Source organism: Caballeronia concitans (assembly GCF_001544615.1).
Taxonomy (GTDB): Bacteria; Pseudomonadota; Gammaproteobacteria; order Burkholderiales; family Burkholderiaceae; genus Caballeronia; species Caballeronia concitans.
Window position 1 is genome coordinate 1,081,146 of sequence record NZ_FCNV02000001.1, and the last position, 115,343, is coordinate 1,196,488.

The 115,343-nt window shown below is 64.4% G+C and carries 100 protein-coding genes and 1 pseudogene (2 of these 101 cut by a window edge); 51 read left to right on the top strand and 50 right to left on the bottom strand.

The genetic code is table 11. The annotated features are described in order from the left end of the window. The 5 genes from benD to catA all read right to left on the bottom strand — a co-directional run. Positions 1–189: the start of a benzoate diol dehydrogenase BenD gene (benD, locus tag AWB72_RS05065; protein WP_040051915.1), read on the bottom strand. It extends 588 nt beyond the left edge of the window; the window shows 189 of its 777 coding nt (coding positions 1–189); its start codon is at positions 187–189; the stop codon falls past the left edge of the window. Continuing rightward, positions 186–1,208 (bottom strand): benzoate 1,2-dioxygenase electron transfer component BenC, encoded by a 1,023-nt coding sequence (gene benC, locus AWB72_RS05070; protein ID WP_040051916.1) that lies wholly within the window; start codon positions 1,206–1,208, stop codon positions 186–188. The genes benD and benC overlap by 4 nt, the downstream gene beginning before the upstream one ends. Before the next feature lie 37 nt (positions 1,209–1,245). Beyond that, positions 1,246–1,734, bottom strand: coding sequence for a benzoate 1,2-dioxygenase small subunit (gene benB, locus AWB72_RS05075; protein WP_040051917.1), 489 nt, complete (start codon positions 1,732–1,734; stop codon positions 1,246–1,248). Beyond that, the gene (locus tag AWB72_RS05080) at positions 1,731–3,089 is read right to left on the bottom strand and encodes a Rieske 2Fe-2S domain-containing protein (protein WP_040051918.1); all 1,359 of its coding nucleotides are present in this window, start codon (positions 3,087–3,089) and stop codon (positions 1,731–1,733) included. Before AWB72_RS05080 ends, benB begins: the two co-directional genes overlap by 4 nt. Before the next feature lie 99 nt (positions 3,090–3,188). After that, positions 3,189–4,124 carry a catechol 1,2-dioxygenase gene (catA, locus tag AWB72_RS05085; protein ID WP_040051919.1) on the bottom strand — a complete coding sequence of 312 codons (936 nt, stop codon included), beginning with the start codon at positions 4,122–4,124 and terminating at the stop codon, positions 3,189–3,191. 175 nt (positions 4,125–4,299) lie between these two features. On the opposite strand from catA, the gene AWB72_RS05090 reads away from it, so the two are divergent. The 3 genes from AWB72_RS05090 (at position 4,300) to catC (ending at position 6,797) form a co-directional block, all read left to right on the top strand. Continuing rightward, positions 4,300–5,223, top strand: a complete 924-nt coding sequence (locus AWB72_RS05090) for a LysR family transcriptional regulator (protein ID WP_040051920.1) — start codon at positions 4,300–4,302, stop codon at positions 5,221–5,223. Between the two features lie 103 nt (positions 5,224–5,326). Then, positions 5,327–6,454, top strand: coding sequence for a muconate/chloromuconate family cycloisomerase (locus tag AWB72_RS05095; RefSeq protein WP_040051921.1), 1,128 nt, complete (start codon positions 5,327–5,329; stop codon positions 6,452–6,454). A gap of 64 nt (positions 6,455–6,518) precedes the next feature. Then, positions 6,519–6,797, top strand: a complete 279-nt coding sequence (gene catC, locus AWB72_RS05100; RefSeq protein ID WP_040051922.1) for a muconolactone Delta-isomerase — start codon at positions 6,519–6,521, stop codon at positions 6,795–6,797. A 21-nt stretch (positions 6,798–6,818) separates the two neighbouring features. Here catC and AWB72_RS05105 read toward each other — a convergent pair whose 3' ends face one another. Next, the gene (locus AWB72_RS05105; protein ID WP_280174553.1) at positions 6,819–7,727 is read right to left on the bottom strand and encodes a LysR family transcriptional regulator; all 909 of its coding nucleotides are present in this window, start codon (positions 7,725–7,727) and stop codon (positions 6,819–6,821) included. 193 nt (positions 7,728–7,920) lie between these two features. Between AWB72_RS05105 and AWB72_RS05110 the strand changes: the two genes are divergently transcribed. From AWB72_RS05110 to AWB72_RS05135, 6 genes are all read left to right on the top strand, one after another. Continuing rightward, positions 7,921–9,834, top strand: a complete 1,914-nt coding sequence (locus AWB72_RS05110; RefSeq protein ID WP_040051924.1) for an alkyl/aryl-sulfatase — start codon at positions 7,921–7,923, stop codon at positions 9,832–9,834. A 109-nt stretch (positions 9,835–9,943) separates the two neighbouring features. After that, positions 9,944–13,780 (top strand): LuxR C-terminal-related transcriptional regulator, encoded by a 3,837-nt coding sequence (locus tag AWB72_RS05115; RefSeq protein ID WP_040051925.1) that lies wholly within the window; start codon positions 9,944–9,946, stop codon positions 13,778–13,780. Between the two features lie 139 nt (positions 13,781–13,919). Next, a complete protein-coding gene (locus tag AWB72_RS05120) occupies positions 13,920–15,629 on the top strand; it encodes a long-chain-fatty-acid--CoA ligase (protein WP_040051926.1) in 1,710 nt (569 codons plus the stop codon). Between the two features lie 42 nt (positions 15,630–15,671). Continuing rightward, positions 15,672–17,102, top strand: coding sequence for an aldehyde dehydrogenase family protein (locus AWB72_RS05125; protein WP_040051927.1), 1,431 nt, complete (start codon positions 15,672–15,674; stop codon positions 17,100–17,102). Positions 17,103–17,151: 49 nt separating this feature from the next. After that, complete coding sequence (locus AWB72_RS05130) at positions 17,152–18,834, top strand: GMC family oxidoreductase (protein WP_040051928.1); 1,683 nt, start codon at positions 17,152–17,154, stop codon at positions 18,832–18,834. Positions 18,835–18,889: 55 nt separating this feature from the next. Beyond that, a complete protein-coding gene (locus tag AWB72_RS05135) occupies positions 18,890–20,203 on the top strand; it encodes an MFS transporter (RefSeq protein ID WP_084593010.1) in 1,314 nt (437 codons plus the stop codon). Between the two features lie 132 nt (positions 20,204–20,335). Here the strand turns inward: AWB72_RS05135 and AWB72_RS05140 are convergent, their stop codons facing one another. Further along, entirely contained in the window at positions 20,336–21,466 is a 1,131-nt protein-coding gene (locus AWB72_RS05140; protein WP_040048904.1) for a porin, read from the bottom strand. Positions 21,467–21,819: 353 nt separating this feature from the next. On the opposite strand from AWB72_RS05140, the gene AWB72_RS05145 reads away from it, so the two are divergent. Together AWB72_RS05145 and AWB72_RS05150 are read left to right on the top strand one after the other, a co-directional pair. After that, positions 21,820–23,022, top strand: coding sequence for an acyl-CoA dehydrogenase (locus tag AWB72_RS05145; protein ID WP_040048903.1), 1,203 nt, complete (start codon positions 21,820–21,822; stop codon positions 23,020–23,022). 14 nt (positions 23,023–23,036) lie between these two features. Beyond that, positions 23,037–24,203, top strand: coding sequence for an acyl-CoA dehydrogenase family protein (locus AWB72_RS05150; RefSeq protein ID WP_040048902.1), 1,167 nt, complete (start codon positions 23,037–23,039; stop codon positions 24,201–24,203). 264 nt (positions 24,204–24,467) lie between these two features. Here the strand turns inward: AWB72_RS05150 and AWB72_RS05155 are convergent, their stop codons facing one another. Together AWB72_RS05155 and AWB72_RS05160 are read right to left on the bottom strand one after the other, a co-directional pair. Continuing rightward, positions 24,468–25,709, bottom strand: coding sequence for a CaiB/BaiF CoA transferase family protein (locus AWB72_RS05155; protein WP_052449708.1), 1,242 nt, complete (start codon positions 25,707–25,709; stop codon positions 24,468–24,470). Positions 25,710–25,738: 29 nt separating this feature from the next. Then, complete coding sequence (locus tag AWB72_RS05160; RefSeq protein WP_040048901.1) at positions 25,739–26,905, bottom strand: acyl-CoA dehydrogenase family protein; 1,167 nt, start codon at positions 26,903–26,905, stop codon at positions 25,739–25,741. 299 nt (positions 26,906–27,204) lie between these two features. Between AWB72_RS05160 and AWB72_RS05165 the strand changes: the two genes are divergently transcribed. The 3 genes from AWB72_RS05165 to AWB72_RS05175 all read left to right on the top strand — a co-directional run bounded on the left by AWB72_RS05165 (position 27,205) and on the right by AWB72_RS05175 (position 30,168). Further along, the gene (locus AWB72_RS05165) at positions 27,205–28,233 is read left to right on the top strand and encodes a MaoC family dehydratase (RefSeq protein WP_244285518.1); all 1,029 of its coding nucleotides are present in this window, start codon (positions 27,205–27,207) and stop codon (positions 28,231–28,233) included. After that, entirely contained in the window at positions 28,230–29,225 is a 996-nt protein-coding gene (locus AWB72_RS05170; RefSeq protein WP_040048946.1) for an HpcH/HpaI aldolase/citrate lyase family protein, read from the top strand. Before AWB72_RS05165 ends, AWB72_RS05170 begins: the two co-directional genes overlap by 4 nt. Positions 29,226–29,373: 148 nt before the next feature. After that, entirely contained in the window at positions 29,374–30,168 is a 795-nt protein-coding gene (locus AWB72_RS05175; protein ID WP_084592728.1) for a GntR family transcriptional regulator, read from the top strand. Between the two features lie 15 nt (positions 30,169–30,183). Here AWB72_RS05175 and AWB72_RS05180 read toward each other — a convergent pair whose 3' ends face one another. The 10 genes from AWB72_RS05180 to AWB72_RS05225 all read right to left on the bottom strand — a co-directional run bounded on the left by AWB72_RS05180 (position 30,184) and on the right by AWB72_RS05225 (position 39,432). Further along, a complete protein-coding gene (locus tag AWB72_RS05180; protein WP_052449706.1) occupies positions 30,184–30,717 on the bottom strand; it encodes a DUF2889 domain-containing protein in 534 nt (177 codons plus the stop codon). A 98-nt stretch (positions 30,718–30,815) separates the two neighbouring features. Then, positions 30,816–31,586, bottom strand: a complete 771-nt coding sequence (locus AWB72_RS05185; protein ID WP_040048898.1) for a citryl-CoA lyase — start codon at positions 31,584–31,586, stop codon at positions 30,816–30,818. A gap of 16 nt (positions 31,587–31,602) precedes the next feature. Then, positions 31,603–32,103 (bottom strand): MaoC family dehydratase, encoded by a 501-nt coding sequence (locus tag AWB72_RS05190; RefSeq protein WP_040048897.1) that lies wholly within the window; start codon positions 32,101–32,103, stop codon positions 31,603–31,605. Positions 32,104–32,114: 11 nt separating this feature from the next. Next, positions 32,115–33,278, bottom strand: coding sequence for an acyl-CoA dehydrogenase family protein (locus tag AWB72_RS05195; RefSeq protein ID WP_052449705.1), 1,164 nt, complete (start codon positions 33,276–33,278; stop codon positions 32,115–32,117). Then, on the bottom strand, positions 33,271–34,020 hold the full coding sequence (locus AWB72_RS05200; RefSeq protein ID WP_040048896.1) for an SDR family NAD(P)-dependent oxidoreductase: 750 nt from the start codon (positions 34,018–34,020) through the stop codon (positions 33,271–33,273). The genes AWB72_RS05195 and AWB72_RS05200 overlap by 8 nt, the downstream gene beginning before the upstream one ends. Positions 34,021–34,066: 46 nt before the next feature. Next, positions 34,067–34,522: a MaoC family dehydratase gene (locus tag AWB72_RS05205; RefSeq protein ID WP_040048895.1), complete on the bottom strand. Its 456-nt coding sequence runs from the start codon at positions 34,520–34,522 to the stop codon at positions 34,067–34,069. A 35-nt stretch (positions 34,523–34,557) separates the two neighbouring features. After that, complete coding sequence (locus AWB72_RS05210; protein WP_040048894.1) at positions 34,558–35,766, bottom strand: acyl-CoA dehydrogenase family protein; 1,209 nt, start codon at positions 35,764–35,766, stop codon at positions 34,558–34,560. A gap of 39 nt (positions 35,767–35,805) precedes the next feature. Then, positions 35,806–36,717: an SDR family NAD(P)-dependent oxidoreductase gene (locus AWB72_RS05215; protein ID WP_208863104.1), complete on the bottom strand. Its 912-nt coding sequence runs from the start codon at positions 36,715–36,717 to the stop codon at positions 35,806–35,808. Positions 36,718–36,754: 37 nt separating this feature from the next. After that, positions 36,755–37,957: an acetyl-CoA acetyltransferase gene (locus AWB72_RS05220; protein WP_040048893.1), complete on the bottom strand. Its 1,203-nt coding sequence runs from the start codon at positions 37,955–37,957 to the stop codon at positions 36,755–36,757. Between the two features lie 14 nt (positions 37,958–37,971). Further along, the gene (locus AWB72_RS05225; RefSeq protein ID WP_040048892.1) at positions 37,972–39,432 is read right to left on the bottom strand and encodes a 3-oxoacyl-[acyl-carrier-protein] synthase III C-terminal domain-containing protein; all 1,461 of its coding nucleotides are present in this window, start codon (positions 39,430–39,432) and stop codon (positions 37,972–37,974) included. Between the two features lie 347 nt (positions 39,433–39,779). Between AWB72_RS05225 and AWB72_RS05230 the strand changes: the two genes are divergently transcribed. The 3 genes from AWB72_RS05230 (at position 39,780) to AWB72_RS05245 (ending at position 44,369) form a co-directional block, all read left to right on the top strand. Then, positions 39,780–41,336 carry an acyl-CoA synthetase gene (locus tag AWB72_RS05230; RefSeq protein ID WP_087127887.1) on the top strand — a complete coding sequence of 519 codons (1,557 nt, stop codon included), beginning with the start codon at positions 39,780–39,782 and terminating at the stop codon, positions 41,334–41,336. Positions 41,337–41,396: 60 nt separating this feature from the next. Continuing rightward, positions 41,397–42,233, top strand: a complete 837-nt coding sequence (locus AWB72_RS05235; protein WP_040048890.1) for an enoyl-CoA hydratase/isomerase family protein — start codon at positions 41,397–41,399, stop codon at positions 42,231–42,233. A 495-nt stretch (positions 42,234–42,728) separates the two neighbouring features. Then, positions 42,729–44,369 (top strand): electron transfer flavoprotein-ubiquinone oxidoreductase, encoded by a 1,641-nt coding sequence (locus tag AWB72_RS05245; protein ID WP_208863114.1) that lies wholly within the window; start codon positions 42,729–42,731, stop codon positions 44,367–44,369. A 259-nt stretch (positions 44,370–44,628) separates the two neighbouring features. Here the strand turns inward: AWB72_RS05245 and AWB72_RS29085 are convergent, their stop codons facing one another. Beyond that, complete coding sequence (locus AWB72_RS29085) at positions 44,629–44,883, bottom strand: hypothetical protein (protein WP_167550935.1); 255 nt, start codon at positions 44,881–44,883, stop codon at positions 44,629–44,631. Between the two features lie 10 nt (positions 44,884–44,893). Between AWB72_RS29085 and AWB72_RS29770 the strand changes: the two genes are divergently transcribed. Genes AWB72_RS29770 through AWB72_RS05260 form a run of 3 tightly spaced genes read left to right on the top strand, consistent with a single transcriptional unit; the run spans position 44,894 to position 46,934 of the window. Beyond that, on the top strand, positions 44,894–45,391 hold the full coding sequence (locus AWB72_RS29770; protein ID WP_374728861.1) for a Crp/Fnr family transcriptional regulator: 498 nt from the start codon (positions 44,894–44,896) through the stop codon (positions 45,389–45,391). After that, entirely contained in the window at positions 45,388–46,191 is an 804-nt protein-coding gene (locus AWB72_RS05255; RefSeq protein WP_040048885.1) for a bestrophin-like domain, read from the top strand. The genes AWB72_RS29770 and AWB72_RS05255 overlap by 4 nt, the downstream gene beginning before the upstream one ends. Beyond that, entirely contained in the window at positions 46,188–46,934 is a 747-nt protein-coding gene (locus AWB72_RS05260) for a class I SAM-dependent methyltransferase (protein WP_040048884.1), read from the top strand. Before AWB72_RS05255 ends, AWB72_RS05260 begins: the two co-directional genes overlap by 4 nt. A 49-nt stretch (positions 46,935–46,983) precedes the next feature. On the opposite strand, the gene AWB72_RS05265 is transcribed toward AWB72_RS05260, so the two are convergent. Further along, complete coding sequence (locus AWB72_RS05265) at positions 46,984–47,166, bottom strand: rubredoxin (RefSeq protein ID WP_035961154.1); 183 nt, start codon at positions 47,164–47,166, stop codon at positions 46,984–46,986. A gap of 189 nt (positions 47,167–47,355) precedes the next feature. Between AWB72_RS05265 and AWB72_RS05270 the strand changes: the two genes are divergently transcribed. The 4 genes from AWB72_RS05270 (at position 47,356) to parC (ending at position 54,475) form a co-directional block, all read left to right on the top strand. Further along, positions 47,356–47,766, top strand: coding sequence for a DUF4399 domain-containing protein (locus AWB72_RS05270; protein ID WP_040048942.1), 411 nt, complete (start codon positions 47,356–47,358; stop codon positions 47,764–47,766). 168 nt (positions 47,767–47,934) lie between these two features. Continuing rightward, complete coding sequence (locus AWB72_RS05275; protein WP_040048883.1) at positions 47,935–49,869, top strand: ATP-binding cassette domain-containing protein; 1,935 nt, start codon at positions 47,935–47,937, stop codon at positions 49,867–49,869. Positions 49,870–50,139: 270 nt separating this feature from the next. After that, positions 50,140–52,119, top strand: coding sequence for a DNA topoisomerase IV subunit B (locus tag AWB72_RS05280; RefSeq protein ID WP_040048882.1), 1,980 nt, complete (start codon positions 50,140–50,142; stop codon positions 52,117–52,119). Between the two features lie 37 nt (positions 52,120–52,156). Continuing rightward, positions 52,157–54,475, top strand: coding sequence for a DNA topoisomerase IV subunit A (gene parC / locus AWB72_RS05285; RefSeq protein WP_040048881.1), 2,319 nt, complete (start codon positions 52,157–52,159; stop codon positions 54,473–54,475). A gap of 81 nt (positions 54,476–54,556) precedes the next feature. Here the strand turns inward: parC and AWB72_RS05290 are convergent, their stop codons facing one another. Continuing rightward, the gene (locus AWB72_RS05290; RefSeq protein WP_040048880.1) at positions 54,557–55,132 is read right to left on the bottom strand and encodes a PIN domain-containing protein; all 576 of its coding nucleotides are present in this window, start codon (positions 55,130–55,132) and stop codon (positions 54,557–54,559) included. Further along, a complete protein-coding gene (locus tag AWB72_RS05295; RefSeq protein ID WP_040048879.1) occupies positions 55,129–55,596 on the bottom strand; it encodes a helix-turn-helix domain-containing protein in 468 nt (155 codons plus the stop codon). Before AWB72_RS05295 ends, AWB72_RS05290 begins: the two co-directional genes overlap by 4 nt. A gap of 117 nt (positions 55,597–55,713) precedes the next feature. Here AWB72_RS05295 and AWB72_RS05300 point away from each other — a divergent pair, with 117 nt between their 5' ends. After that, positions 55,714–56,172, top strand: coding sequence for a CopD family protein (locus AWB72_RS05300; protein WP_040048878.1), 459 nt, complete (start codon positions 55,714–55,716; stop codon positions 56,170–56,172). A 12-nt stretch (positions 56,173–56,184) separates the two neighbouring features. Here AWB72_RS05300 and AWB72_RS05305 read toward each other — a convergent pair whose 3' ends face one another. The 6 genes and pseudogenes from AWB72_RS05305 to AWB72_RS05330 form a co-directional block, all read right to left on the bottom strand. Next, entirely contained in the window at positions 56,185–58,593 is a 2,409-nt protein-coding gene (locus AWB72_RS05305) for a putative bifunctional diguanylate cyclase/phosphodiesterase (RefSeq protein ID WP_040048877.1), read from the bottom strand. 373 nt (positions 58,594–58,966) lie between these two features. Then, the gene (locus AWB72_RS05310; RefSeq protein WP_040048876.1) at positions 58,967–59,857 is read right to left on the bottom strand and encodes a PhzF family protein; all 891 of its coding nucleotides are present in this window, start codon (positions 59,855–59,857) and stop codon (positions 58,967–58,969) included. A gap of 83 nt (positions 59,858–59,940) precedes the next feature. After that, positions 59,941–60,402, bottom strand: a complete 462-nt coding sequence (locus AWB72_RS05315) for a RidA family protein (RefSeq protein ID WP_040048875.1) — start codon at positions 60,400–60,402, stop codon at positions 59,941–59,943. Positions 60,403–60,429: 27 nt separating this feature from the next. After that, positions 60,430–61,626, bottom strand: coding sequence for an aminotransferase-like domain-containing protein (locus AWB72_RS05320; protein WP_040048874.1), 1,197 nt, complete (start codon positions 61,624–61,626; stop codon positions 60,430–60,432). A 234-nt stretch (positions 61,627–61,860) separates the two neighbouring features. Beyond that, positions 61,861–62,748, bottom strand: a pseudogene (locus tag AWB72_RS05325) (DMT family transporter); the annotation flags it as partial. 33 nt (positions 62,749–62,781) lie between these two features. Continuing rightward, complete coding sequence (locus tag AWB72_RS05330) at positions 62,782–63,597, bottom strand: VOC family protein (RefSeq protein ID WP_052449703.1); 816 nt, start codon at positions 63,595–63,597, stop codon at positions 62,782–62,784. Between the two features lie 188 nt (positions 63,598–63,785). On the opposite strand from AWB72_RS05330, the gene AWB72_RS05335 reads away from it, so the two are divergent. After that, entirely contained in the window at positions 63,786–65,276 is a 1,491-nt protein-coding gene (locus tag AWB72_RS05335) for an aminotransferase-like domain-containing protein (RefSeq protein WP_040048873.1), read from the top strand. On the opposite strand, the gene AWB72_RS05340 is transcribed toward AWB72_RS05335, so the two are convergent. Further along, the gene (locus AWB72_RS05340) at positions 65,200–65,781 is read right to left on the bottom strand and encodes a Rhs element Vgr protein (protein WP_040048872.1); all 582 of its coding nucleotides are present in this window, start codon (positions 65,779–65,781) and stop codon (positions 65,200–65,202) included. The genes AWB72_RS05335 and AWB72_RS05340 overlap by 77 nt on opposite strands. Positions 65,782–65,962: 181 nt before the next feature. Between AWB72_RS05340 and htpG the strand changes: the two genes are divergently transcribed. The 7 genes from htpG (at position 65,963) to AWB72_RS05375 (ending at position 73,381) form a co-directional block, all read left to right on the top strand. Continuing rightward, positions 65,963–67,867 carry a molecular chaperone HtpG gene (gene htpG / locus AWB72_RS05345; RefSeq protein WP_040048939.1) on the top strand — a complete coding sequence of 635 codons (1,905 nt, stop codon included), beginning with the start codon at positions 65,963–65,965 and terminating at the stop codon, positions 67,865–67,867. Between the two features lie 129 nt (positions 67,868–67,996). After that, positions 67,997–68,701: a chorismate--pyruvate lyase family protein gene (locus AWB72_RS05350; protein WP_040048871.1), complete on the top strand. Its 705-nt coding sequence runs from the start codon at positions 67,997–67,999 to the stop codon at positions 68,699–68,701. Then, a complete protein-coding gene (locus AWB72_RS05355) occupies positions 68,698–69,204 on the top strand; it encodes a DNA-deoxyinosine glycosylase (protein ID WP_040048870.1) in 507 nt (168 codons plus the stop codon). The genes AWB72_RS05350 and AWB72_RS05355 overlap by 4 nt, the downstream gene beginning before the upstream one ends. Then, positions 69,173–70,072, top strand: coding sequence for a class I SAM-dependent methyltransferase (locus tag AWB72_RS05360; RefSeq protein ID WP_040048869.1), 900 nt, complete (start codon positions 69,173–69,175; stop codon positions 70,070–70,072). The genes AWB72_RS05355 and AWB72_RS05360 overlap by 32 nt, the downstream gene beginning before the upstream one ends. A 290-nt stretch (positions 70,073–70,362) precedes the next feature. Next, on the top strand, positions 70,363–70,611 hold the full coding sequence (locus AWB72_RS05365; RefSeq protein WP_040048868.1) for a DUF3311 domain-containing protein: 249 nt from the start codon (positions 70,363–70,365) through the stop codon (positions 70,609–70,611). Beyond that, positions 70,611–72,161, top strand: a complete 1,551-nt coding sequence (gene mctP, locus AWB72_RS05370) for a monocarboxylate uptake permease MctP (protein ID WP_040048938.1) — start codon at positions 70,611–70,613, stop codon at positions 72,159–72,161. The genes AWB72_RS05365 and mctP overlap by 1 nt, the downstream gene beginning before the upstream one ends. 128 nt (positions 72,162–72,289) lie before the next feature. Continuing rightward, positions 72,290–73,381, top strand: coding sequence for an FUSC family protein (locus AWB72_RS05375; RefSeq protein ID WP_052449702.1), 1,092 nt, complete (start codon positions 72,290–72,292; stop codon positions 73,379–73,381). A gap of 13 nt (positions 73,382–73,394) precedes the next feature. On the opposite strand, the gene AWB72_RS05380 is transcribed toward AWB72_RS05375, so the two are convergent. After that, entirely contained in the window at positions 73,395–73,841 is a 447-nt protein-coding gene (locus AWB72_RS05380; RefSeq protein WP_040048867.1) for a VOC family protein, read from the bottom strand. A gap of 177 nt (positions 73,842–74,018) precedes the next feature. Then, a complete protein-coding gene (gene tal, locus AWB72_RS05385; protein WP_040048866.1) occupies positions 74,019–74,972 on the bottom strand; it encodes a transaldolase in 954 nt (317 codons plus the stop codon). Between the two features lie 54 nt (positions 74,973–75,026). On the opposite strand from tal, the gene AWB72_RS28435 reads away from it, so the two are divergent. Next, positions 75,027–75,281 carry a hypothetical protein gene (locus tag AWB72_RS28435; protein ID WP_143754578.1) on the top strand — a complete coding sequence of 85 codons (255 nt, stop codon included), beginning with the start codon at positions 75,027–75,029 and terminating at the stop codon, positions 75,279–75,281. Here the strand turns inward: AWB72_RS28435 and AWB72_RS05390 are convergent. From AWB72_RS05390 to AWB72_RS05405, 4 genes are read right to left on the bottom strand one after another with little or no spacing between them, the layout of a single operon-like run. Further along, entirely contained in the window at positions 75,247–76,443 is a 1,197-nt protein-coding gene (locus AWB72_RS05390) for a benzoate/H(+) symporter BenE family transporter (RefSeq protein ID WP_040048865.1), read from the bottom strand. The genes AWB72_RS28435 and AWB72_RS05390 overlap by 35 nt on opposite strands. 17 nt (positions 76,444–76,460) lie before the next feature. Beyond that, on the bottom strand, positions 76,461–77,636 hold the full coding sequence (locus tag AWB72_RS05395) for a vWA domain-containing protein (RefSeq protein ID WP_040048864.1): 1,176 nt from the start codon (positions 77,634–77,636) through the stop codon (positions 76,461–76,463). A gap of 25 nt (positions 77,637–77,661) precedes the next feature. Further along, positions 77,662–78,252, bottom strand: coding sequence for a GNAT family N-acetyltransferase (locus tag AWB72_RS05400; RefSeq protein WP_040048863.1), 591 nt, complete (start codon positions 78,250–78,252; stop codon positions 77,662–77,664). Positions 78,253–78,289: 37 nt separating this feature from the next. After that, entirely contained in the window at positions 78,290–79,132 is an 843-nt protein-coding gene (locus tag AWB72_RS05405) for an AAA family ATPase (RefSeq protein WP_040048862.1), read from the bottom strand. A gap of 445 nt (positions 79,133–79,577) precedes the next feature. Here AWB72_RS05405 and AWB72_RS05410 point away from each other — a divergent pair, with 445 nt between their 5' ends. Both AWB72_RS05410 and AWB72_RS05415 read left to right on the top strand, forming a co-directional pair. Further along, the gene (locus tag AWB72_RS05410; protein WP_035960766.1) at positions 79,578–79,943 is read left to right on the top strand and encodes a c-type cytochrome; all 366 of its coding nucleotides are present in this window, start codon (positions 79,578–79,580) and stop codon (positions 79,941–79,943) included. A gap of 110 nt (positions 79,944–80,053) precedes the next feature. Then, positions 80,054–80,434, top strand: a complete 381-nt coding sequence (locus tag AWB72_RS05415; RefSeq protein ID WP_040048861.1) for a c-type cytochrome — start codon at positions 80,054–80,056, stop codon at positions 80,432–80,434. 69 nt (positions 80,435–80,503) lie between these two features. Here the strand turns inward: AWB72_RS05415 and AWB72_RS05420 are convergent, their stop codons facing one another. Genes AWB72_RS05420 through rsxB form a run of 3 tightly spaced genes read right to left on the bottom strand, consistent with a single transcriptional unit; the run spans position 80,504 to position 82,477 of the window. Further along, a complete protein-coding gene (locus AWB72_RS05420) occupies positions 80,504–80,935 on the bottom strand; it encodes a DUF1841 family protein (protein ID WP_040048860.1) in 432 nt (143 codons plus the stop codon). Between the two features lie 52 nt (positions 80,936–80,987). Beyond that, a complete protein-coding gene (nth, locus tag AWB72_RS05425; protein ID WP_040048859.1) occupies positions 80,988–81,632 on the bottom strand; it encodes an endonuclease III in 645 nt (214 codons plus the stop codon). After that, entirely contained in the window at positions 81,629–82,477 is an 849-nt protein-coding gene (gene rsxB, locus AWB72_RS05430; protein WP_040048858.1) for an electron transport complex subunit RsxB, read from the bottom strand. The genes nth and rsxB overlap by 4 nt, the downstream gene beginning before the upstream one ends. A gap of 313 nt (positions 82,478–82,790) precedes the next feature. On the opposite strand from rsxB, the gene AWB72_RS05435 reads away from it, so the two are divergent. Then, positions 82,791–83,423 carry a TetR/AcrR family transcriptional regulator gene (locus AWB72_RS05435; RefSeq protein ID WP_040048936.1) on the top strand — a complete coding sequence of 211 codons (633 nt, stop codon included), beginning with the start codon at positions 82,791–82,793 and terminating at the stop codon, positions 83,421–83,423. Positions 83,424–83,515: 92 nt separating this feature from the next. On the opposite strand, the gene AWB72_RS05440 is transcribed toward AWB72_RS05435, so the two are convergent. Together AWB72_RS05440 and AWB72_RS05445 are read right to left on the bottom strand one after the other, a co-directional pair. Continuing rightward, complete coding sequence (locus AWB72_RS05440) at positions 83,516–84,787, bottom strand: polyhydroxyalkanoate depolymerase (RefSeq protein WP_040048857.1); 1,272 nt, start codon at positions 84,785–84,787, stop codon at positions 83,516–83,518. Positions 84,788–85,126: 339 nt separating this feature from the next. Then, a complete protein-coding gene (locus tag AWB72_RS05445) occupies positions 85,127–86,992 on the bottom strand; it encodes a glycoside hydrolase family 15 protein (protein WP_040048856.1) in 1,866 nt (621 codons plus the stop codon). A 397-nt stretch (positions 86,993–87,389) separates the two neighbouring features. On the opposite strand from AWB72_RS05445, the gene AWB72_RS05450 reads away from it, so the two are divergent. Then, a complete protein-coding gene (locus AWB72_RS05450; RefSeq protein WP_040048855.1) occupies positions 87,390–87,638 on the top strand; it encodes a hypothetical protein in 249 nt (82 codons plus the stop codon). Between the two features lie 161 nt (positions 87,639–87,799). On the opposite strand, the gene AWB72_RS05455 is transcribed toward AWB72_RS05450, so the two are convergent. Beyond that, the gene (locus AWB72_RS05455) at positions 87,800–87,952 is read right to left on the bottom strand and encodes a DUF3096 domain-containing protein (RefSeq protein ID WP_084592725.1); all 153 of its coding nucleotides are present in this window, start codon (positions 87,950–87,952) and stop codon (positions 87,800–87,802) included. Positions 87,953–88,106: 154 nt separating this feature from the next. On the opposite strand from AWB72_RS05455, the gene AWB72_RS05460 reads away from it, so the two are divergent. The 3 genes from AWB72_RS05460 (at position 88,107) to AWB72_RS05470 (ending at position 91,138) form a co-directional block, all read left to right on the top strand. Next, complete coding sequence (locus AWB72_RS05460) at positions 88,107–89,405, top strand: lactonase family protein (protein WP_040048854.1); 1,299 nt, start codon at positions 88,107–88,109, stop codon at positions 89,403–89,405. A gap of 46 nt (positions 89,406–89,451) precedes the next feature. Beyond that, positions 89,452–90,015 (top strand): antimicrobial peptide resistance and lipid A acylation PagP, encoded by a 564-nt coding sequence (locus AWB72_RS05465; RefSeq protein WP_040048853.1) that lies wholly within the window; start codon positions 89,452–89,454, stop codon positions 90,013–90,015. A gap of 67 nt (positions 90,016–90,082) precedes the next feature. Continuing rightward, positions 90,083–91,138, top strand: a complete 1,056-nt coding sequence (locus AWB72_RS05470; RefSeq protein ID WP_040048852.1) for a transporter — start codon at positions 90,083–90,085, stop codon at positions 91,136–91,138. 11 nt (positions 91,139–91,149) lie between these two features. Here the strand turns inward: AWB72_RS05470 and AWB72_RS05475 are convergent, their stop codons facing one another. Continuing rightward, positions 91,150–95,373, bottom strand: a complete 4,224-nt coding sequence (locus AWB72_RS05475) for a DNA translocase FtsK (RefSeq protein WP_087127889.1) — start codon at positions 95,371–95,373, stop codon at positions 91,150–91,152. Positions 95,374–95,552: 179 nt separating this feature from the next. Continuing rightward, positions 95,553–96,107 (bottom strand): META domain-containing protein, encoded by a 555-nt coding sequence (locus tag AWB72_RS05480; protein ID WP_040048850.1) that lies wholly within the window; start codon positions 96,105–96,107, stop codon positions 95,553–95,555. 271 nt (positions 96,108–96,378) lie between these two features. On the opposite strand from AWB72_RS05480, the gene purT reads away from it, so the two are divergent. The 4 genes from purT (at position 96,379) to AWB72_RS05495 (ending at position 100,221) form a co-directional block, all read left to right on the top strand. Continuing rightward, on the top strand, positions 96,379–97,626 hold the full coding sequence (purT, locus tag AWB72_RS05485) for a formate-dependent phosphoribosylglycinamide formyltransferase (protein ID WP_052449701.1): 1,248 nt from the start codon (positions 96,379–96,381) through the stop codon (positions 97,624–97,626). A gap of 35 nt (positions 97,627–97,661) precedes the next feature. Beyond that, positions 97,662–97,832: a DUF6726 family protein gene (locus AWB72_RS29100; protein WP_167550940.1), complete on the top strand. Its 171-nt coding sequence runs from the start codon at positions 97,662–97,664 to the stop codon at positions 97,830–97,832. 39 nt (positions 97,833–97,871) lie between these two features. Next, positions 97,872–98,237 carry an MliC family protein gene (locus AWB72_RS05490; RefSeq protein WP_040048849.1) on the top strand — a complete coding sequence of 122 codons (366 nt, stop codon included), beginning with the start codon at positions 97,872–97,874 and terminating at the stop codon, positions 98,235–98,237. A 499-nt stretch (positions 98,238–98,736) separates the two neighbouring features. Beyond that, on the top strand, positions 98,737–100,221 hold the full coding sequence (locus AWB72_RS05495) for a DEAD/DEAH box helicase (protein WP_040048848.1): 1,485 nt from the start codon (positions 98,737–98,739) through the stop codon (positions 100,219–100,221). Positions 100,222–100,272: 51 nt separating this feature from the next. Here AWB72_RS05495 and gluQRS read toward each other — a convergent pair whose 3' ends face one another. Together gluQRS and AWB72_RS05505 are read right to left on the bottom strand one after the other, a co-directional pair. Further along, positions 100,273–101,145 (bottom strand): tRNA glutamyl-Q(34) synthetase GluQRS, encoded by an 873-nt coding sequence (gene gluQRS, locus AWB72_RS05500; RefSeq protein WP_040048847.1) that lies wholly within the window; start codon positions 101,143–101,145, stop codon positions 100,273–100,275. 10 nt (positions 101,146–101,155) lie between these two features. Next, positions 101,156–102,010, bottom strand: coding sequence for a sulfurtransferase (locus AWB72_RS05505; protein WP_040048933.1), 855 nt, complete (start codon positions 102,008–102,010; stop codon positions 101,156–101,158). 218 nt (positions 102,011–102,228) lie between these two features. On the opposite strand from AWB72_RS05505, the gene dnaE reads away from it, so the two are divergent. Then, complete coding sequence (dnaE, locus tag AWB72_RS05510; protein WP_040048846.1) at positions 102,229–105,756, top strand: DNA polymerase III subunit alpha; 3,528 nt, start codon at positions 102,229–102,231, stop codon at positions 105,754–105,756. Here dnaE and AWB72_RS05515 read toward each other — a convergent pair. Then, on the bottom strand, positions 105,750–106,517 hold the full coding sequence (locus AWB72_RS05515; RefSeq protein WP_040048845.1) for a glycosyltransferase family 2 protein: 768 nt from the start codon (positions 106,515–106,517) through the stop codon (positions 105,750–105,752). The genes dnaE and AWB72_RS05515 overlap by 7 nt on opposite strands. A gap of 239 nt (positions 106,518–106,756) precedes the next feature. Between AWB72_RS05515 and msbA the strand changes: the two genes are divergently transcribed. The 5 genes from msbA (at position 106,757) to AWB72_RS05540 (ending at position 113,062) form a co-directional block, all read left to right on the top strand. Beyond that, the gene (msbA, locus tag AWB72_RS05520; protein ID WP_374728862.1) at positions 106,757–108,511 is read left to right on the top strand and encodes a lipid A export permease/ATP-binding protein MsbA; all 1,755 of its coding nucleotides are present in this window, start codon (positions 106,757–106,759) and stop codon (positions 108,509–108,511) included. Positions 108,512–108,585: 74 nt separating this feature from the next. Beyond that, a complete protein-coding gene (gene waaC / locus AWB72_RS05525) occupies positions 108,586–109,554 on the top strand; it encodes a lipopolysaccharide heptosyltransferase I (protein WP_040048843.1) in 969 nt (322 codons plus the stop codon). Beyond that, positions 109,551–110,711, top strand: a complete 1,161-nt coding sequence (locus tag AWB72_RS05530; protein WP_052449700.1) for a glycosyltransferase family 4 protein — start codon at positions 109,551–109,553, stop codon at positions 110,709–110,711. Before waaC ends, AWB72_RS05530 begins: the two co-directional genes overlap by 4 nt. Positions 110,712–110,742: 31 nt before the next feature. Further along, positions 110,743–111,756, top strand: coding sequence for a glycosyltransferase family 4 protein (locus AWB72_RS05535; protein ID WP_040048842.1), 1,014 nt, complete (start codon positions 110,743–110,745; stop codon positions 111,754–111,756). Positions 111,757–111,781: 25 nt separating this feature from the next. Then, the gene (locus AWB72_RS05540) at positions 111,782–113,062 is read left to right on the top strand and encodes an O-antigen ligase family protein (protein ID WP_052449699.1); all 1,281 of its coding nucleotides are present in this window, start codon (positions 111,782–111,784) and stop codon (positions 113,060–113,062) included. A gap of 21 nt (positions 113,063–113,083) precedes the next feature. Here the strand turns inward: AWB72_RS05540 and rng are convergent, their stop codons facing one another. The 3 genes in view from rng to rlmH are tightly spaced (at most 53 nt apart) and all read right to left on the bottom strand, a layout consistent with a single transcriptional unit that may run on beyond the window. Continuing rightward, the gene (gene rng / locus AWB72_RS05545; protein WP_040048841.1) at positions 113,084–114,553 is read right to left on the bottom strand and encodes a ribonuclease G; all 1,470 of its coding nucleotides are present in this window, start codon (positions 114,551–114,553) and stop codon (positions 113,084–113,086) included. Positions 114,554–114,560: 7 nt separating this feature from the next. Continuing rightward, entirely contained in the window at positions 114,561–115,187 is a 627-nt protein-coding gene (locus AWB72_RS05550) for a Maf family protein (protein ID WP_040048840.1), read from the bottom strand. 53 nt (positions 115,188–115,240) lie between these two features. Next, positions 115,241–115,343, bottom strand: partial view of a 23S rRNA (pseudouridine(1915)-N(3))-methyltransferase RlmH gene (rlmH, locus tag AWB72_RS05555; RefSeq protein WP_040048839.1) — the end only. Its footprint extends 368 nt past the window's final position; 103 of the gene's 471 nt are visible here — the last part of the coding sequence; its start codon lies off the right edge, out of view; the stop codon is at positions 115,241–115,243.

Below are 115,343 nucleotides of genomic sequence, written 5' to 3' on the forward strand. Positions count from 1 at the left end.
GAGGTCCGCGACGAAGCCCGCTGTATCGGCGCCGGTTGCTTCGGCTGCGACTTCGGAAACGAAATCGGCGCGATCGACGAACAGCACCTTCGCACCTTCGGCGGCTGCACGCAGCGCGACACCACGACCGATACCCTGCGCCGCACCGGTGACGACCATCACCTTGCCTTCGAATCGCTGCGTATTCATGCGGTCACCGGCGCTGCGTTGGGCGTGAACTTCTCGTAGTGGAAGCTGTTGGGTTTGACGCCGTTGTCGTCGAAGTGCTTGCGCACTGCATCGACCATCGGAGGCGGGCCGCACAAGTACACGTCGACGTCGCCATCGTTCAGACATTCAGCCGGTATATGCTGCGTGACCCAGCCCTTGCGCGGATGACTGGACGCTGCTTCGGCGACCACGGTGCTGAACGTGAAGTTCGGCAGCTTCGATGCATACGCCTCGATGGCATCGACCTGTACGAGATCGAGGTCGCGCGTCACGCCGTAGATGAGATGCACCTTCTGCTGCGAGTTCGCGCGAACGAGGACTTCGAGCATCGAAAGAAACGGAGCGAGACCCGTGCCGCCTGCGAGGAACAGAAGCGGTCGCTCGACGGCACGCAGATAGAAGCTGCCGAGCGGCCCGGTCAGCGAGACCGCGCTGCCCGCCTGCGCGGATTCGAGCCACGTACTCATCACGCCGCCGGGGATCTTCTTGATCAGAAAGCTGATCTTCGATTCGCCGGGTGAGGATGAGAAGGAATACGAACGATGTTGGCCGCTGCCCGGAACATCGATGTTCACGTACTGCCCGGCGAGAAAGACAGGCGGAACGCCTTGCACGTCCAGTTCGAGGACCACGGCTGCATCGTTATGCTGCTCGACTTTCGTGACCGTCGCCGCGAACTTGATTTGCTCCGTCTTGCACGCCGTCGACGAAGCCGGCACGGCGATCACGCAATCGCTTTGCGGCACCATCTGGCAGGTGAGCACGATGCCGTTATCTTTCTCGTCTTCGCTGAGCGCGTCTTCGATGTAATCGTCGCCGAGGTCGTAACGGCCGCTTTCCGCGCGGCACTTGCAGGTGCCGCATACGCCGTCGGAGCAGTCCATCGGCAGATTGATCTTTGCGCGAAAAGCTGCATCGAGGACCTTTTCGCCGGCCTTGCATTCGACGAAGCGCGTCACGCCGTCTTCGAAGTTCAGTGCGATGTTGTAGCTGGACATGTTGCCTCCTACTTCCTGTTTCGTTCCGGGCCGTGCTTCAGACGTGATAGACGTCGAGCACCTGGCGGATGTAGTCGTTCTTCAACGCGATCTTCTTCTTCGCGATCAGCAGGCGACCATCGACCTTGCGGAACGTGACGTTGATGGTGCCGAAGAACTGGTCCGTGATCTTGTAGCGATGGCTCAGCGTGTTGAAGTTGTATCGAACATCCACTTCGTTATCACGCTCGGCCAGCACTTCCACATTGGTGACGTTGTGGCTCGTGCGCGGTTCCGGCATCGATGCGCCGCTGCGCTCGGTCTTGATGCGAAACACGCGGTCTTCGAGGCCGCCCCGGTCCGGGTAGTACATCAACGAGATCTGGCTTTGCGGGTCATCGGTGAGCTTGTCGTCGTCGTCCCACGCGGGCATCCAGTACGTGACGTCTTCCGTGTAGCAGGCAAGCCATTCGTCCCATTGACGGTCATCGAGGAAGCGCGCTTCCTGATACAGCGCATTGCAGACCTTTTGATAATCGAAGCTCATGATGTCGCCTCCGCTTGTTCCTTGCGCAGGGCGTCTCGCATCACCTGCACCCAGTATTCATGCTGAACCACGAAGAGACCTTCGTCCTCGCTGCGCTCGCCCGAGATCAGCGGATTCAAACCCATGCTCCGCGCGTTTTCATCCGGTCCGTGTATCCACAGCGGCGCGCCGCGCGAGAGGTCGTTCCACATGGTCGTCGATCCGGCGTAACCGGACTGGCACGCGCGGAATTCTTCGAGGTCGTCGCTCGTTCCCATGCCCGAGACGTTGAAGAAGTCTTCGTACTGGCGGATGCGAATGGCGCGGTCTTCGGCGCTCTCGCCTTTGGGCGCGAAGCAGAAGATGCTGACTTCGGTCTTGTCGACGCTGATCGGGCGAACCACGCGAATCTGCGTGCTGAACTGGTCCATGAGGAACACGTTCGGATACAGGCACAGATTGCGCGTCTGATTGACGACGAACTTCGCCTGATCTTCGCCCATGCGCGCAACGATTTCATCGCGATGCTGGTAGACCGGCCGCACTTCCGGATTCATCGTGTTGGTCCACAGCAGGATGTGGCCATGCTCGAACCCATATACGCCGGCCACGGACTTGCTCCAGCTATTCGCATCCACGGCCTTGGTGCCTTCGACCTTGCGGCGGCCCATCGTGGCGGCGTAGTTCCAGTGAACGGTGCTGACGTGATAGCCGTCGCAGCCGTTCTCCATCTGCATCTTCCAGTTGCCGTCGTAGATATAGGAGGAGTTGCCGCGCAACACTTCGATGCCATCCGGCGCCTGAGCCACGATCTGATCGATGATGACCTTCGTCTCACCGAGATAATCTTCGAGCGGCATGACATCCGCATTCAAGCTGCCGAAGAGAAAGCCGCGGTAGTTCTGAAAGCGCGCGACATTCTTCAGATCGTGCGACCCTTGTTTGTTGAATTGCACCGGATATTCGGTGGTTTTTTCGTCCTTCACCTTCAGGAGCTTTCCCGCGTTCGAGAAAGTCCAGCCGTGGAACGGACATGTGAAGCTGCCCTTGTTGCCGTGCTTGCGGCGGCAGAGCATCGCGCCTTTGTGCGCACACGCATTGATTACCGCATGCAAGTCACCGGTCTTGTCGCGCGTGATGACGATCGGTTGCCGGCCAATCCACGTCGTGTAGTAATCGTTGTTGTTCGGGATCTGGCTGTCGTGTGCGAGATAGACCCAGTTACTCTCGAAGATATGCTTCATCTCGAGTTCGTACAGATCGGCGTTCGTGAAGATGTCGCGGCGGCAGCGGAAGACACCGGCTTCCTTGTCATCCTGAACGGCCGAGCTCAGCAATTCTTCGAGTTGCCGGGCTTTGTCGATAGTTGCGGACATGAGTGCTCTCCCTATGCCGGCCTGCAGCGAGGCCGGGCATCGGTTCAAAATAAAGTCGAAGGAGTCGGTGGCGGGCGCGTCGGTTGCCGCCTCGGGCTATTACGCCGTGACAGATACGCGCGGGCGATTGACGAGCTGGTTGTCCTTGCCTTCGACGAGCGGCGTCAGCGCGATGTCGAATTGAATCTCTTTATACGCATCGTCCTTGAGACCCAGCGCCGTGCCGCCGGTCTTCTCGATCACATGAGGCACGAGTTCCTCGCGGGTCGCATAGGCGAAGTCGTCCCAGATGAGCGGGTCGCCTTCGATGTTGATCTGCGTGGTCAGCTTGCGCGTGTTGTCGCTCGTGACGAAGAAGTGCACGTGCGCCGGGCGGTTGCCATGACGCGCCATCGCGTCGAGCAGCTGCTGCGTCGCGCCTTGCGGCGGGCAGCCATAACCCACGGGCATGAGCGTGCGGAACTCATACTTGCCGTCCGCGTCCGTTTTCACTGCGCCGCGAAGATTGAACTCGCTTTGCGTGCCGGTCGGGTCGAAGTGCGAATAAAAGCCCTTCGAATTGGCATGCCAGCATTCGACGACCGCGCCCGCCACGGGCTTGCGGTCCGGCCCGGTCACCGTGCCGCGGATGACGAGCGGTCCCGCGTTTTCGTCAGCGTCGATATCGATCTTCGTTACACCGTCGCGCAACGGCGCGCCAGCGACATACAACGGCCCTTCGATGGTGCGCGGCGTGCCGCCATGAATATCGGCTTCGCGGTCTTCGGCGTCCATCCGGATGTCGAGATACTTCTCCAGACCGAGGCCCGCAGCGAGCAGGGCCGCTTCGCCATCGCGTCCGAGCTTGTTGAAGTAGTTCACACCGGTCCAGATTTCATCGGGCGTCATGTCCAGGTCATCGATGGCCTTGAACAGGTCGCTCAACAAACGATGCGTGATCTGCTTGGCGCGAGCGTTGCCGTCGTCGCTGCCAAGGTTCGCGGCTGCCTTAAGAAGGTCCTGCACTTCCTTCGTATCGAACACTTTGACGTTCATCGTCTGCTCCTGACTCTCTATTCTTTGGTGGGGGTTAACCCTCGTTTCGGCCCGGTTCGAGTATGCTCAGAAGGTATAATCGGGCAGTGAAACTCGGTGTGAATGCAGAATAATTGACGGCAAATACCCCAGTCCAACACTGATTTAGTATTGGGCTATATCCAGGAGGTATCGAATGGAACTGCGACACCTTCGCTACTTCGTGGCGGTGGCCGAAGAGCGCAATTTCACGCGGGCGGCGCAGCGGCTTCACATCGCACAGCCGCCACTCAGCCGGCAGATACAGCAGCTCGAAGAAATTCTCGGCGTGCAACTCTTCGAAAGAAACTCACGTCCGCTGAAACTCACTGAAACGGGTAAGTTCTTTTACGCTCACGCGGTGCAATTACTCGCGCAGACATCCGAACTCGAATCGATGACACGGCGAGTCGGCAATATCGAGCGCAGCATGTCGGTAGGTTTCGTCGCATCGACGCTTTATGGGCTATTGCCGAAGATCATCCGCCGCTTTCGCGACGAGAATCCGACTGTCGAACTGAGCCTTCACGAGATGTCGACGACAGACCAGATAAGGGCGCTCAAGGACGGACGGATCGACGTGGGTTTCGGCCGTATCCGGCTCGAGGATTCAAACATCCGGCGCGTGGTCCTGAGAGAAGAAAAGATGATCGTTGCATTTCCTGCCGGTCATCCGCTCTCGATTGCCAAGCCCGTTTCGGCCTTGCGCGATCTCGTCAACGAAACGCTCATCATCTATCCGAAGACGCCGCGTCCGAGTTATGCGGACCAAGTCCTCGCCGCCTTTCAGGACCGGGGCCTGAAGCCGCGCAAGATTTATGAAGTGCGCGAGATTCAGATTGCGCTCGGGCTCGTCGCGGCGGGCGAGGGCATCTCTATCGTTCCAAGCAGCGTCTATGGCCTGAAGCGCGACGACGTGAGCTACAAGGAACTGGACGACCCGACGCTCGTGTCGCCGATCATCATGAGCATGCGTGCGATGGACGAATCGCGCGATATCAACGAAATGCTCGACCTGATTTACCGGCTATACGAGGAAGCGCAGATTCCTTTCGTCGCCCGCACCGGCAAGGGGCAATGAGCGACGATACCCCGGGGGTATGGCACTAGACGTCGATGGTCTTGGACAGGCGAATATTGCGCACGCAATACTTCATCAACCCATCCACTTCGTCATTTCAGGTATGAACCCTCAAATCATCTCCGTCGAAGCGATTCTGGTCGATCTTCCGACCATTCGCGCGCATCAGCTATCCATGGCGACGATGCAGCAGCAAACCATGGTCATCATCCGCTTGCGTTCGAGCGATGGCATCGAGGGCATCGGCGAAGCCACGACCATCGGCGGTCTTTCATATGGCGAAGAGAGTCCTGAAGGCATCAAGCTGACGATCGATACTTATCTCGCGCCGGCGCTCGTCGGAGAGGATGCGACGAACATCAACGCCTCGATGCTCAGGCTGAACAAGGTGGCGCGCGGTAACCGCTTCGCCAAGTCGGGCATCGAAACGGCGCTGCTGGATGCGCAGGGCAAACGTCTCGGCGTGCCGGTATCGACGCTGCTCGGCGGCGCGGTTCGCAAGACGCTTCCGGTTCTGTGGACGCTCGCGAGCGGCGATACGAACCGGGATATTGAGGAAGCCGAAATGTTATTGGCGGAGCGTCGTCACAATACGTTCAAGCTGAAGATCGGGCGACGCAGCGTTCGCGATGACGTCGCGCATGTGTCGAAGATCAAGGCTGCGCTGGGCGATCGCGCCAAGGTGACGGTGGACGTGAATCAGGCGTGGAACGAAGTCGATGCCGCGCTGGGTATCGAAGCGCTGGAAGCGGCGGGCATCGACCTCGTCGAGCAGCCGACGCCGCGCGAGCATCGCGGGGCGCTGGCGCGGCTGGCGGCGCGTTTCATCGTGCCGATCATGGCCGATGAGGGCGTCACCGGTCCCGAAGACGCGCTCGAACTCGTGCGTGGCGCGTGCGCCGATGTGTTCGCGCTGAAGATCGCCAAGTCCGGCGGCATCTACGGAATGATGCGCACGGCCGCTGTCGCCGATGCCGCCGGCGTGCTGCTCTACGGCGGCACGATGCTCGAAGGCAGCATCGGTTCCATCGCTTCGGCACACGGCTTCTGTGCGCTTCCGCAATTGGCCTGGGGAACGGAGTTGTTCGGTCCGCTATTGCTCAAGGACGACATCGTGACCGCGCGTCCTCAATATCGCGACTTCGATCTCCATATTCCGGAAGGCCCGGGACTCGGGCTCGAAATCGACGAAGAAAAGCTCGCTCTCTATCGGCGCGACAAGCGCGCCTGAGCGCGGCACCGAAATCATCCAGCATCTACGTGGCGCTTATTCGAGCGCCCTTTGAGGAGACGTCATGCTTTATCTCGTACGAATGGACGTGCGTTTGCCGCACGATATGCCGCCCGCGCAGGCCGAAGACATTAAAGCGCGCGAGAAGGCTTACTCTCAGCAATTGCAGCGGGAAGGGAAGTGGCAGCAGTTGCATCGCGTGGTCGGTGAATACGCCAACTACAGCGTCTTCGATGTCGACTCGCACGACGAACTGCACGACATTCTCTCGCGCCTGCCGTTGTTTCCTTACATGACGATGCAGGTCACGGCGCTTGCGCGTCATCCTTCGTCTATTCGCTAGGAGAGGCGCGGTCGCGTGCGCCTAGCTGAGCGCTTCGATCGTCGCGATCGCTTTTTCCGCAGCGGGCGACAGCGTTCGTTGCGCGAGATAGGCGATGGAATATTGCACGTTGAGATCGCGCATATCTTCGATGTGCAAGCGGACCAGCGCGCCCGTTTCCAGTTCGTACTTCAGCGCGCGGTCTGGCGCGATGAGCACGACGTCCTCGTGGATGGCAAGCTGAGTCAGCGCGCGAAAGTCGTTGCTTTCGACGCGCGAGGTCACGTCTTCGCCGGGGCGGCATCGAAGAAGCGTGCGCCACTGTTCGTGTGCCGCGACCGGTAGCGGCACCGAAGCGAGTCTTGCTTCGCGAACCTGCGCGAGGTCCACCGTATTCCCGCACAGCGGATGAAGCGGCCGCACGAAGAAGCCGACCGGTTCAGGCTTCAGCGGGCGCAGTGCCAGTTCAACGGTCAACGGCATCAAACGATTAGCAGTCAGAACGAAATCCAGCTGCTCCGATTGCAATGCCGCAAACAGCACTTCGCTGCAATTCACATCGGCGGCGACGCGCAGGTTCGGCCAGTCGCGCTGCATGACGCGAAGCACGTCCGACAGCAGAATGGCCGCTGGAAACGGGCCCATTCCGAACCGCACGCTGCCCATTTCATGTTGACGAAGAAGCTGCAGGTCGCGCTCCAGACAACTTGCCTCGAACAGGATGCGTCTTGCCCGCTCCAGCACCATCTGGCCGGTCGATGTCAGCGTCACTCCGCGCGCGCCGCGATCGAAGAGCGCCATGCCCACTTCCTCTTCGAGCGCCTGAATACTGCGGGTTAATGCGGGTTGCGTGAGATTGACGTTTCGTGCGGCGGCGGCAAGCGTTCCTTGCTCAACGACCGCCACTAAATGTTCCAGCCGCTTAAGGTTCACGATTAACCTTTTCTGCATATTTCGGATGAAAAACCTGCAATTGCATTATATGAGCCTTGGTTGTGAAATGTGGGTGGCCCACCCGCTTGGGTCTCGCAACATGCTGGTCGTTTGCTGCCTTGTTTTGACGTAGCCATGCGATGTATCCGGCATGCAGTCGCGTCGTCATCGCTCGCAACGAGTCATTCAATCAAGAGCCGGAACCTCAACGATGTCGCATCCACAAGATCTGTCAGCCGAGAAAGCCACCCTTGCGACCGTGGCGGCGCACAAGCAGGCCCTTCAGGATTTACCCTTAGAAGATCATCTCGACGAGGAGGAGGCAAGGCGAGGGTTTATCGGCACCGTGCCCGATGCAGAAGTTCGCGATGCATACGGTGCGCTAGTCTGGAGCGTGGCTGACTATCAGTTCCTCAGCGATCCCGTCGCGCCCGCGACCGCGCATCCCGCGCTTTGGCGTCAGGCGCGGCTCAATCTCATTCACGGCTTGTTCAAGGTCACCGATCGCATCTATCAGGTTCGCGGCTTCGACTTGTCGAACATGACGATCATCGAAGGCGACTCGGGCCTCATCATCATCGATCCGCTGACGTGTCGCGAGACGGCGAAGGCGGCGCTCGATCTGTATCTGAGTCATCGTCCGGGAAAACCCGTGGTCGCCGTCATCTATAGCCACAGTCACGCCGATCACTTCGGCGGTGTGAAGGGCGTGACGGACGAAGCCAGCGTGCGCAGCGGCAAGGTCGCCGTGATCGCGCCCGAAGGGTTCATGGAAGCGGCCATCTCGGAGAACGTGATGGCCGGCACGGTCATGTGGCGGCGCGCGCAGTTTCAGGGCGGATCGACCTTGCCGCGCAACGCCTGCTGTCAGATCGATGCGGGCCTCGGCAAGACCGGTCCGAGAGGCACCGTGACGCTGATCGAGCCTACGTGGCTTATCCGCGAGGAGACCGAAACGCATGTGATCGACGGCATCGAGATCGTGTTTCAGTTGACGCCGGAAAGCGAAGCGCCCGCCGAGATGCACTTCTTTTTCCCGCAACTGCGCGCATTGAACCTGGCCGAAAACGGCACGCGCACGTTGCACAATCTCTGCCCGCTGCGCGGCGCGCAAGTGCGTGACGCTCGACTGTGGTCGCGCTATCTGAACGATTCGCTGGAACGTTACGCGCCGCATGCCGATGTCGTGTTTGCCCAGCATCATTGGCCTACCTGGGGCAGGGCGCGCATCACGGCTTTCATCGAGCAGCAACGCGATCTCTACAAGTTCCTGCACGACCAGACCGTGCGGATGATGAATCACGGCCTCACGGGCGTCGAGATTGCGGAGCGCATGCGGCTGCCCGATAGTCTCCACGCCCAATGGCACGCGAGGGGCTATTACGGCACGGTCTCGCACAATGTCAAGGCCATTTACCAGTATTACCTCAGCTGGTACGACGGCAATCCGAGCAACCTGCATGCGTTGCCGCCGGAGATGTCGGGGCCGCGTTATGTCGAATACATGGGTGGTGCGCAGGCGATGATCGAGCGGGCGCGCGAGGACTACGAGCGCGGTGAGTATCGCTGGGTCGCGCAGGTGATGAATCACCTGATCTTCGCCGAGCCGCAGAACAAGGATGCGCGCGAACTGGGCGCGGCGGCGCTCGAACAGATGGGTTTCCAGGCCGAGTCGGCCACGTGGCGTAATGCTTTTCTGCTCGGCGCCCGCGAACTGCGGGAAGGCCGCGGACGTGCCGCCACGGTCAATTCCCGCAGCGCCGACATGGTCCGCGCAATCAGCGATTCCCTTTTCTTCGACTATCTCGCGATCCGCATCGATGGTTTGAAGGCGCAGCACATGCATAGCCGCATCGCGTGGAATTTCACCGATACGGGCAAGCGTTACGCGCTGACGCTTCAGCACGGCGCGTTGACCTGCTCCGAAGCGCCGCATGTCACGCCCTCGCATGTCACGGTGTCGATGTCCCGCGAACATCTCAACGAGATTCTGCTGGCGAAGACCACGTTTGCAGATGCCATCGCTCAAGGGCAAATCATGCTCGAAGGCGACAGCGAGCGCTTCACCTCTTTGCTGGGCATGCTCGACCGCTTCAACGGAGATTTCAACGTCGTCGAGCCGTGATCGTTGAGTGCGCCGGCACGCCGCGTGAAGTGGCGTGTCTTCGGCCGCAGCGGTATATCGATCCGGTCGGTTGGCATGATGCTTCGTAGTCCGTATATATGGAATGGTTATGCGCGTTGCTCCTCCCGTCGTTCTTACGTCCGTCGAGCGCGACGAACTCGTTGCGTTGATTGCTCCAGTCGACGGCAATTCCAAACTGGCCCAGCGTGCGCGCATCGTGCTGATGGCGGCGGACGGCGTGCAAAACAAGCGGATCGCGAGCGAACTGGGGATCGGTCGCGTGCAGGTGGCGCGATGGCGCGAGCGGTATGTGCGTTCGCGGCTCTCGGGCATCAAGGAAGAATTGCCGCGCGGTGCGCCGCCCGTCAGAGTGGACGTCGCGCGGCTCGTCGCACTGACCACCGACGCGCCCGGCACGGGCGGCAAGACATGGAGCACGCGTAAGCTCGCGGCGGAACTCGGCGTCAGTGCCGCGAGCGTGTCGCGGCACTGGCGCGCGACGGGCATTGCATCGCATGGGGGAAGCGCGCAGCGCAGCGATGGATTGCTCGACTTGTACGGGCAACGCGCGGCAATCGTCGGGCTCTATGTCGCGCCGCCCGAGCACGCACTCGTATTCGCGCTGGAATCCGTGGACGAATCGCCCATGCGAGCGCGCGAGGCAGTGCGACCCATCCACGCGTGGCAGCGCCATCTGGCGACATCGCTCATCACGTCGCTCAAAGGATTGATGAGCAACGCTTCCGGCATCAACATCGAAGTGCAGCGGCACGTGTCGTGGCTCGGCTTCTTAGGCGAACTCGAACGGAGCGTGCCGCCGGGAAAGGTCCTGCTCGTCGTCGCGGACAACCATCTTTCCCATCATCATCCGGCGGTTCAGCAGTGGCTTCGCGGCCACGAGCGCATCCAGGTCCGGCTCGCGCCCAACGCGGGCGCGTGGCTGCGCCTGCTGCAAGGCTATTTGCGCGATGCGCAGTCCGGGCTATGCGCAGGCGGCTTGCCCGAGCACGTTGCCGATGTGCTGTCGTTCATCGAGCGGCAACGCGGGTCGCAGGGTCATCACGTGTTTCATTGGTGCATGGGCGCGGATGCAGCGGGGGAGTCGCGCGCGATCGAGTGTGAAGATGACGCCCCGGCCGACGCCGAAGCGCCGCCGCTCGACACGGCGCACGAAGCCGCGCCCGCCGCCGATGGGCCATCCAGTGACGACATGCCGCTCGATCGCACCGTCCGCCCCGTTGCCAGCACCAAGCTGCTGCCGCCGCGCAGCACGCGTCGCCTGATGTCGCGGGACAGCTTCATGACGCGCCTGCTCGACGCGCGACGTCATCGTTGCATCGTCATTCAGGGGCAGGCAGGCAGCGGCAAGACCAGCACGATGATCGTATGGCGCAAGGCGCTGATCTCGCTGGGCTTCGACGTGAGCTGGCTGTCGCTTTCCAGCGAGGACAACGAGCCGGCCAGATTCTTCGACTGCCTGCTCGCGAGCATCGCCGAAGTCGATCCCGTCGTCGTGCGCGATGCGGCGCTTCTCGTGGCGCAAGCGGGCGGCGATACGGCGATCGAGCATTGGGTCATCACGCTCGTGCAGGCGCTCGCCAAGCGCCAGCGTCACATCATGCTGATGATCGACGATCTGCATCACGTCTCCGATCCGCGCATCTTCGAAGCCCTGCAATGGCTGCTCGACTATGCGCCGGCACAGTTGCATCTCGCGCTGTGTTCGCGCAGCGCGCTGCCGCTTTCCATGGAGCGGCTGCGTTCGCAACACGTGCTGAGCGAGTTCGACATGCGGGACCTGCGCTTCACCGAAGCGGAATCCGAACGCTATCTGCGCGAGCAACTCGGCAGCATCGACTCGCGCGACGCGGCGGCGCTCCATGCACTCACGGAAGGCTGGGTGGCCGGCCTGCAGCTCTTCGCGGTCGATCTGCGCACGCGCCAGGGAAGCGACTATCCGGTGGTGAAGGTGCACGATCCGCGCACGTTCGCGAGCTATTTCGAATGCGAAGTGCTCACGCGGCTCGCAACGGACGATCTCGACATGCTGACGCGCGTGGCCGTGTGTCATCGCTTCAATGCGCCGCTTTGCGCGAGCGTGATCGGGCAGGGCGCGGATATGTCGCGCATCAGGGCGCGGCTCGTGCAGCTCGAAGCCGACAATCTTTTCATTACCGAAGTGGGCAGTCACGATCGCGAGACGTGGTATCGCATTCATCCGTTGCTGCGCGAAACGCTTCTCACGCGGCTGGCGGAACACGATGCCGAAGCGTTGCGCGACTCGCACGCGGTGGCGTGGCGCTGGTTCGAATCGCATGGTCAGATCGACAGTGCGGTGTTCCATGCCGTGAAGGCCGGCGATCCCGCTGCCGCCGCCGCCATGGTCGAGCGATGCGCGCAGGCGCTCTTGGCGCAGGGCGAACTGAACCAGTTGTCCGGCCTGCTGCGGATGCTGCCGCTCGAGTTCGTGCAGAAAGGCTTCGCGCTGCATATCGCGATGGCTTACCTCCATCTCTACTCGCGCAACTTCAAGGCGCTTGGGCGAAGCCTCGAACAGCTGGAAGCATCCGCCGATGCGCTCGACCAGCGGCAGCGCTACACGCTGTGCCTGCTGCGAGCCGGTCTCGCGCTCCAGCAGGACGACACCGATGCCCTCGTCGCCATGCTGCCGGAACTGCGCGCCATCCCCGAAGACGCTGACGATTTCGCCTGGAACGGCCGCAGCAACGTGCTTTCATGGCTGCACATGTCGCGCGGCGAATACGACGAAGCGCGCGCCGTGCTCGACGACATGGGCCGGCACGCGGGCGCGCCGCGCAGCAGTCTGCTCGGGCGTTGCATGGGCGCACTCAGTTTGTCGATGGAAGGGCGCATCAAGGAGGCGGAAAAGATCATTCGCGGCGTGCTGCACGAGTCGGAGCGGCAGGGGCCGCCGTATGTGGGCGTGTCGTGCATGGCGGCAAGCCTTCTCGCCGATACGCTCTACGAGCTCAACGACTTCGAGGCGGCGTGCCAGCTGCTGGAATCGCGCATCGGCATGCTCGAACGGGTGTCGTTGCCGGAGATCGTATTGCGTGCGTTCACGGTGCTGTCGAACGCGCACTGGGCGGCGGGGCGGCGCGCGCAAGCCTGTTCGTGGCTGGATCGGCTCGAAGCCTATGCCGGCCGCTACGGACTCGATCGCGTGCTCGCGGAAACCCTCGTTCTGCGCTTGCGCCGGCATCTGGAACAAGTGGAAACCGAACGGGCCAATACCGTGCTCGAACGCCTCGCCGTGCTCGAAATGCGTTACGCCGACTCGGGACCGGACATGGCGGCGCGCATCCGCTTCGCCGCTGCTCGCGCGTGCGTCGAAATGTGCCTGCACACCGGCGACTATGCGGGTCTCGCGAGCCGTCTCGAAGCGCTGATCGCGACGGCGGAGGCGAGCGGGCGACGGCTTCTTTCCACGACGCTGAGACTGCAGCTTGCCGTCGCGCAACACGGAACCGGCAACGAACAGGCTGCGGCCAAGGCGTTCGGCCAGGCCATCCGGCAGGGGCATGCGCTCGGCCTCATGCGCACGCTGCTCGACGCGGCGGCGGGCGCACCGGGCAGCTTTGCCGCGCTGGCCAGCCAGTCCATCGCCGATCCCGTCCTCGCGTTCTACGCGGAACGCCTGCTGTCGGCGGCGGAAGCGCGCGCGGCGATCGCGTCGGTTGCCCGCCCGTCCACAGCCGCGTTGCCCGTCGATGCCCTGAGCGAACGCGAACGCGAAATTCTCGCGTTGCTCGCGCAGGCCATGTCGAACAAGAAGATCGCGACGGTGCTCAACGTGTCGGCGGAAACGGTGAAATGGCATCTGAAGAACATTTATCTGAAGCTCGGCGTGGGCGGACGAGGCGGCGCGGCCGCGCGCTTCCGCGATCTCAGCGCGCGCGACGCCGGTACGCACGAGTCCGCGTGAGACACGCCGCATGACGGGGCGAAACATATGGATAAGTCCCGTCGCTGCGCCCCCCGCGCCGGGGAGTGGAGTGTCAAAGGCGCGCAGTGATGATTCGATGAACGGGACGCCGTCCCGCCCAACCTTGCGACCCACCTCCATGGCGCGACTGACCCGACACTATGCTCATTGGCCTCCGGGGGTGCCTCACACCCTGGAAGCGCCCGAATGCAATCTCTTCGACTTTCTGGCAGCCAGCGCCGCGCGGTGCCCAGAGAAGACCGCCATCGACTATTACGGCGCGCAGATGAGCTACCGCACGCTACTCGACGCCGTGCTCAAACTCGCGGGCTACATGCAGCAGCGCCTGTCCGTGCGTCGCGGCGAGCGTGTGGTGCTGCTCATGCAGAACTGTCCGCAATTCGCCATCGCGTACTACGCGGTGTTGCGTTGCGGCGCGGTCGTGGTTCCCGCGAATCCCATGTGCACGCCCGCCGAGGTCGCCTATTACGTGGCGGACTCCGGCGCTCGCGTGGCGGTCACCACGCAGGACATGCTGCCGCGTCTCACGCCGCTGCTCGATAACGGCGCGCTCGCCGGATGTCTCGTCGGCGCGTGCTCGGAGTTCGCCGGCCAACCGCGCGACGTGCCGTTCATGGAGATTCCCGCGTTCGTGCGCGAGCCGCGTCAACGCTTCACGCATCCGGGCGTGCACGAATTCGCCGGCGCGCTGGCCGCGGGCATCGCGCCGACGCCGCTCGTCGATACGGCGGGGCTGGCGGTCATCGGCTATACGTCCGGCACGACCGGCGAACCGAAGGGCGCGATGCTCAGCCATCGCGCGTTCTCGTATGTGGTCAGCCAGCGCGTGCTGTGGTTCTCCGACAATCCCGATAGCAGCGACCTGATCACCCTGCCCGTGAATCACGTGGCGGGCATGTGCGCGCTCAATCAGGCGCTGGTTCAGGCGCGGACCATGGTGATGCTCGCGCGCTGGGACGCGGCGGCCGTGCCGCGTTTGATCGAGCACCATCGCATCGGTTGCTGGGCGGCGGTCACGCCGATGCTCGTCGAACTGCTCGGACGCCCGGAACTGGCCCAGCACGACGTGTCGTCGCTCAGGCGGCTCTACGGCGGCGCCACCGCGATGCCCGAAGCCGTGGCGCGTCAGGTCGAGCAACGCCTGGGCGTGCCGTACATCGAGTGCTACGGCATGACCGAAACCTGCGGCAGCACGCACATGAATCCGCCGCAAGCGCCGCGTCTGCAGTGCGCGGGCATCCCGCAAGTCAACGTCGATGCCCGTGTGATCGATCCCGACAGCGGCGTCGAGCTCGGCGTCGATCAACCCGGCGAACTGGTAATGCACTGTCCCACGCAATTCGACGGCTACTGGGGACGGCCCGAGGCGAGCGCGGGCGCGTTCATCGAGATCGAGGGAAAGCGCTTCGTGCGCAGCGGCGACATCGGTCATTACGACGAAGACGGCTACTTCTACATCACCGACCGGCTCAAGCGGATGATCAACGCGTCCGGGCTGAAGGTATGGCCGGCGGAAATCGAATCGCGGTTGCACGGGCATCCGGCAGTACAGGAGGCGTGCGTGATCGCGGCCCACGACGCGCGCCGGGGCGAGACGGTCAAGGCGCTCGTGGTGCTGCGCGAGGATGCGCGCGGCACGCTCACGCCCGACGCGCTGATCGAATGGGCGCGCGGCTGCATGGCTGCGTACAAGGTGCCGCGCGAGATCGAGTTCGTGCAGAGCCTGCCGCGCTCGGCCGCCGGCAAGCTGCTGTGGCGCATGGTGCAGGACCAGCAGAATCAGATCGATAGCAAAACGAATCAGGTAGCACAGACAGAGGACCGGTGAAACGCCGATCGGCGCGCCAGGTTCCATCGACAGGAGACGGAAGTGAAGCAATTGAACACGTTCTACATCGACGGCTCGTGGGTCGAGCCCTCGGTGCCCGCGACATTCGTCGATATCGTCGATCCCTCCACGGAGACCGTCATCGGCAAGCTCGCGATGGGCGGTCCGCACGACGTCGATCGTGCGGTGGCCGCCGCGCGCAAGGCGTTTCCCGAATGGTCGCGCACGAGCCGGCAGACGCGGCTCGCATTGCTCGAGCGCGTCGTGCAATGCTACAAGGCGCGCATGGCGGACCTTGCCGCCGCCGTGACCGACGAAATGGGCGCGCCGTCGTGGCTGAGCCGCGACCTGCATGTGCCGGCCGGACTCGGACAGATCGCGACGACCATCGACGCGTTGAGGGACTTTCCCTTCGAGACGCAACGGGGCGCGACGCGTATCGTGCGCGAGCCTGTCGGCGTTGCCGCGCTGATCACGCCGTGGAACTGGCCGCTCAATCAGATCGCGGCGAAAGTAGCGCCCGCGCTGGCGGCGGGTTGCACGGTGGTGTTGAAGCCATCCGAAGCCGCGCCGCTCGACGCGCATCTGTTCGCCGAGATTCTTCACGAGGCGGGCGTGCCGCGCGGCGTCTTCAACATGATTTATGGCGATGGCGAACGCGTCGGCGCAGCACTGTCCGCACATCCAGGCGTCGATATGGTGTCGATCACCGGCTCCACGCGCGCGGGCGTCGCGGTCGCGATGAGCGCGGCGCCGACCGTCAAGCGCGTCGCGCAGGAGCTGGGCGGCAAGTCTCCGTATCTCATCCTCGACGACGCGGACCTCGCGTCGGCCGTCGCGACCGGCGTGACCAGCTGCATGATGAACTCGGGGCAAACCTGCATCGCGCCGACGCGCATGCTCGTGCCGCGGCAACACTATGCGGCGGCGGTGGAGATCGCGGCTGCCACGGCGTCCGCGCTGACCGTCGGCCATCCGCGCGATGCCGCGAGCAAGCTCGGGCCGCTCGCCAATCGCGCGCAGTTCGACCGCGTGCAGCAGATGATCGCGACGGGCGTACGCGAAGGGGCGCGGATCGTCGCGGGCGGTCCGGGCCGTCCCGATGGCCTCACGCATGGCTACTACGCCCGGCCGACCGTCTTCGCGGACGTCGGCTACGACATGACCATCGCGCGCGAAGAAATCTTCGGTCCGGTTCTCGTGATGCTTCCCTACGACGACGAATTGCACGGTATCTCCGTTGCCAACGATACCGACTACGGCCTCGCAGCCTACGTCTGGTCCGCCGACGCCGCGCGCGCGCAACGCGTGGCGGGCGAACTGCGGGCCGGCGCGGTGATGATCAACGGCGCGCGCATGGACCTGAGTGCGCCGTTCGGCGGGTACAAGCGCTCGGGCAACGGGCGCGAGTTCGGCGAATACGGCATCGCGGAATTTCTCGAGTTCAAGTCGGTGGTCGCTGGCGCGCGCTGAAAGGCGCCGCGAATGAATACAGTTCGCGCTACAGAATAAGGATTGCGAAATGAGTCATGACGGGAAGAACAATCACAACGCGTCGAACGTGACGGAGTTCGACTATATCGTCGTCGGAGCGGGGTCGGCGGGGTGCGCCGTGGCAAGCCGGCTCGCCGAAGATGACGGCGTGACGGTGGCATTGCTCGAGGCGGGACCGAACGATCACCATTACACGGTATGGACGCCCATCGGCATCGCGAAGACGGCGGGGCGCCAGGGGCTGCGCAACTACGGCTACTACTCGGAGCCGCAGAGCGGCATGGACGGCCGATGCTCGTGGCAGCCGCGCGGACGGGGCCTCGGCGGGTCGTCGTCGATCAACGCGATGGTGTATATCCGCGGTCATCGTCACGATTACGACCACTGGGCCAAGCTCGGCTGCGACGGCTGGAGTTACGCGGATGTGTTGCCGTACTTCCGGCGCAGCGAGTGCAACGAGCGTTATGAAGGCCGCGACGACAATCCGTGGCACGGCGGTTCCGGGCCGCTCTACGTGAGCGATCTGCGCAGCCCGAATCCCTATTCGCGACGTTTCCTGCAAGCCGCGCAGCAGGCGGGCGTCCGGCCGAACAACGACTTCAACGGCGAGCGGCAGGAAGGCGTCGGGCTCTTTCAGGTCACGCAGCACAACGGCGAACGCTGGAATGCCGCGCGCGCCTATCTGCATCGGGGCAACGCGCACGACTTGAACCTGAACGGAGGCCGCAAGGGATTGTCGGTGCTGACCGATACGCAAGTGCTGCGCATCGACTTCGAAGGTCGTCGCGCGGTCGGCGTGACCGTCGTGCGCGCGGGCGTGGAGCATACGCTGCGCGCCCGGCGCGAAGTGATCGTCAGCGGCGGAACCTACAATTCTCCGCAATTGCTCATGGCCTCGGGCGTCGGACCGGCCGAGCACTTGCGCAGCCTCGGCATCGACATCGTGCACGATCTGCCGGGCGTGGGCGAGAACCTGCACGATCATCCGGACATCGTCATCAATAAACAGGTCGATTCGATCGACCTGTTCGGCTATTCGGCGCGCGGTTTCGTGCGCATGTTCAGCGAGGTGATGCGTTACCGGCGTCATCGGACGGGCATGGTGGCGTCGAACATCGCGGAGGCGGGCGCGTTCGTGCGCAGCCGCCCCGAGCTTGCCGCGCCGGATCTGCAACTGCACTTCGCGGCGGCGATGGTCGGCGACCGCGGCAAGGGCAGCAAGCCGAAGCACGGTTATTCGTGTCACGCGTGCGTCTTGCGGCCGCATAGCCGGGGCCATGTCAGACTGAAGTCGGCCGACATGCGCGAAGCGCCGCTGATCGACCCGCGTCTGCTCTCCGACGAGCGCGATCTCGAAGGTCTCGTCACCGGCGTCAAGCTGATTCGCCGCATCTTCGCGCAACCCGCGCTCGCGAGCGAAGGCGGGCGCGAGCTTGCGACGGAAGCCTTCGGCGACGACAACGCCAACGACGAGGCCATTCGCGAGTTCGTCCGGGCGAAGGCGGACACGGTGTTTCACCCGGTCGGCACCTGCCGCATGGGCACCGACGACATGGCGGTGGTCGATCCGCAACTTCGCGTGCGCGGCGTCGAGGGGCTGCGTGTCGTGGATGCGTCGATCATGCCCACGGTGCCGGCCGGCAACACGAACGCTCCAGCCATCATGGTGGGCGAAAAAGCTGCTTCCATGATCCGAAGCGCCAACAGATGAAAGCTCGCCCGCACGCGCGCCGCGCGCGTGCGCAACGCGACTCAACGGAGACAATATGAGCACCACATACGAGCCCTTCAAAGCATGGCGCGTCGCATTGCTGATGCTGGCGTTTCTGATGGTCAACTTCTTCGACAAGGTGGTCATCGGCTTATTGGCCGTGCCCATCATGGACGAACTCCACATGACGCCGATGCAGTTCGGCATCGTCAGCAGCAGCTTCTTCTGGCTGTTCGCGGCGGGCGGCATCGGCGGCGGCTTTCTTGCGAACCGCTTCTCCGCGCGCACGCTCGCCTTGCTGATGGCGCTTGCCTGGTCGCTGTGCCAGTTGCCGCTGGTCGTTTCGACGTCGATGGCGGTGTTCATCGTGGCGCGCGTCGCGCTCGGATTGACGGAGGGGCCCGCTTATCCCGTCGCCGTGCATGCCGTCTACAAATGGTTTCCGCCCAGCAAGCGGATTCTGCCCGTGTCGCTCTTCGTGGCGGGCGGCAGCCTCGGCCTGCTGGGCGCAGGCGTGCTGGTGCCGCTCGTGACCCGGCATTGGGGCTGGCGGACGAACTTCATCATGATGTGCATCATCGGCGTGATCTGGTCGATTATCTGGATGGCGTTCGGCAAGGAAGGCCGCCTCGATGAAGCCGCCACTTCGACCGGCTCGCAGGCGACCGTGCCGTATCGCCGCCTGCTTTCGGATCGAACCGTGCTCGGCAGCATGCTGCTGCAGTTCGCGTCGTACTGGGGCGTCGCGCTCGGCTTCACGTGGTTGCCCGTGTACTTCCAAAAGGGCTTGTCTTACGACGCCGTCGCCTCGGGACGCTACTACGCTCTCGTGATGGCGGCGGCCGTGCCGGTATCGCTCGGCCTGTCATTCTTCGCGCAGCGCATGATCGCGCGCGGCGTGCGGTCGCGCATCTCGCGTGGCTGGTTCACCGCCGCGTGTCTCTTCACGTCGGGTGTCGGTTTCATGAGCGTGCTCGACGGTCACATGCCGCTGGGCCTGCGTCTCGGCATTCTGATCGTGACCTTCGGCTGCACGCCGATTGCCTATGGACTGTGCCCGGCGATGCTCGCCGAAGTAACGCCCGCGCCGCAACGAGCCGCGATTCTGGCGATCGGCAATTCGGTGGCGTCGCTGGCCGGCGTCATCGCGCCCGTGGTGATGGGCCGGCTCGTGCAGAACATAGCCGGCGCGTCCGGCTATGAAGCGGGATTCGCGGTATGCGGCGCGCTGGGCGTGGCGGGGAGCGTCATCGGCGCCATGCTCATTCATCCGGAGCGCACCATGAAGCGTCTGCGGGTGGGGCCGTTCCACGCCGAGCTTTCGACGGGCGAGTCTCCCGCGACTGCGACGGCTGCAAGGGCAAGCTGAGTCTCTGCGCAGTTCATCGGCGCGGCAAAGGTGCAATCTCAAGCGCCTTTGCCGCGCATCTCTTTGGCCGGTAAAAGAAACGGGCGTCGCCTCTTGTGAAGGCGACGCCCGTTGTGTCTTGTGGCTCGACGGTTAGAACGAATGCCGGACGCCCAGCAGCACCGCGATGGTCGCCTTGTCCGGCGCGACGAGCTGACCGTACGTCACCGGCACGCGCATCGTGCCCATGTTGTTCACGCCGCCCAAATCCGCATAGAAGACGGTCCGCTTCGACACGCTATAGTCGGCGGCCACCACCCACGTGATCGACTTGTTCGACGAGTTGTTCTTGTCCCTCAGGTAATAGACGCCGCTCGTCACGTCGAAGGCCGGCGTGAAGCGATATCCCGCACCGAGCGACCAGAGGTCGTAGTTCACGAGATTCGAACGCGCGGGGCTTCGGCCATTGCTGTACGAGCCCGATACCGAGAAGCCGCTGAACGTGTATTTCGCACCGAAGTACAGTTGCCGGTTGTTGTCGACACCGGTGGGCGCGGCAGGCGCAACGGGCGACGGGTTCGTGTCATGCGCGTCGTAGAAGGCTGCTGCGAGATCGAGGCCGTAGTTCTGATACGTGAGCACGGCCGATTCGCGCTGATTGGCCGGGAAGCTGCCCGCGACACCGCCGGGCGCATATTCGAGCGCGAGCTGCGCGCCCGCGATGCGGGGCGTCCGGTAGATGAGCGCGTTGCTGTCGAAGAGCGCGCCGATCGGCACATTCGTGCTGGCGCCCGACCATCCCGCCTGGAAGTTCATGCCCGCCCACGCAGTCAGCACGCTGCCAAAGTATTGCGCGTGACGAACGTCGGTATCGACCATCGCGATGGCAATGGGTGCGATCTGACGGCCGACGTCGAACGAACCGAACGGCCCCGACACGCCGACGCGCGCGATCTGGTTGAAGAGCGCGACGGTGCCCGCCGTATCGGGCAGGCCCATCGCGCCGGTGCCGGTATTGAACGCGCTTTGCAGCTTGAAGTTGAGGCGATAGCCGCCGCCCAGGTCTTCGGTTCCCAGCAAACCCCAGAAGCTGGAATAGATGCCTCCGTCCTTGTAGCGGAACACGGACCCCGTATTGGCCGCCCTCGGCGCAAGCGTCGCGGCAGAGGTGTTTTGATAAAGCAAGCCCGCATCGAGTGCGCCGAACAGCGTGACCGAGCTTTGCGCGTGTGCTCCTGTTGCCATGACTGCGAGTGCAGCGGCAGCGACCAACCTCAACTTCATAGCGTCTCCTGTCTGTGTATCCGGTCGCCTGCGAGGCGGCCGTTTATGTAGCGTCCGCCGAACGGGCAACGCTCCGCTTGGTCCGGACATAGATAAGGTGCAGCGCAAAGCGCAATTTGATGCCCCCCAACGTTGGGGGGCGCGCACGCATCGGCCATAAGCACTGTTGTGCATGCACGGACACCTTTGACCGGCACCATCGCGGGTCGGTACGCCACGGCGATGTTCACTACCTGGCGACGCTTATGAACCCCCAGCGGTGGGGGGCTTTTCGATCGAAGCGCTCCCGTACGATCCATCAAACTGGACAGGCGCTTATGCATCGCGTTTGCCGTTATTCTGGAGAGCTACGCATGGATTTTCGATCGGATCCGGGCCTCAGTGCATTCCGCGAAGAGGTACGCGATTTTCTGCACAAGCATTTGCCGTCCGACTTGCCGCGCCGGCGGGACGGCGTGCGTTCGCCGCGCGAAGAGCTGAGACAGTGGCAACGCATTCTGCACGAATACGGATGGGGCGCGCCGTATTGGGCGAAAGAACATGGCGGCACGGGCTGGAGCGTGCCTCAGTGTCTCGTGTTCGATGAAGAGTGCTCCGCAGCGGGTACGCCTTCGCAGGACACGTTCGCGCAAAGGCTGGTCGGTCCGGTGCTCAATCATTTCGCGACGCCCGAGCAGAAGGCCGAACATGTGACGCCCATTCTTCGTGGCGAGCGCATCTGGTGCCAGGGCTTTTCCGAACCCGGCTCCGGGTCCGATCTCGCGTCGCTGCGGACGCAGGCCGTGCGTGACGGCGACCACTACGTGGTGAACGGACAGAAGATCTGGACGAGCTACGGTCACGAAGCGGACTGGATCTTCCTGCTCGTGCGCACGGATACGTCCGTCAAGAAGCAGGCCGGCATCAGCTTCCTGCTCGTCGATATGAAATCGCCGGGCATCACGGTGCGGCCGATCATCAGCATCGACGGTCGTCATCATCTAAACGAAACGTTCTTCGACAACGTCCGTGTGCCGGTGGGCAACCGCATCGGCGCGGAGGGCGACGGCTGGAGGCTCACGAAGTTCCTGCTCAACAACGAACATGCATCGACGGCCGATCTGCCGTCGCTGAAGCGCTTCCAGCGCAAGCTGCGCACGCTCGCGCGCGAAACCCGTTTCGGCGATGCGCCGCTCATCGAACGCAGCGATGTAGCGTTGCGGCTCGCCGGCCTCGACGCCGAGTTGCAGGCCATCACCGTGCTCGTGCAGCGCGTCGCCGCGCTGGAAAAAGACCATAGCCCCGCCACGCATGCGCTCGGCTCCATCCTCAAGGTTCGCGGCACGGAATTGCAGCAGAAGATGAGCGCGTTCCTCGTCGAGTGTCTGGGCGATCACGGCGCGGTCGCATGGACCGGTGCGCGGGGCGAGGGCGTCGGCGCGCTGCCGGCGGGATTGCTGCAGGAAGAAGCGCAGGGCATCGCCGCCGAAATGTTCTTCCGTCGCGCGACCACCATCTACGGCGGAACGAGCGAAGTACAGCGCGGCATTGTCGCGAAGATGATGTTTCAGTTCTGAGGATATTGGCCGACATGAATTTCAATCTGAATGACGAGCAGCAGTTGCTCCAGGACAGCGTGCGCCGTTTCATCGACAAGGCCTACGCATTCGAAACGCGCAACGCGATTGTGAAGACGGCGCGGGGCGGCAACGCCGAAAACTGGCGCACGTTCGCGGACAACGGCTGGCTTGCCGCCGCGCTGCCGGAAGCATACGGCGGACTGGGCGGCACGCTGCTCGATACGGCGCTGATCACGCAGCAGTTCGGGCGCGCGCTCGTCGTCGAGCCGTATCTGGGCTGCGCGGTGCTCGCCGCTCAGACGCTCGTGGCCGCGGCAGGACCGGCGGTGATGGACACGTTGCTGCCCGCGCTTGCCGACGGTTCGCAACGCGTGGCGCTCGCGTACAGCGAAGCGTCGTCGCGTGGCGATCCCGCGATCGTGCAGACGACGGCGACACGCGGCAAGGACGGCTATCGCATCGAAGGCACGAAGACGCTCGTGCTCGGCGCGGCCGATGCCGACTGGTTCATCGTGTCGGCGCGCGTGGCGGATAGCGCTGACGTCGACGACGGCATTTCGCTCTTTCTGCTGCGCGCCGGATCGCCGGGGCTGACGCAACAGCCGCTTCCATTGCACGACGGCACGCATGCGGCCGAACTGACGTTCGCGCAAGTGGCCGTGCCTGCGAGCGCGCTGTTGGGCGAGCGCGGCGCGGGTCTTCGGGCGTTGCGGCATGGCTTGTCGCACGGCATCACCGCACTGTGCGCCGAACTGGTCGGCGCGATGGAGCGGGCTATCGAAATCACGGCGGAATATCTGAAGGTGCGCAAGCAGTTCGGCGTGGCGATCGGCAGCTTTCAGTCGCTGCAACATCGCATGGCGGATATGGCGGCGGAACTCGAACTATCGCGTTCGATGCTGTACGCGATGCTCGCTGCGTTCGAGGGCGAATGCGAAAAGACGCAGCGGCTCACGGTATCGCAAGGCAAGGCGTTCATCGGACGCGCGGCGAAGTGGGTCTGCGGGCAGGCCATTCAGTTGCACGGCGGCATCGGCATGACCGAGGAATACGCTGTCGGCCATTATTTCAAGCGGGCGATCGTCGCCGATATTCTGTTCGGCACCAGCGATCAGCACGAAGCAGCGAACGCGGCCGCGCTTCAGGAAGCGTTGCGCGCGGAAAGTGAAGCGGTTTGATGCGGTATGTCCGTGCTCGTGGCGCTGCCGTCGGGCACGGAAATGAAGCGAGCGGTGCGGAGCTTCTACTAAAGCCTTTCGGCGCGATGGAGACCAACATGATCGTGGCGGCTTCTGCCTTCGGATTGCCGACCACGACCAATTGCCGATTCAGCCTCAATGACCCGCAGAAGCAACAACGCGCATGGAACCAGTCAGTCCATGCGCGTTTTTCTTTTTATGGAGTCAAGGCGTGGCTCATTGCCGGAAGCAATGAGCTGCATGTCACCGAACCGCGCCCGTTTCCCGAAGATGCCCGATCGAAGATACATCGTAGCCGGCTGCGAGAAGAACCTCGTCGGTATGCTCGCCGAGCATCGGCGCGCGACGATAAACGCCGCCCGGCGTGCTGCCCATCTTGATCGGTACGCCGGCGATCTTGACGCGCTTCGCCGATCCAGGCTGCTCCACATCCACGAGCATGTCGCGCACGCGATAGTGCGAGTCGTCGAAAATCTCCGCCGACGTGTAGACGGGACCGAACGGCACGCGTCCGCCGAAGCATTCGGCAAGCTCGGCCTTCGTCCGCACCGATGTGAACGCTTCGACGATCTCCACCACGAGCGGCGTGTGCTTCACGCGCGCGGCGTTCGTGGCGAAGCGGGGATCGTCGATCAGTTCGGGCCGGCCGATCGCATTCGCGAACTTCTCCCAGAAGCCGTCGTGCGCGACGGCAATCGACGCCCAGCCATCGCGCGCCCGAAAGAGCCCGAACGGGCAGAGCAGCGGATGGCGATTCCCTTCCGGCGCCGGCACGACACCCGTGTACGACGTCTGATAGACGATGCGCTCGCACATGGCCAGCACGCAATCCGTCATGGCGACATCGACGAACTGACCTTCACCGGTCTCGCGCGCCCGCAGCACGGCGGCCAGCAAGCCGATGCAGAGCATCAGCGCGGGCACGGTATCACCCACGCCGGGGCCGATCTTCATCGGCGTTTCGCTGTCCGGGCCGGTGATGCCCATCATGCCGCCCATCGCCTGCGAGACGACATCGTAGGCGGGCCAGTCCGCGTAGGGGCTTTCGCCGCTGCGTGGATCGCCGAATCCGCGAACCGCGCCGTAGACGAGCCGGGGATTGACTTCGCGCAGCGCTTCCCACGCGAGGCCGAGCCGTTCCATGACGCCCGAGCGAAAGTTCTCGACGACGATGTCCGCGCCTTCGATCAGCTTGCGCACAACAGCAAGCCCTTGCGGCGTCTTCAGGTCCACGGCGACCGATCGCTTGTTGCGATTCACGCTCTGAAAATAGCCGCCATATTGACGCAGCGTGTCGTCGTCGCAATAAGGGCCGTTGGCGCGCGTGCCGTCGCCGCTCAGTCCTTCTATCTTGATGACGTCGGCGCCGTGATCGGCAAGAATCTGCGTGCAGAAAGGACCGGCCAGCATTTGCGTGAGATCGATCACGCGTATGCCCTTGAGGGCGCCGCCGCAACGCGCCGCGTCGGTCGAAATGCGCTCCATGTGCTTCTCCAATGGCTTGCGAAGGATGATTACGCGGCGAGCTTGCCGAGCAGGGCGTCGGAGATGATGCGCATCTGGATCTCGGATGTGCCTTCGAAGATCTTCGTGAGCCGCGCGTCGCGCCAGTAGCGTTCGGCGGCGAAGTGCGTCGTGTAGCCGGCGCCGCCGTGAATCTGCAAGCCTTCGCTCGTCACGCGCTCGGACATTTCGCTCGCGAAGAGCTTCACCATGGCGGCTTCGGTGTCGCAGCGCCTGCCGTCATCGATCTGTTCGCACACGGAATACAACAGCGCGCGCGATGCCTCGATCTGCGTCGCCATGTCCGCGAGCTTGAAGCGGATGGCCTGGAAATGGCCGATGGGCGAGCCGAACTGCGCACGATCGCGTGCGTAGGCGAGCGAGTCTTCGAGACTGCCCTGCGCGAGGCCGATCGAACGTGCAGCGGTGTGGGCGCGCGCGGTTTCGAGGCCCGCCGTCGCGATATAGAACGCCTTGCCTTCTTCGCCGACCATGCTGGACGCGGGCACGCGGCAGCCGTCGAACGCGAGTTCCCACGTCGTCCAGCCGTGATAGCCGATCTTCGGAATCGGGCTGCCCTTGACGTTCGCGGGCAATTCGCCGCGCGGCTTTTCGACCATGAACGCGGAAAGCCCGCGATGACGCGCTTTCGGATCGACCTCGGGATTGGTGCGCGCGATCACGAGGATGAAATCGGCTTCGTCGGCGAACGTGCACCAGTACTTGTTGCCCGTGATGACCCATTCGTCGCCATCGCGCACGGCGCGACAGGAAATGTTGGCGACGTCCGAGCCGGCGTTCGGCTCCGAAAGCGAGAACGCGCCGAGATATTCGCCGCGCGCCATGCGGGGCAGATATTCCGCTTTCTTTTCCGGCGAAAGGCTTTTGAGCGCGCCGATCAAACCGTTGCCCCGCGCGATCAGGCTCGCCACGCTCATCCAGCCGCGCGCAAGCTGTTCGGCGACGAGGCAGTATTCGTAAGCGCCGAGACCCAGCCCGCCGTATTCCTCCGGAATGAGGATGCCGAAGTAACCCAGCTCGGCCATTTCATCGATCAGTTCACGAGGAATCGTGCCTTTCTCGGGATCGAGCTTGTTGGCGAGCGGCAGCACGCGTTCCATCGTGAACTGGCGCGCGGCTTCCTGAATCATGCGTCGTTCATCGGTGAGTCTTTGCATCGGGGTCTCCTTGAAGATCGGGTCGTGTGGCAGAGCGCATGTGCGCACGCATATGTGCGGACATAGTAGCAGCGTGAATCGCGGGCGTTTCAACAAATTCGGGGGGGTGTTAAGTGCATAAAAGTGCTTAAAAATAGCCACCTTTCTGGAAATGACGCAAGCCCCTAAAACGATTGACGAAGCAAATCGTTTTGGACACTATGTACGGACATATGGCCGATCAACGGAAGGCTGTTCGAACAGGAGGACGAGTGACGAAAGACAGGAATGGCAACTTTTTCGAGGACTTCCGCGTCGGCATGAAGCTACGCCATGCCACGCCGCGCACGCTCACTGAAGGCGACCGAAGTCTCTACATCGGCCTGACGGGAAGCCGGGCGGTGCTCGCCACGGCCGAGACCAACGCGCGTCGGCTCGGTCTGCATGCCCGTCCGCTGGAAGATCTGCTGGTGTTCAACACGGCGTTTGGCAAGACCGTGCCGGATGTATCGCTCAATGCGGTAGCGAACCTGGGCTATGCCGACGTGCGTTTTCTCGCGCCGGTCTTTCCGGGCGACACGCTCGCCGTCGAAAGCGATGTGATCGGTCTGAAGGAGAACACGAGCCGCAAGAGCGGGATCGTCTATGTGCGATCCACGGCCAGGAATCAGCACGGCGCGGACGTGCTGACGTGGATACGCTGGGTCATGGTCCACAAGCGCGATGCGCAAGCGCCTTGCGCCGAAGCCGTCGTGCCGCCACTGGAGGCGGTGGTTTCGCCCGACCGGCTGCCGCGTCACGACTTCGGCGCGGCGGTGAGCAACGTCACCGCGCTGACCGGCGTCATGGATCTTTGGGACGACTACGAAGTGGGCGAGCGCATCGACCATCCCGGCGCGATGGCCGTGAACGACAGCGATCACAGCATCGCGACGCGGCTCTATCAAAACACCGCGAAGGCGCACTTCGACGCGCGCGCGGCATCGGCGGGCGGCGGTCGGCGTCTCGTCTACGGCGGCCACGTGATGTCGCTCTGCAAGGCGCTCGCTTACGACGGCCTCGAAAACGCGCTGACGATGCTCGCGATCAACGCGGGCAGCCACGTCAATCCCACGTTCGCGGGCGACACGCTCGTCTGCGCGACGACGGTCATCGACAAGTTCGATCTCGGCGACAACGCGGTCGGCGGCCTGCGCCTGCGCATGATCGGCGCGAAGAACGTAGATGCCGCATCGATCGTCTTTCCCGATGCACGAGCCGGCCGTCCGGTTCACGCCCCCGACGTGGTGCTGGACCTCGATTACACGATCGCTATACCGAAGAAATCCGCCACATGGAGCAACCGATGAGCCTCAACACGCATCCCGAAAGCGCGCTGTTTTCCGGCGAAAAGCCGTTTCCCGTCCTGCCCGCGTGCGAGCACTTCGCCGGCAGCGAGAAACTGATTGGCAAGGCGCTCGATCTTCAGCGCGAATACGGCCCGGTCTTCGACATCACCTGTGACTGCGAGGATGGCGCGGCGGCAGGGCAAGAACGCGAGCATGCGCAGATGGTCGCGCGCATGCTTCGCTCGGAGCGCAACCGGTTCGGCCGCGCGGGCGCGCGCATCCACGATCCGTCGCACCCTGCGTGGCGGCAGGACGTGGACATCATCGTGGGCGAGGCAGGGGATCGTGTCGCCTACATCACGATTCCGAAAGCGACGCAGGCTTCGCAGGTCGCCGACGTCATCGATCATGTTCAGCAGGTCGCGCGGCGAAGCGGCGTCGATCGCGCGGTGCCGGTTCACGTGTTGATCGAAACGCACGGCGCGCTGCGCGATGTCTTCGAGATCGCCGCGTTGCCGCATATCGAAGTACTGGACTTCGGCCTGATGGATTTCGTGAGCGGGCACCACGGCGCGATTCCCGCCTCCGCGATGCGCAGCCCCGGCCAGTTCGAGCATGCGCTTCTGGCGCGCGCGAAAGCGGACGTGGTGGCTGCGGCGCTCGCGAACGGCATCGTGCCGGCGCATAACGTCTGTCTGAATCTGAAGGATGCGGACGTGATCGCCGCCGACGCGAGCCGCGCCCGCAACCAGTTCGGCTTCTTGCGCATGTGGAGCATTTATCCGGCGCAGATTCAGCCGATCGTCAATGCGATGCGGCCGGACTTCGAGGAAGTGGAAGACGCGGCGGCGATTCTCGTCGCGGCGCAGGATGCCGCGTGGGGGCCGATCCAGTACAAGGGCGAGCTGCACGATCGCGCGACGTATCGCTATTTCTGGAGCGTGCTGGAGAAGGCGAAGGTGACCGGCATGCCGCTTCCGTCGGAAGCCGAGCGGCGATTCTTCGCGGGCTAGCGTCGGCGATCAAAGGGACGCGATGCCGTTCTGATCGAATGAACGTGACGGCATCGCGTCCGTGAGTCTTGCGACGACAACTTGTCGTCTGCTGCGAGACGCCGCATACAATCGATGCTTCTGCGAACCCGCGCCCCGCGCCTACGCAATGACGATTCAGCCAACGATGCGCGCGAAGCCCACCCACCATCCCGTCAGTCCCTCCATGCCGACCACCCGCTACGCCGAACTCGCGCAATCGCTCGTGAAGGCCATTTCCGGCGGGCAGTATGCGGTGGGAAGCCTCTTGCCCACGGAGCCGGAACTGGCCGAACTGCACGGCGTGAGCCGCCACACCGTGCGGGCATCGCTCAAGATGCTTCAGGACTTGGGCTACATCTCGCGCAGGAAATCGGTCGGCACGATTATCGAAAGCGCGAATCCGAGAACGGTGTTCACGCAATCCTTCGAGACGCTGGAAGACCTTACGCGCGTCGCGGCGACCGAAGTGCGCGCCATCGAGTCGGTGTCATCGGTCAAGCTGGATCGCGCGCTGGCCCGCAGTCTCGGAGCGCCTCCCGGCAGTCAGTGGATACGCCTTTCAGGTTTGCGCGTGGAAGGCGGGAAGCGGGCGGCGCCCATCGCGTGGGCGGACATTTATATCGATGCCGCGTTCGAGCATCTCGTCGACGAGATTCGCCGCCGTCCCGAGGAACTGGTCAGCGCGATCATCGAGCGTGACAGCGGGCAGCCGTTCGAGCAGATCACGCAGATCGTCAAGGGCGAATTGATCGACGCGCCGCTGGCAAAGCGTCTGCGCGTCGAAGCCGACACAGCCGGGCTGCGCATCATTCGCCACTATCGACGCCATGACGGCCGCATTCTCGAAATCACCGATACGCGTTATCCCGCCGACCGCGTCGCCGTTTCCTTTCAGTTGAAGCGAAACCGCGCGCCCGGCTGATTTCGCTTGCCGCTTTCAGTTCGCCGGCCGCCTGTGCATCGGCCAGAGGACCTTCATGGCTTCACCGTCCGCGCGATTCGTGTAGCAGCTATTGATGATCGCGGGCGGATTCATGGTTCCGGATTCATCGGCGGGACGGCGTCCGTTGCGCTCCACGCGGCCCACGGCGAAGCGTGTCTGCATCGCCGTATTGGCGATCAATCCCAGCAGTTCGGTCAGATGCGTGCAGCCGTTCACGCCGCCGACGACCGCCTTGATCTGCTTGCGAAATCCCGCGCCGATCTGCATGCCCTTGAGACCCGCATAAGCCGATTCGATGTCCACGCAATAAACGGTCGGCCCTGCCTCGATATGCGCCGACACGTCCTGAATCACCATCGCGGTATCGAGCGTCATGACGATGCGCATGTGATGGATCGGCTCGCCCGCCGGCACGAGTTTGAAGAGCAGGTCGGTCTCGATCGGCGTGATGTCGCGCAGTTCGCCCTCGACGTCGAAGAGGCCGTCGCTGCGAAGATAGCCGTTGCAGCTCATCGTGCGTGTGTGCATGAGCCGTCGTGTGACGGAGGATGTAGTCACGTAAGCGCTTCCTTTTCCACGAGTGAGAATGCGCTGCCCCGCGCGTTGGCGCGGGGCAGAAGGCGATGTCACGGCAGGACGTTGCGCGGATCGTCTCGCAACACGAGCTGCCAGGCTTCGCGGGCCATCGGCGCGCTCTTCTCTTCCATGATGTGGGCGAGAAGACCCGCCGAGCGGCCGACGAGCGACAGACCGCGCGCGATCAGCGGATCGAGACCCATCGCGGCGACGATGGCCGCGATCGCGCCGACCGCGTTCAGCGGAAGCGGCTTCTTCTGCTCTTGCGTGAGCACGTATGCAATCGCATCCATCAGCCGCCAGTGCACGTCGTAATAGCCGTTCTCGCGCGCGAGTTCGCGCAGCGTGGGCACGCGCGGGTCGCCGTCGATGTGAATCGGATGCCCCACGCCGTAAATCGCGCGACGCTGCTCCTTGTGCTGGCGGATCACATTGCGCGCGGCTTCGCGGATCTGCTCGTCGCCGGCATCGCCCGGCAGGCCTTTCGCGCCTTCGATCAGCATTTCGGCGGCGTTCTGCATTGTGCCGAGAAACACGCTGCCCGCGCCGAGCAGGCCCGCCGCGACCGCGCCCTGCAGCGCTTCCGGCGCGCCGATATAAGTCAGCCGGCCCGCGAGGGAACTCGGCGTGATGCCGTGATCCGCCGTGGTGACGAGCAGCGCATTGACCATGGTCTTCTCGCGCGGCTCGGGCTTGCGGCCGAGCGTCGTGAAAAAGATCATGTCGATGAAATCGAACTTGCCGATGATTTCCGTCGACAGATTGAGGCCGCGCACCATGATGGTATCGGTGGTCGTGTAGCCGATTTCGGTCTTTACCATGAGCTTGTCTCCCGCTTCACTGTGTGTTCGCCGGCGTGCGTCGCTTGAAGAGGCACGTGGCGGCCATCTCGGCGACGACTTCGTTGCGCTGATTGATCCCGCGACGCATGAACGCGATGATGCCGCGGTCCGGCCGGCTCGTTTCGCGCTGCTCGACCACTTCGATTTCCACGCGCAGCGTATCGCCGATGAACGACGGCTTCGGAAACTTCAGCCGGTTTTCGAGCACGCTAAAGAGCGCGCCTTCCATCAACTGATTCGGAATCGAGCGCGAAGTCAGCCCGGCCATGAACGATGCCACGAGCATGCCGTGCGCGATGCGCTGACCGAAAATGGTGCCTTTCGCGTACTCGGCATCGACGTGCACCTTGTTGAAGTCGCCCGTGAGCGCGGCGAACGCGGCCACGTCGCCTTCCGTGATCGTGCGCGAAGACGTGGTGTAGGTGGTGCCCGGCGTGAGATCTTCCCAGTAGATCGACGCTTTCGCGATCTCGTCGAGGACGTTGGTTTCGGTCATGCTGTGTCTCCTTAGGTCAGCGCCGAGATGCCGAGAATCTCGCGCCCGATGATGAGTGTCTGGATTTCCGTCGTCCCTTCCGGGATCATGCCGCCGCGCGTATCGCGGAAGATGCGTTCGATCGGAAGCTCGGTCGCGTAGCCCATGCCGCCGTGCACCTGAAGCGCGTGGTTCGCCACTTCGAAGGCGGCTTCGGTCGCGTAGAGCTTGGCAATCGAGCATTCCGTGCGCGCCGTGCCGTTCTGCATGGCGCGTGCAGCGCGATACCCCAGCGCGCGCGCGGCCAGCGTTTTCGCGGTCATATCGACGATATGCTTCTGCACCAATTGGAACGAACCGATTGCGCGCCCGAACTGCTTGCGCTGCTTCGCATACTCGATGGAAAGGTCCAGCGCGCTCTGCGCCGCGCCGACCGCGCCCATCGCCACGTTGAGGCGTCCGAAGTTCAGTCCGATCAGAATCTGCCGCAAGCCCGCGCCTTCCTCGCCGATCAGATTCGCGGCGGGAATCTCCGCGTTCTCGAACGTGAACGCGGCGGTGCCGGTGCTGCGCGCGAACATCGTTTCGACCGGGCTCACGTCGAACGTCGTCTCGCTGCGGTCGACGAGAAAGAGCGAAAGCGCGCCGTCGCAAGTCTCGCTAAACGTGCGCGCCACGACAATGCCGAAGTCCGCGAAGAGACCGTTCGTGATCCACAGCTTGCTGCCGTTCAACACGTAACGATCGCCGCGCTTGTCGGCGCGCGTCTTGATTTCGGCGACGTTCGATCCGACATCCGGCTCCGAGATCGACACGAACGTCTTGCGCTCGTTGCGCAGCAGCGGCCGCATGAAACGCTCTTTCTGATCTTCGGTGCCGTAGGCGTTGATGATGCCCGAGACGATGTTCAAGCCATTGAGCAGGATGCGCAGCGAGAGCCAGCAATAGCCGGCTTCTTCCATCATCACGGCCCACGTCAAATAGTCGATGCCGAGGCCGCCGTCCGCTTCGCTCAGGTGGCCGCCGAGATAGCCGAAATCGCCGAGACCGGTCAGCACTTCATGCGGGAAACGCTTGTCGCGCTCCGCCTGCTGAATGCGCGGCGTCACGTGTTGCTTCAGATAGCGGCGGATGTTGTCGCGCAGCAGTTGCTGGTCGCTGTCGAGGCCGTCGACGTCGCAGGCGAGATCAGCCATAGCGGCCTCCCGTCACGAAGAGCGTCGTGCCGGTGATATAGCGCGCGTGCTCGGAGGCCATGAAGGCGACCGCGCCCGCGATGTCGCTGGTTTGTCCGGCGAACGTCACCGCGTTCTTCGCGAGCGCGTTCTCACGGATGGTGTCGTAGTTCGGCAGGCTTTGAATGTATTCCGTTTCGATGAAGCCCGGCGCGATGGCGTTCACCGTCACGCCCTTGCGCGCCTGTTCGAGCGACAGCGCGCGCGTGAACCCGACGAGGCCCGCTTTCGCGCTCGAGTAGTTCGCCTGGCCCGGATTGCCGAAGAGCGCACGCGACGTGATATTGACGATGCGGCCCCAGCCCCGTTCATGCATGTGCGGCAGCACGGCGCGGCAGCAATGGAACGCGCCTTTGAGCGTGACGTTGAGCACGAGATCGAAGTCGGCTTCTTCCATCTTCAACAGCGTGCGATCCTTCACGAGGCCCGCGTTGTTGACCAGCACGTCCATGCGCCCGAACGCCTCGACGCCCGCGCCGACCATCTTGCGCACTTGCTCTTCGCTGCGCACGTCGCATTGCACGGCAATCGCCTTGCCGCCGTTCGATTCGATATGACGCGCAGTTTCCGTCGCGGCATCGAGGTCGAGATCGGTGATCACCACGGCCATGCCTTCACTCGCCAGCATGCGCGCCGTTTCCGCGCCGATGCCGCGTGCGGAGCCCGTCACGATCGCCACGCGATCTTTCAGTCCCAGATCCATTGTTGTTCCTCCATGACTCGTTGATTGGTTTGCGGCTGCCCGGATCTCAGGGATAGCGCCGCATGATCGATTCGGCGACGCAGACCGGCTTGGTCGCGCCTTCGCGCTCGACCGTCATTTCGATCTTGATCTGCGCGCCGTCGTTATCGAGCGGCTCCCACGAGAGCAGCCTGAAATGCGCGCGCACCAGGCTGCCCACCGGCACCGGAGCGGGGAAGCGCACTTTGTCGAGGCCGTAGTTCACGCCCATGCTGCTTTCGACGATATGAAACGCCGTCGACGAGAACACGGGCAGCAGGCTCAGCGTGAGAAAGCCGTGCGCGATCGGACCGCCGAACGGGCCGTTTTTCGCGCGCTCGGGTTCGACGTGAATCCACTGATAGTCGCCCGTTGCGTCGGCGAACAGGTTGACGCGGGACTGCTCGATTGCGATCCAGTTGCTCGTGCCGATCACTTCGCCGACGAGCGGCCGCAAATCGGCAATCTTTTGATAACTCTTCATGCGGATTCCTCGAGTTCGATGTCGTGTGCTGGTTGTCAGAACTGGAACAGTGCGCGTGCGACGATGCCGCGCTGGACTTCGCTCGTGCCGCCGTAGATCGTGGAGGCGCGGCGGAAGAACATTTCGTTCGCGAGACCGCGGCCGTGCTCCTGCATCGGCAGCGCTGCGGCGCTTTTCTCCTGGGGTCCCGGATACGCGATCGCCCCGTGATCGCCGAGCGATTCCACCAGGAACGCGCTCAACTGCTGTTGCAGCTCGGTGGCGCGTATCTTGAGAATCGAGCCCATCGCGTGCGCGGCGGAACTGTGGTCCTGTTCGAGCGCGGCCACGCGCTGCACCATCATCACGATGGCGTTCGTCTCGGCTTCGAGGCGCGCGAGCCGCAAGGCGAAGCTCGTGCGCTCGAAGAGCGGCCGCTCGCCGTCGCGCGCGCGCACGGCCAATGACCGCAGCTGCTTCAGATAGCGCCTGAGCACCGGCAGGTCGGCGGTCGATGCGTGCTCGTTGTTGAGCAGGAACTTGGTGATCGCCCAGCCTTCGCCCTCGGCGCCCACGCGGTTCGATACCGGCACGCGCACGTTGTCGAAGAACGTCTCGTTCAGGTGATGACAGTCGTCGATGCTGCGAATCGGGCGCACGGTGATGCCGGGCGTCTTCATGTCGACGAGAAGGAAGCTGATGCCGGCCTGCTTCTTCGCGTCCTGATCGGTGCGCACGAGCATGAAGATCCAGTCGGCCCGATGCGCGTAGCTCGTCCAGATCTTCTGGCCGTTGACGACATAGTGGTCGCCTTCGTCGTCCGTGACCCGATCCGCGCGCGTGCGCAGCGATGCGAGGTCGGAGCCCGAGCCCGGCTCGGAGAAGCCCTGGCACCATTGACGCTCGCCGCTCAGGAGCAACGGAAGATGCGCGGCTTTCTGCGCCGGCGTGCCGAACGCGTTGAGCACGGGACCGAGGAGCTTTTGTGCACCGCCGTCCTGAGTCGGCGCGCCGGCCGCGATGCACTCTTCGTCGAAAACGAGACGCTCCTGAACGCTCCAGCCGGGACCGCCATGCTCGGCGGGCCACGAAGGCGTGCCCCAACCCTGTTCGTTGAGGATGCGCTGCCAGCGCGTCACGTCCTCGCGCGCCGAACGCGTGCCGGTGCGCAGCGGGCGAACGAGGTCCGCGGGCAGGCGTTCGCGCAAGAAGGCGCGCACGGTCTGCCGGAAGGCCTCGAGGTTTCGATCAGGCTGGAAATCCATGTCTGCTGTTCCTTTGCTTGGGGCTTCGCGCGGCCTTGGTCAGACCGGGTCCCAGGCGAAGACGTCGCGCGAGAGTTCGAGCGGGAAGAACGATTTCTCGAACATCGGAATGGCGCGCTCCACGCACGATTGCACCGTCCAGCCTTCCGCCGTGTGCGCGGTGCGGATGGGGCGGGGCTGCGAGAACAGATAGATTTCGTTGTTGCGCACGCCGAAGATTTGACCGTTGACGTGCTTCGCCTGGTCGGTGAGCAGGGCGAGCGTGAACGGCGCGATCTTGCCCGACTCCATCGTCATGTAGACCTTCATGCGCTCTTTCGCTTCGTCCGATTCGGTCGGCACGCTGCCGACCATGCGCGTGAACGCGAACGGGGCGATGCAGTTCGAGCGCACGTTGAAGCGCTGCATGTCGATGGCGATGGACTTCGACAGCCCCACGATGCCCATCTTCGCGGCGGCGTAGTTGGCCTGGCCGAAGTTGCCGATCAATCCCGAGGTCGATGTCATGTGCACGAAGGCGCCGCTTTCCTGCGACTTGAAATGCGGCGCGGCCGAGCGCGACACGTTCCACGTGCCTTTCAGATGCACGCGCACGACGGCGTCGAATTCGTCTTCGGTCATGCGGTGAAACACCGTGTCGCGCAGATTGCCCGCGTTGTTGACCACGGCGTCGATGCGGCCGAAGGTATCGAGCGCTTGCTGGACGATCTTCTGCGCCGACGGCCATTCGGCCACGCTGTCGGTATTGGCGACGGCTTCGCCGCCCGCCGCGCGGATTTCGTCGACGGTCTGCTGCGCGGGGCCGGCGCTGCCGCCCGAGCCGTCGATGTTCACGCCGATGTCGTTCACGACGACGCGCGCGCCCTGACGCGCGGCCTCGCACGCGATGCCCTTGCCGACACCGGCGCCCGCGCCGGTCACGATGACAACCTTTCCTTCGAGCAAGCCCATTGTGTACTCCTCCTTGAGTCGGAATCCTGACGATCCGTTATGAGTGGTGCAGCCCCAGCACGCCGATGGCCGCGATGCCCTGATACGGGACGCCGCCCAGGTTGTGCGTGAGTCCGATGGCGGGCGACTTCAACTGGCGTTCGCCCGCGCGGTCCTGCAACTGGTTGTAGATTTCGTAGGCCATGCGCAGGCCCGACGCCGCGATGGGATGGCCGAAGCATTTCAGGCCGCCGTCGATCTGGCAGGGCACGCCGCCGTCGCGGTCGTAGAAGCCGTCGAGCACGTCGTGCACGGCGCGTCCGGCTTCGGAGATGAAGAGGTCTTCCATCGTCACCAGTTCGGTGATGGAGAAGCAGTCGTGCACTTCGATCAGGTCGAGCTGTTCGCGCGGATTCGTGATGCCGGCCTCGGCATACGCGCGTTGCGCCGCGTTGCGCGTGTTGCGCACGTGGCTGCCGTCCCACACGTTCGTCGTCGATTCGATGCCCGAACTCACGCTCAACTGAATGGCCTTGATCGTCACCATGTCGCGGCGGCCGAGCGCGCGGGCGATTTCCGGCGTCGTGACGATAGCCGCCGCCGCGCCGTCGCTGACGCCGCAGCAATCGAAGAGGCCGAGCGGTTCAGCGATGATCGGCGCGCCGAGAATCTGCTCCATCGTCACGGCTTTGCGCAGATGCGCCTTCGGACTCAGCACGCCGTTCTGATGGCTCTTCCACGACACGCGGGCCAGCGCGCGCTTGAGTTCGTCCTTCGCGATGCCGTGCCGCGTGCGATAGCCGTCCGCCAGTTGCGCGAAGCCCGCCGGCGCGGAGCCGAGCGGCAGCCACAGGTCGTTCATGGTGCCCTTGTACGTGGGCGGCAGCCCGCCGTAGCCGGTGTCCTTGAGCTTCTCCGCGCCGATGGCGAGCGCGATGTCCACCGCGCCCGAAGCGACCGCGTACGCCGCGCCGCGCAGCGCCTCGGTGCCCGTCGCGCACATGTTCTCCATGCGGCTGAACGGAATGCCGTCCAGCCGCAGCGCGAGCGAAGCCGGAATGGCCGAGTTGCCGACGTTCACCGCGTCGAGACACGAGCCGTACCACGCCGCGCCGATCTCGTTGCGGCCGATGCCCGCGTCCGCGAGCGCTTCGTCGAATGCTTCCGCCAGCAGGTCGTGCGTCCCCGCGTCCCAGCGCTCGCCGAACCGCGTGCAGCCCATGCCGATGATGGCGACCTTGTCCTTGATACCGTTTGCCATGATTGTCGGCTCCGTTATGCCGCGAGCGGCGTGGCTTTCCAGAAATAGCGCGGATAGTTGCGCGCCCGGTCGATGTCCTTGATGCGGAACACCATGCGCAGCGGCGTGCCGACATCGAGACCGGCGGCGCCGACATCGGTGACTTCCATGAGCACGCGCGCGCCGTTGTCGAATTGCACGAAGCCCACGTAAAGCGGCGGGGCGGGGTGGTAGGAGAGCCAGTCGGCCGTCATGGTCAGGACTTGCGCGCTGACGTCGTAGAGGGATGTCGGCTCGAACTGCGCGGCGGGCGCGTTGCAACTGGCGTTCACGCAATACGCGAGCTGCGGGAATTGCACCGTGCCGCAGCAGCCGCACTTGCCCGCGACGAAGCCGCCGAGCTGATGCGCGCTGCGGTATTGCTCGGTGAACGCGGTCTTGACCTGCTTCTCGGCGCGCATGCCCCATTCGAGGTCGATGGCGTTGTCGTACGAGAGCATGCGCAGATAGTCGCCGTGCACCTGCGCGTCCGCGATGGCTTGCCTCACGCCCCGGCGCGGTTTGAACGACGCGATGTTGTCCGTCGCCTTCAGCACGAGCACGTCGCAGCCCTGGCCGAAGCCCGCGACGACGATGAGATCGCCGGGTTTCGCGCGTTCGAGCGTGGCGGCGAGCATGAGACACGGATGCGCGGCGCCCGCGTGGCCGCATCGTTCGTCGAGATGGTCGGCGACGGCATCGGCTGCAATGCCGATGCGCTTCGCCACGGTCGCGCCCACGCCCTTGAGCGGCGCGGCGAAAACGAAATGGGCGATGGCGTCGGCCGGCACGCCCGCGTTGTCGAGCGCGGCCTTGACCGCGGCGGGGACGATCTTCGCGTAGCCTTCGTCGCGAATCCAGCGCTCTTCCCAGTAGTAGTCGTACTTGCCGTCGGCGGCGCGGAAATGATCGACGAAGAGCGCCGTTTCGCTCGCACTGCCGACGAGTTCCGCGATCACGCCTTCGCTGCCGAGCGTGAACGCAGCGGCGCCCGCGCCGTAGGTGAGTTCCTGCGCGCTGGCGGGCTTCGCCGACGGATGATCGCTCGCGACGAACAGCACGTTCTCGCGCGCCGCGAGCAGGTGGTTCAGCAGGCCGCTGACGCCCGCGCGCTGCGATTGCCCGATTTCGAGCGTGCGCACGCTGGCCGGAAGCTCAAGCGCGCCGGCGACGATGCTCGCGCTTTGCAGATCGGCGAAGGCGGGGCGCGTGGTGGCGAGCGTCAGCGCGTCGATGCCGATGCGCTGACGCTGATCGAGCGCGTCGCGGGCCGCTTCGACGGCCATCGTGACGCTGTCCTCGTCCCAGCTGCAGAAAGCGCGTTCGCCTTTGGGCGATGCGCCGGCCGCGCCGCTAATCCAGCGATGCGCGTCGGCGATCGCCGCGCGTTGCATGCGCAGGCGCGGCACATAGCCGCCGTAGCCGGTGATGCCATAGGGGATTGGCGTTCGGGTCATGCTTACCTCGCGGTCTCGTATGCGTGATGGGTCATGCTGCCGGGCGGATCAGGGCGGTCCGGGACGACACCCGTGTGATCGAATCATCGCTAGCGGCCCGCGCGCGGCCACTCCCCGACGCGGGGGGCGATGACGACGGGACTTAAATCACGGGCGGAAAAGGCGCATGACGTGCATGAGGCGCACGCGAAAAATCGAAGCGGAACTTAAGCGCGTGCTTCGTTTCGATGCCCCCTGAGTCGAGGGGGCGGCGCTTTCGAATCGCGGGCGCAATATGGGCGCAGACGATACTTTCCATTTCAGGGCGGCGCGTCCCGACGTGGAAAACACCAACGGAGACGATTCAGATGTACCTGACCCAATGCCTTCATCGCGCGCTTCAGCAATATCCGCAACGCACGGCGACCATCTTTCGCGGCCGCCGGCGCAGCTACGGCGAGTTGAGCGATCGCGTCGCGCGCCTCGCGGGTGCGCTGGTGGGCCTTGGCATGGCGCCGGGCGACCGGGTCGCCATGCTCGCGCCGAATTCGGACCGGTATGTCGAGTACATGATGGGCGTGTGGTGGGCGGGCGGCGTGCTCAATCCCATCAACGTGCGCTGGAGCGTGCCGGAAATCGTCTATTCGCTCGATGACTGCGACACGCGCATCCTTTTCGTCGATGAAGCGTTCCAGCATCACGTCGATGCCATCCGCCGGCGCGCGAAGCATCCGCCCACGCTGATCTACGTCGGCGACGGCGCGGCCCCGGACGGCATGCTGTCGTTCGAGACGCTGATCGGCACGACATCGCCCATCGACGATGCCTGGCGCGGCGGCGGCGATCTCGCCTGCATCATGTACACCGGCGGCACCACGGGCTTTCCGAAAGGTGTGATGCAGACGCATCTGAACCTGTGGTCCGGTTGCGTGCCGCGTCTCGCCGAGATGCCGCAGCCGCCCAACAGCGTGGTAATGCACGTCGCGCCGCTGTTTCACATTGCCGGGCTGGGGCGGGTCGTCACGCAGTTCCTCGCGGGCGGCACGCACGTGCTGGTGCCATCGTTCGACGCAACCGAATTGCTCGCGACCATCGAACGCGAAGGCGTGACCGAATCCGTGCTCGTGCCGACGATGATTCACGCGCTGCTCACGCATCCCGACATCTCCCGCTATAACCTGAAGAGCTTGCACAGGCTCTACTACGGCGCGTCGCCGAGCGCGGGGCAGATGGTCGAGCAGTTGCTCGCGCAGCTTCCGGGCATCGAGCTTTCGCACAGCTACGGGCTGACCGAGACGTGTCCTGTCGTGTGCAGCAATCCACCCGAGAATCACAGCGAGGCGGCCCGCCGCAGCGGATTGTCGCGGTCGGTGGGGCGCGGCGGGATCGGCGTGACCATTCGCATCATGGACGGCGAGGGACGCGAAGTGCCGCGCGGCACGGTCGGCGAGATCGTCGTGCGCGGACCCAATATCACGCCGGGCTACTGGAACAAGCCGGAGGAAACGGCGCGCGCCATGCGCAACGGCTGGTCCCGCACCGGCGACGGCGGCTACATGGACGAGCAGGGCTACGTGTTCATCGTCGATCGGATCAAGGACATGATCGTGAGCGGCGGCGAGAACGTCTACTCCGCGGAAATCGAGAACGTGATCGCGCGCCATCCGGCCGTGGCGATGTGCGCGGTGATCGGCGTGCCGCACGAGCATTGGGGCGAGGCGGTGCATGCCGTGGTCGTGCTCAAGCCCGGCGCGCAGTTGGACGAAGACGCGTTGCGCGAGCATTGCCGCGAGTTCGTCGCGGGCTACAAGTGTCCGAAGTCGGTGGAGTTTCGCACCGCGCTGCCGCTCTCGGGCGCCGGCAAGATTCTCAAGAAGGATCTGCGCGAACCGTATTGGAACGACACGCCGCGCGACGCGAAATAGCAAGCCTCTTCGTTCTATGCCGCTCGCGATAGCCGCCGATCAACGCATGGCGATTTGCTCATGGACACCTCGCTGATACCGTTGCGCGATTCGCAACTCGTCATCACGCGAGGCATCGCGGAATTCACGCATCAGCGCCCGGATATCCGGAACGCATTTTCCGAAGCGTTGCGGCTCGACTATGCCGACATGCTGGATATCGTGGAGAAGGATCGGGCAATCCGCGTGTTGATCGTCACCGGATCGGGAGGCAGTTTTTGCGCGGGCGGCGACCTGAAGGCGCTCAAGGCGCTTCATGAACACGCTGATCCTTCCACCCGAAGCGCCGATGCAATGAGCCGCCGCGTACAGGACATGCACACATGGCTGCGAAGGCTGCGCCATCTCGACATTCCCGTGATCGCAGCGGTCGATGGTCCTGCCGCCGGAGCCGGCTTCTCGCTCGCTTTGGCGGCGGATTTCGTGCTGGCTTCGACGCGCGCGTTCTTCTGCATGTCGTTTGCGCGCATCGGCTTGATTCCCGACCTCGGCGCGTTATACGAATTGCCGCGCATGGTCGGCATGGCGCTGGCGAAAGAGCTGACGTTCACGGCACGCAGGCTGACGGTCGAAGAGGCATTGCGACATCGCATCGTGCATTCGGTGCATGCGCCCGAATCGCTGCTCGACGAGACGCGGCGATTCGCCCGACGCCTGAGCGCCGGTCCGCGCGAAGCGACCGCGCTCGCCAAACGCATGCTCAACACGTCCTTCGACGTGTCGTACGAAGCCGCGCTCGAAATGGAATGCCGCGCGCAAGGCCTCGCCGCCACGACGCCGTGGCACGCCGAGGCGGTGGCCGCGTTCCTTGCGGGCGAGCCCGCGCGCTTCGATTGGGAGCGCAGCGGCGGGGCGTGATTCTTTCGAGCGCCTGGATCGGCGGCGAAAGGTGCATTCCACCCACGTCGGGGGGTGAGGCGGGCCGCGCAAGGCGATACGTTAGCTACACGAATCAGCCATGCCGGGTGTTCCGCTGAAGGCATCGCGCTGAATGCAGACGTTATCGGAGTGAACGATGCAAACCACCGGTAGATCGTTGCGTTTCCTTGTCGAAAAGTGGCTCGGCACGGGCCCGGAGCGGCACGCGCGGGTGACTGCGTTCGGTCATTGCCGTCGACGCGCGTGGCGTTACGTTCGCGTGGAGACGACGCATCCATCGGGCGTCCGCGAGATGTTGTTCTTCCGGCATGAAGACGGTTCATGGTGCGTCTTTCCCCCGGATATCAGACGGCCGGCGATGCGCGTCGCGTGAGTGCGGCGGCTTCCGACGCGGCTGTGTAAATCAAATATTGGCAGGCATGGAGGCTTGGCTTCGTGAGTACCTCGACTGTTGAACAAGACGGCTTTGCGCTCATGCGCGATTCGATGGAATACGACGTAGTGATCGTCGGCGGCGGTCCGGCCGGCCTCTCGGCGGCGATTCGCCTCAAGCAGCTCGCCGAGGAGAAAGGCACCGACATCAGCGTGTGCCTGCTGGAAAAGGGCTCGGAAATCGGCGCGCATATTCTCTCCGGCGCAGTCATGGACCCGCGCGCGCTCTCCGAGCTGATCCCGGACTGGAAGGAGCAGGGCGCGCCGCTGAACGTGCCGGTGACCGAAGACCGCTTCTTGTTTCTTTCGGCGACCGGCGCGAAGGCGGTGCCGAACTGGATGTTGCCTCACAACTTCAAGAACCACGGCAACTACGTGATCAGCCTCGCGAACGTCACGCGCTGGCTCGGAACCGTGGCCGAAGCGATGGGCGTCGAAATCTTCCCGGGCTTTCCGGCAGCGGAGATTCTCTTCAACGACGACGGTTCGGTGAAGGGCGTGGCCACCGGCAACATGGGCATCGGCAAGGACGGCCGGCCGACCGAGAACTTCCAGCTCGGCATGGAATTGCACGCGAAGTACACGCTCTTCTGCGAAGGCTGCCGCGGGCATCTCGGGCGGCAGCTCAACGAGCGGCTTCATTTGAGCAAGGATTCGGATCCGCAGGTTTATGGCATCGGCATGAAGGAGTTGTGGGAGATCGATCCGGCGAAGCATCAGCCGGGCCTCGTGATCCACACGGCGGGCTGGCCGCTCGAATCGGATACGTATGGCGGCTCGTATCTGTATCACACCGACAATAGCCAGGTGATGGTCGGCTTCGTGGTGGGCCTCGCTTATACGAACCCGTATCTGTCGCCGTTCGAAGAGTTTCAGCGCTACAAGACGCATCCGGAAATCCGCAAGTTCCTCGAGGGCGGCAAGCGTGTGTCGTATGGTGCGCGCGCCATCACGGCGGGCGGATTGATGTCGTTGCCGAAGCTGGTTTTTCCGGGCGGCGCGCTCGTGGGCGACAACGCGGGCTTTCTGAACGCATCGCGCATCAAGGGCAGCCACGCGGCGATCAAGACCGGCATGCAGGCAGCGGAAGCGGCCTTCGATGCCGTTCAGGACGATCGTCAACACGACGAGCTATCGGCGTATCCCGAAGCGTTCCGCAAATCGTGGCTGCACGACGAACTGCATCGCGCGCGCAATTTCAAGCAGTGGATGAGCAAGGGCCTGTACCTCGGCACGCTGATGGTGGGCATCGAGCAGAAGCTCTTCGGCGGGAAGGTGCCGTGGACGCTGCATCATCGGCATCGCGATCATGAGATGCTCAAGCCCGCGTCGCAGTGCAAGCCGATCGACTATCCGAAGCCCGACGGCAAGCTCACGTTCGACCGTCTCTCTTCGGTGTTCATCTCGAACACGAATCACGAGGAAAATCAGCCGGCGCATTTGACGCTGAAGGACGCGACCGTGCCCGTGAACGTGAATCTGCGCGCGTATGCGGGTCCGGAAAGCCGTTTCTGTCCTGCGGGCGTGTACGAGTTCGTGAAGGACGATAGCGACGAGGATCGTCTGCAGATCAACGCGCAGAATTGCGTGCACTGCAAGACATGCGACATCAAGGACCCGACGCAGAACATCGTCTGGGTGACGCCGGAAGGTGGCGGCGGGCCGAACTATCCGAACATGTGAAGAGTGTTCGAGCGGCGTCGCGCGGTATTTCCGGCGACGCCGCTTTTCCGTTCAACGCCTCACTGCATTCCCTAGAGCAGGCTTTCGCCGGGACGCAAGGAGCGCGTCGCTTCGGCGTCGTGTACTTCGAGGCGAAATGATCCTGGCGGAACGCGATCGCGCTTCGTCGTCTTGTCTCTTTTCGGTGTCGCAGACCGCGATGCCACGAGTCTCGCGCGAAATTTGTATCAGCCAGGCGCCGTATAGGATATGAAGCCGTTCACGATTCGGGGTTGACGTTGATCGCACTGGACAACGTCGCGCCCCGGCTGCTTTTCACGGTGCTCGATGACGCGACGCGAGCCGAGCTGTTCGCGCCGGAAAGGATATGCGCTATCGGCAGGGCGACCGGAATCGCAAGTTTCAGTTCATCATCGACGGCAACGTGAGCTTCAGCCGTCTCGATAGCGCGGGCCAGAGAGTGAGCGGGCGAATCGTTCGGCGAGCTTCCGTTGCTCACCGGGCGGCCGCGCACGCATGACGCCGTGGCCGTGGGCGCGGTGCGTCTGCTGAGCATCTCAGACCGTGAGTTTCGCGATCTGTTGAACCGGCGGCCGAATCTGCGCGATCGCCTGCTCGCCGAGACCGCCGAAAGGCTGATCCACGCGGCTGACCGGCTCGACAGCGCGCTTTGCCTGTCGGTGCCGCAACGCGTCGCTCGGTTTCTCGTCGCGGGCATAGAGCGGGGCGGCGGCGGGCCGTCGCTTGCCGTGCGGCAGACGGACATTGCAGAGACGCTTGGCGTGACGCGCGAGGCGGTTTCGGCTGCATTGAGGCGATTCCGCGAAGCGCGCCTGATCGACACGCGTTACCGCGTCATCGATGTTCTCGATCCCGATGGCCTGCGTCGCGCGATGGAAGGCGGCGCGGCGGTCCGAATCGACATCGCGGCCACTCGACATCACTCGACATTGAACGCCCGCCCGCTTTCCCGCGATAATGCGACGACTCCACCTCGCGCCTCACGGCTCATGCCTCCATGACCGAAATCCAGTCCGCGGTGCTCGTTTTCGTGCTGCTGCTCGCGAGCACCGGCATCGGCGCGATCGTGCGGCCGCTGCTGCCCGAAGAGCACAAGGCGCAGGAGACGGTGCAACTCGTGCAGTTGCTCGTCGGCATGCTGGTGACGTTCGCGGCGCTGGTGCTCGGACTTTTGACGGCATCGGCGAAAACGGTTTTCGATACCACCGACAACGACGTGCGCAGCTACGCCGCCGCCATCATCGAGCTGGATCACACGATGCGCGACTACGGCCCGGAACTCGACCGCACCCGCGCGATGCTGCGCGCCTACACCGCCGCCGCGATCGCGAGCACGTGGCCCGCCGAGCCGCCGCCGCCGGGCGATTACTACCCGAAAATCCCGCCGATGCCGCATGCGAACGGCAAGCTCGCGGACCGCGGACTCGGCGAGATGCTCGATCGCGGCCAGCGCCAGGTGCGGCTGCTCGAACCCGCGGACGCCTATCATCGCAAGCTCGCCGACGACAGCGCCACGCGCTTCGAGCAGTTGATCGCGCTGCGCTGGAAGCTGATCGAGGAAGCGCACGGAACGATTTCGTATCCGTTCGACCGCATTCTCGTCGGCTGGCTGCTGATCATTTTTCTTTGCTTCGGGCTGATCGCGCCGCGCAACGCGCTCTCGCTCGTGACGATCATGCTGGGCGCGCTGTCGATTGCGTCCGCCGTGCTCGTCATCCTCGATCTCGACACGCCGTTCACCGGCCCCATCATGATTCATAGCGAGCCTATGCGCGAAGCGCTCGTCTACCAAAGCCGATGACCTCCCCGAATCTCTATTCCGATCCGCGCCTCGTCGCGCTCTACGACGCCCTCAATCCCGCCGGTCCCGATACCGCGTTCTACGTGGCGCTGGCCGAATCGGCGGGGCATGTCGTCGATCTCGGCTGCGGCACGGGTCTGCTCGCGTGCGAACTGGCGGAGCGGGGCTATCGCGTGACGGGCATCGATCCGTCGCGGGAAATGCTGCGGGTGGCGCGCGGGCGGCCCGGCGGCGATCGCGTGACGTGGATCGAAGGCGATGCGACCGCGCTGCCGTTCGTCGGCGCAGCGGATCTGCTCGTGATGACGGGCCACGTCGTGCAGATTTTCCTCGACGACGCCTCGCTGCTCGCGACGCTCGTCGCCGCGCGGCGGGCGTTGCGGCCGGGCGGGCGTATCGCGTTCGAGAGCCGGAATCCGGCGGCGCGGGCGTGGGAGGGCTGGACGGCGGATCGCTCGTTACGACGCATCCGCGCAGCCGAAGGACGCATCGTCGAAACGTGGCAGCAGCGGCACGAAGCGCCGGATCCGCTCGCGACGGGCCGCGTCGCGTTCACGACGCATTTTCGCTTCGCCGAAAGCGATGAAACCTTGCGTGCGCCAAGCGAACTGCGCTTTCGCACGCAGGACGAACTCGCGCGTTTGCTGACGCGGACGGGATTCGCGCGCATCGACTGGTATGGGGACTGGAACCGCGCGCCGGTGGATGAAACGAGCCGCGAGCTGATCGCGGTGGCGCGCTAGGAAATGCGAAAACGCCGCGAAGAACGCAGCGCTTTGGCTCAATACGGCATCAGAACTCGACGACGACGAAATCTTCCTTGCCGACGTCGCATTCGGGGCAACGCCAGTCGGCGGGGATATCGGCGAAACGCGTGCCCGGCGCGATGCCTTCGTTCGGCAGGCCGTCTTGTTCGTTATAAACCCAGCCGCAAATCAGGCACACCCAGCTTTTGTATTCGATGACTTCGCTCACGACAAACTCTTGATCTGAAATGGAAACATGCCGTCCGCGAGGCGCTCCGACGCGGCATCCGGCGACCCGGCATCTTACCCGAATCGGCGCAAGCGTTCGTTCTAACGGCGGCTGACCCCGATGCGCGCGGCGGAAAGCCGGGTGTATGCTGGGTCGCGGTTTGTGGCTGCCCTCGACCAGGAGAACACGATGTTCAAAAACACGCTTTTTGCCGCCGCGCTCTCGGGCGCCCTCGCGCTCGCCGCATTTTCGGGCGCGGCCCACGCGCAATCGCGCGTCTATTTCGTCGAGCCGAAGGACGGCGCGACCGTCACGAGCCCGGTCCACGTCAAATTCGGCGTCGACGGCATGAAGATCGAGCCCGCCGGCACGATGACCGAAGGCACGGGGCATCATCATCTGCTGATCGACAGCGGCCCGCTGCCCAAGGGCACGGTGATTCCCGCGAACGATACATCGCTGCACTACGGCAAGGGCCAGACCGAAGCCGACGTCAAATTGCCCCCCGGCGACCACACGCTGACGATGCAGTTCGGCGACGGCGCGCATCGCTCGTACGGGCCTGAGATGTCGCAGACGATCAAGGTTCACGTCAAGTAGACGCGTGACAGCGTGCCGCCGCGCCTGGGTTCGCGGCGGCCGCCCCTCGTCCGTTCGGCCAACGCAACGCGGGTGCGCCCGGGCGCGGCGGATACATCGGTACAATGACCGCTTCCACGGTATCGCCATTGCTGGCGAATCGTTCACCGTTCGTTCGCAATCATCCCCATGTCGCTTTATTCCATCTCGGACGCACAGCTCGCGTTCGGCCACGTCGCATTGCTGGATCACGCGGATTTCTCGCTCGAAGCAGGCGAGCGCGTCGGGCTGATCGGCCGCAACGGCGCGGGCAAGTCGTCGCTCCTGAAGATCGTCGCGGGGCTCGCCGCGCCCGACGACGGCCTCGTCACGCGCCAGAACGAGCTGACCACCGTCTACGTGCCGCAGGAACCCGAGTTCGATCTCGACGCATCCGTGTTCGATGTCGTCGCTTCCGGCCTGACCGAGGCGCGCGCGCTGCTGGACGAATACGACCAAGTCGCGCATCGGCTCGCGGACACGCCCGAGGGCGCCGAGCACGACGCATTGCTCGCGCGCATGAACACGCTTCAGTCCGCGCTCGATACCCGCGACGCGTGGAACTGGCGCACGCGCGTTGCGACGACGCTCGCGCAGATCGGCCTCGACGGCGACGCCCGCGCGGGCGCGCTTTCCGGCGGCATGAGAAAGCGCGTCGCGCTGGCGCGGGCGCTCGTCGTGCAGCCGGACGTGCTGCTGCTCGACGAGCCGACCAACCATCTCGACTTCGAAGGCATCCGCTGGCTGGAGGATTTGCTCGTCACCTTGCGATCCGGCTTGCTGTTCATCACGCACGATCGCGCGTTCCTGGATCGCGTGGCGACGCGCATCGTCGAACTGGATCGCGGGCGGCTTTTGTCGTATCCCGGCAATTTCAGCGCCTATCAGGTTCGCAAGGCGCAGCAGCTCGAAGTGGAGCAAGTGGAGCAGGCCAAGTTCGACAAGCTGCTCGCGCAGGAAGAAGTGTGGATTCGCAAGGGCGTGGAGGCGCGGCGCACGCGCAGCGTCGGACGCATTGCGCGGCTCGTGGAAATGCGCAAGGAACGCCAGGAACGCCGCAACGTGCAGGGCAACGTCAAGCTCGACGTGGGCCAGGGCGAAAAGTCCGGCAAGATCGTCGCGGAACTGACGGACGTGACGAAGCGTTACGGCGAGCGGACCATCGTGGATCGCTTCACGGCCACCGTCATGCGCGGCGACAAGATCGGCTTCGTCGGGCCGAACGGCGCGGGCAAGACCACGCTGCTCAAGCTGATCCTCGGCGAACTGCAGCCCGACGAAGGGCGCGTTCGCACCGGCACGAATATCCAGACCGCGTATTTCGACCAGATGCGCGCGCAGCTCGATCTGGACAAATCGCTCGCGGACACCATCAGTCCGGGCAGCGAATGGGTCGAAGTGAACGGCGTCAAGAAACACGTGATGAGCTATCTCGGCGACTTCCTGTTCGCGCCTGAACGCGCGCGCTCGCCGGTCAGGTCGCTCTCGGGCGGGGAGCGCAATCGCCTGTTGCTCGCGCGGCTCTTCGCGCGTCCGGCGAACGTGCTCGTGCTCGACGAACCGACCAACGACCTCGACATTCCCACGCTCGAACTGCTCGAAGAACTGCTCGCGGACTACGACGGCACTGTGCTGCTCGTGAGCCATGACCGCGCGTTCCTCGACAACGTCGTGACCTCCGTGTTCGCGGCCGAAGGCGGCGGCAAGTGGCGCGAGTATGTCGGCGGCTTCTCCGACTGGCAGATTCAGCGCGAACGTTCGGACCGCATCGCCGAGGAAGCGGCGAAGCAAAGCGCGAAGGAAGCGCCGAAGGAAGACGCGCCGAAGGAAAGCGCGGCGGGCCGCAACGCGCAGCGCACCGTCAAGCTGTCGTTCAAGGAGCAACGCGAACTGGAGGCGCTGCCGGGGCGCATCGCGGAGCTGGAAGAGGAGCAGAAGCGCATCGGCGCGCAGCTCGAAGACGGGTCGATCTTCGCGAAGGACGCGAAGGAAGGGGCGCGGCTTTCCGAGCGGCACGCGGCGATCGAAGAGGAATTGCTGGTCGCGTTGGAGCGCTGGGAAGAGCTTGAAGCGAAGCGCAGTTGAGCGCGCTTGCATGGCTTTCGCGCTGCCGTCAAGATGGGCGCGGCCCGCGAAAACCGCTATTCTCCTAGCGCGGCGAGGCGGGCGGACGCGGCAAGGTCCGCTCGACGCCAGCCTCGCCAGGCAATTCTCGAGCATTCGACCAAGCATTTTCCGGCGTCACGGACGCACGCGCGATGGCCATTCTTGCGCGTTCGTCCGCTGCCGGATCAACGTTCAGCTATGTCCACGAAAAAATCCAGTGCGGCCGAAGCAGTCCCCACGAAGCGCGCCATGAGCGCGAAGGCGGCCGGTTACAGCGAAGCATCGATCAAGGTGCTCAAAGGGCTCGAGCCGGTCAAGCAGCGGCCCGGCATGTACACGCGCACCGAGAATCCGCTGCATATCGTTCAGGAAGTGATCGACAACGCCTCCGACGAAGCGCTCGGCGGTTACGGCAAGCAGATCACCGTCACGCTGCACGCGGACAACTCGGTGTCGGTCGAAGACGACGGCCGCGGCATTCCGTTCGGCCTGCATCCCGAGGAAGGCGTGCCGGTCGTCGAGATCGTGTTCACGCGCCTGCACGCGGGCGGCAAGTTCGACAAGGCCGCCGGCGGCGCGTACACGTTCTCGGGCGGCTTGCACGGCGTCGGCGTCTCGGTGACGAACGCGCTCGCGACGCGCCTCGAAGTCACGGTCTGGCGCGACAACAAGGTCGCGCAACTCGCGTTCGCCAACGGCGACGTCATCGAAGAACTCACGACGCGCGGCGCCGAGCGCGGCGCGAAGAAAAGCGGCACGCGCGTGCGCGCCTGGCCGAATCCCAAATATTTCGATTCCCCCAACCTGCCGCTCGGCGAACTCCAGCGTCTCTTGCGCTCGAAGGCCGTGCTGCTGCCGGGCGTCGAAGTGGTGCTCGTCATCGAAAAGACCGGCGAGCGTCAGACGTGGAAGTACGAAGACGGCCTGCGCGGCTATCTGCTCGAAGGCATGGGCGGCAGCGATTTGCTGATTCCGCTCTTCGAAGGCGAGCGCTACGCCGAAAGCTCGAAGAATACCGAGGAAACCTTCGCGGAAGGCGAAGGCGCGTCGTGGGTCGTCGCGTGGAGCGAGGAAGGGCCGCTCTTGCGCGAATCGTATGTCAACCTCATTCCGACGCCCGCGGGCGGCACGCACGAATCCGGCCTGCGCGACGGTCTCTTTCAGGCGGTGAAGAACTTCGTCGAGATTCACAATCTGCAGCCGAAGGGCGTCAAGCTGCTCGCGGAAGACGTGTTCGCGCGCGTATCGTTCGTGCTGTCGGCGAAGGTGCTCGATCCGCAGTTCCAAGGGCAGATCAAGGAACGCCTCAATAGCCGCGATGCCGTGAAGCTCGTGTCGTCGTTCTCGCGGCCGGCGCTGGAGTTGTGGCTGAATCAGCATGTCGAGTACGGCAAGAAGCTCGCGGAACTCGTGATCCGTCAGGCGCAGGCGCGCACGCGTGCCGGCCAGAAGGTCGAGAAGCGCAAGAGCTCGGGCGTGGCGGTGCTGCCGGGCAAGCTGACGGACTGCGAATCGACGGACATTTCGCGCAACGAACTCTTCCTCGTCGAGGGCGATTCGGCGGGCGGCTCCGCGAAAATGGGCCGCGACAAGGAGTTTCAGGCCATCCTGCCGTTGCGCGGCAAGGTGCTGAACACGTGGGAAACGGAGCGCGACCGGCTCTTCGCGAACAACGAAGTGCATGACATCGCGGTGGCGATCGGCGTCGATCCGCACGGCCCCGACGATCAGATCGACCTCTCGAATCTCCGTTACGGGAAGATCTGCATCTTGTCGGACGCGGATGTCGACGGCGCGCACATCCAGGTGCTCCTGCTCACGCTTTTCTTCAAGCATTTCCCGCAGCTGATCGAACGCGGTCATGTGTGCGTCGCGCGTCCGCCGCTCTTTCGCGTCGATGCCCCCGCGCGCGGCAAGAAGCCCGCGCAGAAGCTCTATGCGCTCGACGAAGGCGAACTCGAAGCGATCCTCGACAAGCTGCGCAAGGACGGCGTGCGCGACACGCAATGGAGCATCAGCCGCTTCAAGGGCCTCGGTGAAATGAGCGCGGAACAGCTCTGGGACACGACGATGAACCCCGACACGCGCCGTCTCATGCCGGTGGGCTTGGGGGATCTCGGCTTCGATCTCACCGTCTCGCGCATGACGATGCTGATGGGCAAGGGCGAAGCGGCATCGCGCCGAAGCTGGCTCGAAGAGAAGGGCAACGAAGTCGAAGCGGACATCTGACGCTTAATCGACGCAACGCTTCAAGAACGGATATTCGATGGGAATCACAGACGATCTCTTCGCCGAGCAGACCGCACCGGACGGCGAAAAACTGACGCTCGGCGACTACGCCGAACGCGCGTATCTCGACTACGCGGTGAGCGTGGTCAAGGGCCGCGCGCTGCCCGACGTATCGGACGGGCAGAAGCCCGTGCAGCGCCGCATTCTCTACGCGATGAGCGAGATGGGTCTCGCGAGCACGGCCAAGCCGGTGAAGTCGGCGCGCGTGGTCGGCGACGTGCTCGGCAAGTATCACCCGCACGGCGACCAGTCCGCGTACGACGCGCTCGTGCGTCTCGCGCAGGACTTTTCGATGCGCTATCCGCTCATCGACGGTCAGGGCAACTTCGGCTCGCGCGACGGCGACGGCGCCGCGGCCATGCGATACACCGAAGCGCGCCTGACGCCGATCGCGCGTCTCTTGCTCGATGAAATCGATCAGGGCACCGTCGATTTCATGCCGAACTACGACGGCTCGTTCGAAGAACCGAAGCTCTTGCCCGCGCGCTTGCCGTTCCTGCTGCTGAACGGCGCGTCGGGGATCGCGGTGGGTCTCGCGACGGAGATTCCGTCGCACAACCTGCGCGAAGTGGCGCAGGCCGCTGTCGCGATGATCCGCGATCCGAAGCTCGGCCACGCGGGCGTGATGGAAAAGCTCACCGGCCCGGACTTCCCGGGCGGCGGGCAGATCATTTCGTCGCAGGCGGAAATCTCGGCGGCGTACGAAAGCGGGCGCGGCAGCCTCAAGGTGCGCGCGCGCTGGAAGATCGAAGACATGGCGCGCGGCCAGTGGCAGCTCGTCATCACCGAATTGCCGCCGAACACGTCGGGCCAGAAGGTGCTCGAAGAGATCGAGGAACTGACGAACCCGAAGATCAAGCTCGGCAAGAAGACGCTCACGCCGGACCAGTTGCAGACCAAGCAGACGCTGCTCGGCCTGCTCGACACCGTGCGCGACGAGTCCGGCAAGGACGCGCCCGTGCGGCTCGTGTTCGAGCCGAAGTCGAGCCGTATCGATCAGACGGAGTTCGTGAATTCGCTGCTCGCGCACACGAGCCTCGAATCGAATGCGGCGATCAACCTCGTGATGATCGGCGCGGATGGCCGGCCGCGTCAGAAGGGCATCGTCGAAATCCTGCACGAGTGGGTCGGCTTCCGCTTCGTCACGGTGACGCGCCGGACGCAGCATCGGCTGAACAAGGTCAACGACCGCATCCATATTCTCGAAGGGCGCATGATCGTCTTCCTGAATATCGATGAAGTCATTCGCATCATTCGCGAGGCCGAGGAGCCGAAGCAGGCGCTGATCGCGCGCTTCAGGCTGTCGGACCGGCAGGCCGAGGACATCCTCGAAATCCGGCTGCGGCAACTCGCGCGCCTCGAAGCGATCAAGATCGAGCAAGAATTGTCCGAGTTGCGCGACGAAAAGACGAAGCTCGAAGAACTGCTCAACAGCGACGCGGCGATGAAGCGTCTGCTCATCAAGGAAATCGAGGCCGATGCGAAGCAGTTCGGCGACGATCGCCGCACGCTGATTCAGCAGGCCACGCGCGCGACGTTCGAAGCGCGCGTCGTCGATGAGCCGGTGACGGTCGTCGTTTCGCAAAAGGGCTGGGTGCGCGCGCTGAAGGGCCACGGGCTGGATCCGGCGGGCTTCACGTTCAAGGCCGGCGACAGCCTTTACGCGGTGTTCCAGGCGCGCACGCCGGATACGCTCATCGCGTGGGGCAGCAACGGGCGCGTGTATTCGGTGCCGGTCGCGACGCTGCCGGGCGGACGAGGCGACGGCGTGCCGGTGACGTCGCTGATCGAACTCGGATCGGGCACGCACTTGCTGCATTACTTCGCGGCATCGGCGGATCAGCCGTTGCTGCTGGCGTCGAGCAATGGCTTCGGCTTTATCGCGAAGATCGGCGACATGGTGAGCCGCGTGAAGGCGGGCAAGGCGTTCATGACCATCGACGAAGGCGCGGTTCCGCTTGCGCCGATGCCGGTCGTGCCGGGCGCGACTTACGTCGCGTGTCTGTCGAGCATGGGCCGCCTGCTCGTGTTCGGCATGGACGAGATGAAGACGCTGTCGGGCGGCGGACGCGGCGTCACGCTGATGGCGCTCGATCCGAAGGAAACGCTGGTTCAGGCGCTGGCTATCGATGCGCGTGGGGTCGTGCTGACCGGAACGGGGCGCGGCGGCAAGGTGAGGGACGAGAAGCTCAGCGGGTCGCAGCTGCAACTGCATCTCGGCAAGCGGGCACGGAAGGGGCGTGTGCCGGATACGTCGCTGAAGGTGAGCGAGATGCGGCCGGTGTTCGAGGGGTGATGGCGGCGGTTGTTGCTTGATGAGCGCCTCGCAGCGATGTGCTGCGAGGCGTTTTGTTTTGTGGCCTTTTGCGTTACGGATTCAAAGGACGGCGCGATACGTCGCCAGCGCCCTGCAAGTCTGCACCATGCCTTGCTTGAGCATGATGTCGAGGTATCGATCGATATCGAGTGGGGGATGCCGAAGCTGTTTGCGCTGCCGCTGTGCGGCCTGGATGACGGCGGCCGGGTCCAGGTCGAACAGGTCGTCGACGAAGGTATCGGGATGTTGTGCTTCGATGCCGAACTCGTCGAGCACTGCGGCCGGAAAGTCCCTTTCGTTGAACGTGACGATGACGTTCGCACTGCAACGGATGGCCGCGGCAAGAACATGGCGATCATTCGGGTCTGGCAGCGTCAAACCGGCGATGAGCGCTTCGTGTCCGCTTACAATCGCATCGGGAATCGCGTCGTTCATCAACGCTGCTGTGCGATCGAGCTGTTCAGTGCTCAAGTCCGGGCGGTTCTTCAGCAGGTTTCGCTTCCACTCGTCGTGAATCTGCTCGCTCCATCGCGCGCGAAACCGTCCGGACAGGCCCAGCCACATCAGAAAGTCGCGCAGAGGTGCGGGGTACAGCACGCACGCGTCATAAATAACGGTGAAGCGGGAACTCCTCATTCGTAGCCCATTCCTAGTTCTTGTGCTTGTCGGGCTAGTGCGGCCATTGCTTCTTCGCTTGCCTGCTCACGTTCCGCTTTGTAGCGCATCAGATCGGCAAAGCGAATCCGCCGATGCTTGCCGGTCTTGTGAAAGGGCAACGCCTGCGCTTCGAGCAGCTTGACGAGATGCGGCCGCGAAACCTGCAGCAGATCGGCGGCTTCCTGCGTGGTGAGTTCCGCATGGACCGGGACGATTCGTACCGCGTTGCCATCGGCCAGTTCAGCGAGGATGTCGATCAGGAGCCGCAGTGCGGATGTAGGAAGTTCGACCTGGTGGGCCTCGTTATTGTCGTCGTAGATCTGGATACGCTGGGTATCGAAGCCGGTCGAGAGATAAGCGGCCAGCGCGCGCTGACCTTCGACGGCAAGCTGAACCTCGCGTTCGACGGGCAGGCTGGTCCCGGAAGGGGCGATATGCGTCATGGCTTTCTCCGCGTCTGGTTCGACAAAGCGCTATTTTATTCGAAATAAACGAAACGCACGTCGTGCGATGTGACGCCGGTCGCACGAGCGTACTGCTACTTTTAACTTGGACCCCCCATGACCAAAGCCATCGAAGCCGCGCTCTTTCTCCATCTGATCGGCGTGGCCGTGTGGATAGGCGGCATGGTCTTCGCGCATTTCTGCCTGCGCCCGGCGCTCGGCGATCTCGCGCCGCAACTGCGCCTGCCGCTGTGGGAAGCGGTGTTCGCGCGGTTCTTCAACTGGGTCGCGGGCGCGGTGATCGTGATTCTGCTTTCCGGCGGCTTCCTGCTCATGCAATTCGGCGGCGGCCATGCCGCATGGCCGCTTCACGCGATGGCCGGCCTCGGCATCGTCATGATGCTGATCTTCGGGCATATCCGCTTCGCGGTGTTCCCGCGCATCCGGCGCGCGGTGCAGGCGCAGAACTGGCCGGACGGCGCGCGGGCCGTCGCCACGGTCCGGCGGCTTGTGGTCGTGAATCTCGTGCTGGGCATCGTGACGATCGGAACGGCGGTGTTGTCGCGCGGGTTCTGATCAAGAAGAAAATCACCCGCCGCGCTCACCACTCAGCGCCGCGTCCTTCCGCCCACGCGGCGCGCGCCCGACCGGCCAGCCGCACACGCCGAAGCGGTCGAGCAGCGCCTGCACGCCATCGGCGGGAACGGGTCGTGAAAACAGGAAGCCTTGCGCTTCCACCGGCCCGAGCGCCGCGAGCCACGCAATCTGTTCCTCGCGCTCCGTGCCTTCCACAACGACCGTCAGCCCCAACGAGCGCGCGAGATTCACGATCGCCGACACCATCACGCACACGCTGCGGTCTTCGGGAATCGCCTGGATGAACGAGCGATCCACCTTGAGCGTATCGACGGAAAAGCGGTTCAGATACGACAGCGACGAATACCCCGTGCCGAAGTCGTCGAGCGCGATGCGCACGCCCAGTCCCTTCAGCGCGACGATCTTCTCTTCCACCAGCTCGGGATATTCGACCATTACGGTCTCGGTGATTTCGAGTTCGAGCTTCTCCGGCGGAATGCCGGTCGTCTCGATCGCGCGCGCAACCGTCTCCAGCAGATCGCCGCGCCAGAACTGCACCGCCGAGATGTTCACCGCGAGCGACAGCGCCGTATAGCCCGCGCGCTGCCACTGCGCGAGCTGCGCGCAGGCGGTATGAATCACGAAATCGCCGACCGCCACGATCAGCCCCGTCGATTCCGCGACCGGAATGAACTCGTTGGCCGGAATCAGCCCGTGTTGCGGATGATTCCAGCGCACGAGCGCCTCGAAGCCCGTGATGCAGCGGCGCGCGAGATCGATCTTCGGCTGATACACGAGGAACAGTTGCTCCTCCGTCAGCGCGACGCGCAGTTGCTGCTCCCACTTCATCAGATGATCCGCGCGATGCGACAACTGCGGCGAATAGAACTGATAGCAGTTGCGGCCCGCGTCCTTCGCGCTGTACATGGCAAGATCGGCCTTCTTGAGCAGGTCGATCTCGCTTTCGTTCGATACCGAAAACAGCGCAATGCCGATGCTCGCATGCAGCACGAACGCGCTGCCGCGCACGTCGAAGGGCGTGGCGAACATCGTCGCGATATCGTTGGCGAGCGTGACGGCGCGCTGCTCGACATCGTCGCCCTTGACGACGACCACGAACTCGTCGCCGCCGATGCGCGACAGCGTCCCGCTATGACCCACGGTTTCCGCGAGCCGCGAGGCGGTCATCTGCAGCACGATGTCGCCCGCGTTGTGGCCGAGCGTGTCGTTGACGGTCTTGAAATTGTCGAGGTCGATGAACAACAGCGCGAGCCGCCCGATGTTCTCCGTCTGCGCAACGTCCTGACGCAACGCACGCAGCGTCGAATAGCGGTTGCGCAGGCCGGTGAGCAGATCGTATTCGACGAGATGCGTCATTTCGCGTTCGCGGCCGAGCAGCTTGCCGATCAGCCCCGTCGCGACCGCGAAGAAACCGAGCATCGCGAACGAAATGAAGCTCGCCATCAACAGATAGACGTTGCGCGTGTGATGGTAGTCCGCGAACTCCTCGCGCACCGACAATCCGACGAGCACGCCGAGCGGATAACCGTCGATATGCCGATACGACACGATACGCTTCACGCGGTCGATCGGATCGACATACATGCCCGACGCGTGATCCGATGTCGGATAGACGCCGCTCGCGCTGAATTCGGCCTGGGGCGCCGCACTCGGATTGCGCGCGCTGCCTTTCATCACGTCCGCGTGCGACGACGGGTCGGTCAGCGTGCCGCCCGTGCTGCGTGCAAGCACCGCGCCGTTGTCCGACACGACCGCGATCACGCCTTCGCGCCCGATCGACGCGACGTTGTAAAAGTCATTGGTGAAGTAAGTCGGATCTTCCGACACGACCACCACGCCCGCGAACGACCCGTCCGGATGATTCAGCCGCCGCGTGATCTGCAACGTCCACTTGCCGGAAACGCGCCCGCGCACCGGGCGGCTGATGTAGAGCAGATCGTCGTTGGAACTCACATGGACCTTGAAGTGCTCGCGGTCCGAGAGATCGATCGGCCTCGGACGCGGGTCCGACGTGTTCGCGACGAGCCTGCCGTCTTCGTCGATCAGCGAAACCTGCACGAGCGTGTCGCTTTGCACGACGCCCTTGTCGACGGTCGCGATCAGATCGAAGTTGGCCGGCGACTTCTCGTACTCGTACTTGACGAAGCGCGTGATCTGGTCGACCTGATGGATCGCCTTGATCGTGTGCTGTTCGAGCGCGGACGAAAGAATCGCGGCGGAGGCCATCGATTCGTGCGTCGTCGCGTCGCGTTCCACCGAAAGCCGCGCGAAGATCACGGCCCACAGCAGCATGAGCACGAGCGTGCCGAGCACGGGAATCGCCAGCAACGCACGGCGCCGCCGCGTCGCGGAAGCGCTCGGGCGGGGATCGGTTGCTGTCTGAAAGCGCGCGCGCTTCATAGGGCGCCCGCAGCGAGAGGATCGCTCAGCGTATGCCGTGCCGCAAACCGCGCGGGATGAAAAGGGCGATGCATGTCCTGAGGCGTTCCCCGAAACGAATCATTGAAGCGTAGCGCGCGCAGTGCGCGGCCGGAGGTCCGGAAGCGACGCCTTCCGGACCGGCGCGCAGATTGTCGACGATTTTTACGACGCGACTGGCGAGCATACGTTTGCGTGTCGGCGGTTGGCTTCTTTCGCTCGCGACCGGCCGTACCGTCGCGCGCCGAGCCTGTTGTCCGACCCCGAATGTTCGGATAGTACTGAAGGCGCCGGAATTAAGGAAGCACGATCACGCCGGCTCGGGGTTTACGCGTTGCGCGTGCAGGTCATTGTTTCAGAAGCGGAAAGTGCCGTCGATGACAGTCACCGAATCGCCGCCGATCCATACCGGCGAACCGTCCGAGCGGTCGTCGTAGGCGATGCTGACGCGCCCATCGCGATCGAGCGCGGTGCCCTGGCGCACGGTATAGGCATCGCCGGGGCGCTTGTTCTGCGCCGTCAGCAGCATGGCCAGCGCCGCGTTCGCGCTGCCGGTCACCGGATCTTCGATGTTCTCCGCGCCGAACAGCAGCGCGCGCAATTCGAACGTCGCGAGCACGCCGTTCTCGTGCGGGCCGTACACGACGATGCCGTGCGTGCCGGTTTCCGCCACGAGCGCGGTGAGCGCCTCTTTCGCGGCGGGCGCAAGCGTGAGCGAAAGACATTGCGCCGCGTCGCGCAGACGGACGATCAGCCACGGCGCGCCGTTATCGACCGCGCACGGCGGCGCGCTGAAGTCGATGGAAGCGGGCGCGAGCGCATCGGTGAGACGCTGGCGCTCTGCGTCGTCGAGCGGCGTGATGCGCGCGGGCGGCGCGGCGAACGCCCATCGTCCGCGATCGTCCTGCGCGAGCGTCACGAGCCCGACGCCGCATTCCTGCACGAGCTTGCCCGGCGTCTTCGTCGCGTAGCCGCTTTCGAGCAGCGCGTGCGCGGTCCCGAGCGTCGGATGGCCGGCGAAGGGCAGTTCGGTCGCCGTCGTGAAAATGCGCACGCGATAGTCGGCGCGCGGATCGGTCGGGCGCAGCAGGAAGGCCGTCTCGGAGAGATTCGTCCATCGCGCGATCGACTGCATGCGCTCGGTCGAGAGATCGTCGGCATCGAAGATCACGGCGAGCGGGTTGCCCTTGAAGGCGACGGACGTGAAGACATCGACCTGCTTGAAGCGGACGGCGCGAGTGGACATGGTTTTCGGCAATGGAAATTAAAAAACCCGGCGCGCGGACACGTCGGGTTTTCGTTGGAACGATGAAAGCGGTGAACGCGTGCTCAGCCTACTTCCGCGATCATCTCGATCTCGACGCACGCGCCGAGCGGAATCTGCGCGACGCCGAATGCGGAGCGCGCGTGCTTGCCGGCATCGCCGAAGACTTCCGCGATCAGTTCGGACGCGCCGTTCGTCACGATGTGCTGCTCGGTGAATTCGAACGTGGAGTTCACGAGGCTCATCACCTTGACGATGCGTTTCACGCGGTTCAGATCGCCCGTGTGCGCGTGCAGCGTCGCGATCAGGTCGATGGCCACGTTGCGCGCCGCGGCCTTGCCTTCCGCGGTGGCGATGTCCGCGCCGAGCTTGCCCGCGTGGACCTTGCCGTCCTTCTTCGCGATATGCCCCGACAGATAGACCGTGTTGCCGCTTTGCGCGCTCATCACGTAAGCGGCGGCCGGCGCGCCCGCCACGGGCAGTTCGATACCGAGTTCCTTCAGCTTGTCATAAACATTCGATGCCATCGTTGCTCCTTGATTGCGATGAAAGATTCAGACGCTCGCGCGAATCAGCGCGCCCAGCTTCGCGACCCCTTCGTCGATGGTCGCGGGCGGCACGGTGACGAACGAAAGGCGCATTGTATTGTGCTCGGCCTGGTTCGCGAAGAAGGGACCGCCCGGCACGAACGCCACGTTTTGCGCGATGGATTGCTCGAGCAGTTTCATCGAATCGATGTGCTTCGGCAGTTTTACCCACACGAACATGCCGCCTTCTGGCCGGTTCCATTCGACGCCCGCCGGCATGTGACGTTCCAGCGCCGCGAGCATGGCTTCGCACTGGTTGCGATACAGCGCGCGGATGGTCGGCACGTGTTGATCGAGGAAACCGTCCTTCACCACTTCATGCACGATGCGCTGCGTGATGCTCGGCGTGTGGAGATCCGTAGCCTGCTTCGCCTGCACGAGTTTGAAGTGCAATTCCTCGGGCGCGATGATGTAACCCACGCGCAGTCCCGGCGCGAGCACCTTCGAGAACGAGCCGAGATGAACGATGTGATCGGGCGCCATCGAGAGCATCGTCGGGAGCGGGGCGCCGGCGTAATCGAGCGCGCCGTAGGGATCGTCCTCGATGATGGGGAACGCGGCCTTTTGCGCGAACGCGGCGAGCGCGCGGCGGCGTTCGAGCGGCAGGCGGCGGCCCGTCGGATTCTGGAAGTTCGGCTGCGCGTACAGAAGGCGCGCGTTCGCGACGAGCGCGGCGTCGAGTCCTTCGGGAATCAGGCCGGATTCGTCCGTCGGCACCTGCACGTAGGACGGCTCGAACATCGAGAACGATTGCAGCGCGCCGAGGTACGTCGGCGTTTCGACGAGCACGCGGCTGCCCGGATCGACGAGCACCTTGCCGAGCAGGTCGAGCGCCTGCTGCGAGCCGGTCGTGATGAGCACCTGCGTCGGGCGGATGGCCGCGCCGTTCACCGAATAGCGCGCGGCCACCCATTCGCGCAGCGGCATGAAGCCTTCGGTCGCGCTGTACTGGAGCGCGGCGGCGGGCTGATCGCGAAGAATGCGCTCGGACGCGTGGCGCATCTGCTCGACGGGAAACGTCGCCGGCGAGGGCAGGCCGCCCGCGAACGAAATGACTTCGGGCCGTTCCGTGACCTTGAGAATCTCGCGAATCGCCGAACTGGTGAGCTTGCGGGCGCGTTCTGAAAGTTGCCACGGCGTGGCGCGAAGATCGGCTTGATTCATGAAAGGTCTCGTTTGTCTCGGGTTTTAGTCGGAAATCGCGTGCAAAAGGAGGACGCGCAAACTGCGATTATCGCGCGGGCGCGTCGCTGCGTCACTTCGTCACTTCGGCCGGCCCGTGCGCAGGGCGATGGGCGCATTATCGACCGCGCCGGCCGCGACGCGCGCCGCATCGCTGCTGCCGCCAGCGGAAGTGCGCCGCGCTTGCGGAGCCGGAGCCGGCGTCGAGACGACAGCGGGCGCCGCCCGCACCGCGGCCTTGCGGCCCAGCACGACGGTCACGATGACCGCCGCCGCGTACAGCCACGTCGACGTGCTCACGTGTTCGCCGAAGAAGAGCGCGGAAAGCGCCATCGTGAAGAAGATTTGCAGCAGTTGCACTTGCCCGACGCGCGCGATGCCGCCCATCGCCAGGCCCGCGTACCACGCGAAGAAGCCGATGAACTGCGAGAAGAGCGTCACGTAGCCGAACGCGAGCCAGGTGCGCAGCGCGAGCGGCTCCGGATGCGCCGCGTGATGCGCCCACGCGAGCCAGCCGACCGGCAGCAGCAGGAACGGCGCGGACAGCACGAGCGCCCAGCAGATGACCTGCCAGCCGCCCATCTGACGCGCGAGCCGCGCGCCTTCCGCGTAGCCGAGCGCGCCGATGCCGACCGCGACGAGCATCAGCAGGTCGCCCGCCTGGAGCCCGCCGCCGCCCGACTGCAGCGCGAACGCGACGACGATCGCGCTGCCCGCCACCGCGCTCGCCCAGAACGCCTTCGACGGCCGTTCGTGCGAGAGCCACGCCGCGTAGATCGCGACGCACAGCGGCTGCAGGCCGTTCACGACCGCGCCGTGCGAGGCGGGCACGGTTTTCATGGCCCAGGCGGAAAACACCGGAAACGCGATGATCACGCCCAGCGCGACGACGGCGAGGCTCTTGACCTGCGGCCACGTCGGCAGCTTTTCGCGCCGCCACGCGAGCAGGAGCGCGGCGGGAATCGCCGCGACGAGCGCGCGCCCGAGGCCGTTCAGGAGCGGATGCACTTCCTGCACGACGATGCGCGTCATCGGCAGCGTCAGGCTGAAAATGACGACGCCGATCAGGCCCAGCAGCATGCCTTCGGTTTCGCGGGTCTTCATGATGCGGCGTCTCCTCGTATCGATTACGGTGCGTTAATCAGTTGTATCGGTGGAAAAGGGCAATTCGGGTTCGGCTGGCGCGTCGGCGGTCTTACTGCCCTTTGCGCGACGGCGCTTGCCCGCGTCCTGCTGCGCAACTCGCGCGGCTTCGGCCGTTTCCGCAGCTTCGCCGAGCGTGAGCGTGGAGCCGTCCGGCAGCTCGAATTCCGCGACGATCACGGGCGCGCCCGCCGTCGGCTCGACGCGCATCAAATGCGACGCACCGAGCCACGCCAGCTGTTCCGCGACGGCATCCGCGTTCGGATGAAAGCCCGTGAGCGAGCGCAGCAGGATGCCGCTCTCGGGCAACGCGTCGCCCGGATGGCGCGGCGTGTCCCACGGGATCAGCGAGGGCAGCACGCCGTGGCCGGCGTCGCCGCACGCGGGGAACGCGCCGTCGTCGGGAACGGTGAGGCTCCAGGTATTGCCGCCGCGCGACATCGCCACGACAGGTGCGATGCGTTCCGGATACTGCTCGCGCCAGCGCGAGAGCGACTTCGGCCGATCCACGCGCGCTACCCAGTGCACGAGTTGCGGACCATTCGCGAGGCGTTCGTGCATCGCGGGATCGTCGAGCGCGAAGAGGCGGGCGCGCGGCGCTTCACGCGGCGCGGCGGCCGGATCGACGGCGATCACTTCCAGATACGCGCCACCCCACAGGTTCAGCAGGCGATTGTGCGTGCCCATCAGCGGATGCGCGCCGCCCGGCGCGGTCTCAATGCCGAACTTCGCGGCGACGAACTGCGCGCCTTCCTCGAGCGTGCGGGCGGCGATCACGAGATGGTCCAGTTTCAGCGGATGAGCGGTCATGGTCAGCGGTGAGCGAAATCGGGCCGTTAGCATAACCGTTCGCCCGGCGGGGCGAAAAGCGCGCTGATTCGATTGCCGGAACGCAAAATGTAGCCGTAACCACCAGAACAGTAACGGTACAATCGGCCAGATTGGATTCGGTACAGTTTTCAGCCGATGGCGTTAGCGCCGCTGACGAGGAACCCGCAATGTCCGTCCCGCTCGATCAAATTCCCGCCCCGCACGACGCCAGCCCGCTCACGCTCGTCGAACAGCTGGTTCAATGGGGCCGTCGACGCATCGACGAGCGCGTGTTTCGCCCCGGCATGCGCATGCCGTCGATCCGCAAGCTCGCCATCGATAAAGGCGTGTCGCGCTTCACCGTCGTCGAGGCTTACGAGCGGCTCGTCGCGCACGGCTATCTCGATTCGCGGCGCGGCTCCGGTTTCTACGTGCGCGATCGTGTCGTGTCGGCGGCGAACGCGGTAGGCGCGTCGGGCGCGGCGGCGCAGAGCGAGCCGGTTCAGAGCGCCATCGACGTCGTCTGGCTCTTGCGCAACATGCTGCATACCGCGAGCCCGGAAAAAGGCCCGGGCCTCGGTTATTTGCCGGGGCGCTGGCTGGACGGCGAACTCATCACCAACGCGCTGCGCTCGATGAGCCGCCTCTCCGGCGCGCAAATGCTCGGCTTCGGCACGCCGCAGGGCTTCCTGCCGCTGCGCCAGCAATTGCAGACGCGGCTCGCGGAACTGGAGATCGGCGCGTCGGAGCAGCAGCTCGTGCTCGTGTCGGGCATCACGCAGGCAATCGACCTGATCGCGCGGCTCTACGTCAAACCGGGCGATGCCGTGATCGTCGGCGATCCGGCGTGGTTCCAGATGTTCGGCCGATTCGCGTCGCAGGGCGCGCGGCTCGTCGGCATGCCGTATACGCCCGACGGCCCCGATCTCGACGCGCTCGAAACGCTCGTCGCCACGTGGCGGCCGAAAATGCTCATCATCAATTCGGTGCTGCACAACCCGACCGGCACGTCGCTGACGGCCGCGCAGGCGTTTCGCATCCTGCAACTCGCGCAGCAATACGACTTCATCGTCGTCGAGGACGATGTCTACGGCGATCTCTGCCCGACCGGTTATCCCGCGACGCGCCTCGCATCGCTCGATCAGCTCAAACGCGTGATCTTTCTCGGCAGCTTTTCGAAGACGCTCGCGGCGAATCTGCGCGTGGGCTATGTCGCGGCGTCGGCGGACGTGGCGAAGGCGCTCGCCGACCAGAAGATGCTCGTCGGCATGACGAGTCCGGAACTGAACGAGCGCGTCGTCTACAAGGTGCTGACCGAGGGACATTACCGGCGACACGTCGAGCGGCTGCGCACGCGGCTCGACGGCGTGCGCGACAAGACCGCGCGCATGCTCGAACGGACCGGCCTGCGGCTATTCACGACGCCCGAGGCGGGCATGTTCCTCTGGGCCGATGCGGGCGTGGATTCGGATGGTCTCGCGGCGGCGGGTCACGAAGCGGGCTTCCTGCTGACGCCCGGCAGCCTGTTTTCGCCGCAGCAGTCGCCGACGACGTGGATGCGCTTCAACATCGCCAATTGCGGCGATCCGGCGTTGCCCGCGCTCATCGAGGGCCATCTGGAGAAAGTCGCGCGGCGCGGCGTTTCGGCAGATGACGGCGATCGGACGGCGCGTCGATGAAATCCGCGAGCACGGCTTCGAAGAGCGCGAGCGCATCGGGCGCGTGGCGGTAGCGCGGTTCGTAGAGGCGGCTCGGGGCGTCGCGAAAGCGCAGCGCGAAATAATCGGCAAGCAGGTTGCCTTGCGCTTCCATGTTGTAGTCGGACAGACGCCTGCCAACGCCGAGCCTGTAGCCGTAATCCAGGCCGATGCGGATCGCGCCGCGCGTGCGCACCCAGTAGCCGAGCTGGAACTGCCAGACGTGCGTCATCTCGTGGATGAACCACATCTGGTCCGAGATGCCGCACGCGGCGAAATCGTCCTGATGACAGGCCGGCGGAAAATAGAGGTTGCCGTTGGGCGCCATCGCGGTGTGCGGCGGCTGCAGTCCGAACGGCAGATACGGCCGCGCGTGGACGCGGACCGTCGAGTAATCGATCGCATCGCGAAAAACAAGACGCGCGAGCGCGATTTCGTCCGGCGTGAGCGGACGGACACGGCGATCGGGCGTGCGTGGCAAAAGCATGGCGGTTCGTTTCGATGAATCGGGATGCGGATGCTGGCGAAACGCGCGGGCATCGGCTCTTGAAAAGGAACGGATCGGCCTCATATCGGACGAATTCGCCGGGGCGCGCAATTTTACGCTGCACGAAAGCGCGCCCGGCGGCCTGACAGCTATTGACGAACCCAACTCAGAGGACCCGACCATGGCGCAAGAAACCATGAGCTTTCAGGCGGAAGTGAAGCAGCTTCTGCACCTGATGATCCATTCGCTCTACAGCAACAAGGAAATTTTCCTGCGCGAGCTGATTTCCAACGCGTCCGACGCCGCGGACAAGCTGCGCTTCGAAGCCATCGAAAACAGCGCGCTGTACGAGAACGATCCCGACCTGCGCATCCGCGTGTCGTTCGACAAGGCCGCGCGCACCGTCATCATCGACGATAACGGCATCGGCATGAGCCGCGACGAAGCCATCTCGCACCTCGGCACCATCGCGCGTTCGGGCACCAAGGAATTCTTCTCGAAGCTCTCCGGCGACCAGCAGAAGGACGCCGCGCTGATCGGCCAGTTCGGCGTGGGCTTCTACTCGGGCTTCATCGTCGCGGACAAGATCACGGTCGAGACGCGCCGTGCCGGTCTGCCGGCGAGCCAGGGCGTGCGCTGGACGAGCGCGGGCGAGGGCGACTTCGAGATCGAGGACATCGAGCGCGCGCAACGCGGCACGACCATCACGCTGCATCTGCGCGCGGACGAGGACGAACTGCTGTCGGCGCATCGGCTGAAGTCGATTATCCAGAAGTATTCGGATCACGTCGCGCTGCCCATCCTCATGAAGAAAGAAGAATGGGACGCCGAGAAGGGCGAGATGGTCGAGAAGGACGAGGACGAGACCGTCAACCAGGCGAGCGCGCTGTGGACGCGTTCGAAGAACGACATCACGGACGAGCAGTACAAGCAGTTCTATCAGCACATTTCGCACGATCACGACGATCCGCTCGCGTGGACGCACAACCGTGTCGAAGGCCGCAGCGAGTACACGCAACTGCTGTACGTGCCGAAGCACGCGCCGTTCGATCTGTGGAACCGAGAGCATCGCGGCGGGCTGAAGCTGTACGTGAAGCGCGTCTTCATCATGGACGATGCCGAGCAACTGCTGCCCGCGTATCTGCGTTTCGTGAAGGGCGTGGTCGATTCCGCCGATCTGCCGCTCAACGTCTCGCGCGAAATCCTGCAGGAAAGCCGCGACGTGAAGGCCATTCGCGAAGGCGTGACCAAGCGCGTGCTGTCGATGCTGGAAGAGATCGCGACGTCGTCGGCGGAAGCCACGGAAGACGCCGACAAGCAAAAGTATCAGACGTTCTGGAACGAGTTCGGTCAGGTGCTGAAGGAAGGCATCGGCGAGGACTTCGGCAACCGCGAACGCATCGCGAAGCTGGTGCGCTTCGCATCGACGCATAACGACAGCGACGCGCAGAACGTGTCGCTCGCGGATTACGTCGCGCGCATGAAGCCCGAGCAGACGAAGATCTACTACGTCACCGCCGACAACTGGCAGGCCGCGAAGAACAGCCCGCATCTCGAAGTGTTCCGCAAGAAGGGCGTCGAAGTGCTGCTGATGACGGATCGCGTCGACGAGTGGATGCTGTCGTTCCTGAACGAGTTCGATGGCAAGCCGTTGCAGAGCGTCGCGCGCGGCGATCTGGATCTCGGCGCGCTGAACGACGAGGAAAAGCAGCAGCAGGAGAAGGTCGGCGAGGAGATGAAGCCGCTCGTCGAGAAGATGAAGGAAGCGCTCGAAGGCAAGGCGAAGGACGTGCGCCTCACGTTCCGCCTGACCGATTCGCCGAGCTGCCTCGTCGCGGATGAAGGCGACATGAGCGGCTATCTGCAGCGCATGCTGAAGGCGGCGGGGCAGAAGGCGCCGCAAGCGGAGCCGATTCTGGAAGTGAATCCGGATCATCCGCTCGTGAAGGCGCTGAATGCCGACGACGCGAACTTCGGCGACTGGTGCCATCTGCTTTTCGATCAGGCGATGCTGGCCGAAGGCGGCGTGCTGGAAGATCCGGCGAGCTTCGTCAAGCGGACGAATGCGTTGTTGCTGGCGCGTTGATGGTTTGATGCGGTGAAGAAGAGCGCGCCGCCGGGGAACCGGCGGCGCGTTTTTGTTTGGCCCTGCAATACTTGTTGAATGGCGGCAAGGTCGAATCTCGAACTCCGGCGCGGTTCTATAATCTCCGCCATGTCGATTCCCAACGATCCCGCCGATGCTCACTGGCGCATCACGCCGCATCCCGCCTGCACCGACGATCAAAAAGACTGGCTCACCCGCGGCGGTTCTCTCACCGCTCACTTGCGCGTGCTCGGTGCGGTAACGGTCGATGTGACGCGCGAAGCCGTCGATATTCCGTGGCGAGACGAATGGCGCGCGATCGGCGTCACGCCGCGCACACCCGTCTGGACACGCGAAGTCACGCTGAAAGTCGACGGCGTGCCGTTCGTCGCCGCGCACAGCATCGTCGCGCTTTCGCACAGCACGGGCGTATGGCAATCGATGCGCCGTTTGCGCACGCGCCCGCTCGCGGAACTGCTTTATAGCGACAGCAGCGTGTCCCGTTCGATGCTCGCGAGCCGCGTGCTGACCGCGCGTCATCCGCTCTATCGGCTGGCGGCGCAAAGCGCGAAGCGAGCCGGCGCGCCGCACGCACCGCACGCACCGCACGCACCGCACGCACCGCACGCACCGCACGCACCGCACGCACTTGTGGCGCGCCGATCCGTCTTCGTGCGCCACGGCGCGCCGCTGATGGTCACCGAATGCATGCTCGATGCGCTCTGGCGCAAGCTCGCCGCGTCGCACGGCGAGCGGCATCATCGCGAACATGCGCGTGCTTACGGGCATCTCGCGTCGCATGCGAAGCGCGTCGTGCGCGGCGAGGCCAAATGAAACTCGCAGGCTTTCCGCCGATCGGCGATCACGCGACGCACACGCTCATTCTCGGCAGCTTTCCGGGCGTCGCATCGCTGGCCGCGACGCAGTATTACGCGCATCCGCGCAACCAGTTCTGGCGGCTCGTCGGCGCGGCCATCGACGAACCGCTGCACGAACTCCCGTACGACGCGCGCATCGGCAAGCTGCTGCAAAACGGCATCGGCTTATGGGACGTGCTCGCCGCATGCGAACGCGAAGGCAGTCTCGACAGCGCGATCCGCAACGCATCGCCGAACGACTTCGCCGCCTTTCACGTGCGCTTTCCGAAGCTGCGCAAGGTGTGCTTCAACGGCAAGACATCGGGCAAATTCGCGCCCCTGATCGGCGCGGCGGGGTACGCCACGCTCGTGCTGCCGTCGTCGAGTCCGGCCAATGCTATCCTCTCGTTCGACCAAAAATTGCGCATCTGGCGCGACATCCTCACTCATGACGAATCTGATCAAGCGCGCGTCGGCTGAAGCCCGCGCGTTCGGCCGCAAGAAAGACAGCGGCAAGCAAGCACGCCGTAACAAGTCCGATGCCGACGACCTCGCCAACGCACCGCGCATCGACGCGCCGCGCAAGCCGCGCTTCGCGCCCGTGACGTTCTCCGAAGAAGGCGGCGTGCGCTTCCTGCATTTCGGCACCGAATGGGTCCAGGGCGCGATGCGCCTCAAAAAGCCCGATCACATCGAACTCGAATACGCGCAGCAGATGATGGCGTGGCTGCTCTTCATCGAAACGCCCGAGCGCATCGTGCAACTGGGCCTGGGCGCGGCGGCGCTCACGAAGTTCTGCTACCGGTTTTTGAAGCGCGCGAAAGTGGAGGCGGTGGAGCTGAATCCGGCTGTCGTCATCGCGGCGCGCGCGATGTTCGAGTTGCCCTACGACGACGCCCGCCTCACCGTCACCGAACGCGATGCGTGGGAGTTCGTCAACGACCGCGCGAATCACGGAACCATCGGCGCGTTGCAGATCGATATCTACGACGCCACCGCGCGCGGCCCCGTGCTCGACAGCGTGTCGTTCTATCGCGCATGCCGCGCGTGTCTCACGCCGGAAGCGGGCGTCGTCACCATCAACCTGTTCGGCGATCATCCGAGCTTCGTGCGCAACATGCGTCACTTGAACGAAGCATTCGATCGCCGCGTGATCGCGCTGCCCGAAGTGCACGACGGCAATCGCGTCGCCATCGCGTTCGCCGGACCCGCGCTCGACGTGCCGTTCGCCGCGCTCAACGAACGCGCGAAACTGCTCGAAGCGCAACTCGGCCTGCCCGCGCGCAAGTGGGTGCAGGGCCTCGTCGAAAGCGCCGGCGTTCCGGCGAACGGCTCGTTCACCATCTGAGCGCATCGGCACGCATTGCACCGACGCAGGGCGTGACCCCGTTACAAGTGTCTTTCACGTAAGGAGAATGGTCGGGATTCCCCCTGCTTGACCGTGTTTTGGCGGTCCCTATACTCCTCCTGTTATTTCGGGGGCGCTTCCAGCGGCGTGACTGCCTGCCCGCCGCACCGGCCGAGCCCGCAGGCTCTCCGGGCGCGGCTCGAGAAGCGCATGCTCAAAACAAAGCGAACAATTTGCATGGGACCGGAGTAACGGGCAATGTCCGGCTCTGGCCGCAAGAGGAGACGGTCATGGCTTCCGATCCGAGCCGAACAGGACAACCGCGCAACAAACATTGGCTCTGGCTGCTGATCCTTCCGTGGATCGGCGTAGTATGGGTGCCGTTCTACAACAAGATCGAGCCGGTTCTCTGGGGCTTTCCGTTCTTCTACTGGTATCAGCTTCTCTGGGTGCTGATCAGCGCGGTCATCACGGCGCTCGTCTACAAGAAGACGAAGGCGCTGCCTTCGGGCCGTAACGCCCAGGGAGGTGCGCGATGATGAACGGCACCGCAACCTTCGTCTTCGTTCTGTTCTTCGTCGGCGTGACGATCCTCGGCTTCATCGCCGCTCACTGGCGCAAGGGCGATCTCGCGCAACTCGACGAATGGGGCCTCGGCGGCCGGCGCTTCGGGACCATCGTTACGTGGTTCCTGCTCGGCGGCGACCTGTACACCGCGTACACGTTCGTCGCGGTGCCGGCGCTCGTGTTCGGCGCAGGCGCGACGGGCTTCTTCGCGCTGCCGTACACCATCCTCATCTATCCGTTCGCGTTCGTCGTGTTTCCGAAGCTGTGGAGCATCGCGAAGCGTCATGGCTATGTGACCGCCGCCGACTTCGTCCACGCGCGATACAACAGCCGCATGCTCGCGCTGGCGGTCGCCGGGACGGGTATCGTCGCGACGATGCCGTATATCGCGCTGCAACTCGTCGGCATCGAAGTGGTGATCGGCGCGCTCGGCTTCAGCACGCAGGGCTTCGTCGGCGACTTGCCGCTCATCATCGCGTTCGCGATTCTCGCCGCGTACACGTACACGTCGGGGCTGCGCGCGCCCGCGATGATCGCCGTGGTCAAGGACGTGCTGATCTACATCACGATCATCGCCGCGATGATCGTGATTCCCGCGCAGCTCGGCGGCTTCGGCCACATCTTCGGTTCGGTGCCGCCCGCGAAGCTGCTGCTGAAAGCGCCCGACGCCGCGAGCCTCAACGGCTACAGCGCGTATGCGACGCTCGCGGTCGGCTCGGCGCTCGCGCTCTTCCTGTATCCGCACTCGGTGACGGCAATTCTCTCGTCGAACTCGGGCAACACGATCCGCCGCAACATGTCGCTCTTGCCCGCGTATTCGCTGGTGCTCGGGCTGCTCGCGCTGCTCGGCTACATGGCGCTCGCCTCGGGCGTGAAGGACATGCCGGAGTACGCGTCGTACTTCAAGGCGTACGGCGCGAACTTCGCGGTGCCGGCGCTGTTCCTGCACTACTTCCCGTCGTGGTTCGTGGGCGTGGCGTTCGCGGCCATCGGCATCGGCGCGCTGGTTCCGGCGGCGATCATGTCGATCGCGGCGGCGAACCTCTACACGCGCAACGTGCATCGCGAATTCGTGAATCGTTCGATGACGCCCGAGCAGGAAACCAACGTCGCCAAGCTGGTTTCGCTGATCGTGAAGGTCGGCGCGGTCGTGTTCATTCTCGCGCTGCCGCTGACCTACGCCATTCAGCTGCAACTGCTCGGCGGCATCTGGATCATCCAGACGCTGCCCGCGCTCGTGCTCGGCCTCTACACGCGCGTGCTCGATCATCGCGGCTTGCTGATCGGCTGGGCGGTGGGCATCGGCGTCGGCACGTGGATGGCCGTGTCGCTGCAACTGAAGGGTTCGATCTATCCGCTGCATCTGTTCGGCTACGTCGTGCCGGGCTATGCGGCCGTCTGGGCGCTGATCGCGAACCTGATCGTCTCGATTGTCGTGAGCGTGCTCGTGCGCGCGCTCGGCCTCAAGCGATCCGACGACCGCACGCGGCCGGAGGATTATCTGGACGTCGTGGAAAGCTGACCTCGCGCGCCCGCGCATCTCGCGGCATCGCGTCTGCTACGCTAACGCCCGTAATGGCCACCGGCCGTTGCGGGCGTTTTGTCTTCAAGGCAAGCGAAACAGCAAGCACTCATCGACGCGAGCGAACCATGGCTTCATCGACATCGGCGTCATTGCGCAAGGGCCGCGCGCGGCGGTTGTGGCACGGCGTCAAGTCGCCGTTTTTCCGATACCGCCACGCGAAGACGATTCACGCGGTGCGCGTCGCGCTCGGCATGGCGACGTCGTTTCTCGTCACCACGGGCATCGACGTGCCGCACGGCGTGTGGGCGTCGGTCTCGCTGATCGTCGTGATCGGCGGGCTGCAGCATTACGGCAATATCCGCAAGAAGGCGGCCGAACGCGCGATCGGCACGGCGCTCGGCGCGGCGATCGGTCTCGCGTTGATCCTCGTGCATATGCTCTTCGGCTCGCTCACGCTGTTCTTCGTCCTGATGTCGGCGATCGCGGGCGCATGCGCGTATTACGCGATCGGCAAGGCGGGCTACGTCGCGCTGCTGACCGCGATCACGATGGTCATCGTCGCGGGCCACGGCGATTCCCCGTTCGATGTCGGCCTGTGGCGCACGGCGAACGTGCTGATCGGCATTGCAATCGCGCTCGCGTTTTCGTTCGTGCTTCCGCAATACGCGACCTATTCCTGGCGATACCGTCTCGCCGACAATCTGCGTGAATGCGCGCGTCTTTATGGCGCGTTGCTCGACGGCAGGCCGCTGATCGCCGAGGAAACCACGCGGCGCTTTCTCGCGATGACCCAGCGGCTCGTGCAGTCGCGCGCGCTGATGGATTCCGTCGCGAAGGAAACGGGCGTGCCGATCGCGCGGCTGGAGGAGATTCAGCGGCTGCATCGCTCGATACTCGCCGCGCTGGAGATGCTGGTGACGTCGCTGCCGGAAGCATCGGGCAATGCGCACGGCCTCGCGCTCGACTGCACGCCGCGCGAGCAGCAGACGCGGCACAGGCTGTTGCAGATGGCGCGGGCGCTGCGCTTCGGGCGCGTCGGCCTGCTTTACGTTCACGCCGGCGCGATGACGGAAACCGGCGAGGAAGCGGAATCGGCGCAGCAGGGCATGCATTGGCTCGCGATGCGTTTCGACGAGCAGGTGGATCGCCTGCGGCTGCGTCTCGGTGAAATAGAACGGCAGTGGAATATAGAAGGCGCGCGGCCCTTCAACGGCTGACGCGCCTTGCGCTTCACGCCTCTTGAGGCGCGGGCGCAGCGGCCGGTTCCACTGAATCGACGACGTTGATGAGCCACGGCACGCCGAAGCGGTCCTTGAGCATGCCGAAGCCCGTCGTGAAAAACGTCGATTGCCACGGCGTCAGCACGGTGCCGCCTTCGGCGAGGATGTTGAACGTGCGCTCGCCGGATGCGGCGTCGTCGGCGCCGATGGATAGCGTGAAGCCGTGATATTCCTTCGGCGGCTGGCCGAACTGCCCGTCGGACACCATGATCGCGCTGGAGCCGAGGCTGAACAGGCCGTGCATGACCTTGTCCTGCCACTCGGGCGGCACGTTGGCTGCGTCGGGCGTGTCTCTGAAACGGATCAGCGTGTGAATCTGCGCACCGAACGCGGCCTGATAAAGCGCGAGGGCGTCCGCGCACCCGCCGTTATAAAAAAGATACGTATCCAGTTGCATGACTGACTTCTCCGGGCCTGGCGGCGTACCCGCCAAAGCAGGAAAGTCTATTTGATGCGGATTACGTCCCGGCCGCGAAACGGTCAATTTAGGTCAAAGACGACCGAAAGGCACAGTTTCGGGAAGCGATGTCACGGGGAAAGAGAAGGCGGGCGCCTGACGCGCCCGCCAGCGCGCTTATTGCAGCGCGGTGATCAGCTTTTCGAGCTTGATGGCATCGGCGGCGAATGCGCGGATGCCTTCCGCGAGCTTTTCCGTCGCCATCGCGTCTTCGTTGACGAGGAAGCGGAAGGTCGGCTCATCGACGCCGATTTTCTCGATGTTCTCGTTCGACACCGCTTCCGGCGAGAGCTTGCGCTCGACCTTTTCGTCGCTGTCGGCCAGCTTCTTCAGCAGATCGGGGCTGATCGTCAGCAGGTCGCAGCCGGCCAGTTCCATGATCTGGCTGACGGTGCGGAAGCTCGCGCCCATCACCTCGGTCTTGTAGCCGAACTTCTTGTAGTACGCGTAAATGCGGCGCACCGACTGCACGCCCGGATCGTTCGCGCCGCCGTTCTTCACTTCGTCCCATTCGGCGCCGGCGGACTTCTTGTACCAGTCGTAGATGCGGCCGACGAACGGCGAGATCAGTTGCGCGCCCGCGTCCGCGCACGCGGCGGCCTGTGCCAGCGAGAAGAGGAGCGTCATGTTGCAGCGGATGCCTTCCTTCTGCAGCACTTCCGCCGCGCGGATGCCTTCCCACGTCGACGCCAGCTTGATCAGCACGCGCTCGCGCTTGATGCCGGCGTTTTCGTACAACTGGATGATCTCGCGGCCCTTGTCGATGGACGCCTTGGTGTCGAACGAGAGGCGCGCGTCGACTTCGGTCGAAACGCGGCCCGGCACGATCTTCAGAATCTCGGTGCCGAAGGCGACCAGCAGATGATCGATGATCTGACCCATCGGCTTGCCCGCGTGCTCCTTCACGGTCTTCTCGAGCAGCGGCTTGTAGTCGTCCTTCTGGACGGCCTTCAGGATGAGCGACGGATTCGTGGTCGCGTCCTGCGGCTTGAACTGGATGAATTGCTGGAAGTCGCCCGTATCGGCGACGACCGTCGTGTATTGCTTGAGCTGGTCGAGAGCGGATGTCATGTGGATTCGTCGGCGCAGGGCGCCTTGTCAGAGTGCGGTAAACCGCGGTTGTCCATGATCGCGATGCCGCGCGCATCGTGCGGCTCGCCCCTGAAAGCGTTGAGCTATTCCACCATTTTAGTCCCGGGCGAGGGGATCGCGCTGATCGCTGTTCGCCCGCCCGTGTGGCTCGGCTGGTTCGACCGGGCGGGCGTCGCGGCGTTCCTCAGCCGATGGCGCGGGCCGGTTCGTGCCGGCGGCTTTCCAACTGTAGGCATTGTAGGCCGCGTCGGCGTCAGCTTCGGCGGGCGTTCAGCACGAGATGCGTGACGACGCCCGCGATCAAGCCCCAGAATGCCGAACCGATGGATAGCAGCGTGAGCCCCGATGCCGTCACCATGAACGTGACGAGCGCGGGTTCGCGCTGGCGCGCGTCGTGCATGGCGTTGGCGAGGCCGCTCATGATCGAGCCGAAGAGCGCCAGCGCCGCGACCGACACGACGAGCGCCTTCGGAAACGCAGCGAACAGCGCGGCGATGGTCGCGCCGAAGACGCCCGCGATCAGATAGAACACGCCGCACCAGACGGCTGCGGTGTAGCGCTTGTCGCGATCGTCGTGCGCTTCGCGGCCCGTGCAGATGGCCGCCGTGATCGCCGCGAGATTGACGCCGTGCGAGCCGAACGGCGCGAGGACGAGCGACGCGATGCCGGTCGTCGAGATGAGCGGCGCGGAAGGCGTCGTGTAGCCGTCCGCGCGCAGCACGGCGATGCCGGGCACGTTCTGCGACGCCATCGCGACGACGAAAAGCGGCACGCCGATGCTGACGATGGCCGAGAGCGAGAACGCGGGCATCGTGAAAACGGGATGCGCGAGCGCGACGTGAAAGCGCGAAAAGTCGAGCAGCCCGAGCGCGCCCGCGACCGCGACACCCGCGAGCAGCGTCGCCGGAATCGCGTAGCGCGGGGCAGCGCGTTTGCCGACGAGATACGTGAAGAACATCACGAGCACGAGCGCCGTCTGATGCTCGGCGGCGCGGAAAATCTCGATGCCGATCTCGAACAGGATGCCCGCCAGCAGCGCCGCCGCGATGCCCGCCGGGATGCGCGTCATCAGCGTGTCGAACCAGCCGGTCAGACCGACCGCCGTGAGCAGCGCGGCACAGACGATGAACGCGCCGATCGCATCGGCGTACGGGACGTTCGGCAGCGACGACACGAGCAGCGCCGCGCCGGGCGTCGACCATGCAACGACGATCGGCGCGCGAAAGCGCAGCGAAAGTCCGATGGTGCAGACCGCCATGCCGATCGAGAGCGCCCAGATCCACGAGGAGATTTGTGCGTCGCTGAGATGCGCGGCCTGGCCCGCCTGGAACATCAGCACGAGCGAACTGGTGTAGCCGGTCATCATCGCGACGAAACCGGCGACGACAGCGGAAAGCGATGTATCAAGGAAGAAGCGCGGCGCGGCGGGCGCCGGAGCGGAAGCTTTCATGCGTGTTCTTTTTTCGGTTACTTCGACAGCGCGCGCATGGCCGTTTCCAGTCCGGCCATCGTGAGCGGATACATGCGGTTGCCAAGGACATTGCGAATCGCCGATATCGACTGCCGGTATTCCCACAGCCGCTCGGGTTCGGGATTGAGCCACGCGTGATGCGGGAACTGATCCGCGAACCGGCGCAGCCAGACCGCGCCGGCTTCCGCGTTGTTGTACTCGACGGAACCGCCCGGCTGAAGCACTTCGTACGGGCTCATGGTCGCGTCGCCGACGAAGATCAGCTTGTAGTCGGGCGTGAACTTGTGCAGCACATCGAAGGTGGACGCGCGCTCGGTGTGGCGGCGGCGATTGTGCTTCCACAGATAGTCGTAGACGCAGTTGTGGAAGTAATAGAACTCGAGATGCTTGAACTCGGCCTTCGCGGCGGAGAACAGCTCTTCGACGCGCTTGATGTGATCGTCCATCGAGCCGCCGACATCGAGCAGCATCAGCACTTTCACGTTGTTGTGGCGCTCGGGCACCATCTTGAGGTCGAGCCAGCCCGCGTTCGCGGCGGTGCTGCGAATGGTATCGGGCAGATCGAGCTCTTCCGCCGCGCCTTCGCGTGCAAAGCGGCGCAAGCGGCGCAGCGCGACCTTGATGTTGCGCGTGCCGATCTCGACCTGATCGTCGTAGTCGCGATACGCGCGCTCGTCCCACACTTTCACCGCCGTGCGATTCCCCGCCGATTCCCCGCCGACGCGAATGCCTTCCGGGTTATAGCCGCCATGCCCGAACGGCGACGTGCCGCCGGTGCCGATCCACTTGTTGCCGCCTTCGTGACGCTCCTTCTGCTCGTCCATCAGTTCCTTGAGGCGCTCCATCAGCTTGTCGATGCCGCCCAGCGCCTCGATGCGCTTCTTCTCTTCCGCCGTGAACTCGCGTTCGAGCCGCTTCTTCAGCCAGTCGAGCGGGATGTCGAACGCTTCGTCGGGAAGCTGCGTCACGCCGTGAAAGTACGCGCCGAACGCGCGATCGAACTTGTCGAAGTACTTCTCGTCCTTCACGAGCGTCATGCGCGCGAGGAAGTAGAACTCGTCGAGCGAGGGCGAGATGACCTGCGCCTTCAGCGCTTCGAGCAGCGTCAGATATTCCTTCACGGACACGGGCAGCTTCGCGTCGCGCAGCGAGTAGAAGAAGTCGATCAGCATGGCGCGCTCCCTTTCGTGACGTGAATCAGCGGTCGAGACGGTGCTTCAGATGCCCGCGCACCGCCGGCCATTCCGATTCGATGATCGAGAACACGACGGTATCGCGATACGCACCGTCCTTGCCGATCTGGTGATTGCGCAGGATGCCGTCCTGTTTCGCGCCGAGCCGCGCGATGGCCGCGCGCGACTGATGGTTCATGAAATGCGTGCGGAACTCGACCGCGATGGCCTTCAGTTGTTCGAACGCGTGGCCGAGCAGCAGCAGCTTCGCTTCGGTGTTGAGCGCGGTGCGCTGCACGCGTTTCGCGTACCACGTATGGCCGATTTCCAGCCGACGATGCGCCGCCTCGACGTTGAAATAGCGCGTGGAGCCGACGACATCGCCGCTCTTCGCATCGATGACCGCGAACGGATGCGCGCCGAGCCGCTCGCGCATGTCGAGGGCCGCGTCGATATAGGCGCGCGCCGTATCGGGCGAGGGCACGCTCGTGTACCAGAGCTTCCACAACTCGCCGTCGGCGGCGGCGCTGGCGAGCGCGGCTTCGTGCTCGACCGTCAGCGGCACCAGCTTGACGTGCTCGCCTTCGAGCGTGACGGGTTCGATCCAGCGGCTCATGCGTGCGTGTCCTTTTTCTTCGTCGTCGGGTAAAGCGTCAGCGGTTGTTGCGGTTCATGAAGAGCAGCCGCTCGAAGAGCGCGACATCCTGCTCGTTCTTGAGCAGTGCGCCGTGCAGCGGCGGAACGATCTGCTTCTGGTCCGACGAGCGCAGCGCGTCCGGCGGAATGTCTTCCGCGAGCAGCAGCTTGAGCCAGTCGAGCAGCTCGGACGTCGATGGCTTCTTCTTCAGCCCCGACACGTTGCGCAGCTCGAAGAAGCTCTGCATTGCGGCGGCGAGCAGGTCCTGCTTGATGCCGGGAAAATGCACGTCGACGATGGCTTTCATCGTCGTGGCATCGGGGAACTTGATGTAGTGGAAGAAGCACCGGCGCAGGAACGCGTCGGGCAGCTCCTTCTCGTTATTGGACGTGATGATGACGAGCGGCCGATGCTTCGCCTTCACGAGTTCGCGCGTCTCGTAGACGTAGAACTCCATGCGGTCGAGTTCGCGCAGCAGGTCGTTCGGAAATTCGATATCCGCCTTGTCGATTTCATCGATCAGCAAGACCGACTGCTGGTCCGACTCGAACGCCTGCCACAGCACGCCCTTCACGATGTAATTGCGGATGTCCTTCACGCGCTCGTCGCCGAGTTGCGAATCGCGCAGGCGCGAGACGGCGTCGTATTCGTACAGACCTTGCTGCGCCTTCGTCGTCGATTTGATGTGCCACTGCAGAAGCGGCATGCCGAGCGCGCCGGCCACTTCCTCCGCGAGCATGGTCTTGCCGGTGCCGGGCTCGCCCTTGATGAGCAGGGGCCGCTGAAGCGTCATCGCGGCGTTCACCGCGAGCTTGAGGTCGTCGGTTGCGACGTACTGCGATGAGCCTTCGAAGCGCATGACGAGGATCCGGTGAGGAAAAAAATCCCAGTATAAGTCAGAAGCCCTTTCCCGACGGACGCCTCGCCGCTATCGTTGCAGCCTCGTTCACGCACGCGCGAAAGGGCGCGAAAGACGCCGTTTCGAACGAAGCACGCGGCTTGCTGAAGCGTGGACGATTGCGAAGCGTGCGCGATGTGAAGAGGCGAATTGTCGCAGGTCGAATGTTCGACTTTCAGCCGTTTCCCATTGCCATGGCGGCTTTCAGCCTGTCTCCGATAATGGACGGTGCGGAGGTCGCGCGGTACAATTAGCCCGATTTTTTTGGCCTGCGCGGCCAGCCTGCGGCCATCGGATACAGCCGGACTGACGATGAACCGCTCAAGAAGCAGCGCGGAAGGCGAGTGCGCTCGGCGCGGGCCGCGCCTTCGGAGCGCCGATTTCCCCTCATGCTAGGTTAGAAGCTATGAACAATTTCGTCGGCAAATGTGCCGTGATTGCAGCGCTGTCGGGTCTTGCCGGCTTCGCGACCCAGGCGTCGGCGGACGTCGTGGGCAACGCCAAGGCCGCTCAGGGCAAGGTCGCGATGTGCATCGGCTGCCACGGCATTCCCGGCTATCGCACGGCTTACCCCGAGACCTACGAGGTGCCGATGCTGGGCGGCCAGAACGCGCAGTACATCGCCAATGCGCTGCACGCGTACAAGAAGGGCGACCGCCACTTCGACACGATGCGCGCCATCGCGGTGACGCTGTCCGATCAGGATATCGCCGATATCGCCGCGTACTACGCCGCGCAGACGCCCGAATCGAAGAACAATCCCGACAAGTGATTCCCGTTGGCCCGATGCGCGTTTGAAGCGCCATCGGACGGCGCGGGACAGACAACATTGCATGGGGCGGGGCGACGCGTAGCGAGCGATCCCGGCCGACAGGAGAATTCATGAAGCCCTCTCAGGCACTTCAAACCAGCTTCAAGGCAGCATGCGCGGCGGCGGCGCTCATCGGCATGACGGCGCTGAACACGGCGCACGCAGCCGACGCGGGCAACGGCAAGGTGCTTTCCGAAAGCCACAACTGCGCGGCCTGCCACGGCCCGAACCTGAACAAGCCGGTGAGCGGCGAATATCCGAAGCTCGCGGGCCAGCACGCGAGCTACATCTACTGGGCGCTGCGCCAGTATCAGATGGGCAACGGCAATCCGAACTTCGGCCGCAACAACGCGATCATGGCCGCGCAGGTGCAGAGTCTTTCGCAAAGCGATCTGAAGGATCTCGCCGCTTATATCGAATCGCTCGACGGCAGCCTCGTGCTGAAGAAGTAAGCGCGACTCGGCCGTACGCATAAACGAAACACCCCGCATCGAGCGGGGTGTTTTGGTTTGGAGCGATGTTTAGTCCCTCGAAGCGCGGCGCTCGATGAGCGCGAGGTACGCATCGGTGTCCGGCGGCGCGTTGCTTCGCTGCGCCTCCCAGATCACCTGACCGAGACATTCCATGATCGCGTGCTGTGCATCGTGCGGCGAGCCGAGCCGCGCGACCAGCTTGTCGTGCGCGCGTCGGATGCCCGGCGGCTGATCGATCGACAACTGCTCGCTGATTGCGAGATGCATCGACAGATGCAGGAACGGGTTGGTGCGGCCGCGGTCCGGAGAATAGTCGGCGACGCGGGCGTCGGGATCGGCGAGTTCGGTTTGATATTCCGGATGCTCGCGGATCCAGTCGGCGGCCATGCTTTCGAGCGGCGTGAGAATTTCGCCCGCGCGCTCCTTGCGCCACGTTTCGGTGAAGAACTGGCGGACTTCGTCGCGGCTAGGGTTGAACATAAGCTATTGATTCCATTGCGGCATTCATGCCGATATTGTAGCTGCGCGGCGCTCAGACGACAGGCGCGGGCGTCTTCGGCCGATACTCGCAAAGCGGCTCGATGGCGCAATGCCAGCATTCCGGCACGCGCGCCTTGCACACATAGCGGCCGTGCAGGATGAGCCAGTGATGCGCGTCCTGAAGAAACTCCTTCGGCACGTTCTTTTCGAGCGCCGTTTCCACCGCGCGCACGTCCTTGCCGGGCGCGATGCCCGTGCGATTCGCGACGCGGAAGATATGCGTATCGACGGCGATGGTCGGCTGCCCGAACGCAACGTTCAGCACGACGTTCGCGGTCTTGCGTCCGACGCCGGGCAGCGCTTCGAGCGCCTCGCGGTTGTCGGGCACTTCGCCGCCGTATTGGTCGACGAGCATGCGGCACGTCGCGATCACGTTCTTCGCTTTCGTCCGATACAGCCCGATGGTGCGGATATAGTCCGTCACGCCTTCCTCGCCGAGCGCGAGCACCTTGTCCGCCGTGTTCGCGACGGGAAACATCCGGCGCATCGCCTTGTTGACGGACACGTCGGTGGCCTGCGCCGACAGCATCACGGCGATCAGCAGTTCGAACGGAGTCGTATATTCGAGCTCGGTCTTCGGATGCGGATCGAGGCTTTGCAGTGTTTCGAAGATCGCGCGTCGCTTTTTGGCGTTCATCGTGGCGTGTCTGAACCGCTATCGTTTGAATCTTCGTTTGGATCGGCGTTCGGGTCGCTCATGCGCAGACGGCGGCGGCGCTCTTCGGCGGCGTCGATCTGCGCCTGCACGGCGGCGCTCACGTGCTCGGTGTTCTTCGGACCGGCGCCAAGCTTTGCCATCTCTTCCTTCTTCTTCCGCGAGCGTTCGAGCGCAGCCTGGATGATCGCGCGTTTCTTGGCCTCGGCGTCGTCGTTCGATAGAGCGGCCGGCGCGGCTTCAGGCGCGGCCTGCGCCGCACGCGATGCCTGTCGCGCCGACGCCCGCGCTTCCGCCTCCATGCGTTCCCGCTCCATGCGCGCGATGCGCCGGTCGTGACGTGTGCGCGCGGCATCGGCCTGTTCCTGCGTCCACGCGTCCCAGCCGGTGGCGTCGCCGGTGACGGGAATCATCGCGATGCAATCGACCGGGCAGGGCGGCACGCACAGATCGCAGCCCGTGCACAGCTCCGCGATGACCGTATGCATCTGCTTCGCCGCGCCGGCGATGGCGTCGACGGGACAGGCCTGCATGCACAGCGTGCAACCGATGCACAGGTTCTCGTCGATGACCGCGAGCGGACGCGGGCGTTCGACGCCGTGCGTGGTGTCGAGCGGAATCACCGGCTTGCCGAGCAGCGACGCGAGACGCGCGACGCCCTCCTGGCCGCCCGGCGGGCACTGGTTATAGCTGGCCTCGCCGGCGGCGATCGCCTCGGCGTAAGGCCGGCAGGCCGGATACCCGCACTTGGTGCATTGCGTCTGCGGCAGCAGATCTTCGATGCGCGCGGCGAGCGTCTTGGGCGTCGTGGAAACGGTTGCGGTCACGTGGGGTAAAAAGCAGAGGACTCGAAGTGAAACTTGTCGGAGCGGCGGCTTCCAGGTGGACATTGCTGCGGCATCGCGCGCGTCCGGTTTAATGCTTCAGACATCATTATCGCCGAAGTCCGCAATGTTCTGCGTCCGTGGCCTTTTATCCCAATTGCCAATGCCTCTGCGATGTGCGCATAATCGAACCGCTTTATCGATTGACCGCAGGACGGTGTTCCCCAATAACTTTGGCGCGCCCGTTCACGTCATGTACCCCAATGCGGGCCGCGTGACGCATATCCGGACAACGCGGCTCCCGACTCATGCCATCATGAATCAGCCGAAAATCAAAAGAGATCCTGAAGGAACCCGCCGCCGTATCCTGCTTGCCGCCGCGGAGGAATTCGCAGCGGGCGGCCTGTTTGGCGCACGCGTGGATCAAATCGCCCGGCGGGCGGAGACCAATGAACGTATGCTGTATTACTACTTCGGTAGTAAGGAACAGCTCTTCACGGCCGTACTCGAACATGCGCTCAGCGCGCTTGCCGAGGCCGAGCGTTCGCTCGATCTCGAAGGCGTCGCGCCCGTCGAGGCCATGACACGCCTCGCGCATTTCGTTTGGGATTACTACCGCGACCATCCCGAGCTGCTGCGTTTGGTCAACAATGAGAATCTGCACGAAGCGAGATATATCAAAGGATCGAATAGGACGCGCGAGCTGATTTCGCCCGTCGTCGATACGCTCACGAACATCCTCGAGCGCGGCCAAAAAGCCGGGCTGTTCCGCACCGATGTCGACCCGCTTAAGTTGTATATCGCGCTGTCGGGGCTGGGGTATTACATCGTGTCGAATCGGTTTACGCTGGAAGCCACCTTTGGTCTGGATTTCAGCGAACCCGCGCAACGTGAACAGATGGTGAAATTGAATACGGAATTGCTGCTCGCGTATTTGATGCGCCGCTGAAACACTGCGCCGGCCGGGAACAAAAAAACGTCGCGCCTTTTGCAAGGCGCGACGTTTTCATTTTAAAAATGGAATCGGTACCGGAGCCAATATCAGGCTGGAACCGCCTCCGTTTTCGGCGATTTGTCGTGTTCGAGAATGAACTCGCGCAACTGCGGATACACCATCGTGCGCCAGCGACGGCCCGAGAAAATGCCGTAATGGCCGGCTTTTTCCGCCGTGAAATGGCGCTGGTTCTTTTGTGGGATGCCGGTGCACAGGTCGTGCGCGGCGCGCGTCTGGCCGCTGCCGGAGATGTCGTCCAGTTCGCCTTCGATGGTGAAGAGCGCCGTGTTCTTGATGTCCTGCGGACGCACCATTTCGCCGTTGACTTCCCACGTGCCTTCCGCCAGCCGGAATTCCTGGAACACGATGCGGATGGTCTCCAGGTAATACTCGGCGGCCATGTCGAGCACGGCGTTGTATTCGTCGTAGAAACGGCGATGCTGTTCGGCGTCGTCATCGTCGCCGCGCAGCAGGTTTTGATAGAAGTCCCAGTGCGCAGTGAGATGCCGCTCCGGATTCATCGCGACGAAGCCCGCGTGCTGAAGGAACCCCGGATACACCTTGCGGCCCACGCCCGGATAGTTCGCCGGCACCGTGTAGATGACGTTGTTCTCGAACCATTCGTACGAGTGCTCGCTCGCCAGCGAATTGACCGACGTGGGGCTGCGGCGCGCATCGATCGGGCCGCCCATCATCGTCATCGTGCGGGGCGTGGCCTCGCCGCGACTCGCCATCAGCGAGATCGCCGCGAGCACGGGCACCGTCGGCTGACACACCGAGATGACGTGCAGATCCTTCGCGCCGATGTGGCGGATGAACTCCTGAATGTACTCGACGTAATCGCTCAGATCGAACGCGCCGCTTTCGAACGGCACCATGCGCGCGTCGATCCAGTCGGTGATGTACACCTTGTGATCCTGCAAGAGCGTGCCGACCGTGTCGCGCAGGAGCGTCGAGTGATGGCCGGACAGCGGCGCGCAGACGAGCACGATCGGCTCGTTCTTCAGCTTGGTGACGGTGGCGCTGTCGTCGGCGAAACGCTTGAAGCGCAGCAGCCGGCAAAACGGCTTTTCGACGACCGTCTGCTCGACGATCGGAATGTTGTGACCGTCCTTGACGATCTGATGAATCCCGAACTCCGGCTTCTCGTAGTCCTTCCCGAGACGGTAGAGCAGTTCGTAGCCCGCGGCAAAGCGCGTGGAGCCGGGAACATAGGCGAGGGGGCTGGCCGGATTCACGAACGACTTCGACGCGGCCTGGGCCCATGCAGTGAGGGGAGACAGCATGGCCCGTTGAAATTCGTGGATTTGGTAGAGCATGTTGGCCCCAGTGACTTCGGTACGAACCGGTCTGCCCGCCGAATCCGGTGATGCTTCCGTCCGGAGCCGACGGCAATCGAAAAATCCCGGCGGCGCGGTGGCTGACCGTGCCGCAAGGTGCAAAGGTTGCTGGCCGCAGCGCGCCTGCACGCTACGGCCGTCCATCCGATCAGGCGGAAAACTTGACTGAACGCAATATTTTCCGCCTATCGGGTGGCCGGTACAACCACCCGGTGAATTTTGCCGGCTTCCGCGCAACAGTGTTGCCGTTGTGCAGTGCATCAATACTAGCGGCAAGCGAAGGGGCTGGCTAATGAAATCAATCGCTTGCATCGTTTCTTAACGTTTCCCGCTGGCCGCATCGACGGCGACTTCGGCCCCGCGGCGCTCGGAACTCGACGGCTGGCCGGTCGCCTTGGCCATCTCTTCCTCGTGGCGCATCAGGTTCATTCCCGTATGCACGAGCGCCACGTGCGTGAACGCCTGCGGGAAGTTGCCGACCATGCGCTTCGCCTCGGTGTCGTATTCCTCCGCGAGCAGGCCGACATCGTTCGCCAGGCCGACCAGGCGTTCGAACATCGCATGCGCTTCGTCGTGCCTGCCTTGCAGCGCCAGATTGTCGACCAGCCAGAAGCTACAAGCCAGAAACGTGCCTTCCCCCGGCGGCAGACCGTCGGAAACTTCGGTCGTGTGGTAACGCTTCACCAGTCCATCGTGCGTCAGATCGGTCTCGATCGCATGTACGGTGCCGGTCACACGCGGATCATCGGGCGGCAGAAAGCCCAGCAGCGGGATCAGAAGGAGACTCGCGTCGAGCGCATCGCCGTGATAGGCCTGCGTGAACGCGTTCATGGCCGGATTCCAGCTTTTTGCGCAGACATCGGCGTGGATGCGGTCGCGCACCTCGCGCCAATGGTCGACAGGGCCGGGCAGATGAAATTTCTCCGCCGATCTGATCGCGCGGTCGTACGCGACCCACGCCATCACCTTGGAGAACGTGAAGTGTTGGCGTCCGCCACGCACTTCCCAGATGCCTTCGTCGGGTTGTTCCCAGATGCCGTCGAGATGCTGGAGCATCGTGCACTGGATGGACCACGCGGTGTCGTCGCTTTGCAGGCCGCCGACGCGCGCGAGGTGTAGCGCGTTCATCACTTCGCCGTAGACGTCGAGTTGCAACTGATCGACCGCGCCATTGCCGATACGCACCGGCTGCGCGTTCTCATAGCCGGGCAGCCACGGAATCTCCCATTCGGGCAGCCGCCGCTCGCCGGCGATGCCGTACATGATCTGCACCTGCGACGGCGAGCCGGCCATCGCGCGGCCGAGCCAAGCACGCCACGCGCGGGCTTCGTCGTAATAGCCGCCGCGCATCAGCGCGAGCAGCGTGATGGTCGCGTCGCGCAGCCAGCAATAGCGATAATCCCAGTTCCGCGTGCCGCCGAGCTGCTCGGGCAGCGATGTGGTCGGCGCCGCGACGATGCCGCCCGTCGGTTCATACGCGAGTGCCTTGAGCGTGATGAGCGAGCGGCGGATCGCGCCGGCCCAGCGGCCCTTCAGTTCGCTTTGCGCGGACCAGTCGCGCCAGTGGTTTTCGGTGCGCGCGAGCTGCGTGTGCGGATCGTGCGCGGGCGGCAGACGCAAGTGCGACTGCGAATAGCAGAGCGAGAACGGCACGCGCTCGCCTTCGCTGACATCGAAGGAGGCCGTCGTTCGCATGTTTTCGCCGACGAGATCGACGGGCGTGCGCAGCACCGCGAGATCCGGGCCGGCGATGGCGCGGATGCCGCTATCGTTGGGCAAACGGCTGACCCACGGCACCGCCGATCCGTAATCGAAACGCAGCACGAGTTCCATCTTCATGCGCACCGTGCCGCGCTTGCCGACGACGATGCGCACCAGTTCCGAATGGCCATTGCGCGACGGCATGAAATCGACGACGGTGACGGCGCCTTCCGGCGTTTCGAAATCGGTTTCGAGGATGAGCGTGTCGTCGCGATAGCGGCGGCGCGTGACGGGCGATTCGCCGTCGGGCATCGAAGGCGCGATGAGCCATCGGCCGTGCTCGGGCGTGCCGAGGAGGGCGGCGAAGCACGCGCCCGAATCGAAGCGGGGCCAGCATAGCCAGTCGACGGAACCGTCGCGGGAGATGAGGGCGGCGGTGTGGCCGTCGCCGACCATGGCGTAGTCTTCGATCAGTGCGGGCATAAGCGAACGTCGTTGCAATCGGCGCGCGATGCGCCGGGTTGTCGGGGACGGCGCGGCACCGGCTGGCGCGGCGCAAGTGCCTTCCAAATGTGCATCTGCATGTGGCCGCATTCTGCCGCAATCGTTCGTGGCGAGCAGAAAACCGGGCGCTTCCCCTTGGCGGCGCGGTGCGCGCGAAGCGCTGCGACGGCGTGCCGCGCCCGCTTGGCCGATAAACGCTACTCAAGCGCCGATTGCGCCGTTGCCAAAAAAATGAGCTGATGTTTGAATGAACGTCCGCGCAATGGTTTGCGCGCCTTTCGGAAGACGCCGTCGCTTGCCGTTACGGCGCATGTCGCGCGGATGCTGCTTCGTTTCCTTCACACATCGTTGCCACGCATTTCGAGGACACATAACTATGCTTAATCCGTCGAAAGCTGACTGCATCGCCATTCTTTCCGCTGCAAGCGGCGTCCGCGATACCGACGCCTTGCTCACGCTCGATCACAAACGTCTCGGCCTGTCGCGCAACGCGATGGACACCGCCGCCGTCTTTCTCACCGAACGCGGATGTTTCCGCCACTATCGTTTCGGCGCGAGCGGCTTGTCCGTCGGCGCGTTGTCCCTGCAAGGGCGCATGCGGCTCGATCAGCTCGCCAATGGCTAACTGACCGAGCCGAATCGGCGCCCGAGTCGACATCGAAAAACTCGTCCAGACGCGCACGCGTGCAGCTCGAACACTGCACGCGTGCGTTTTGCTTTCAGTGTGAAGAAAGCCTTACACGCGGAACCGTTGGCGCGAATCGGCGTCACAAGGCAACGTGATCCTTAGAGATGCGCCGCGCCCGAGCCGAACAAGCCGATCAACCCGATGACGATCAGATAGATCGCCACGATAAAGTTCAGCAGCCGCGGCATCACCAGAATGAGAATGCCGGCGATCAGCGAGATAAGCGGTCCAAGGCTCAGGTGAATGTCCATCTCATCAGCTCCTTTGTTGGTTCAAGTCGTGTGGCCTGTTCATTGGCATCGAAGCGGCGATTCCCCGCGGTCCGTAACTTGCTGCCGCTCAACGCCGTTCCGTGCCGGCCGACGCCCTTCATAACAAGCAGCAAATAGACGATGAGGAGGTTTCATGCAACCGACCCCTTCCCGCGCCGCGACGATTCCGCCCTTGCAAGCACCGCGCCAGCCCGCGCCGGCGAAGCGCTGGACGAGAGGCATCGCGTTCATGCTGACGCTCGCCGCCGCGCAAGCCTTCGCTCAAACGTCAGGCGGCGCGGCCGCGTCGCCGTCACCGGGCGCGAGCGGCGTGCAAGCCCCGGGCACAGGCGAAGTCTATGACCTGCTCATCGGCACCTACACCGGCGGCGGCAAGAGCGAAGGAATCTATGTCTATCGTTTCGATACGGGCAACGGCGAGCTGACGCGCGTGGCATCGGCGCAGACGGTGAATCCGTCGTATCTCGTCGTCAGCCGCGACCGCAACTATGTCTACGCCGTCAACGAACTGCCCGGCGACAACGGCCCCGCGTCGCAGCGCGGCGGCGTCAGCGCGTTCCGCTTCGATCGGGCGAGCGGGCAACTGAGCTTTCTCAATCGCGTGTCGGCGGACGGCAACGATCCCTGCTATCTCGCGATCTCGCCCGACGGCAAATATTTGCTCGCCGCGAACTATTCCGTCGCGGCGAATCCCGGCGGCAGCTTCGCCGTCTTTCCGCTTGCCGGCGACGGGCACGTCGGCGCGTCCGTGCTGACCGTGCATCACGAAGGCAGCGGCCCCGTCAAAGGGCGGCAGGACAACTCGCACGTTCATTCGACGGTCTTCTCGCCGGACGGCAAATATCTTTTCGCGCAGGATTTGGGGGTCGACAAGCTGTACGGCTATCGCTATACGCCCGATGGCAGCCGCGGCCTGTTCGGTCCGACCGAAGCGCGCTACACGCCGATCAAGGCGGGCGCCGGCCCGCGCCACCTGATCTTCGACGCGAGCGGCCGGCACGCCTACCTGACGACGGAGCTGAACGCGTCGGTAACCGTATTCGATTACGCCGACGGCAAGCTCACCGAAACGCAGTCGCTGCCGATGACCGCGCCGGGTTTCAAGGGCAAGATCGGCGGCGGCGCGCTGCATCTGTCGCCGGACGGGCGCTTTCTCTACGCGACGAATCGCGGCGACGTGAACGAACTCGTCGCGTTCTCGGTGAATCCGGCGAACGGGCATCTCAAGCTGCTGAAGCGCTATTCGACGCTCGGCAAGACGCCGCGTGAATTCGCGATCGAGCCGGGCGGCCGATGGCTCGTCGTCGGCAATCAGGAAAGCGACAGCGCGGTCTTCTTCCGGCGCGATCCCGAGACGGGCGAGCTCGCGTCGGATCCGAAACGCCTCTCGATTGGATCGCCGGTAGACTTCAAGTTCGTCTCGCCGTCGTGATGACGGCACCGTGCCGTACCCGGATTAGCCACGCAGTTCATCCACGATGACAACAATAAAGGTCAAGGCGGTCACGGTTTCACTGTTGTCTCTTTCGTTCCTGGCGCACGCCGGCGAAGCCCAGTGCGACTACAAGCACGAGTGGCTGTCCTCGGCGTGCGAGCGTGTGATGCGCGTCGCGCACGACGGCACCTGGGACTTGTACGTGACGGGCTATGGCTGGCACATCGACGGCTATAACAATCGCAGTGAGCTGAACCCGTGGTCGTGGGGCGGCGGCGCGGGCAAGCACTGGATCGACGCGAACGGCAACGAGGACCTGCTCTTCGCCATCGCCTTCTCGGACTCGCATCACAACTTCGAGCCGATCGTCGGGTACGCGCGCCAGTGGTACACGAATCCGGCGCTGGGCGGATTGCAGCTCGGCGGCGGCTTCTTCGCGGGCTTCACCGCGCGCAGCGACGTCGCGCATTACCTGCCGCTGCCCCTCGCGTTTCCGGTTGCATCGATACGCTATCGGCGCACGTCGATCATGGGCACGTTCATTCCGCGCATTCCCGGCCTCAACGACGGCGACGTCGCGTTCTTCTTCGGCCGCTACGAGTTCTAGTACGATGCCCCGGCGGCCCGGCAGGCGGGCCGCCATCGACCCTGGTTTTTGAAAGGCAGAAGCAAGATTGGATACCACCCGCATTCCCGATACGCCCTCGCGCAGAAGCGCGGAGCGCAACGACCAGACGCCGCCGGGCTTCATCAGCGCGTTCGACTTCGCGGGCGGCGAGGCGCTGCGGCTTTCGTGGGATGAGGCGCGCAGGGCCGTCGCCGGCGACGGTCTCACGTGGCTGCATCTTTCCGCGAACGACGACGCCGTCGAAAGCTGGCTGGAAAGCGTCTCGGCAGTGCCCGATGTCGCGCGCGAGTTCCTGAACGGTGAGGACAAGCGTCCGCGCGTGCACATGGGCGGCAACTTCATGTACGGCGTGGTGGCGGACCTGGAACTCGTCGCCGCCGCGCCGCAAGCCGCGACGCCCGGCGCGCGCGAGGACAACCGCGCGACCGGCGCGCTGCGCTTCTATGTCGACAAGCACCGCATGATCACCGTGCGCGCGCGGCCGCTGCAATCCACCGACCGGCTGCGTCACGCGGTGCTCGAAGGCGCGACCTTCCGCGATACCGTCGATCTCTTCGCGGGCCTGATTCGCGCGCTGAACGAGACGTTCGTGGATCGCATCGACGAAATCGGCGACCGGCTCGACGACGTGGAAGAGGGCGTGCTCGAGAACAGCCACGCGAACTGGCGCGCGCAATTGGGCGACGTGCGGCGGCGTCTGGTCGAGGTCAAGCGCTTCATCGATCCGGAACGCAACGCGCTGACGCAACTCGTGACGCGCCGCCTCGAATGGGCCGAGCCGCGTTCGATGGAAGCGCTCGTGCAGGCCATTCAGGTGCTCAATGGCCTGGGCGGCGGACTGGAAGGGCTCTATGAGCGCGCGAAGCTGCTGCAGGATGAGATCGCAGCGCAGCTTTCCGAGGACATCAACCGCAAGCTCCTTTGGCTCGCGATCATGTCGGCGTTGCTGCTGCCCGCCACGCTCGTGACGGGCATCTTCGGCATGAACGTGGCCGGATTGCCCGGCACGCACGATCCGCATTCGTTCTGGATCGTGGTCGGCGTGATGGCGGGGTGCGCCGCCATCACGATCCTGCTGTTGCGCAAACTGCGCTTATGGTGAACTGAGCGCGTTCACTCGCCGGGGCCGGGCGGCGCGAGCACTTCGCGATTGCCGTTGGTGCCCATCGGCGAGACGAGCCCGGCCGCTTCCATTTGCTCGACGAGCCGCGCCGCGCGGTTATAGCCGATGCGCAATTGCCGCTGCACCGACGAAATCGACGCGCGCCGCGTGCGCACGACGAACGCGACGGCTTCGTCGTAGAGCGGATCGGCTTCCGCGTCGGGCGCGTCGCCGAAGAGGTCCTGCGAGCCGCCTTCCGCCGTCGGTCCGGACAGAATGCCTTCCTCGTACTCCGGCTCGCCGAACTGCTTCAGATACTCGACCACGCGATGCACTTCGTCGTCCGCGACGAACGCGCCGTGCACGCGCTGCGGATAACCGGTGCCGGGCGGCAGGAAGAGCATGTCGCCCGCGCCGAGCAGCGATTCCGCGCCCATCTGGTCGAGAATCGTGCGCGAATCGATCTTCGACGACACCTGGAACGCCACGCGCGTCGGGATGTTCGCCTTGATGAGGCCCGTGATGACATCGACCGAAGGCCGCTGCGTCGCCAGAATCAGGTGGATGCCGGCCGCGCGCGCCTTCTGTGCGAGCCGCGCGATCAACTGTTCGATCTGCTTGCCGGCGACCATCATGAGATCGGCGAGTTCGTCGATGACGACGACGATCAGCGGCAGCGTCGAGAGCGGCTCGGGCGCATCGGGTGTCAGCGAGAACGGATTCGTGAGCTTCTTGCCCGCGGCTTCGGTGTTGCGCACCTTCTGATTGAAGCCTTGCAGGTTGCGCACGCCGACCGCCGACATCAGCCGATACCGCTTCTCCATTTCGCCGACGCACCAGTTGAGCGCGTTCGACGCGAGCTTCATGTCGGTGACGACGGGCGCGAGCAGATGCGGAATGCCCTCGTAGACGGAGAGTTCCAGCATCTTCGGATCGATCATGATGAGGCGCACGTCCTCGGGCTTCGCCTTGTAGAGCAGCGAGAGGATCATCGCGTTGATCGCGACGGACTTGCCCGAGCCCGTCGTGCCCGCGACGAGCATGTGCGGCGCTTTCGCGAGATCGGTCACGACCGGATTGCCGACGATGTCCTTGCCCATCGCGATCGTCAGATTCGACTTCGACGCGCGATACACGTCCTGCTCGAGAATCTCCGAGAGGCGGATCATCTGGCGCTTCGCGTTCGGCAGTTCGAGGCCCATGCAGGTCTTGCCGGGAATCGTTTCGACGACGCGGATGGACGTGAGGCCGAGCCCGCGCGACAGGTCTTTCATCAGGCCGACGATCTGGCTGCCGCGCACGCCGAGCGCCGGCTCCACTTCGAAGCGCGTGATGACCGGCCCCGCCGACGCGCCGACGACCGTCACCGGCACCTTGAATTCCTGCAGGCGCTGCTCGATCAGCTGGCCGGTTTCGGCGAGGCGTTCCTCGGAGACGGGCTCGACTTCGTCGGAGGCGGGTTCGAGCAGGTCGAAGGGCGGCAATTCGACCGCCGATGCCTGCGGCGCGTGGAATTCGAACGCCGCGCCGACGGAACCGCGCACGGGCTGGCGGGGTTCGGGCGCGCTGGCCGGTGTCTCCGGGCGGGGGGAGGGCACGGGTTGTGGCGCATCCAGCGTCGGAAGTGACGGCGGCGTGGACGCGACGTCGTCGTCGGACCAGGGCGGCGTTTCCATCGACAACGGCGCTTGCTCGCGGTCCAGCAATGCGTCGGGAAGAGGCGGCGGGAGAATGGGCGCGGCGTCGAACGGATAGCTCGTCGGTTCGAGCGCGGCCGGCGCAGCGGGCATCGGCGCTGATGAGGATGCCACGAAGGCGCTCATTTCAGGCGATGCGGGCGCTTGCGTCGGGGTCCATGCGGGCTCGCGAGGGTACGCGGGCTCGGGCGCGCGTTCAGTTGCGGAGGCCGTGGTCTCGCGGCTGGCCGATGCGGTCGCCGCCGTCGAGATGCTTTGCGTTGCTTCGCCGCCCGCTGAAGAAGGCGCGATGTGACGTGGGTCGGCGTCGGCGGCGCTGTGAGCCGGGTAACCCGAGCCGTCTGAATGCGATGCTTCGAATGCGGACGGCGCAGTCGGCATTGCGGCTGCATCACTTGCACTCGACCATGCACCCGCGCCGGACAGCGAGTCGAACGATGGCGGTTCAGCAGGCAGCGCGGACGTGGACGTTGCCGCGTCCGCGGCGACGACAGCTGGCGCGAACGGTGCGTTGGGAATCGCGTTTCGATGCGGTGCGACCGGTTCCGGCTCGCTTGCCACCGTCGATGCGAAGTTCCCGTTGATGGGAGCGGCGGAAGCATCGACCGGTGGGTTGAGGAGCGCATCGCTCTCGGGCGTGACGGTCGCGGCTTTTGCGTCGGTGTAAGCAACCGTGGACGCCACTGCATCGCTCGGCGACGGCTCCGGGATATTCGGACGCACTTCCGGCTGCGGCATTCCGGCAGGACTCTGCAGCGCTGTCGCCAATGCATCATCGCTCGGCGAGTGCGGCGCGTGTTCAGGACTTTCAACCGATGACGCCGCCGCGCTGCCGTCCGCCTTCTCCGTCGTCGTCGACGGGGTATGCGAATCATCGCTTGCAAATACCGACGAGCGGGAGTCGGCCATACGCGCCGCACGATCGCCACCGGCTTGCAGTGCATCGACACGAGCGTCCGCATCCGTGCCGACGAGCGCCTGCACGCGCTTCACCGTCGAGCGCTCGGTTTCTATCCCGCGAGCCGATTCCGCCGCGAAGGACGCGAGCCGGCTCGACGCGAACGGCGCATTGACCTCGGACGCCACGCCTGCGGGAGCGTGCATCGCGCCTTCTGCTCGAAGCGATGCGGGCAGGGCGGACAGAGCAAGACCGCTCGCGCCCGACGATGCGGGCAGCACAGCACCCGCCGCATGTTCCGGCAGCGTCTGCGCTTCATGATCGCGGGCAAGACTCGCCCCGGCGAGCGACGTCCAGAGCGCGGCGTTTTCTTCGATCGAGCGCAGCGTCGCCTGAATCGCTTCGGGCGGCGGCGGAGGCGTGGCGGGCGCCGGCGCGCGCGAGAAGGCGGGCGCGGCGAAGGGCTGCGAACGCGCATCGCGTGCGGCGGCGGTCTGCGTCACGTTTCGCGACGGCGTGCGCGCGGCGGCCGCCCTAGAGATCGGAGACGGCGTCGAACCGGCCGGCGGACGCGACGCGGCCATCGCGTTCGCATTCGCGCTCGTGGAAACGGAAGCCCTGGCGGGCATCGGCGCAAGCGCAGGCTTAACGGACGGCCGGCTGACCGGCGCGCCTGCAGTCGATAACGAAGGCGCAACGGATGCCGACGCAGGCATCGCCGCGCGCGGAGGCGACTGCACGCGCGCATCGCCGGCGACGGACGCATTGGCCGTCGTCCTGCCCGTGGACATAGCGGATCCCAGCGCAGCCGTCGACGTCGACAGCGAATTCAGCCATCCGTCCGGCGCGACGGGTTCGACGAACGCCGCCGGCACCGCCGTTCCCGCGCGCTCGAAGGCAGGGCGCTTCGAGTACGCTTCGGCCGTCGCCGCAATGTTCGCGGCGCCCGTCTCGGCGCGCTTGACCGGGCGCTTGCCCGTCTCAGGCGGACGCCACACTGTCGGCCGCTGATAGCGCCCGTTGCGATTGGCCGATGGCATGCCGAGCGTCGCTTCGTCGTGCGACGTGCGCGAACCCATCGCATCGAAATGTTCCCCGCCGATGCCTCTGACCGACCCGCTCACTGACCCGCTCGCTGCAGGCTCCCGCGTGCGGCGCTCACGCCAGCGCATCTTGCCGGGCCTGGACTTCGACTTGGCGCTGCCGGAATCGCGAGGACGCGCCTCGCGCTCGGAATCGTCGGGCGGCGTGGTCCAGCTTTGTGGAAGCCCGAAGCCGAACGCTTCTTCCACCCAGCGAAGCACCGAGCGCCAGCTGAATTCGACGAGCCACGGCAGGCTGATCGCGAGCAACAGCGCCGCGATGGCGATGGCGCCTGCCGGCTGCGCGATGCCGGCAAGCGCGCTCGCCAAGGCCCGCCCGCCGCGGTTGATGTTCTGCTGCGCCTCGAATGCGCCGGCGAGCCCGCCTTCGAGCGCGGCGCTCGACAGCAGCACGCACAAAAAGCCCAGCCACAGCCGGATGGTGCCGGGGCCGCGCAGCCCCGCGCCGCCCGGCAGCACCGATTTGACGACGCGCCAGAAAAGCGCAAGGAACCAGACGACTGATGCACCGAACCAGCCGAGAACTACCGTGTGCATGCTAAGGATGAACCAAGGTTGGGTGAGACGGATGGGACTGCTGCCCGGCAGCACGCATCGCGCGAAGGCCGGGCATATCGATCGAGCAGTTTAACGGGTCGCGGGCGAAGCCGACGCGCCTGGCGCGAGCACGCAACAACTCCGCACCGGCCAGGCGGCGACGCGCGACGCGCAAGCGGTCATTTTTCGCGTCGCGCGAAGGTAAGCACTTGCCCGTCATCGAGCGTCAATCGAAGCGATTGCGGCGGTTTCATCTGGACGCCGCTTTTCGCGACATGCGCGAGGGCATCGAGATAGGGACGCTCCAGTGTGCCGCCCAACGCGTTCGGCCCGGATACGCACGCCATGCGCGTCCCCGCGAGCGGCCCGAAGCTCAGCTTGCCGTCTTTCAGATCGTACGTGCCGGTGTAGCGATTGCAGCCGGAGAAGCCGCTCGCGCGCCGGCGTCCGCTTTCCGTCGAAAAGACCAGCGTGATCGGCTGCGCGCCGACTGCGGCGGTCGGAATGGCGCGCGGTTGGCCGCCGGCTTCGGTCCAGGCGGTGAGTTCCCATTGCGTGTCGTCGAGCAATTGCGTCGCGGCGGGATTGTAGGGATCGGTGGGCGGCGCGCTTGTGTCGGGATGCTGCGGGATCGCGCAGCCGCACATGACGGTCGCAGCGACGAGCGCGGCAACGGCGCAGCGCGATGACCATGAAGAACGCGAACGCGATGCGCGGGGGAATTGCAAGGACATCGATGATCTCAAAGCTGGCGAAAGCGTAAGGGTATCGCACGCGTCCTGTGATTTGTCCAGCGTTGACGTGCAACAAAATGATCGGCGGCGGCGTCGTTGGTCGATGCCGCCGGGGAATTCGGGCGCCACGAGCGAGTCGATACCGCTTGTCAATATGCCGAACGGCAGAGGAGCTTCCGCGGACGGTGCGTGTTAACATCGCCGCCTATCGGTTTTGCAGGGCTTTTCACGCCCTCGCGCCGACGCACAACCCGATTTCACTGGAGTACGCATGCACACCGATCCGTCCGGCAACCACGCAGCGAAGGACTTCGCCTCGTCAATCGGCACGCCGCTTTCTTCGCATGCCACGCGCGTCATGCTGCTCGGCGCGGGAGAGCTTGGCAAGGAAGTGATCATCGCGCTGCAGCGGCTCGGCGTCGAAGCGATCGCGGTGGATCGTTACGCGAACGCGCCGGGGCATCAGGTCGCGCACCGCGCGCATGTCATCGACATGACCGATCCCGCCGCGCTGCGTGCCCTCGTCGAGCAGGAGCGGCCGCATCTGATCGTGCCGGAAATCGAGGCCATCGCCACCGACGCGCTCGCCGAAATCGAAGCGTCGGGCGCGGCGACCGTCATTCCGACCGCGCGCGCCACGCAACTCACGATGAACCGCGAAGGCATCCGCCGGCTCGCCGCCGAAACGCTCGGTTTGCCGACATCGCCGTATGCATTCGCGCAATCGCTCGACGAGATGAAGGCGGCGATCGCGAAGATCGGCTTTCCGTGCGTGGTGAAGCCGGTGATGTCGTCGTCGGGCAAGGGCCAGTCCGTGCTCCGGAGCGAAGCGGATGTCGAACCCGCATGGAATTACGCGATGGCCGGCGGGCGCGTGAATCACGGGCGCGTGATCGTCGAGGGCTTCATCGACTTCGAATACGAGATCACGCAACTCACCGTGCGCGCCGCCGATCCGGCGAACGGCAAGACAGAGACGTATTTCTGCGAGCCGATCGGGCACGTGCAGGTGGCGGGCGATTACGTCGAATCGTGGCAGCCGCAGCCGATGAGCGCCGCCGCGCTCGACAAGGCCCGCGACGTCGCCGCGAAGGTGACGACGGCGCTCGGCGGCCGCGGCCTCTTCGGCGTCGAACTGTTCGTGCGAGGCGACGACGTCTGGTTCTCCGAAGTGAGCCCGCGCCCGCACGATACCGGCCTCGTCACCCTCGCGACGCAGCGCTTCTCCGAATTCGAGCTGCATGCGCGCGCCATCCTGGGCTTGCCGGTGGATACTTCGCTTTCCACGCCCGGGGCGTCGGCGGTCATTTATGGCGGCATCGACGAGGCGGGCATTGCGTTCGAAGGCGTAGGCGAGGCGCTGGCGGTGCCGGGCGCGGACTTGCGGCTCTTCGGCAAGCCCGAGAGCTTCGTGAAGCGCCGCATGGGCGTGGCGGTGGCGACGGGCGTCGATACCGGCGAGGCGCGCGAACGTGCGAAGCTGGCGGCGTCGAAGGTGCGCCCGGTTTCGACGAAGTGATCGCACGTGTCTCTCGCGCCGACAGGAGAAACTTGGTGAAACACTTGGGGCTGGCCGCGCTCGTCGCGGCATGCGTGGGACTGTCGGGGTGCGGACTGGCGGCCGCGCCGTGCCGGATCGTATCGGCGGGCCTGAAGATCGTGCCGGTGGTCGGCCATGTCGCCGCCGCGCCGACCGACGCTTGCGCCGATGTCATCGATCCCTGATTCGCTGACACGCGCTCACCACGAACGACGGATCGACCGATGAACAGGCTTTTCGCACTTTCGATCGCCGGCATGGCTGCGCAATTCGCGCAGTCCGCGCTTGCGATGCCGCTGACGGTCCCGCAGATTCAGACGGCATCGACCGAAACCACGCGCTACGACTGCAAGGACGGCAAGACCGTGTCGGTGCAGTACACGAACACGCGCAATCGCCAGAGCTTCGCGGCGCTGACGGTCGACGGGCGCAAGCTGCTGTTCGTGAACGTCATCGCGGGTTCGGGCGCGAGATACGTCGCGGATCAATACACGTGGTGGACCAAGGGCCCGCAGGCGAATCTCTACGACGAGATGGCCGCGAAGGATTCGCCGCCGCTGCTCGCGGATTGTCAGGCGCGCCAAAAATAGCGCCGAAGCGCGTTGAAGAGTGCGGAAGGGGGCGCGGCGCAGGACCGCATCGGCAGACGCTTCGAGCGCCGGAGCGCTTTGCTGGGCGGTGCTACAATGCACGGTTTTCCGGCAATGAAGCCGGTGGCTGCGATGGCGGGCGATCACAACGCGGTCCATGCAGCGCCAGAGCCGATTGCAGCGAGCGCGCCCGATCGATCCGATGTCCCGAAAGCGTCATCGAAACGGTGTTCCATGAAGCGCGGATCGCCTGAGCCGGGTAGCGGCACCGGGCGCGAACCGAAAAGCGAGCGGAAAAGCCAGCGAACAAGCGACCCCACCGCCCGGCGCGGCCCACCGATTGCACCGTGCGAACGCCGGACGCCGAATCTCTTGCATATTGCGTCGCGCATCATTGCGCGCCACCGAAACACACACGCGTGACCGACCGGACTCTCTCGAACGATCCATCACGCGCGCCGCATCGAGCGGACCTTTAGCGAAAGCCAACATAGTCACCATGTCTGATTCCGTCGCCACGAACACGTCCACCGAAGAAGCCACGGCCGCGCTCACGTTCGATCAGTTCGGCCTGTCCGCCGACATCCTGAAGGCGGTGAGCGAGTCGGGCTACACCAAGCCCACGCCGATTCAGGCGAAAGCCATTCCCGTCGTCCTGTCGGGCAGCGATGTAATGGGCGCGGCTCAGACCGGGACCGGCAAGACCGCGAGCTTCTCGCTGCCGATCATCCAGCGCCTCTTGCCGATGGCCAACACGAGCGCATCGCCGGCGCGGCATCCCGTGCGCGCGCTGATGCTCACGCCGACGCGCGAACTCGCCGATCAGGTCGCCGCCAACGTGCAGACGTACTCGAAGCACACGCCGCTGCGCAGCACGGTGGTGTTCGGCGGCGTCGACATGAATCCGCAGTCCGAAGCGCTGCGCCGCGGCGTCGAAATCCTGATCGCGACGCCGGGCCGCCTGCTCGACCACGTTCAGCAAAAGACGCTCAATCTCGGCCAGGTGCAGATGCTCGTGCTCGACGAAGCCGACCGCATGCTCGACATGGGCTTTCTGCCGGACCTGCAGCGCATCCTGAATCTGCTGCCGAAGGAACGCCAGACGCTCCTTTTCTCCGCGACGTTCTCGCCGGAAATCAAGAAACTCGCGTCGACCTATCTGCGCAACCCGCAGACGATCGAAGTCGCGCGCAGCAATTCCACGGCGACGAACGTGCGCCAGATCGTCTACGAAGTGCACGAGAGCGACAAGTCGGGCGCGGTGGCGCAGATCATCCGCGAACGCGAGCTGAAGCAGGTGATCGTGTTCTGTAACAGCAAGATCGGCGCGAGCCGGCTCGCGCGCGTGCTGGAGCGCGACGGCATCGTGGCGACCGCGATTCACGGCGACCGTTCGCAGAGCGAGCGGATGCAGGCGCTCGATGCGTTCAAGCGCGGCGAAATCGAAGCGCTCGTCGCGACCGACGTCGCGGCGCGCGGTCTCGATATCGCCGAACTGCCGGCGGTCATCAACTTCGATCTGCCGTTCAACGCGGAAGACTACGTGCACCGCATCGGCCGCACGGGTCGCGCGGGCGCATCGGGCGACGCGCTGTCGCTGTGCAGCGCCAACGAGCGCAAGCAGCTCGCGGACATCGAAAAGCTGATCAAGCGTCCGCTCGAAGTGCAGACGCTTCAGGTTGCCACGCCGATGCGTCGCGACGGCGCACGGCGCGACGAGCGGCCCGCACGCGGCGAGCGCGCGGAACATCGTCATGGTGCGCGTGACGAGGCGGGATCGCGCCGCCGCACGTCGTCGAGTTCGTATGACCGGCCGCGCGGCCGTCAGCAGCCGATCGACGAATTCTTCCTGAAGCCGTATGAGCCGTCGCCCTCGGCGATGAAGCGGCAGGAGGAAGCGCCCGAGCCGGAGCGCAAGAGCGCGTCGAAGCAGCCGCTCGCGGCGTTGCTCGGTGGGCTGGGCATGCCTCGCAAGACGTCCTGAACGTCGTGGTTCAAGTGAAGACGGCAGCCGGTGCGGCTGCCGTCTTCCTATCTAGCGCCCGAAGCGCCGCGCCCAGCCGGCTGTCGCGGTCGCGTAGAACGCATCGAGCGTCCGCGCCGACGATGCATCCAGACCCAAATGCCGCGCCGCCTGCACGAGCGCATCGAGCGGCGAGTTGCGCTCGAGCGGCGCCGCGCCCGTCTGCTTGCTGAGCTTTTCGCCGGCCTCGTTGTTGAGTACCGGCACGTGCAGATACGACGGCGTCGGCACGCCCAGGCATCGCTGCAGATAGATCTGGCGCGCGGTGGAATCCAGCAGGTCCGCGCCGCGCACGATATGCGTGATGCGGGCGTCGGCGTCATCGACGACTACGGCGAGTTGATACGCCCACAAGCCATCCGCGCGCTTCAGCGCGAAATCGCCCACTTCGGTCGCCAAATCCTGCGACTGCGGCCCCTGCCAGCGATCCACGAACGCGATGCACGCCGCATCGCCGTCCGGCACGCGCAGCCGCCACGCGCGCGCCGGGCGGCCGTTCAAGCCATTGCGGCAAGTGCCGGGATAGGCGAGCGTCGCGTGCCGCGCATGCGCATGCACGAGCGAATCCGCGATCTCGCGGCGCGTGCAGCCGCACGGATAGATGAGGCCCGCCGCCTGCAACTGCGCGAACGCCTGCGCGTAGGCGTCGTCGCGCTGGCTTTGCCAGACGGGCGGCTCGTCGGAATGCATGCCGAAATGCGCGAGCGTCGCGAGGATGTCGTCGGCGGCGCCTGCGACGGTGCGCGGCGCGTCCACATCTTCGATTCGCACGATCCATCGCCCGCCGTGCGCGCGGGCATCGAGATAACTCGCGAGCGCGCTCACGAGCGATCCCGCATGCAGCGGGCCGGTGGGCGAGGGCGCGAAACGGCCGCGATAGGTCATCGGAGGCGCTTTAAGCCGCCTTCGCTTCGGGATGGCACGCCGGACACGATTCGCCCGGCTTGAAATACGGCGATTGCTGGTCCTCGACGCTCACCACCGCGCGGCACGCGAAGCATTGCGACGTCGCCGTCGGTTCGAGCTGCGGATTGAGCGCGGTGCGGTAATCGAACACGAAGCAGTCGCCGTTGTAGTGCGCGCCGCCCACTTCCTCGAAATATTTCAGAATGCCGCCTTCGAGCTGATAAACATGCTCGATGCCCACTTCCTTCATGTGAATCGCGGCCTTCTCGCAGCGAATGCCGCCGGTGCAGAACGACACCACCGTCTTGCCTTCCAGATCGGCGCGATTCTGCTCGATCACCGCCGGGAACTCGCTGAACTTGGTGATGCGGTAGTCGAGCGCATGGTCGAACGTGCCGACATCGACTTCGAACGCATTGCGCGTGTCGAGCATCACGACGGGGCGGCCTTCATCGTCGTGGCCGCGGTCGAGCCACGTCTTGAGCGTGGGCGCATCGACGGCGGGCGCGCGGCCGAGTTCCGGCTGGATCGCGGGCTTCTTCATCGTGATGATTTCGCGCTTCAGGCGCACCAGCATGCGGCGGAACGGCTGCGTGTCCGACAGGCTCTCCTTGAACTGCAGGTCGGCGAAACGGCCGCCGAAAAGCGCGTCGGTCCGAATGTAGTCGATGAACTCGCGCACTTCGCGAATCGGCCCCGAAATGAACAGGTTGATGCCCTCCGGCGCCAGCAGGATCGTGCCCTTGAGGCCGAGCGCATTGCAGCGTTCGGTGACGAGCGGCCGCCACGCGGCGCCGTCCTCGATCGTGACGAATTTGTAGGCGGAGAGATTCAATATGTTCATGATGAAAAGCCGGCGAAACGGGTAAGAACGAAACACGCGCGGCAGCGGGCCGCCGCGCAAAACTCGTATTATCCCGCAAACGGCGGGCGGGCTTTCACCGGCGCGAGCCGACCTTCCCGCAAAGCCTTGTCGCCGCTCAATTTCGAGAGTGCGGCAGCGCCTTATCCGTTCGGCCAACGCTGCCCGCGCGGGCTTTTTTGCGACGGCACGGATGTACAATGTCGCCCATGTCAGATCCCCGCTTCGTTCATCTCCGCGTCCACTCCGAATTCTCGATCGCCGATGGCATCGTGCGGCTGGACGACGTCGTCAAAGCCGCCGCGAAAGACGGTCAGGGCGCGCTCGCGCTCACCGATCTCGCCAACGCCTTCGGTCTCGTGCGCTTCTACAAGGAAGCACGCGGCAAGGGCATCAAGCCGATCGCCGGCTGCGATGTCTGGATCACCAATCCCGCTGATCGCGACAAGCCTTCGCGCCTGCTCTTGCTCGTGCGCGACAAGATCGGCTATCTCAATCTGTGCGAATTGCTGAGCCGGGCTTGGCTCACGAACCAGTATCGCGGGCGCGCGGAAGTGATGGTCGAATGGCTCGAAGAAGGGCTCGCCACGGGCCTGCTCGCGCTGTCGGGCGCGCAGGGCGGCGATATCGGCATGGCGCTCGCGGCGGGCAACGAAGCGAGCGCCGAGCGTCACGCCACGCGCTGGGCGCAACTTTTTCCGAACGCGTTTTATATCGAGCTGCAACGCGCCGGTCAGCCGGGCGAGCAGGCGTATATTCAGGAAGCCGTCGCGCTGGCGGCGAAGCTGCGCCTGCCTGTCGTCGCGACGCATCCGATGCAGTTCATGACGCCCGACGACTTCACCGCGCACGAAGCGCGCGTCTGCATCTCGGAAGGCGATATCCTCGCGAATCCGCGCCGTCAGAAGCGCTTCACGCAGGACCAGTTTTTCCGCACGCAAGCGGAAATGTGCGCGCTGTTCGCGGACATTCCGTCGGCGCTCGCGAATACCGTCGAAATCGCGAAACGCTGCAATCTCACGCTCGAACTCGGCAAGCCGAAGCTGCCGCTTTTCCCGACGCCCGATGGCATGTCGCTCGACGACTACCTCGTGCAGTTGTCGAAGGAAGGGCTGGAAGTCCGTTTGCAACAGCTTTATCCCGATGACGCCGAACGTGAAGCGCAGCGCGAGACGTACTACGCGCGCCTCGAATTCGAGTGCGGCACGATCATCAAGATGGGCTTTCCGGGCTACTTCCTGATCGTCGCCGACTTCATCATGTGGGCAAAGAACAACGGCGTGCCGGTCGGCCCGGGGCGCGGTTCGGGCGCGGGCTCGCTCGTCGCGTATGCGCTCGGCATTACCGATCTCGATCCGCTGCGCTACAACCTGCTGTTCGAGCGATTCTTGAATCCGGAACGCGTGTCGATGCCCGACTTCGACATCGACTTCTGCCAGGAAGGGCGCGACCGCGTCATTCAGTACGTGAAGGGCAAGTACGGCGCGGACGCCGTCTCGCAGATCGCGACGTTCGGCACGATGGCGGCGAAGGCGGCGGTGCGCGACATCGGCCGCGTGCTCGATCTCGGCTACATGTTCACGGACGGCGTCGCCAAGCTGATTCCGTTCAAGCCGGGCAAGCACGTGACCATCGCGGACGCGATGAAGGAAGAGCCGACGCTGCAGGAACGCTTCGATTCCGAAGACGAAGTGCATCAGCTGCTCGAACTCGCGCAGCGCGTGGAAGGGCTGACGCGCAACGTCGGCATGCACGCGGGCGGCGTGCTGATCGCGCCGGGCAAGCTCACGGACTTCTGCCCGCTTTATACGCAGGGCGAAGACGGCGGCGTCGTCAGCCAGTACGACAAGGACGACGTGGAAGCCGTCGGTCTCGTCAAGTTCGACTTTCTGGGCCTGACCACGCTCACCATTCTCGACTGGGCCGAGCGCTATATCCGCCGGCTCGATCCGTCGAAGAAGGACTGGAGCCTCGCGCAGGTTCCGCTGGACGATCCCGCTTCGTTCACCATCCTCAAGAAAGCGAACACCGTCGCCGTGTTCCAGCTGGAAAGCCGCGGCATGCAGGGCATGCTGAAAGACGCGCAGCCGGACCGCTTCGAGGACATCATCGCGCTGGTGGCGCTGTATCGGCCGGGCCCGATGGACCTGATTCCGAGCTTCTGCGCGCGCAAGCACGGGCGCGAGATCGTCGAGTATCCGGATCCGCGCGTCGAACCTGTTCTGAAAGAGACCTACGGCATCATGGTCTATCAGGAGCAGGTGATGCAGATGGCGCAGATCATCGGCGGCTACTCGCTCGGCGGCGCGGACTTGCTGCGTCGCGCGATGGGCAAGAAGAAGCCCGAGGAGATGGCGCAGCATCGCGAATTGTTCGCGGAAGGCGCGGCGAAGAACGGTCTCTCGCGCGAGAAGTCCGACGAAATCTTCGACTTGATGGAGAAGTTCGCGGGCTACGGCTTCAACAAGTCGCACGCGGCGGCGTATGCGCTGCTCGCGTATTACACGGCGTGGCTGAAGGCGCATCATCCGGCTGAATTCATGGCGGCCAACATGTCGCTCGCCATGGACGACACCGACAAGGTGAAGATCCTCTTCGAGGACTGCATCACGAACGGCATGGCCGTGCTGCCGCCGGACATCAATCGCTCGGCGTATCGCTTCGAACCGGTCGCGGAAGCCGACGGCAAGCGCTCGCGCACCATTCGCTACGGTCTTGGCGCGGTGAAGGGGAGCGGCCAGAACGCGATCGAGGAAATTCTGCGCGCGCGCGAGGACGGACCGTTTACCGATCTCTTCGATTTCTGCGAACGCATCGATCGCCGCGTGGTGAATCGTCGGACGGTGGAAGCGCTGATTCGCGCCGGCGCGTTCGACACCGTCCACGCGAACCGCGCGCAACTGCTCGCGTCCGTGCCGATGGCGATGGAAGCCGCCGACCAGGCCGCCGCCAACGCCATGCAGGCCGGCCTTTTCGACATGGGCGACGCGCCGCTCGCGAAACACGAATACGTCGATGAACCCGCTTGGTCGGACAAGAAGCGCCTTCAGGAAGAAAAGACGGCGCTCGGGTTCTATCTGTCGGGCCATCTTTTCGATGCCTACAAGGGCGAAGTGCGCCGCTTCGTGCGCCAGAAGATCGGCGAACTGAAGGAAGGGCGCGACAAACTCGTCGCGGGCGTGATTTCGTCGCTGCGCACGCAGATGACCCAGCGCGGCAAGATGCTGATCGTCAATCTCGATGACGGCTCCGGACAGTGCGAAGTGACCGTCTTCAACGAGCAGTTCGAAGCGAACAAGGCGCTCTTCAAGGAAGACGAGTTGCTCGTCGTGCAGGGACAGGCGCGCAACGACGCGTTCACGGGCGGCATCCGGTTCACCGTCGATACCGCGATGGACCTCGAACGCGCGCGCAGCCGCTATGCGCAGTCGGTGAAGGTGGAGATGAACGGCAACGCCGATGCGCTGCGCCTCAAGCGCGTGCTCGAAGCGCACACGGCGGGCGCGGAGACGGCTCCGGCGCCCGTCGCGCAGCCATCGCGCGAGAACGGCCGCTCGCGGCAATCCGCGCCGATTCCGAACGGGCTGAACGTGAGCATCGTGTATCGCAGCGAGCACGCCGAAGGCGAAGTGCGCCTGGGCGATGCGTGGCGCGTCAAGCCGACCGACGAACTCATCATGGCGCTACGCGGTGAGTTCGCGGGCAGCGAGGTCGAGGTCGTTTATTGATTCCCGCGTTCGTTCAGATGAGCGAGCTTGAGGAAGCGGTAATACACGGTCTCGGCGTTGAACACGGCGATCATGAAGCCCGATCGCCCGTCGAGAAAACCGCGCCGCAGCACGTAGGTTCTGAAGAACGCCCATAGCCCGCGCGTGACTGCCATGCCGAGACTCCCGCGCTTGCCTGCGGCGTGGCGTTGCCGAGCGCCGGCCGTCGAATAGGCATCGAGCTTGCGCGCCACCGTTTCGAAGTCTTCGTACGAGTAGTGCAGCAGCTTGCCTTCGAGCCGCGCGACGGGCGCACCGGTTTGCACGACGAGGCGTTCGTGCACGAGATCATTCGAAAAGCGCGCCGAACCGCGCTTGAAGAGGCGGGGAATCCAGTCGGGATACCAGCCGCTGTGTCTGATCCATTGGCCGCAGAAGCTCGAGAGCCGGTCCACCGCATACACATCGGCGCGCGGATTCGCGATCGCGGCTTGGATTGCCGTGGCCAGTTCCGGCGTGACGACTTCGTCGGCGTCGATGGAAAGCACCCAGTCGGTCGCGAGCGCGTCGAGGGCGCGGTTTTTCTGCGGGCCGAAGCCCGGCCATTCGCGCTCGATCAGCACGCGCGCGCCGTGCGCCTTCGCGATATCCACGGTCGCATCGGTGCTGCCGCCGTCGATCACGACGATATCGTCGGCGAAGGAAACCGAATCGAGGCATTGCGCGAGCCGCGCGGCCGCGTTGTGCGTGATGAGGGCGATGCCGAGGCTTGCGTGCGTCATAAGGTCGGGCCAGTGCCCTTCGTGGCTGGATGGATCGTGGCGCGTATTTTAAGACCATCGGTTGCGTTTCACGCCTGCAACGCCTAGTGAGTCGCGGGTGCCCGTCGGTTTAGAATGGCGGATTGTTGTGGCGCCGGGCTTTGCGGTCCGGCGTGGTTTTTCCCCGGCTGCGCGTTCGTTCGCCGGGACAACGCAGCGCAGAGGACGATTTGAGCGAGAAGCAGACACTAAGGAAGACCATCGGCGCGGGCGAGACTTCATCGTCCACGGCCGTCATACGGCGGCTTTGGCCTTACCTCAGGCCGCTCATGGGCTTCGTGCTCCTAGGCCTTCTCGCGATGGGCTTCGTCGCCGCGAGCGAAGCCGGCATTCCGATGCTGCTCAAGCCGCTGCTCGATCACGGTTTCGGCACGAAGGGCAGCGACAAGGCGCGCTGGCTCGTGCCTGTCGCGGTCGTCGGCCTCGCGCTGATTCGAGGCGCCGCGCAATACGCGTCCGGCTATTTCCTCTCGTACGTGTCGAACAAGATTCTGCTGCAACTGCGCCTGCAGATGTTCGACCGCATGATCCACACGAGCGCGGGCTTCTTCCAGCGCGAGACCGCGAGCACGATCATCAACGCGATCGTGTTCGAAGTGAACCAGATTCTGCAGGTGCTATCCAGCGTCGTAGTGACGCTCGTGCGCGATTCGCTCACGGTCGTGTTCCTGCTCGGCTATCTCTTCATTCTCAACTGGCGTCTCACGCTGATTGTCGCGGTCATTCTGCCGGGCATCGGCTGGCTCGTGTCGAAGATCAACCGGCGTTTGCGCCGGCTCAATCGCGAGCATCAGATGCTGACCAACGAGCTGTCGTATATCGTCGAAGAGACGGTCGGCGGCTACAAGGTCGTGAAGGTGCATAACGGCGAACCGTACGAAATGGGGCGCTTCACGGAGATGAGCAACCGGCTGCGCGGCTACGCGATGCGCATGCAGGTGTCCGGCGGCCTCGCGCAGCCGCTCACGCAGTTTCTCGCGTCGATTGCGCTCGCCATCGTGCTGACCATTGCGGTGCTGCAGTCGGCGAGCGACCAGACGACGGTCGGCGGCTTCGTCGCGTTCGTCACGTCCATGCTGCTCGTCATTTCGCCGCTCAAGCATCTGATCGATGTGAACCAGCCGCTGCAGCGCGGCGTGACGGCGGCCGAGCTGATCTTCGGCCTCATCGACGAACCGCCCGAGCCGGCCGGCGGCGGACGTTCGCTCACGCGCGCGGAGGGCCGCATCGAGTTCCGGGACGTGTCGTTCAATTACGGCACGCAGGACCGCGCCACGCTCGATCACGTCTCGTTCAAGGTCGCGCCCGGCGAGATGGTCGCGCTCGCGGGGCCGTCGGGCAGCGGCAAGACCACGCTCGTGAACCTGCTGCCGCGCTTCTTTGATCCCGCCGGCGGTCAGGTGCTCGTCGACGGCGTGCCGATCTCCGAATACGCGCTGCACGACCTGCGCGCGCAGATCGCCATGGTCAGCCAGGACGTCGTGCTCTTCAACGACACGATCGCCGCGAACGTCGCGTACGGCACCGTGCCCGACCGTGACCGCGTGCTGGCCGCGCTCGCCGCCGCCAATCTCGCCGATGTCATCGCTTCCATGCCCGACGGCATCGATACGCTGATCGGCGGCAACGGCATGCGCCTGTCCGGCGGGCAACGGCAACGGCTCGCCATTGCGCGCGCCATCTACAAGGACGCGCCGATCCTGATCCTCGACGAAGCCACGTCGGCGCTGGATTCGGAATCGGAACGTCACGTGCAGTCCGCGCTCGAGACGTTGATGAAGGGCCGCACGACACTCGTGATCGCGCACCGGCTGTCGACCATCGAGCGCGCCGACCGCATCCTCGTGCTGGAGGCGGGCAAGATCGCGGAACAGGGCAGTCATGCCGAATTGCTGCGGCTCGGCGGTCTTTACGCGCATTTGCATCGCATTCAGTATCAGCAGCAGGCGGCCTGAGTTTCTCGTGCTGCTTGCCTTTTCAAACTCGCCTTTGTCGAACGAACGGTTTCCACCATGCAAGCGATCGCAGAATGAAGCGGGTTTTGATAGTAAAGGTCAGTTCTTTGGGCGATGTCATTCAGGCGCAGGCAGTTGTCGGTGACCTGCATCGCGCGTTTCCGGGCCTCAAGGTCGACTGGGCGACCGACGAGAATTTCGCCGACATTCCGCGCTGGAACGCGGGCGTCGCGCGCGTGCTGTGCGCGCCGCTGCGGCGCTTCAAGAAGGCGCGCAACCTTCAGGATCTGAAGGCGATCTGGGCGTCCATTGCCGATTTGCGGCGCGAACGCTACGACGCCGTGTTCGATCTGCACGGCGTGTACAAGAGCGCGATCATTTCGTTCCTCGCGCGCTCGAAGCGGCGCTTCGGCTACTCGAGCGTGAACTTGGGCGAGCGCGGCGCCGCGTTCGCCTATACGCATCGCTTCGCGCCGCGCCACGACGCGAACGCGTGGCGGGGCATGCGCCAGACGCTCGCCGACACGCTCGGCTATTCCATCGACGCCGCGCCGCCCAGCGTCTTCGCCATTCCAAAACCTGCCGCGCCGCTCCCGGTGACGAAGGACATGCCGTTCGCCTTGCTCTTTCACGCGACATCGAAGCCGGAGAAGCGCTGGCCGCTCGACAGATGGATCGCGCTCGGCAAGGCGCTCGCCGAGCGCGGAGTCACACCGCTTTTGCCGTGGGGCTCGGATGCCGAGCGGCGCGACGCCGAAGCGATCGCGCAGGGCGTGCCGGGTGCGCGTGTGCTGCCGAAACTGACGATCGAGGCGATGGCCCAGCACATTGCGCTGGCGGCGCTCGTCGTCGGAACGGATACGGGCCTCGTGCATCTCGCGAGCGAACTGCGCCGCCCGACCGTGATGATTTTCAGTGCGACCTCCCGGCCGCACTTTGGTGTGGATGTTCCCGGCCTGTGCGTTTCGATCGGCGATGAAGGCAATCCGCCTTCCGTCGATCAGGTGCTTGCGGCCATTGATTCTGTAGGCATGCGCTCTTGAAGATACTTCTGACTAATTTTCACGATGGCCGCGGCGGAGGCCATGACACGTATATCGTTGCAATCGCGCAGGCGCTGTCTGCGCGGCATCAGATGTTTGTCGCAGCGCCGGGCACGAGCCGGCTGATCGAGCACGCGCGCGCGGTGCCGGGCATCACGGTGCTGCCGATGGACTTCCCCGCGAAGATCAAGGACTTCCCGCGAATGCGCGCGGCCTGGCGCGCGCTGCGGACGTTGATCCAGCGCCAGCGGTTCGACGTGATTCATGTCAACGGCTCGCCGGATCACCGCCTGCTGCTGCTCGTGATGTTGTGGTGGAAGGGGCATCGGCCGCGCATCGTTTTTACGAAGCACAACTCGATTGCGATCAAGCGCGATTTCCTGACACGTCTTCGCGCGATGCGCGCCACCGACGCGGTCATTGCCGTCGCGGAGTCGACCGCGCAACTCGTGCAGCAATCGGTGTATGCGCATTGTCCGGTGACGGTGGTCAAGAACGGCATTGACCTTGGCAGATATGCGCCGCGCGATATTGCGGGCGCCGATGAACAGCGCAAGGCGCTCCTCGGGCCCGAGCGCGCGAAGCGGCTCGTGATCGGCACCGTCACCGGCTTCGATTCCTACAAGGGAACGATGGACATGATCGCAGCGGTGGCCGCGCTTCCTGACGCATTGCGCGAGCAGGTTGTCGTGGTCGTGGTCGGCACGGAGCCGAACGATGAGCAACGGCAGAGCATCGACGCTTTGGACATGAAAGATCATGTGCAAGTCGTCGGCTTCGTGGAAAATGTGGCGGACTTTATCGCCACGTTCGACGTGGGCTTCGTGCTTTCGTATGCGGTGGAAACCGTGTCGTTCGCGTGCCGCGAGATGATGGCAATGGCCAAGCCCGTGATCGTGACGCGCTATGCCGGCCTGCCCGAGAACATCGACGACGGCCTGGACGGGTGGATCGTCGAGCCGCGCGATGTGGAGGCGCTGAGTGCGACGCTCGAGTCGATCATCACGGGGCGCAGCCAGTTGCCGGCGATCGGCGCCCGCGCGCGTGCGCGAGCGGTGCGCGAGTTTTCGAGCAAGCGCTTCATCGACGCGACCGAAGCCGTTTATCGGCGCGTCGCGCCGGTTGTGTCCGCACGGACGCCACATGGCCCGAGTTGAATCCCGACGCGTTCATCTACCCCCAACTAAGATGCCCGACGCCTTGCCCAAGCCGATCATTCACCTCATCAACGGATTCATGAATGAAAACGGCGGCAGCGAGCAGGAAGCGCTGCACATCGCCCGCCTGTTGCGCGATCGCAGCGATCTCACGCTGTGGTCGCCTTCGTCGCGTTGCTCGCCGGAGCTGGCGCGTCGTCATGGGATTCGGCGGATCGGGCTTGGCGCGGGGCATCGTCCCAATGGCGGCACGTTCGTATTCGTCGGATCGCACTGGCGCAACAAGCTGTGGCCGTATCTGTGCCGCGCGCCGCAGCGTCTCATCTATGTTTTCAACACTTTTCATCCGAAGCTGCTCTCGCTGACCGCGACGCATCCGCCGATGCTGCGCTGGCCGCGCACCGAATACGTGTTCATTTCGGAGTTTCAGAAGACGCTGCTCGGCGTGGATGGCGACTTGCAGCCGTCGCCGATCGACATCGCCCGGTTCTCGCCCGCGCCACGGCGGCATCCCGCGAACGCGCGGCCGGTGATCGGCCGCCTGAGCCGCGATACGCCCGACAAGCACGATCTCGAAGACATCGCGCTCTACCGCGCCTGGGCCGGCGAAGGCGCCGAGATCCGTCTGCAGGGCGCGACGGCGCTGCGTGCGGCCGCGGAAGACGCGCTGGCCGACGCACCCGCCATCCGCATATTGCCCGAAGGCGCGATGCCCGCGGTCGACTTCCTGCGCGGGCTCGATGTCTTTTATTATCGGACCGGCGCGCACGTGGAGACGTTCGGCCGCGTGGTGCTCGAAGCGATGGCGTGCGGGTTGCCCGTCGTCTGCCACCGGCGTGGCGGCTATGCTGAATGGATTCGTCACGGCGAGAACGGCTTTCTCTTCGATACGACCGAGGAAGCGCGGCGTCTCGTCGGCGCGTTGCTCGCCGATCGCGCGTTGCGTGCATCGGTTGGGGAAGCAGCGCGGCGCACCGTCGAATCGATCTATTCGGACGACGCGTTGCGCGCCAGGGCCGATTTTTATTTGCGCAGCGCCAAGTGAGGCGACGGGGTAGCGGAATCACACAATGCAAGTCACATCTATTTCGAAGCTGGGCCGGTCGGGCGCCGAGTCCTTCCAATTGGTTTTCGCAAGGTGGTTCGCCGTCCTGACGCTGTGCCTCGTGCCGATCTCGACGGCGGCGGTGAATCTCGGCTCGGGCGTGTTCGCGGTGCTGGCGCTGACATCGCCGGAAGTCTGGCGGCGGGCGCGATCGCTGCGCGCCAGCTCGCCCGCGGCGCTGGCGGCGCTCGTGCTGTTCGTCGCGCTGACGTCGAGCCTCGCGTACACGTCGCCGGACATCCACGAGGCGACCGACTTTCTGATGAAGTATCGGAAGCTCCTGTTCATTCCGCTGCTTTACCTCGTTTTCGCCGACGATAAATCCGCGCCCTGGGCAACGCTCGCCATATGGGGCCTCTTCGCGTCGCTCGTGCTGACGATGGTGCTGACCTACACGAACTACCTCGGCTGGACGGCGGTGGGACCGGTACACGGCACGGACCCGATGACGCGGCCCTGGGTGTTCAAGGACCACATCTCCGGCGGCCTGATGATGGCGTTCCTCGTCTGCCTGTCTTTTTCGCTTGCGAAGTCGGTGAAGCACACCGGTGCGAGCCGGGCGCTATATGCGGTCGCGATTCTCGCGATGATCAACGTGCTGTTCGTGCTGCAGGGCCGCACGGGACAGGTGGTCGCCATCGCGTATCTGGCGATTTATCTCGTCGTGCACGCGAGCCGGTTCCGCCGATACGACACGCGCACGCGCTGGATCGCGGGCCTCGGGGCGGTCATCGTGTGCGTGTGCGTAGGCGCGTTCGTGATGCACGGGAAGAATTCGCGCCTAGCCGATACGGCGCAGGAGATCACCCAGTACGAAACGCAGAACAAGAACACGTCGATGGGCGTGCGGATCGAATTTTATCGACGCAGTATCGAACTGATCGCGCAGCGGCCGATTGCGGGCTATGGCGTGGGCAGCGTGCGCACGCAGTTCGAGCGGCTCGCGAGCATGCAGACGGGCGGCCGCGCCGCGATGGCGGGCAATCCGCACAACGAATTCTTCCTGATGGGTGTGCAGCTCGGGCTGATCGGCGTGGCGCTGTTCGTGTGGTTCCTCGTCGCCGTGGCGCGCGCGTGCAAGCGCCTCACCGAGCCGGCGCGGGACATCGCCAATGGCTATCTCTTCGCGTTCGTGTTGGGATGCCTCGCGAACTCGCTGCTGCTGAATTTCACGGAAGGCAATCTGTTCGTGTTCCTGATCGGCATTCTGATCAGCGCCGCGCCGAAGGAAGCGCGGGCGGTTTGAGTCGATGAGGCGGGAGCAGTATCACATCAACACGATGTCGTACTGCTCCTGACTCAGATTCGACTCCACCTGCAACGAAACCGGCTTCCCGATGAAGTCCATCAGCATCGCCAGATGCTGCGACTCTTCCTCCAGGAAGAGATCGATGACCTGCTGCGAAGCCACCACGCGAAACTCGCGCGGATTGAACTGCCGCGATTCGCGCATGATCTCGCGCAGCACGTCGTAGCACACGGTGCGCGGCGTCTTGACCTGCCCCTTGCCCTGACACGTCGGGCACGGCTCGCACAACACGTGCGCGAGCGATTCGCGCGTGCGCTTGCGCGTCATCTCCACGAGGCCGAGCTGCGAGAAGCCATTGACCGTCACCCGCGTGCGGTCGCGCGACAACGCCTTCTTGAGTTCACCCAGCACCTGATCGCGATGCTCGACATTCTCCATGTCGATGAAATCGATGATGATGATCCCGCCGAGATTCCTCAACCGCAGTTGCCGCGCGATGGTATGCGCTGCTTCGAGGTTCGTCTTGAAGATGGTGTCGTCGAAATTGCGTGCGCCGACGTAGCCGCCCGTATTCACGTCGATGGTCGTCATCGCTTCGGTCTGGTCGATCATCAGATAACCGCCCGACTTGAGATCCACGCGCCGCGACAGCGCCCGCAAAATCTCCGCCTCGATGTTGTACAGATCGAAGAGCGGCCGCTCGCCGGTGTAGTGATGCAGCCGCGACGCCACCGCCGGCGTGAACTCCGCCGCGAAATCCGCGAGCATCTGATACGTCTCGCGCGAATCCACCTGAATGCGCGTCGTTTCGTCGTTGACGAAATCGCGCAGCACGCGTTGCGCGAGATTCAAGTCCTGATAGAGCAGCGTCGTGGGCGGCACGCGCTGCGCCTGCGTCACGATGGTCGCCCACGTCTTGCGCAAATAGGCGACATCGGCGGCAAGCTCTTCGCTCGTCGCGTCCTCGGCAATCGTGCGCACGATATAGCCGCCTTTCTCGTCGGCGGGCAAGACGGCGGTCAGCCGCGCGCGCACGGCTTCACGATCCGCTTCGCTCTCGATCTTCTGCGAGATGCCGATATGCGGCTCCTGCGGCAGATACACGAGCGTGCGCCCGGCAATGCTCACTTGCGTCGATAGCCGCGCGCCCTTCGTGCCGATCGGGTCCTTCACGACCTGCACCATCAGCGCTTGTCCTTCGAACACGATCTTTTCGATCGGCACATGCGTGCCCGATCCATGCGCTTCGCCCGCGATGCGCGGATGCCAGATATCGGCGACATGAAGGAACGCGGCGCGTTCGAGACCGATATCGATGAAGGCCGACTGCATCCCCGGCAACACGCGCACGACCTTGCCGAGATACACGTTGCCGACGCGCCCGCGCGACAGCGTGCGCTCCACATGAAGTTCCTGAACAGCGCCTTGCTGAACCAGTGCGACGCGGGTTTCCTGCGGTGTGACGTTGATCAGGATTTCTTCGTTCATGGCCTTTTTAGAATTCGACGCGCGCCACGCGCAAGAGTGCTGCGGTTTCGCAAAGGGGCAGACCCATGATACCCGAATAGGACCCGTCGATTCGCTCGATGAACTCCGCCGCGCGGCCCTGTATGCCGTACGCGCCGGCCTTGCCGAGCGGCTCGCCGGTGGCGGCGTAGCGTTGCAGCGCAGCACGCTCGACGGCCGCGAAACGCACCGTCGAGCGCGACAGGACCGGTTCGAGCAGCGCGCCCTCTGCATCGACGACGGCGATCGCGGTCAGCACCTCATGCTCGCGCCCGACAAGGCGTTCAAGCATTGCGACGGCATCGTCTTCATGCAAGGGCTTCCCGAGAATGAGCCCGTCGATGGTCACGGTCGTATCGGCGACGAGAATCGGTGCGGCGGCATGCCCGCCCGTAACGAGCCGATCGCGCGCGGCCTGCGCCTTCAGCGCGCACACGCGCACGACATACGCATCGGCAAGTTCGCCTGGCAACTCGGCTTCGAGCGCTTCGGCGTCTTCATCGGGGCGAGGCAGCAGCAGTTCGTAACGCACGCCGAGCTGGCGAAGCAGCTCTTGTCGGCGCGGGCTCTGCGAGGCGAGATAAACGAAGGAATGAGCGGTGGAATGAGCGGACATCGGATAGCGGGATTCGAAGTGCGCGGCCCTCGACGTCCAACTATCGGGAAGGCTCACGCGCGATGGTAGGGGTGATTCTGCGTGATGCTCCACGCGCGGTAAAGCTGTTCGGCGAGCAGCACGCGCACCATGCCGTGCGGCAGCGTCAGGCTCGAC

Excerpts from the sequence above, each read along its gene's own strand:
- benC (WP_040051916.1), bottom strand. The coding sequence starts at position 1,208 with ATGTCCAGCTACAACATCGCACTGAACTTCGAAGACGGCGTGACGCGC.
- benB (WP_040051917.1), bottom strand. The coding sequence starts at position 1,734 with ATGAGCTTCGATTATCAAAAGGTCTGCAATGCGCTGTATCAGGAAGCG.
- AWB72_RS05080 (WP_040051918.1), bottom strand. The coding sequence starts at position 3,089 with ATGTCCGCAACTATCGACAAAGCCCGGCAACTCGAAGAATTGCTGAGC.
- catA (WP_040051919.1), bottom strand. The coding sequence starts at position 4,124 with ATGAACGTCAAAGTGTTCGATACGAAGGAAGTGCAGGACCTTCTTAAG.
- AWB72_RS05090 (WP_040051920.1), top strand. The coding sequence starts at position 4,300 with ATGGAACTGCGACACCTTCGCTACTTCGTGGCGGTGGCCGAAGAGCGC.
- AWB72_RS05095 (WP_040051921.1), top strand. The coding sequence starts at position 5,327 with ATGAACCCTCAAATCATCTCCGTCGAAGCGATTCTGGTCGATCTTCCG.
- catC (WP_040051922.1), top strand. The coding sequence starts at position 6,519 with ATGCTTTATCTCGTACGAATGGACGTGCGTTTGCCGCACGATATGCCG.
- AWB72_RS05105 (WP_280174553.1), bottom strand. The coding sequence starts at position 7,727 with ATGCAGAAAAGGTTAATCGTGAACCTTAAGCGGCTGGAACATTTAGTG.
- AWB72_RS05110 (WP_040051924.1), top strand. The coding sequence starts at position 7,921 with ATGTCGCATCCACAAGATCTGTCAGCCGAGAAAGCCACCCTTGCGACC.
- AWB72_RS05115 (WP_040051925.1), top strand. The coding sequence starts at position 9,944 with ATGCGCGTTGCTCCTCCCGTCGTTCTTACGTCCGTCGAGCGCGACGAA.
- AWB72_RS05120 (WP_040051926.1), top strand. The coding sequence starts at position 13,920 with ATGGCGCGACTGACCCGACACTATGCTCATTGGCCTCCGGGGGTGCCT.
- AWB72_RS05130 (WP_040051928.1), top strand. The coding sequence starts at position 17,152 with ATGAGTCATGACGGGAAGAACAATCACAACGCGTCGAACGTGACGGAG.
- AWB72_RS05135 (WP_084593010.1), top strand. The coding sequence starts at position 18,890 with ATGAGCACCACATACGAGCCCTTCAAAGCATGGCGCGTCGCATTGCTG.
- AWB72_RS05140 (WP_040048904.1), bottom strand. The coding sequence starts at position 21,466 with ATGAAGTTGAGGTTGGTCGCTGCCGCTGCACTCGCAGTCATGGCAACA.
- AWB72_RS05145 (WP_040048903.1), top strand. The coding sequence starts at position 21,820 with ATGGATTTTCGATCGGATCCGGGCCTCAGTGCATTCCGCGAAGAGGTA.
- AWB72_RS05150 (WP_040048902.1), top strand. The coding sequence starts at position 23,037 with ATGAATTTCAATCTGAATGACGAGCAGCAGTTGCTCCAGGACAGCGTG.
- AWB72_RS05155 (WP_052449708.1), bottom strand. The coding sequence starts at position 25,709 with ATGGAGCGCATTTCGACCGACGCGGCGCGTTGCGGCGGCGCCCTCAAG.
- AWB72_RS05160 (WP_040048901.1), bottom strand. The coding sequence starts at position 26,905 with ATGCAAAGACTCACCGATGAACGACGCATGATTCAGGAAGCCGCGCGC.
- AWB72_RS05165 (WP_244285518.1), top strand. The coding sequence starts at position 27,205 with ATGAAGCTACGCCATGCCACGCCGCGCACGCTCACTGAAGGCGACCGA.
- AWB72_RS05170 (WP_040048946.1), top strand. The coding sequence starts at position 28,230 with ATGAGCCTCAACACGCATCCCGAAAGCGCGCTGTTTTCCGGCGAAAAG.
- AWB72_RS05175 (WP_084592728.1), top strand. The coding sequence starts at position 29,374 with ATGACGATTCAGCCAACGATGCGCGCGAAGCCCACCCACCATCCCGTC.
- AWB72_RS05180 (WP_052449706.1), bottom strand. The coding sequence starts at position 30,717 with ATGCACACACGCACGATGAGCTGCAACGGCTATCTTCGCAGCGACGGC.
- AWB72_RS05185 (WP_040048898.1), bottom strand. The coding sequence starts at position 31,586 with ATGGTAAAGACCGAAATCGGCTACACGACCACCGATACCATCATGGTG.
- AWB72_RS05190 (WP_040048897.1), bottom strand. The coding sequence starts at position 32,103 with ATGACCGAAACCAACGTCCTCGACGAGATCGCGAAAGCGTCGATCTAC.
- AWB72_RS05195 (WP_052449705.1), bottom strand. The coding sequence starts at position 33,278 with ATGGCTGATCTCGCCTGCGACGTCGACGGCCTCGACAGCGACCAGCAA.
- AWB72_RS05200 (WP_040048896.1), bottom strand. The coding sequence starts at position 34,020 with ATGGATCTGGGACTGAAAGATCGCGTGGCGATCGTGACGGGCTCCGCA.
- AWB72_RS05205 (WP_040048895.1), bottom strand. The coding sequence starts at position 34,522 with ATGAAGAGTTATCAAAAGATTGCCGATTTGCGGCCGCTCGTCGGCGAA.
- AWB72_RS05210 (WP_040048894.1), bottom strand. The coding sequence starts at position 35,766 with ATGGATTTCCAGCCTGATCGAAACCTCGAGGCCTTCCGGCAGACCGTG.
- AWB72_RS05215 (WP_208863104.1), bottom strand. The coding sequence starts at position 36,717 with ATGGGCTTGCTCGAAGGAAAGGTTGTCATCGTGACCGGCGCGGGCGCC.
- AWB72_RS05220 (WP_040048893.1), bottom strand. The coding sequence starts at position 37,957 with ATGGCAAACGGTATCAAGGACAAGGTCGCCATCATCGGCATGGGCTGC.
- AWB72_RS05225 (WP_040048892.1), bottom strand. The coding sequence starts at position 39,432 with ATGACCCGAACGCCAATCCCCTATGGCATCACCGGCTACGGCGGCTAT.
- AWB72_RS05230 (WP_087127887.1), top strand. The coding sequence starts at position 39,780 with ATGTACCTGACCCAATGCCTTCATCGCGCGCTTCAGCAATATCCGCAA.
- AWB72_RS05235 (WP_040048890.1), top strand. The coding sequence starts at position 41,397 with ATGGACACCTCGCTGATACCGTTGCGCGATTCGCAACTCGTCATCACG.
- AWB72_RS05245 (WP_208863114.1), top strand. The coding sequence starts at position 42,729 with ATGCGCGATTCGATGGAATACGACGTAGTGATCGTCGGCGGCGGTCCG.
- AWB72_RS05255 (WP_040048885.1), top strand. The coding sequence starts at position 45,388 with ATGACCGAAATCCAGTCCGCGGTGCTCGTTTTCGTGCTGCTGCTCGCG.
- AWB72_RS05260 (WP_040048884.1), top strand. The coding sequence starts at position 46,188 with ATGACCTCCCCGAATCTCTATTCCGATCCGCGCCTCGTCGCGCTCTAC.
- AWB72_RS05270 (WP_040048942.1), top strand. The coding sequence starts at position 47,356 with ATGTTCAAAAACACGCTTTTTGCCGCCGCGCTCTCGGGCGCCCTCGCG.
- AWB72_RS05275 (WP_040048883.1), top strand. The coding sequence starts at position 47,935 with ATGTCGCTTTATTCCATCTCGGACGCACAGCTCGCGTTCGGCCACGTC.
- AWB72_RS05280 (WP_040048882.1), top strand. The coding sequence starts at position 50,140 with ATGAGCGCGAAGGCGGCCGGTTACAGCGAAGCATCGATCAAGGTGCTC.
- parC (WP_040048881.1), top strand. The coding sequence starts at position 52,157 with ATGGGAATCACAGACGATCTCTTCGCCGAGCAGACCGCACCGGACGGC.
- AWB72_RS05290 (WP_040048880.1), bottom strand. The coding sequence starts at position 55,132 with ATGAGGAGTTCCCGCTTCACCGTTATTTATGACGCGTGCGTGCTGTAC.
- AWB72_RS05295 (WP_040048879.1), bottom strand. The coding sequence starts at position 55,596 with ATGACGCATATCGCCCCTTCCGGGACCAGCCTGCCCGTCGAACGCGAG.
- AWB72_RS05300 (WP_040048878.1), top strand. The coding sequence starts at position 55,714 with ATGACCAAAGCCATCGAAGCCGCGCTCTTTCTCCATCTGATCGGCGTG.
- AWB72_RS05305 (WP_040048877.1), bottom strand. The coding sequence starts at position 58,593 with ATGAAGCGCGCGCGCTTTCAGACAGCAACCGATCCCCGCCCGAGCGCT.
- AWB72_RS05310 (WP_040048876.1), bottom strand. The coding sequence starts at position 59,857 with ATGTCCACTCGCGCCGTCCGCTTCAAGCAGGTCGATGTCTTCACGTCC.
- AWB72_RS05315 (WP_040048875.1), bottom strand. The coding sequence starts at position 60,402 with ATGGCATCGAATGTTTATGACAAGCTGAAGGAACTCGGTATCGAACTG.
- AWB72_RS05320 (WP_040048874.1), bottom strand. The coding sequence starts at position 61,626 with ATGAATCAAGCCGATCTTCGCGCCACGCCGTGGCAACTTTCAGAACGC.
- AWB72_RS05330 (WP_052449703.1), bottom strand. The coding sequence starts at position 63,597 with ATGACCGCTCATCCGCTGAAACTGGACCATCTCGTGATCGCCGCCCGC.
- AWB72_RS05335 (WP_040048873.1), top strand. The coding sequence starts at position 63,786 with ATGTCCGTCCCGCTCGATCAAATTCCCGCCCCGCACGACGCCAGCCCG.
- AWB72_RS05340 (WP_040048872.1), bottom strand. The coding sequence starts at position 65,781 with ATGCTTTTGCCACGCACGCCCGATCGCCGTGTCCGTCCGCTCACGCCG.
- htpG (WP_040048939.1), top strand. The coding sequence starts at position 65,963 with ATGGCGCAAGAAACCATGAGCTTTCAGGCGGAAGTGAAGCAGCTTCTG.
- AWB72_RS05350 (WP_040048871.1), top strand. The coding sequence starts at position 67,997 with ATGTCGATTCCCAACGATCCCGCCGATGCTCACTGGCGCATCACGCCG.
- AWB72_RS05355 (WP_040048870.1), top strand. The coding sequence starts at position 68,698 with ATGAAACTCGCAGGCTTTCCGCCGATCGGCGATCACGCGACGCACACG.
- AWB72_RS05360 (WP_040048869.1), top strand. The coding sequence starts at position 69,173 with ATGACGAATCTGATCAAGCGCGCGTCGGCTGAAGCCCGCGCGTTCGGC.
- AWB72_RS05365 (WP_040048868.1), top strand. The coding sequence starts at position 70,363 with ATGGCTTCCGATCCGAGCCGAACAGGACAACCGCGCAACAAACATTGG.
- mctP (WP_040048938.1), top strand. The coding sequence starts at position 70,611 with ATGAACGGCACCGCAACCTTCGTCTTCGTTCTGTTCTTCGTCGGCGTG.
- AWB72_RS05375 (WP_052449702.1), top strand. The coding sequence starts at position 72,290 with ATGGCTTCATCGACATCGGCGTCATTGCGCAAGGGCCGCGCGCGGCGG.
- AWB72_RS05380 (WP_040048867.1), bottom strand. The coding sequence starts at position 73,841 with ATGCAACTGGATACGTATCTTTTTTATAACGGCGGGTGCGCGGACGCC.
- tal (WP_040048866.1), bottom strand. The coding sequence starts at position 74,972 with ATGACATCCGCTCTCGACCAGCTCAAGCAATACACGACGGTCGTCGCC.
- AWB72_RS28435 (WP_143754578.1), top strand. The coding sequence starts at position 75,027 with ATGATCGCGATGCCGCGCGCATCGTGCGGCTCGCCCCTGAAAGCGTTG.
- AWB72_RS05390 (WP_040048865.1), bottom strand. The coding sequence starts at position 76,443 with ATGAAAGCTTCCGCTCCGGCGCCCGCCGCGCCGCGCTTCTTCCTTGAT.
- AWB72_RS05395 (WP_040048864.1), bottom strand. The coding sequence starts at position 77,636 with ATGCTGATCGACTTCTTCTACTCGCTGCGCGACGCGAAGCTGCCCGTG.
- AWB72_RS05400 (WP_040048863.1), bottom strand. The coding sequence starts at position 78,252 with ATGAGCCGCTGGATCGAACCCGTCACGCTCGAAGGCGAGCACGTCAAG.
- AWB72_RS05405 (WP_040048862.1), bottom strand. The coding sequence starts at position 79,132 with ATGCGCTTCGAAGGCTCATCGCAGTACGTCGCAACCGACGACCTCAAG.
- AWB72_RS05410 (WP_035960766.1), top strand. The coding sequence starts at position 79,578 with ATGAACAATTTCGTCGGCAAATGTGCCGTGATTGCAGCGCTGTCGGGT.
- AWB72_RS05415 (WP_040048861.1), top strand. The coding sequence starts at position 80,054 with ATGAAGCCCTCTCAGGCACTTCAAACCAGCTTCAAGGCAGCATGCGCG.
- AWB72_RS05420 (WP_040048860.1), bottom strand. The coding sequence starts at position 80,935 with ATGTTCAACCCTAGCCGCGACGAAGTCCGCCAGTTCTTCACCGAAACG.
- nth (WP_040048859.1), bottom strand. The coding sequence starts at position 81,632 with ATGAACGCCAAAAAGCGACGCGCGATCTTCGAAACACTGCAAAGCCTC.
- AWB72_RS05435 (WP_040048936.1), top strand. The coding sequence starts at position 82,791 with ATGAATCAGCCGAAAATCAAAAGAGATCCTGAAGGAACCCGCCGCCGT.
- AWB72_RS05440 (WP_040048857.1), bottom strand. The coding sequence starts at position 84,787 with ATGCTCTACCAAATCCACGAATTTCAACGGGCCATGCTGTCTCCCCTC.
- AWB72_RS05445 (WP_040048856.1), bottom strand. The coding sequence starts at position 86,992 with ATGCCCGCACTGATCGAAGACTACGCCATGGTCGGCGACGGCCACACC.
- AWB72_RS05450 (WP_040048855.1), top strand. The coding sequence starts at position 87,390 with ATGCTTAATCCGTCGAAAGCTGACTGCATCGCCATTCTTTCCGCTGCA.
- AWB72_RS05455 (WP_084592725.1), bottom strand. The coding sequence starts at position 87,952 with ATGGACATTCACCTGAGCCTTGGACCGCTTATCTCGCTGATCGCCGGC.
- AWB72_RS05460 (WP_040048854.1), top strand. The coding sequence starts at position 88,107 with ATGCAACCGACCCCTTCCCGCGCCGCGACGATTCCGCCCTTGCAAGCA.
- AWB72_RS05465 (WP_040048853.1), top strand. The coding sequence starts at position 89,452 with ATGACAACAATAAAGGTCAAGGCGGTCACGGTTTCACTGTTGTCTCTT.
- AWB72_RS05475 (WP_087127889.1), bottom strand. The coding sequence starts at position 95,373 with ATGCACACGGTAGTTCTCGGCTGGTTCGGTGCATCAGTCGTCTGGTTC.
- AWB72_RS05480 (WP_040048850.1), bottom strand. The coding sequence starts at position 96,107 with ATGTCCTTGCAATTCCCCCGCGCATCGCGTTCGCGTTCTTCATGGTCA.
- purT (WP_052449701.1), top strand. The coding sequence starts at position 96,379 with ATGCACACCGATCCGTCCGGCAACCACGCAGCGAAGGACTTCGCCTCG.
- AWB72_RS05490 (WP_040048849.1), top strand. The coding sequence starts at position 97,872 with ATGAACAGGCTTTTCGCACTTTCGATCGCCGGCATGGCTGCGCAATTC.
- AWB72_RS05495 (WP_040048848.1), top strand. The coding sequence starts at position 98,737 with ATGTCTGATTCCGTCGCCACGAACACGTCCACCGAAGAAGCCACGGCC.
- gluQRS (WP_040048847.1), bottom strand. The coding sequence starts at position 101,145 with ATGACCTATCGCGGCCGTTTCGCGCCCTCGCCCACCGGCCCGCTGCAT.
- AWB72_RS05505 (WP_040048933.1), bottom strand. The coding sequence starts at position 102,010 with ATGAACATATTGAATCTCTCCGCCTACAAATTCGTCACGATCGAGGAC.
- dnaE (WP_040048846.1), top strand. The coding sequence starts at position 102,229 with ATGTCGCCCATGTCAGATCCCCGCTTCGTTCATCTCCGCGTCCACTCC.
- AWB72_RS05515 (WP_040048845.1), bottom strand. The coding sequence starts at position 106,517 with ATGACGCACGCAAGCCTCGGCATCGCCCTCATCACGCACAACGCGGCC.
- waaC (WP_040048843.1), top strand. The coding sequence starts at position 108,586 with ATGAAGCGGGTTTTGATAGTAAAGGTCAGTTCTTTGGGCGATGTCATT.
- AWB72_RS05535 (WP_040048842.1), top strand. The coding sequence starts at position 110,743 with ATGCCCGACGCCTTGCCCAAGCCGATCATTCACCTCATCAACGGATTC.
- AWB72_RS05540 (WP_052449699.1), top strand. The coding sequence starts at position 111,782 with ATGCAAGTCACATCTATTTCGAAGCTGGGCCGGTCGGGCGCCGAGTCC.
- rng (WP_040048841.1), bottom strand. The coding sequence starts at position 114,553 with ATGAACGAAGAAATCCTGATCAACGTCACACCGCAGGAAACCCGCGTC.
- AWB72_RS05550 (WP_040048840.1), bottom strand. The coding sequence starts at position 115,187 with ATGTCCGCTCATTCCACCGCTCATTCCTTCGTTTATCTCGCCTCGCAG.